This window comes from Nonomuraea sp. NPDC050783 (genome assembly GCF_040802095.1).
Classification (GTDB): domain Bacteria; phylum Actinomycetota; class Actinomycetes; order Streptosporangiales; family Streptosporangiaceae; genus Nonomuraea.
Genome location: NZ_JBFAHK010000005.1, coordinates 109745 through 225087 on the forward strand (window position 1 = coordinate 109745; position 115343 = coordinate 225087).

Here is a 115343-nt window from a genome sequence, read left to right on the forward strand (position 1 = left end):
GTCTCGACTGGCTCGATAGTTCTCGATGCGAAACTCCTCCGCCCAGCTCTCGATCATCGCGAGGTAGACGTCGTGATCGCCTTCGACGTCGGCGAGCTCGGCGCGGGCACTCTCGATAAGTTGGATGCCGACTGCCTGGAGTTGAGCGAGTCGATCCTCATCGTCAGAGAGCCGAGCGTTAATCACCATCGCGCTGACGGTCTCATGGAAGGTGTGCCGACGCCGGTCAGCCCCGGTCAAGTTGTCGGCATCCGCATCTCGTCCTCGAAATCCGAAGTCACCGGTAACGCGATTGGTCTCAAGGTGCCAGACGGCTGGGGAGGTAAGGAAAGGATCAAGGAGGGTGCCAGCCACCTCCCGATGTCGAGTCAAGAAGCCCACCACGAGTCCAGGCACCGCGAGGTTGTGGCAGTGGCGAAGGAGAAGTTCGACGATCGTTTGGGCTGGGACGTTCAGCTGCTCCAGGAGGTGGTCAATGAAGCGCTCCAGCGCGAGAAGCGCGCTCGTACATGCACGCGGTCCGACGCTCGTGCCGCGATACCATGCCCAGACGTGGCCGTCGCCGACATAGAGCCGACCACCGACCCCGGGCAGATCGAGGTATACGCCCTCAGGCTCGGCGGAGCAGTCGCCGTGAGCGGTCAACTGATCAACCCGGAACTTGGCAGCGTGATCAAGCATCCGGTTGATGAAGCCAATGGCGTCCACCGGGATCGTATTGAGCAGGCGGAAGAAGGGACCGTAGTACCAGGCAGCCTGCGGTACCGCGAACCCAGGGGTAAGTCCGTGGCGGAAGTCCCGAATGCCATCGTCGAGGGGAGAGCCGCCGCCCCAGCGATCACGTGGATCGAGGCGTTCGATGTAGTAGGCCTCAGCGAGATCCAGCAGCAGCTTCGGCCGCTCCTGCGACATGCTGACTGCGACGATCGCCGACTCCACCGCGGGGTTGAGGTCTCCCGGCCTGTCCGTGGCCACTTCGCGGAGCCACGCTTCTGCTCGGTCGTCGAGATCCGGCCCCAAGGAGGCGAGCGCCTCCACGGCGAAGTCGTCGTAGAACGGCGGGGCGCTGTCGAGGATGACGTCGCGAACCTCTTGACGCAGAGGATCTGACAGTCGCCGGCTACTCGCCATACCGCGGAGCCAAGCCAGGACGAGGTCCTGGACGGCCTCATGCATGGCTCGACTGCCGAGCCCCGGTCCGCGCTCGATCGTGGGCCGCTCGCAGAAGACCACCTTCACGAGTGGTGCGAGCGCATAGGCGTCGCCCATCGTGCCGGTCACATATCTGGTCCGGGCGAGGCGGAGCAGGGTCCCAAGGCCAGCACAGCTGTCTTCCGTCAAAGGCCCCCAGAGTTCGCGGATGGCCGACTCCGCGTCTCCGAGAGCCAGAAGGGCTTCATACGGCACCTCCGACCACCTATCGCCGTGAACATCGGCGATCTCACCGAAGGTCATCGACAGACTCAGCCAGCCACTCGAGTCGCCGCGGTGAAGCAATGCGGCCTGGCACCCGAGGCGAGCCGCGCGGATCGACCAGCGTGGGGCGCCAGCCGAAGCAAGGAGATCCCATCCGTGCGCGATGAAGAGACGACAGAGTGCGAAGTCACGGAACAGATCGGTTGCGAATTCATCGCCTGGCGAAAAGGCGGGATTGTTGGGCACCCGAAGGACGCCGTCCGAGCGCAGCTCAGCGGAGCTGCTGCCATGAGGAGGTTGGCCGGCGATGCCGAGAGCATGTTTGGCCACGCTCAGGGCGGCCTGTTCACGATCGTCTGGGGATGCGGTACCTGGGGCATGGATCTCGTCCCGACGGATGAGACTGCGCCACACCGCGGAAAACACGTCCGCCTCGCATAGCAGGTCGGCTGGATCGAGAGCCGCGCCCGTCCGGAGCAGCACGTCGACAAGACCTGGCCGGCCAAGAAGCCACCCCGCGCGCGGGTCGTCATCCAGACGAGCGAGGGCAGCGAAGGCCACCGGAAGGGCTTGACGCTCTTCGTGGGTCAGCGGCGGCACCACATACTCGGCCGGGACTCCGCCAGATTGAGCCAGCTCTACGGCTCGAGCCAGCTCGTCGCGAACCTGGCGGGAGCCATCGCCGCGCGTGACGGCAACCACGCCGAAGCCAGCCCTCAGCGCGGCTGTGGCGACTGTCCGGAAAACCTGGCCCTTACCTTCGAGAACAGACTCCGCGCCATCGATCAGAAGGAGACGGATGGGCTGCACTTCCCCAGTTGCCATCACCTCGTCGACAGCGGATCCACCCAACTGGGTCTCGAGGTCGGCTGGGGCATGAGGGAGATCGCGCAAGCTGAGACTGGAGACGGCGGCGCCCTCCATTTCGAGGTTCTCGACCGCGCGTAGTGACAAGGCGGACTTTCCGACGTCTGGATCGCCGGTGACCACAAGAGCGCCGGCGGACACGCCCGCCGATCGCATGGCCTGGATGAGGCTCGATCTTTCTTCGGCGCGCTCCAACTCCAGCGACTGCGACGCCGACCGCAGCGCCGGCCGAATCGACTCGCGCAGACGAACGCCGAGCCGATCCAACGTCTCCCACGCGCTGGCGAACCTGACGGATCTCGCTAGCGAGTAGGAGCTCAGGCTCCGGCGGATCACCGATTGCGTCAGCACCGTGCCTTGCGGCGCCCATCCCCCCACCAGCTCTTCGATTCGGGAGAAGAGTGCGTCGGCAGCGGCGGGAGTGCCGTCGCGAATCATGCGCTGCAGAGTGTTGACCGCTGTTGTCCGATCTACTCGGTCCGTCCTTTCCAGACGCAGGTTTCGTGTACTGAGACTCCAGAGGAGTCGCCAGGTCAGCTCCTCTACGCCCAATCCGCTGGTCGAGGCGAGTCCTGTCGATGCCTGCTGAACCAGGTCCTTGATGTGGGTATGCCGGCTGCGAATCTCGGTATTCGTTCGCCCCGGCTGCGTCAAGCGATCCGCCAGAGCAGCCGCGTCAGGAAGAGCGCGAGCAAGCTCCGCGAGTTCAGCGAGCTGTGTTATCGCATTGGCGTTCGTTGATACCGCGAGTACGATCCGCCACCGTCCCGAAGCCGCCTCGGGCCAATGGTCCGTGACGACCGTCAAGAAGTCGCGGATCAGGGGAACCGACGCGCTATCACTTGAGGTGAGCGCAGGGTTCCTGCGGACGGCAATCGAGGAGCGGTGCATCTCGCCGTGAGAGTCGCGCCCTTCGATGAGGATGTCGTCGACATCGCTCAGATCGCTTGCCTGAAGTCGAATGGTGTCGACGGATACGGCATCGCCAAGCTCGGGCAGGGCTTCACCCGCGAGGAATCCGGCAATCAGACACGCCGCGTAAGAGTGCTCCAAGCGGACGCCACCGCCGCCCGTCGAGTACGGACTGGATCCAGCCGAAGGCACTGCGCTGATAGGCGTTGTCTCCTCGAGCCAGGCGCTGATCGAAGGGTTGGAGACCGCAAGCTGCCACAAGATGGCTTTCCCTGATCTCTTCGAGATGGCGAACCCGGCATCTGACAGTGTGGCCAGCGCGGTGTTCGCTGTGGTCGGGGAAACGCCCAGAGCAGTTGCGACCTTTCGGCCGGAGAGCGGGACGGTGCTCTCGGCAAGTATCTGGAGGGCGCCGTATGCGCTCTCGCTGAGCGTTGCCTGAAGCGTCTCTCCCGCCGTTGCCATCACACGAGCGTAGCGCTTCATGTCCAATTCCGCTGGACATGGACGGCGCTACTGTTCCGATCGCGCAATGACCTCGGGTATTCATTCATGAGAGTTGGGCGATCACCTCAAACGGTATAAAAAGGTGCACCGGACATGCGGGGATGCGCATGTTGACGTCGCAACCGGCAAGGCGGCAATCGGGTGCACCTATCAGGTGAACACTCCGGGATGAGACCTCCGGCTGTCTGTGACCGCGGAAGGAAGGGGACAGGTCGGGCACAGGGGCGCGATACTTCCTACGCCGCTGGTGCCGTCCGACGGGATCGCCTACCGGACTGAGACCGCGGCATCGCGCTGGTCCAACTGGCCATCATCCTGGGAGCCAGGAGCGTGCGACAGATCACCATGTTGTTCTACCAAGCACCGCTGTTCGGCGCGCCACCTTCCGACCAAGCCATGAACCTCGACGCCCACGAGTGGACAGCCTGGCGAAGACGCTACCCAGGGGCTATTCGACCACAGCACCGAAACGGTCGCCGCACATGTGTTGGCCACCGGCTCAGACAACGCGATATACCTACGATCGATCATGGTTCTCGTAAAGATGCTGACGAGAGCTCTTGTTTTAAGTCCGTAGGTTCCGGCTTCAAGCCCCGGGCGCCCTGCCACTCCGACCTGCGATTTCACTCCACATCTTGATCAAAAATCAGGAGGTGGTCATAGCTGGTTCACGTCTGGGACAAACAGACACCAGGAGACTTATATGGCATCACGCTCAGCATGGCGGCCGGTTCATGGGGCGACGTTGGAGCTGCAGTGTCCGCTTCCGTAGCCGGTGACCTGTTTTTCGTGCAGTGGTGAGGACCAGGCGTGCCGTGGCCTCCGCCGCCTCGTGATGGAGTTCGGGCAGGACCGAGGTGTAAGTGTCGGAGGTCAATACGATGCTGGCGTGCCCGAGCTGCCCCTGCACTGTGCGCAGGTCCACGTGCGCGGCCAATGCCGTGGAGGCCGCACCGTGCCGCAGGTCATGGAGCCGTACCGGTGGCAGTCCGCTGGCTGTCACCAAGTACCGGAACCGGTAGGTCAGGTAGTCCGGGCGTATCGGCTGGCCGTCGGTGCGGGTGAACACCCAGCCAGCGCTGTCAAGCCGGCTCAGGTGCTGGCGTTGCTGGTGCCGACGCAGCAGGCGGATCGTCTCGGTGTCCAAGGCGATCGTGCGCTGGCTCGCCTCGCTCTTGGGCGGGACGACTCGTAGCCGGCCGTTGACGTGGATGAGTTGCTGGATGACGGTCAATTCGCGGGTCTCCAGGCTGATGTCCACCCACCGCAGCCCGGCGAGCTCGCCGCGGCGCAGACCGCGCAGCGCGGCCAGCCACCACAATGGATACAACACGTCCTCGCGAACGTAGTTCAGGAACGCCGTCAATTGTTCGGTTGTCCACACCGCCACCACCGGCCGCTGGCCCGTGGCCTGCCACGCCACCACCCGGCTCCGGGTCCAGACCTGGGCATGGGGACGCCGGGCTCGCGGCAGACGCAACCGGCGTGCCGGGTTCGTATCAATCAGACCTTCGCGGACTGCCTCGTTAAGTGCCGCCCGCAAGGTGGCGTGGACCCGCTGCACAGTGGACGGCGACAGCGCCTTGCCGTACCGATTACGCCGCTTAGCCAACCCAGCGAAGAAGCGACGCAAGTCGACCAGCCTCAACTCCGTCAGCCGAACTTGGCCCAAGCCGGGTATCAGGTGAACGCGCACATGATCGGCATAACCCTGCCGAGTACGCTCGCGAACAGGCTGGAGGGTAGCCAGCCAGTGGCGCAACCACTGCGCCACGGTGCACGCTGCACTCACCCCACCCGGAACATCGGCGGCGCCGAGATCGCGGGCAGCTTGCATGGCATCCTCTGCGGTGCGGAATCCGCCCCGCCGCGTCCGCAGTCCACGTCCGTTCGGGCCCACTACCTGGATCGCGAAGTACCACGAACCGTGACCTTCGTCAGTCAGGTCGGGGCACGTCCTGTCCTTAGCTGAGCAACCACACCGCTTGTACACCACAGGCTCGCCCACCTTGCTCCCCTCTCCTCATCTACAAGACGGGCGAATCGGGAAGACATGACGCCGTTCGGGCGATGTTTCGCATACTCGTGGATGCCGAAAATTCGTCCCCGAACCGCTGAGCGGGAGGCGGGCAGTTCCCAGCAGCAACCGCCGCCGACTCGTCCGACCTCAACGCCGACAATGCCCACGTTGCGCCATCGTACGGCGGTCGTGTCCTCGGCGCCGGCCGGGACGTCGCCATCCTCGGCTCAGTCTTTCCGATGAGCGTGACGGCCCTGGGCTGGGGCTGATGAAATCGGACGTCACTACGCAGTTGCTTCGTACGGGATACGTTATGCGATCAGCCGCAGGGCCGGACACCACGCGCTCCCGAACACAGGATTCGGCAGCCGAATGCTCAAAGCGCCCACCATGCCCGCGGGTCCAGACCTAGCCTGGAGATGGTTACAAGAGCCAGCCTAGGAGGCTAATCGTGGCCAAGCTGACGGAGGAACAGCGGGCAGAGCGAGCCCTCAGGCGAGCGCGGCAGAAAGCATTGGATGCGGAGGAGGACGATCGTCGCCAGGAGGCGCGGCGCCGCCAATGGCAGCGAGAGGGAACCTATATGACCTGGGAGGAGTTCCAGGCCGGTGAACCGTGCCGAGGATGCGGACAGCCTCTCTTGAACGGCGCCAGGGAGCTCCCTCCGCCCATCCGCCAGACTCCGGAAGAGCGAGCGGAGTCCGAGCAGGAAGAGGCCCGCTATCGACAACTTCATGGAGATTGTCGCTCCCACCGATGGAGCGTTGAAGGCTCGCGTACCCTGCATTGTGGGTACTGCTGTCCTATGCCGCCGCTCAGTGGCGAGCAGATCGCGACGCTGCGAAGCATCTTCGCCTCAGCCAGAACCGAGCAGCGCAAACGAGAGCTGGATGACTGGGATCTGACGCTGACCTGCGACCATGTCGTGCGCCGGACCCAGCATCGTGACCACAGCTATTGGTCCGGACGCGTCACAGAGTGCCCACCCTGCGGCACTCGCCGAGGCATCGTGCACACCCAGCGAATCGGGCCTGCAGGTGATACAGAGGGGCGCTTGCAACGAGAACGCCTGGCATCCGAGCTCCAGGCTGAAATGGCCAAACTGGAAAGGCAGAAGAAGGCCGCAGAGAAGACCGAGCGGAAGCTCGAAGCCCTGCGCAGACAACTGGAAGCCAGGACGACCGAAACGGAATGACCTGAGATGCGTCGAGCGGATCCGATCAACCCTGCGCCTGCCGAGAACTAGAGCCAGGCAACTCGAGTGGCATATAGGTCTTCTGCAAGACTCGGCCTAGTCAGATTCCGCCGGCTAACCAGCTGACGACCGAAGTAGCCTGTGCTCGGTCGACGTTGGGCAGGTAACGATTTAAGTGTTGGGACCTGTTCAGGAGCAGCATGTCGCGACCGTTAGGGGCGACGAGGCGTCAATCCAATCTAAAATGGAAACGGGTCAAGGAATGCCATCCGCCCATGGTTGCTCGCTAGATGCTCGCCGGCACCTGATACGTCATAACACTAGCTGGCATTTTTGGACATTTTAGGAGCGGACAAGTATGGCATCATGGCACAATGCGGCACGGTCCGGTAGGGGGCGCTATTTAGAACTGCGACTTTTAATCCGTAGGTTCCGGGTTCGAGTCCCGGGCGCCCTACCACGGTTCTACCAGGCTTTTCGCGCCGGATCGAGGCTCTGGGCGACGCCTGATTGACAGGAGTTTTGACAGGGGAGACCGATTTTCGATCTTCCCAGCGCCCGTAATGTCCGACTCCACCGACCGGCATTCCAGCCTCGGCGCGGCTCCATGCATTCCTGGCATAGCGGTTACAGAGGGTAGACGACCCATACCTGTCCGCGTATCCTCACGAGTCCCGAGCCGCCGCTCAAGCCCCGTGCGTGGAAGAAGTCGCAGGCGAGCAGTCCTTTCGCCTGCAGCCGTAGAAGCGTCCGCCAAGAGGTGTCGAAGTTTCGTGGCGCCGGCGGTTGTCGGCGTGAACGCAGAATCCGCCGTACGGTCGCCTCACTGACCTGCACGCCGAGCCGAACCAGTTCACCGTGGACCCGCCGATACCCCCATCTGGGGTTCTCGCGCGCCAGGCGGGGAATCAGATCCCGGACCTCTTTGCTTGTCCCGGGACGACGCCCGGCACGGTGTGGGTGGGTCCAGGAGCGTTTAACTAAACGTCGGTGCCAAGCCAAGAGGGCGCCTGGGATGACCAGCCGATGAGCTCGCAGCACTGTCGGCAGGAAGCGAGCCGAGGCCGCCAAGAGCGCCCGATCGGCCCAGTCCGCCCTCGGCCGGACGACCTGCCGCTTCAGCACGGCAACCTCATGTCGGAGCACCATGATCTCGGCATCCTTGGATGCCTGGCTACGGCCCAGCAACACCAGCCGGCCGAACACACGGATCAAGGTCAGATGCAGCAGACAAACCGGCACGAACTGCGATCTTGCCCGTGGTGCCTCTGGAGGACAAAACCGCAGATCAAGCACCACGCGATGAGTTGTGAAGCGGTACAGCCGACCACGACAGACTCCGCCCTGAGGTCTGGGAAGCCTGGCATGCCGCCGCCGACGGTCGCGTCCGGGGAGAGTCCCGGACTCTGCGGAAACCGCAGAAGGATGCCGGCCATCGGCCAGAGTGAAGCTCGGCCACCAGTTACGCTGGAGGTCCGACTCAGGCACCGCGACGGAGGGAGTCGAGCGACGGTGAGCGTCGACCTCGAACACGAGCCCCTTCATGACCTCGCCCGCCGGGTCATCCGGCTGGCCGAGGAGACCCAGCACGCCGCTCAAGTGCTCGAACGCCGCCTGGATGCGCTGGAACGCCGCTCCGAAGCCGCCGGCAGGGCTGAACGCATTTTGCGCGTTGCCGCCGGCATGCGAACCCACCTCGGCCGAGACCGACTGTCCGTTGAAGATCTGTACGACCCGGACACCGGTCTTCCCGCGTGATCATCGACTCCAGGTCCATCATTGCCGTCATCAACGGTGAGCCAGAGGCCATCCCGTTCGCTCACACCATCGCCGCACACGTATGTCGCATCTCGGCCGTCAACTACGTCGAAGCGGCCATTGTGACGGACAACCGTGGTAGGCCATGCGCAACGCCTTCGACACGCTCGTTGATGAGATGGGGCTCATCAACGAGCCGGTAACACCGCATCAGGCCAGGATCGCACGCCAGGCGTACCAGGCCTACGGCAAGGGCAACAACTCCAAGGCCGAGCTCAACATGGGCGACTGCTTCGCCTACGCTCCGCCAAAGACCTCAACCAGCCCCTGCTCTTAAGGCGAGGACTTCCCGCACACCGACATCACCCCCGCACAGCCCTGACGGTCCAGCATCCCTCTGCCCACATGTGATCACCAAGGTTGCCTCGCGGGCGTATTGTGTACTTCCGTGACTGGCCGCCCTCCTGACGATCATCTGGATGGCATCGTGGCGATCTGCCGTCATGGCGGACACGAGCAGGCGATCGGCATCCTCGATCTGCCGCTCCCCGTCCCGCCACCGGGCGGAGCCGAATGGATCCACACGTTGCGCCGCTGGGCCGGGTGAGAGCATGAGCGAATACCAGTACTACGAGTTCCTGGCCATCGACCGGCCGCTCACCGACCAGCAGCAGGCCGAGGTGCGCGCCCTGTCCACCCGGGCCCGCATCACCGCCACCAGCTTCACCAATGAGTACCACTGGGGCGACTTCCGCGGAGACCCGTCCCGCCTGATGGAGCGTTACTACGACGCTCACCTGTATCTGGCCAACTGGGGCACCCACCGCATCATGCTGCGCCTGCCCAAGGCCGTGCTCGATCCCGAACAGGCAGAACGGTACCGCGTGGGCGAGCAGGTCAACACCTGGACCAGTGGCGGACACCTCGTCCTCGACTTCACCAGCGAGGCGGAGGAGGAGTATTGGGAGGACAACGTCGAACGATCGCTGTCGGCCATTGTCGGCATCCGTGCCGAGCTCGCCGCCGGGGATTCGCGGCCGCTCTATCTGGCCTGGCTGTCAGCGTACGGTGCATGGGAACGTGACGAGGATGCCTTCGACTACGAGGAAGAGGACGCGCTGGAGCCGCCCGTCCCGCCGGGGCTGGGTTCGCTCAGCGCGCCACAACGGGCCCTGGCCGACTTCCTGCGCCTGGACGACGACCTGCTCGCAGCCGCCGCCGAAGCCAGCCCGCCGGCGCGACCCATACAGCACGACCGAAACGCCCTTGCCGCCTGGATCGGCGCGCTGCCCGCCAAGCGCAAGGACACGCTGCTGCTGCGGATGATCGAAGAGGACGGCGCGAAGGTCCGGTGGGAATTGCTGCGCGAGTTCGGCGGCGGGACTACGGGCCAGGAGGTAGAGACGGGGCGGACGGTCGCCGAACTGCTGGACGCCGCCAGCGCCCGCCGCCACGTACGCGAGCAGCAGGAGGCCGCACAGCGCGCCGAAGAACAGGCCCGCCGGGAACAGGAGCAACAGCAGGCCAGGGAACTGCGCCTGCACCGGCTCGCCCAGGATATCGACGCCGCGTGGGACTCGGTGGAGACCTCCATCGGCACCAAGAAGCCCCGAGAATACGATCTGGCCGTCGAACTCCTGCGCGACCTGCACGCCCTGGCCCTCCGTGACGAGGACGCCGGCGCCTTCACCCAGCGCCTCATCCACCTCCGGGAACGACACCGGGGCAAGCCAAGCCTCATCAAACGGCTCAACGACGCGGGCCTCACAGTCGGGTAGCCGGCGATTACATGCCTGGTGACCAGCGGTCCGCACCAGCGAGATTCACCTAGCCACGCTGCCCGGCCAGCCGAGAGGTGCGCGTGGTCAAGAGATGCCAACCGTTGCACGGTTGCTCGTCGGATGCTCATCGGCGCCTGCTACGGCATAACACCAGGCGGCACTCTCGGACATTTTGCGCGCGGACAACGCATGACATCGTGTCACAAGAGGACACGATTCGGTGGTGTGCGGCATTGAGATCGGCACGCGTCCGGCGCATCCGTAGGCCCATAGCGAGGACGACATGCGCGCTGTTTGCACTGTCGGACGTCAGCTTGTACCGCTTCATAACTCATCACGTAGGGCCTGAGCTGGGTGTTCTCCGGGGCAGCTACGCGACTCGGTGGTACTCGTTGATCAGTCCGCCGAGCGCCCTCCGGCGTTCGATGCGGCCTTCCAACGGGACGGCGGTCTGCTCGTCGTGATCGGGTGGCCGCTGCGCCTCGGCCCCGCAGCGCCAGCCAGCCGAACACCCGGATCATGATCAGATACAGGAGACGGGCAGACATAAGAGCTGATCTTGCCCGCGCCGCTGCATCAGCTCGACCTGCAGGTCAAGCATCCTGCGACGACTTTGAAGCGGTACACGGCACCACCCACGGCCGGATCGGTTGGTCAGGAGGCGGGCTCGACGCGGGAGTGCCGCGCCTGGAACCAGTCGGCGGCGACGTCCGTTCCCGTGACGCGGCCGATCAGCGCCAAGGCCGAGCTGACGCTCCCGTCTATCTCCACGAGCCCGCGGGACGCCCCCTCCTGAAGGGAGGATTCTAGATGGCTTGCTCCATTTCCTCACGTAGAAGGCATTGCCGGGCTTGTCCCGCAGTCCTTCTTCGGGGGTCGGATCGGGGAGCACGCGATAACGCGTGTAGAAAGCGCTCAGATCGCGACCGGCCGCCGCGTTCTGGTCCGTGGTGACTAACGGAGCGAGGCGTTGAGGGTGGGGACCCGGACGTCGATCCGGAGCTGGACCGTCAGACCGTCCATCGCCGTTGTGGGAGTGCAGTCCGGCCCCACCGTGACCAGTTGGTGATGCTGGTCCAGACGCTGATGTCGCGGGTGGTGAGGTCCGGGGTGCTGTCGTCGTCGACGACGGGTGCGCCGTCCTTGGTGCTCAGGTTGGTGTACACGATCGCGTTGGCGGTCACGGTTGCCACTCCGGCCAGCCGCCGGACCCGCCGGCGACGGTCGCCCGCGCCCGCCACCGCACGTGCCGGCCCTTCTTCAGCTTGCCCGCCGGGACCTGCAGCGTGTGTCGGGAGCCGTGGGCCTTCGCCGTCATCGTTCCCGACCAGGTCAGTTCCTTGCTCGTCGCCCGTCCGGCGCGCGGCGAGCGCGCCTTCGGCCCGGCCGGCTGTCCGGCCAGCTCCACCTCGACCTTCGACGGGCGGCGGCCCTGCGCGTCCGACACCCAGACGTGCAGCTTCGGACGGGTACCGGAAGCCGTCCATCGCCCCGGCCGAGCGCCGCAGTCAACAACAGGCCCTGGCCCTGCTCCACCAAGACCCCAACCGCCCCTGACCAGCCCGGGACATCGCCCGCCACCTCCGCGACGTCATCCTCGACGGCACGCCACGTATCGGCGGCTGTCTCGCTGGGCCGGCAGCCAGCTCATCCGCCAGATCGGGCCGGGTGTCCCCACCGCCCGGCCCGATCTCCGCGGCACTCTCGCCAACAGCCCAAAGCCTTGACTACCTGGCCTTGGGCGAGCCTTCCGCTCCTACCGGAATCGTCTGCCGTTCCGTCCCGACCGACGACTGGCAGCCGGTGCGGTGATGGTCACGGGGATGCCCGAGGGAGTCTGGGCGCCCGTGATACGCCTCAGCTCGGCCTCGCCCGAACGGACCTCGCTGGTCTGCGGGACGATACCGGCGTCGGCCATCAAGCGGGTCATGTCACGGCGCTGATTGGGCAGCACCAGGGTGACGACGCTGCCGGACTCGCCGGCGCGGGCGGTGCGGCCGCCGCGGTGCAGGTAGTCCTTGTGGTCACTCGGCGGGTCGACGTTGACGACGAGGTCCAGGTTGTCGACGTGGATGCCGCGAGCCGCGACGTTGGTCGCCACCAGCGCCGTGACGTGGCCGCTCTTGAACTGGGCGAGGGTGCGGGTGCGCTGGGGCTGGGACTTGCCTCCGTGCAGCGCGGCGGCGCGCACTCCGCTGTTCAGCAACTGTTCGGTGAGCCGGTCCACAGCGTGCTTGGTGTCCAGGAACATGATCACCCGACCGTCGCGAGCAGCGATCTCCACAGTGGTGGCTTGCTTGTCGGCACCCTGGATGTGCAGCACGTGGTGTTCCATCGTGGTGACCGCGCCCGCCGAGGGGTCGACCGAATGGACCACCGGGTCGCTCAGATAGCGGCGGACCAGCAAATCGACGTTGCGGTCCAAAGTGGCGGAGAACAGCATCCGCTGACCATCTGGGCGCACCTGGTCGAGCAGGTGGGTGATCTGCGGCATGAAGCCCATGTCAGCCATCTGGTCGGCCTCGTCCAGCACGGTGATGCCGACATGGTCCAGGCTGCAGTCGCCGCGCTCGATGAGATCCCTGAGCCGTCCCGGGGTCGCGATGACGACCTCGGCACTGTTGCGCAGCGCATGGGCCTGGCGGCTGATCGACATGCCGCCGACGACCGTGGCCAGCCGCAGCTTCAGTGCTTGGGCGTACGGCGTGAGCGCATCGGTGACCTGCTGGGCCAGTTCCCTGGTGGGGACGAGGATCAGGGCGAGCGGTCGCCGCGATTGTGCCCGCTGTCCGGAGGTGCGGACGAGCAGAGCCAGGCCGAAGGCGAGTGTCTTGCCCGAACCGGTACGCCCCCGCCCCAGGACGTCCCGGCCGGCCAGGGAGTTCGGCAACGTGGCCGCCTGGATCGGGAACGGTTCGTTCAAGCCCAGGCCGGTGAGCACCTTCAGCACTGCGGGCGGCATGCTCAGCTCAGCGAAGGTCGCGGCTGCCGGCAGGGCCGGGGTGACGGTGACCGGCAGCGCGAACTCCCTCTGGAGCGCGGCGGGGCGCCGCCCGTTGCCGGACCGGATGGAGGCGCCTGAACGGCCCTGAGCCGGAGAGCTGAATCGGCCGCCCCTGCTTCGGACGGAGCCGCCCGTACGGGGCGAAGAGTCGCGATCGTGAGCGCGAGTTGCGTGGTTCATACAGAACCTTCCTCGATGCGGCACGTGTCAGGCGATCCTCGACGCGATGAGCGGCACAAGAACAGCTAGCACGAGCCTAAGAAAGACGAGTCGAACCGGCGGAAACAGCCTGGGTTCGTACGTCGAGATGGCCGGCTTTCGCCGGGAAGAACGCGGCTGTGACGCCGCGCCGTAGAACTGGAGCGGGCCTGTGCCCGAACCAGAACCATCGGTGGTCATCCGGTGTGCGGCGGAAGAACAGACACGCTGTGCTTCTCGGGTTGTGAGGTCATCACGGCACGATGGATGCCACAAAAGCAACGCGCCGGGGATCACGCCTTGCGGCGCGAGCCCCGGCTACGTGGTGCGGTGTCAGGCGGAAACGATGTTCTCGGCCTGCGGGCCCTTCTGGCCCTGCGTGACGTCGAAGGCAACCTTCTGGCCCTCGCGCAGCTCACGGTAGCCGCCGTTGGCGACGATGTTGGAGTAGTGCGCGAAGACGTCGGCGCCGCCGCCGTCCTGCTCGATGAAGCCGAAGCCCTTTTCCGCGTTGAACCACTTCACGGTGCCAGAAGCCATGTTGATCTCCTTCGATGGGTGCAAAGCCGAAATCCGCATCGAACGGATTCCGCGTCGCCGAGATAGGACCACACACCCGGAGATGACCGGAGAACAAAAAATGCACCTGAGGCTACATACCGTCAGGTGCACACAAGTCTTTATGGGTACCACAACTGCAACTGAGCCCAATCTAGCACATGTGCCGTCGTGCTGCGCATGCCCCCCCGCCAACGTCGACATCATCCGCGCGCCATTGCCGCCTTGACCTGCACGTTCCAGGTCCAACTGCGCTGTTGTCCGCACCGCCCCCGATCGTCCAGGCGACCTCCTCGTCCTGCAGCTCGTCAAGAGGCCGCCATACAGGCCGGGAAAGGCTTACGGTTCCGGGCCCGCAGGTGTCCCGGCCGGCGCGGCCTGTCCGTACGACCGAGCAGACCAGCAGGCCGGCGAGGCACTCGGCGGCAGTTTTCGGCGGCGGGCCAGATGTGCCGCGCGCCGGTGGCCAGCCGGCGTGGCCCGCCGCCAGCGCGCACGGGCAGCTCAACTGGCCATCGACAAGGTCGCGGGCGAGGGGTTCGACCTGCCCCGGCTGGACGCCTTGTTCCTCGCAATGCCCATCTCGTTCAAAGGAAGGTGATCCAGCACGTCGGCCGGATCATACGAGAAGCCGCCACCGAGCACGACGTCGAGGTGCACGACTGTCTGGACGCACAAGTCCCGCAGGTGGAACGCATGTACGGCAAGCGGCGCCGTACCTCGCCCGGGGAGAATCCCTGGCTCGGCGAAGACCGCAGAAGGATGCTGGCTGTCGGCCAGAATGAGGCTCGGCCACCGGTTACGCCGGAGGTCCGGCTCAGGCGCCGCGGCGGAGGGAGCCGAGCGACGGTGAGTGTGGACCTCGAACACGAGCCCCCTCATGGCCTCACACCGGTCTTCCCGCGTGATCATCGGCTCCAGCGCCATCATGCCGTCATCGACGGCGAGCCAGAGGCCATCCATTCGCTCACGCCATCGCCTCACCGACCGGTAGACAGGCGACAACAACACCCCGCAAAACCCCATCTCACAGTGTGAAACTGCGTTTCGAGCGGGACACGGTCCGCGGGAGCGGATCTCACCCTGGTATCAGCGCCGAGCTGCCGTTCGAGAACGGTCATCATGCAGCGCTCCGAGCGGCTGGAGATCCTGCGCGTCCGGCGCTCCCCCAACAGGGGCATGACCTGGCTGGACGACATCATCGGCAGGTGCAGTGTGGCCGTGCGCCGCCGTTGGGCTGGGACGGCTGACCGCCGGCGGCGGGCGTCGACGACCGGCCGGTCACCTCCGAGCCGGATCATCACCGGCATGGGGGAGGGTCACGCTAGGCGGGGCGGGGCCCGGGCTGTCCAGGGGTGGGCTGATCGGCCCAGTCTCTGAGGAGTTGGTCGAGGCGGGCGGGGTCGAGTGGTTTGGCGAGGTGGGCATCGAATCCCGCGGCGCGGCTGCGTTCGCGGTCGGTGTCTTGACTGAATCCGGAGACGGCGATCAGGCGGGTGCTGCGGTGGGTCGGGGTGCGGCGCAGCCGGCGAGCGACGGTGTAGCCGTCAGGGTCGTCGCCGAGGGCGAGGTCGCACAGGATCAGATCGAACGGGTGGTGGGCGGCGGCGAGGGCGTCGGTGCCGTTGGTGGCGATGGTGACGGTGTCGCCGCGCTGGCGTAGCAGCACGGCGTACATGGCGGCGAGGTCAGCGTTGTCCTCGACGAGCAGGACCCGCATCGGCGCCCGGGTGGTGGCCGGCGCGGGGCGCTGTTCGGCGTTATTCGGCGGGGCGTCGGTGAGCGGCAGCCGAACGGTGAACGTGGCGCCGGTCCCGGGACCATTGCTGTGGGCGGTGGCGGTGCCGTCGTGCAGCGTGGCGATGCCGCGGACCACGGCCAGGCCCAGCCCCAGCCCGGCGTGGGCAGTCTGGCCGAATGTGCTGGCACGCACGAACGGGTCGAACAGACCGGCCGCCGCGTCAGGAGCGAAGCCGGGTCCCTCGTCGCGCACGCGCAAGAAGGCGTGCCCAGCGCCGGTGGTTACCTCGACTTGGACGGGGATGTCGGTGGGTGCGTGTTTGCGGGCGTTGTCGAGCAAGTTGCTGATCATTTGGGCGAGGCGGACCGGATCGCCGTCAACGATCGCCGGCGTGTCGGGCAACGCGAGATGGATCCCGGCGGTGCCAGGGCGGGTGGCTTCGATGTCACGTACGGTGGCGGCCACGAGCGTGCACAGGTCCAGCGGCCGGCGGGCGACCTGCAGGTGGCCGGTGACGACCCTGGCGGCTTCGAACAGGTCGTCGGTCATCCGGGTCAGGGCGGTCAGTTGCCGGGCGAGTACGGCGCGGGCCGGATGGTCGGGGACGTCCAGCCCGAGGACGTCGAGGGCGGCGCGGGCCGACGCGAGGGGATTGCGCAGTTCGTGTGACAGAGTGGCGATGAACCGGTCCTTGGCCTGCTGCTGAGCTCGCAGCGCGTCGCCGGCGGCGGCCAGCTCGGCGTTGACGCGCTGCAGTTGCCGGTTGGCGTCCTGCAGGTGACGGCCGCGGGTGAACAGGTCGGCCTCCATCTGCTCGACCCGGGTCTGCAGCGCCACGGCGACGCGTTGCTGCTCGCGGCCGTGACGGCGTAGCTCGACCAGGTCGGTGACATCCTGGACCCGGTGGACGATGAACTCCACACTGCCGTCGTCGGCGAAGACCGGGGTGTTGACCGGGCTCCAATAACGCTCGACGAACCCGCCCTCGGGGCTACGGATGTCATAGCGCTGCAGGGCGAGGGCGTCGGGCCGGCCGGAGTTCACTACCGTCTGCAGGGATCGGCGCAGGTTGCGCACGCCGTCGGCGTCCGGGTTGTCAGGATTGTCGGGGAATATCTCGAACATCGGCCGGCCGGCCACCGCCTCCCGGTCGATCATGGTGGCGTCGGCGTAGGCCTGATTGATGGTGACGATGGTGAAGTCGGCCGTCATGATCAAGTATGGCGACGGGAGCGACTCGAACAGTCGTTCGTAGTCCAACGCCCATCCGCTTGCGGACACCATCACGGGTCCAGCCGGTAGCCGATGCCGCGCACGGTGGTGATCCGCGGGCTGGTCGCGCCGGCCGTGGTGAGTTTGCGGCGCAGCCGGTACACATGCTCAGTAACGGACGAGCCGTCCTGCTGGTGCGGGTCGGCGCCCCACACCGCGCTCAGCAGTTGACCGGTGGTGAACACTTGCCGGGGCTGGGCGATCAGCAGCGCCAGCAACTCGTACTCCAGTGGTGTCAACGCCATCAGCACGCCGTCGACGGTGACCTCTCGTGACCGGGTGTCAACGGCCACTCCGCCGACGCGATGCACCGCGTCGGCACCCTGGGGGTGCGCGCGACGCAGCACCGCCCGGATCCGGGCAGCCAGCTCCGGCAGGGAGAACGGCTTGACGACATAGTCGTCGGCGCCGAGCTCCAACCCGACGACGCGTTCACGCTCCTCGGTCCAGCCGGTCAAGATGATCACCGGCAGGTGACGGCCGGCGCGTACCCCGCGCAGGAAGTCCAGGCCGTTGCCGTCGGGGAGGCCGAGATCCAGCACGAGCAGGTCGACGGGGTGGGTGCGCAGCAACGCCGCCGCGCCGCGGGTGTCGCCGGCGGTGTACATCCGGAATCCGTCGCGGGTGAGGTACGTGGTGGCCATCTCGACCAGGTCCGCCTCGTCATCCACCAGAGCGATCACCGGCCGCGTCACTGCCGGGCGCAGCGGCTCATGCGCGGGTGAGTCGTTGACCGGCCGGTCACCCCACGTAGATGCGGCACCCATGCGGCGATGCTAACACCGAAGATGTCATGCTCACCGCCGCACCCGGAGCCGCCATGTCGACACCAGATGATCCCGCCGGCTCGCGCGCCGCGCAAAGCACCGACGGGCCTGGCGCCCTGCGGCAGCATCGGGCACTGCAAGCGAAGGAACACAACACCGCCGCCCCGGCGCGGGCGGAGGGCCTGTGTCGGCACTCCGAGCGCGCCGACCAGCTCATCAAGCGCACCGGCCAGCTCATCGAGCGTGCCGACCAGCTCATCAAGAGCACCGGCCAGCTCATCGAGCGTGGCGACCGGCTCATCGCCGCATCCAGCGACCGCCTGTCGCCACGCCAAGCGCCGGCGTCGATCGGCACAGGCGAGGTGGCCGGGCCCGCCGCCGGCTACGGCGGAGAAGGGACAAGGGTGACGGGAACGCCGGCTTCAGCCAGAGAGCCGCGCCATTTCCACAGATATGGGTGGACGGTGCGATAGGGCGGCAGTGAACCACCGAAGGTTGAGCAGAGCTGCCCCGACCGGTCAACAGGCAGGCGGCCAGGAAGGTGGTGAAGTCGACCGCGGGCAGCACGGGCCAGGGCGCTGTGCTGGTGGGGCCGGCGGCCGGGCGGGGGCGGACAGCCGCTGATGGAACTCCTACAGGCCGATCATCTCGGCCAGGGCCGACATCGCCCGCTGGGCCTGGTGGATTGCGGGGGTCTGCAGCAGGTCGCTGTCGCTCCCCAGCAGCCACAACGTCGCTTTCGCCTCGGTGGCCGCGGTAGCCAGGGTGACGCTCTGCTCGGTGGTGAGCAGGCGGGCCCGGCCGACGATCACATCGGTGACGCCGGTGTCCTCCGGCCAGGTCCGGCTGATGGCCCGGTACTCGGCGCTTTCGACATCGACGGTGACAAGGAGATCACCATCGCGACGCTCCGTGCTCCCTCGGGCCGCGCCCGCCGACCGCACCAGCGGCCCACGGTGCGGCCGCAGGACGTCCCCCGGTGAGAATCAGATGCCGCCCTGGTGGAGCCACAGTCAGCAGTCCAGGGGTCAGCCGCTGGCCGGGCACGGCAAAGGCAGCGGGCAGTGACCCCCGGCGAGCAAGAATGTCGGGCGGCCGACCGGTCGGGCTGGCCGGGCGCGTCCACCACCCGCCGCACGGTGGCCGAGGCGAAGGCGCAGCGTCGCGCGGGGCAGCGGCGCATCCATCGCCTGTGGATCACTGAGCCGGGGCTGTGGCGGATCGGCTGCGGGTCCGCGCTCACTGCCCGCCGTGCCGGAGTTGATGGGACCGCACCTTGGTCCGGTTGCCGCAGCGCGCCATGGAGCACCAGCGCCGGTTGTGGGCGGGGGAACGGTCGATGAAGCGCAGGGCGCAGCGGTCGGCGCCGCAGACGCGGACCCACTGGATCTCGTTCGAGAGCAGCAGCTCCACCGCGTCCTGGGCGACCAGGCCCAGTCCGGCCGCCGCGTCCTCCGCTCCGGGCTTCCCGTTGCCCGGCGCCAGGCGTCCGTCCACGATGGTGATCTGGGGTGCCGGGCGCGGGGCCGCCGTCGCGGCTTCGTTGATCAAGGACAGGTCCGCCGGGTCAGGCAGGTCGCCGCCCGCCGCCGCCATGACGGCGCGGTCGATCGCCTCGCGCAGTCGCCGCGCGGAGACCAGCGCGGCTTCCGGCCGGGCGGGTGTCCGGATCGAGTCGCCGGTCAGTCCAGCGGTACGCAACCAGCGCAGCACGTCGTCGGGCTCGCGGAGCGTCTCACGGGGCTCCTTCCAGCGATCGCGCAGGGTGTTGACGTAGTCGAGGCACACTCGGCCGCCGTACCAGAGCCATTCGTCCTGCACTGCCACACGTTCCTTTTACCCGCGGAGGTCACGGAGGTCTTCGCCGGCCGGCCGAGCCGGTGCTATCCCATGTCGTGGGGTCGTTTCCGCGCCGGGGTCACCGGTTCCGCCCCTCGGCGAGGAAGCCGCGAAGGTGGTCGAGGAGGGCGTCCGGCCGTTCCTCCGCGATGAAGTGCCCGCAATCGGGGATCTGGGCGCCGGTGACGTTCTCGGCGTACTCGCGCCAGATGTCCAGCGTGGGGAGGCGAGCGGGAAGCCCGACCGATCCCCACAGGGCCAGCACGGGCATGGTCAGTCTGCGTCCCATGGCCGCGTCGGCGTCGTCGAGCGCGAGGTCCTGTTCCTGGGCGCGGTAGTCGTCGAAGCCGGCCCGCAGGGCGCCGGGCCGGGAGAAGGCGCGGACGTAGGAGTCCACGGCGTCGGGGTCCAGCCCGTGGCGGTTGTAGGTCCAGCGTTCGAAGAAGTACTCCAGATATCCGCGGACGTCGTGGGCGACCAGGCGTTCCGGCAGGTCCGGCTGCAGGTGGAACAGCCAGTGCCAGTAGCCGGAGGCCACCGAGGCGTCCAGCCGGCGGAACATCTCCCGCGTCGGTACCACGTCGAGCACGGCCAGCCGCTCCACCTGCTCCGGGCGGTCCAGCGCCCAGCGGTGCGCGACGCGGGCGCCGCGGTCGTGCCCGACGACCGCGGCGCGCTCGAAGCCGAGCGCCCGCACGAGCTCGGCCATGTCGGCGGCCATCTGGCGCTTGTCGTAGCCGGTCGGCGGTTTGTCGCTGAGGCCGTATCCGCGCAGGTCAGGTGCGACGACCGTGTAGTCGGCGGCCAGCGGCTCCAGCACGTCCCGCCAGCACAGGCCGGTCTGTGGCCAGCCGTGGAGCAGGACCACCAGCGGGCCGGAACCCGCCCGTGTGTAGTGCACGCGGATCCCGTTCACGAAAGCCACGTCAGCCGTTGTCACGATGCCGCTCATGGGCTCCCCGTCCCCTCTTAACCCTCTAAGGGGGTTAAGTTAACGGGTGGCGGGGGTCCCGACAAGAGGGGGCCGCGATCTGTTCGCGATCTCCCGTCCGCGTCCGGGAAACAACCCGGAGCAGCGGCCCTGTCCCACGCTCACTGCTGCCGGCACAGCGCCTCACCGATGCCGGTCCGGGCGTACAGGACGAAGCGCCCCGTTCGGTGAGCGCTGACGAAACCGGCGTCACGCAGCACGGTGAGGTGCTGCGAGACGCCTCCCTTGGTGAGACCGAGGCGAGCGCTGAGGTCGGTGGTGGACGCGGGGACGGCGAGTTCGGTGAGGATCAGCGCACGGGTACGGCCGAGAACCGCGGCCAGCGCCTCCGGGACGGACACGGAAGGCCGCTCCCAGAGGGTGGCGATGCCCCGCGTCCCGTAGCGCAGAGTGGGCTGCCAGGGCGCGGTGGTGATCGACCAGACGTTCGGCCAGATGAAGGCCGAGGGCACCAGCAGGAGTCCGCGGCCTCTCAGCGCACGTAGCGCCGTGCAGTACCGATGCTGGACGCGTAGCGTGTCCTCGGACCATGCGACCGTCGGGTCGAGTCCGTTGAGGAGCCTGTGCGCGCCGCCGTCGGCCAGTTGCCTGGCCCGGTAGAGCAGGTCCCCTTCGAGCAGCGAGCGGATCTTCGGCCAGTACGGCGCCAGCGCCGCCTCCCAGAACGCGGCGATCTGACCGGCCAGCAGGGCCAGCCCGCGATCGGGGTCGTCGCCCAGCAGGGCGGTCGCGGCCGACGGGGGCAGCCAGTCCAGATCGGTGGCGAGGGTCTCGGGCGGGGTGGCACGCAGGGTGGCGAGTTCGAGATCGAGTTCCGGTACGGCGACCGCCGGGGGCGGCGCCAGGAAGGCGGGCAGCCCGCGCGGCGGGATGAGGGCGTCCAGCAGCTCCCAGCGAACCCCTCGCAGCCTGGGTCGTACCTCGTCGAGCCACGGCCGGTACAGGGGATGCGGCTGCTTGATCAGTCGTGCCGCCGCGACGGTCTCCCACAGAGGGGAGATCGCGAACCGGGTGTAGGCCACGTCTACCGCGGTGAACGACAGCTCCAGCACCCGTTGAGTTTAGCCACGGCTGAATTCGTGGCGCTCCTGAGCGCGCGTGGCGACTGTCGTGGGTCATGACGAAGGATTTCCGATGGCTGTACGGGGCGGACGCGGGGGCCAAGCTGGGGGTTTCCGTCAGCGCGCTGGCGATCCCGCTGACGGGTGTGGCCGTGCTGGACGCCTCACCGTTCGAGGCGGGCGTGCTCGGGATGCTGAGCACCTGTGCCTTCCTGCTCATCGGCCTGCCCGCGGGCGCGTGGGTGGACCGGCTGCGCAAGCGCCCCCTGATGATGGCCGCCGACCTGGTCCGCGCCGCATCGCTGGCCTCCGTGCCCGTGGCGCAGGCGTGCGGCGTGCTCACGCTCTGGCAGCTTTACGTCGTCGTGCTGGTCACCGGGATCGCCACGGTCTTCGGCGACGTGGCCGCCATGAGCTTCCTGCCCGCGCTCGTCGGCAGGGAGCGCCTCACCGGGGCCACCTCGGCGCTGGTCAGCCTCGACGGCGTCAACCAGGTCGCCGGCCGTGGCCTCGGGGGGTTCCTGGTCGCGGCGGTGACCGCGCCCATGGCGCTGGGCGTCACCGCCGCCACCTACCTGTGGTCGGCCTTCTGCCTGGCCCGGATCCGGTTCGCCGAGCCCGCTCCCTCCCGGGGGCCGCGCACCGCCCTGCGGCACGAGATCGGCGAGGGCCTGCGGCTGGTCTTCGGCCACCCGCACCTGCGCCTGATCGCGTCCGAGGGGGCATTGGGCAACTGCGCCTCCATGATGGTCCAGGTCATGCTGCCCATCGTGTTCGTGGCCCGGTTCGAGCGGCCGGAGTTCACGCTCGGGTTGTTCCTCGCGGCCGGCGGTGCCGGCTATCTGCTCGGCTCGGCCGTGGCACCGCGACTGAGCCGGTGGCTGGGCGAGCGCAGGGCCATCTGGTGGAGCGGCGCCGTCGCCCCTTGCGCGCTGCTGCTCCCCCTCGTGGACGAATCCGTCTGGGTGGCGGGCGCGGCATGGGCGCTCACCATGTCCAAGTCGGGCGCCGGCAACGTCCTCAAGGTCAGCTACCGTACCCGCGTCACCCCCGGGCATCTCCTCGGCCGGATGACCGCGACCATGCGCTTCCTGTTCACCGGCGCGCTCGCGATCGGGGCGGGTGCGGGTGGCGCGCTCGGCCAGTTCGCCGGGGTCGACGCCACCCTGTGGACCGCCGCCGCGATCCTGTCCTCCGCCTGGCTCCTCCTGCGTCCCATGCGCGGGCCCGGACCGCGCTGATCCGCGATCGACGGCCCTTTGCAGCGGTGTTCGAGGCAGTACCACCGGCCGGCTCCGGGCGGTTGGTCCCTGCTCGTCACCTCTCGCCCGCCGCCCGAGGCCGGGTGACGACGGCCACGACGGCGGCGGACAGGGGGAAGAGCGCGACGAGCGCCGGCGTGCGGGCCGTGCCGATCAGCGTCGCCGCCGCCCCGGTGACGGCCGCGCCCACCCCGCCGGCGACGAAGAACGTCAGGTTGAGCAGGCCCATCCCCGCGCCGCGCAGGTGAAGCGGCAGCCCTGCCGGCAGGGCTGCGATGATCACCACCTGGGCGACGGCGAACGCGGCGAGGCACAGCGAGGCCGCGAGCACCGCCGGCCAGGGACCACCCTGGCCCGTCGCGGTGACGATCAGGGCGACGGCCGCCGCCAGCGCGGTGGCGGCCAGCACCAGGCGGCCGTTGCGCGTGCCGAGCAGACCGGCTCGGCGCGACAGCACCGCGCCGACCGCGGCGCCGGGCAGCAACGCGGTACCGATGCCGAGGACGCTCCACCCGTACGAGCCGGCCAGGATCTGCGGGATCGCGTACATGGCGGCGAAGAGGCCGCCGAAGACCCCGGCGCCGATCGCGGACTCGATCCGATAGGCCGGCCGACCGACGACCGCGCGCGGGACGAAGCCGTCCGGCCGCCGGACCACCCGCCAGGCCAGCGCGCCGGCGGCCAGCACGAACCCCGCCGCGAGCGCCGCGACGACGGGCCCACCGAGATCGAGCGTCCTGGACTGGATGAGCACGAGCAGGGTGCTCACGCCCACGGTCAGCGCCGCGGCTCCGGTGAGGTCGATCGGGCGGCGCGACCCCGGCCGTACGGCCAGCCGGAGGCAGGAAGGGACGGCCAGTACGGACAGCGCCGGCAGCACCAGGGTGACCCGCCAGCTCACCCAGGTGGTCACCATGCCGCCGAGCAGCGTGGCGACGGACGCGAAGACCGCCATCACCATGCCGTACCCGGCGAGCACCCGCAGGCGTCGCCCGCCTTCCATGTTCGCCAGCAGGGCGGCGCTGACCGCTGTCGCGCCTCCGGAGCCGGCCGCCAGCAACAGCCGTCCGGCGACCAGGACTCCGAGGGAGGGCGCCACCACGCACACCAGCGCGCCGGCGGCGAGCATCAGCGACGCGATCAGCAGCGCGACGCGTACCCCCCGGGAGTCCGCCAGGCGTCCGAAGACGGCCGTGCCGACACCGAGCGCCAGCGCGTGCGCGGTGAGGACCCAGGCGACCTCCGCGGCCCCGGCCCGCAACGCGACGGCCACGTCGGGCAGCGCCACGGCGGCGGCCGTGACGCCGAACACCGACGGGCCGAACAGTCCGCCGAGCCGCACAGCCGTCGACAGCGGGCCGGGCCGCTCACCCGGCGTCACGGCTCCGGCGACAAGGGCGGCGGTCATCGGGCGGCCCGCATCGACAGCCAGCCGGCGGCGTCCACGAAGTGCACGTCGTAACGCTCCTGCTCGGGCAGGAGGTTGTCGAAGGGCTCCAGGCCGTGCTGCACGCGCGCCAACTGCCGGAAATATCCGAAACGATCGACGCCCGGGGTCAGCATGGCCAGCAGATCCGCCTCCGCGCCCGGCACCGCGCCGAACGCGTGCGGCACGCGTGGCGGCACGACGACCAGCCCGCCCTTGGAGACGGTCACCACCTCCTCCCCGAGGAGGAATTCCAGCTCACCGTCCAGGACGTAGAACACTTCCGTGGAGCGCGCGTGGTGATGCGGCTTGGCGCCGTCGCGTCCCCGCCCCAGCGTGAGCCGGTTGACGCCGAGCGTGCCGGCGGTGTCGCTCGCGTCGGCGAGCAAGGTGAACGCTCCGCCCGCAGGCAGGCCGACGACCTCCGCGTCCTCCGCGGCGACGACCAGGGACTGCGATGGGGTGACAGTCATCGATCAGCTCCTTCCAGGATCGGCATCCATTGCAGTCCCGGGGAGCGGCCGCCGGCCAGAACCGGTTGTCACCCGCATTCATCACCGATCGAGATGAATCGGGGGCGATGGACGGGAGCGCGGCAGTCGCCGGCATGGGGACGGCCACCGTCCCGCCGGAGGGCGGTGACGGCCGTCACCGGGATGAGGCCGGTCCCGATGCGCCGCCCTTGAGCATCAGCTCCGGACAGCTCTCCAGGACTCCACGGTCGCCTCGGCGATGGCCTCGATCGCGTGTCCGTAGGCCGGATGACCATCGGCCACGAAGCTGCCGTCCCTGAACGGCAACCCGCAGAACGTGGCGCGGAAGTGCCGGGGAGGTCCGCCCTGCGGGAGTGGTTCGTAGGTGGCCAGGGGCGCCATGTCGTAGCTCGACCGCACCCCATGCTTGTTCCGCGCCACCTGATGAGCCGCTACGCGAAGCAGCGCGTCAAGACCCTTGTCCAGGTACAACTGCAACTGGCGGAACTGGCCGTCAAGGTACCTCTCGTCAGCCCTGGAAGGATGCTGCAGGAGATACGCACAGACCACAGGCGCGTGCCACCTGTACATCTGAGGATCGGTCTGCTCCTCAGAGAGGACCGCGTGGTAATAGTCCACGCATGCACCCAGGGGGCCGGCGATCGCACCGCAGTCACACTGATTCACAACGGGGTCATCTGCCATGATCTTTACCTTAGGTGAGCCGAAGTTGCCGCGTTCCCAGTGACGTCGCTCCAGTTCGGCGGGCCAGCTCGCTAGCGGGCGGTGGCCCTGTGATCGTCCTTGAGGCATGTGAGAAAGAAGTCCCGGACATCCTCGGAGAGCAGCTCCGGGACTTCCATCGCGGCGAAGTGGCCGCCGCGCTCGAACTCCGACCAGTGCCTGATGTCGTACAGCCGCTCGGCCAGCGGTCGCACCGGCTGCGTGATGTCGTGCGGGAACACCGCCACGCCGACCGGCACCGGGCACGGCTCGGTCCGCCGCGGGGCGTCGTGGTGCAGCCGCGCCGAGGAGGCCGCGGTGGCGGTCAGCCAGTACAGCGAGATGTTGGTGAGCATCCGCTCGTCACTGATGGGCCAGCGCGGATCGGTCCACTGAGCGAAGCGCTCGGCGATCCAGACCAACTGGCCGACCGGTGAGTCGGTCAGCGCGTAGCCGATGGTCTGGGGGGTGAGGGCCTGCAGAGCCTGGAACGGCGGCCGGTTCGCGATCAGCTGTCTGACCTTCTCCAGCCGGGCCTCGTCCGTCGCGGACAGCTCGATGTCGGCGTCCGGGATCGGCCGGGTCGGCAGGAAGTTGACGTGCACCCCGACGACCCGCTCGGGCGCGACCGCGCCGAGCGCCATTGAGATGCCCGAGCCGAAGTCGCCGCCCTGCGCGCCGTAGCGGTCGTACCCCAGCCGGCGCATCAGCTCGGCCCAGGCCCGGGCGATCCGGACGACGTCCCAGCCGCGCTCGTGCGTCGGCCCGGAGAAGCCGTACCCAGGGATGGACGGGATCACCACGTGGAAGTCGCGCGACAGCGGCTCGATCACGTCGAGGAATTCCAGGAACGAGCCGGGCCAGCCGTGGGTGAGGATCAGCGGGAGCGCGTCCGGTTTCGCGGACCGCACATGGACGAAGTGGATGTTCTGGCCCTCGATCTCGGTCGTGAAGTGCGGGAGCTCGTTGAGCTTGGCCTCGTGCTCACGCCAGTCGTAGCCGGTGCGCCAGTGTTCGGCGAGTTCCTTGAGCCGCGACAGCGGGAAGCCGTAATCCCACCCGGCGTCGGCGACCTCGTTGGGCCAGCGGGTGCGGGAGAGCCGGTCGGTCAGATCGTCGAGGTCTGCCTGGGGCACGTGGATACGGAACGGCTTAATCATGATCTTAACTCCAACCATGTCAGTCATGTGTCTTCAGAAGGACGTCGCTTGGTTGCCCGTCCCGGTCGTCGGCAGGACGCGTACAAGACCTCACGGGTTACCGGCAGCGGCCCGAAGCCCTGGGCGCCCGGCTGACCGGACTGGCCGCACCCGATCGCGCGACGAGGCGGCGTTGCCGTACTCGCCGGCCACCAGGTTCGCCGTACTCAACTCGGTGATTCCGTCTCTTCCAGCTCCCTGACCAGGATGGCGTTGAGCGCTTTCTCGGTCTGGCCGATGACTTGGACGCCGAATTGGGGCATCGATCATCCTCCGCGATCACAGATGGGGAAACGACACGTTGCGTGTCTCTCCGGGAGAGTAGACCCTGGCCGCCTTCAAAGCAACACGCTACGTTCCGTTTCCTTTAAACTGCATCCATGACCAAGCCGCCGAATCCCCAGCGCCGCAGCGAGAAAAGCCGCCGTGCCACCCTGGACGCCGCGCTCGAGCTCTGCGTCGAGCAGGGATATGCGAACGTGACGATCGAAGGCATCGCCGCCCGAGCGGGCGTGAGCAAGAAAACGATCTATCGCTGGTGGCCGTCCAAGGGCGCGGTCATCCTGGAAGCCGCCCAGGACGCCTCGGCCGGCGAGACCGCCTTTCCTGACACCGGCGACCTGGCCGCCGATCTGCTCAGCCAGCTGATCAGCATCCTGGACCAGATCACGGCGCCGCGGACCCGCTCGATCTTCGTCGGCGTCTACACCGAGTCGCTCCAGGATCCGGCCCTGGCCGAGCAGATGCACCAGGCGTGGATCAGCCCACGAATTCACCAGTTCAAGGAACGGCTGCGCAAGGCCGTCGAGCAGGGCCAACTGTCCCCCGACGCCGATCCCGAGGTGATCATGGACCAGTTGTACGGGGTGATCTTCCATCGTTTCGTCGTCCACATGCCCCTTCCGGACGAGGCATACCTGCGCAAGATGATCAGCATCAGCCTGTCGGCCGCGCGCTCACCCGGCACATGAGGCCGGCCACCGGGGCGGAAGAAATCGGTTGCGCGGCCCGCACGCGCTCCGCCTCTCGGCGGCTCTCCGTACGAGGTATGTGCAGGCAGGCGAATATATTTTAACGATCGTTCCAGAACGTGCTAGGGTCGGCGCATGCCCAGATCCAAAGGCTTCGATCCCGATCGGGTTCTCGACGCCGCCATGGAAGCGTTCTGGACCAAGGGATACACCGCGACCTCCGCCCAGGACCTGGTCGAGCACACCGGGCTCGGGCGAGGCAGCCTCTACAACGCCTTCGCCGACAAGCACGCGTTGTTCCTGGAGGTGCTGCGCCGCTACGACGAGGAATGGACGACGCGGCAGGTCGCCGTGCTGGAGGGCGACGGCCCGATCCGCGAGCGCGTCCGGCGGGTCCTGATGACCGTCGTCGAGGAGGAGGCGCGTGACGATTCCGCGCGCCGTGGCTGCCTCGCCGTCAACACCGCCCTGGAGCTGGCCGGCCGCGACCCCGCCGCGACCGCCGCCGTCCGCCGCGTCTTCGGCCGGATGGAGGACGCCTTCACCCGGGCCGTCGAGCGAGCCCAGCGCGACGGCGAGATCGCCCCCGGCCGTCCGGCGGAAAGCCTTGGGCGCTACCTGCTCAACGCCATGTACGGGCTGCGCGTGCTGGGCAAGAGCGCGGACGCCCCGGCGATGACCGACATCGTCGAGACCACCCTGCGCATCCTGTGAGAACGCTCGTCTTCACCCTTGAGGAGGCCCCCTTTGACATCGACCGATCGCAGGACCCTCGCCGTGCTCGGCACCGGGATCATTGGCGCACCGGTGGCGAGGAACCTGAGCAGGCACTTCACCGTGAACGTGTGGAACCGCACGCGGGCGAAGGCCGAGCCCCTCGCCGCCGAGGGGGTCAAGGTGTTCGACACCCCGGCCGCCGCGGTGAGCGGCGCCGATCTCGTGGTGACCGTCCTGACGGACGGGCCCGCCGTGCTGGAGGTGATGGAGGCAGCCGCGCCGGGGCTCGCGAAGGGCATGATCTGGGCCCAGCTCAGCACGGTCGGGGTGGGCCCGGCCGAGGAGCTGGCCGCCTTCGCCCGGCAGCACGGCTTGGTCTTCTACGACGCCCCCGTCCAGGGCACGAAGCAGCCTGCCGAGGACGGCCGGCTGGTGATCCTCGCAGCCGGTCCGGAGAGCGGGCGGCAGGACGTGCAGGCCGTTTTCGACGTCATCGGCGGCAGGACCGTCTGGATCTCCACGGAGCCCACCGCGGCCAGTCGCCTCAAGCTGGCGCTGAACAGCCTCGTCTTCGCGATCACCCACGGGACGGCCGAGAGCCTGGCGCTCGCCGGGGCTCTGGGCGTGGACCCGCGCCTGGTCCTTGACGTGGTGACGGGTGGCCCGCTGGACAGCGCGTTCTTCCGGAGCAAGGCCTCCGCGATCCTCTCGGGGGAGTACGCCCCGTCCTTCTCGGTGAACAACTCGATCAAGGACTCCCGCCTGCTGGCCGAGGCGGCCGCGCAGGCGGGCGTCGAGGTCGACGTCACCGTGGCCGGGTTGCGGCGCTTCGAGCGGGCCGCTCGTTCCGGACACGGGGACAAGGACATGGCCGCCTCCTACCTGGCGTCCGGCCTTTCCTGAGCCGGCGACCCTCCTGAGCCGGCACCCCTCCTGAGCCGGCACCCCTCCTGAGCCGCCACAGCCCTGACCGCCACGGCCCTGGCCGCCGCCCTGCTACGACCTCGGCCCGGGCCAGGCGGCGAGGGCCAGCTCCGCGACCGATCCGAGCTCGGTGGCGCCGGCCCCGTCCCTGGCCCGCTCGGACATGCCGCGCAGCACGGCCGCGAAGTAGGCGGCCAGCGCCCGCGGGTCGGAGCCGGGCGGAAGCTCCCCGTTCTTCCGCGCGGCCTCCAGCCGCTCCACGAAGATCGCGAACCCCGTCTCGCGGATCTCCCTGAGGTGGGCGGCCACGTCGGTGTCCTGGACGGTCACATTGGCCGCCGCGGACATCACCAGGCAACCGGCCGGATGGGCCGGGTCGGGGTAGATCTCGGCCGCTTCCCGGAGTATCCGGGAGAACGCCCCGTACGCGGTGGGCTCCTCCTCCAGCGCCCGGCCCATGAACCCGCCCACCGGCGTCCGCCCGTAGGCGGCCACGACCTCCTTGAACAGCGCTTTCTTGTCGCCGAACGTCGCGTACAGGCTGCCCGGCCGGATGCCCATCACCTCGGTCAGCTCGCCGACCGAGGTGGCCTCGTAACCGCGTTCCCAGAACAGCCGCGCGGCCCGCTCCACCACCGCGTCCCGGTCGAACGCGCGCGGCCGTCCTCGCCGTGTCCCCGTCTCGCTCACGACCACATTCTAGAGCGTTCACTCAAAAAGTTGTGCTAACCTCCTTTCTTGAGCAATCGTTCAAAAAAGGAGTCGGATCATGGGCACGCTCACCGGCAAGATCGCGCTGGTCACCGGCGGAAGCCGCGGCATCGGCCGCGCGATCGCCGAACGTCTCGGCCGCGACGGCGCGACCGTCGCGGTGGCTTACGGCCGCGACGAGGAGGCGGCCAAGGAGGTCGTCGCGCGCATCGGAGGCGACGCCTTCGCCGTCCGCGCCGAGCTGGGCCGCCACGGAGACGCCGCCGAGCTGTGGACGGCCTTCGACGCGCACGCCGACCACGTGGACATCATCGTGAACAACGCCGGCATCGGCGCCCCCGGTGACATCGCGACCGTCACCGAGGACACGTTCGACCGGGTCTTCGCGGTGAACGTGCGCGCGCCGTTCTTCATCGTCCAGGAAGGGCTGAAGCGGCTGCGCGACCACGGCCGGATCATCAACATCTCCAGCGGCGCGGCCCGCCTGTCCATGCCCGACGCGATCGCCTACGGCTCCACCAAGGGCGCGCTCGACACCTTCACCCTCAACCTGGCCAAGGCTCTCGGCCCGCGCGGCATCACCGCCAACTCCGTCGCGCCCGGCATCGTCGACACCGACATCAACGCGAGCTGGCTGCGCGGCGACGCCGGCGCCCGCGCCCACGCGGCGTCCCTCGCCGCGCTCGGCAGGGTCGGCGAGCCGGAGGACATCGCCGGCATCGTCGCCTTCCTGGCCTCGGACGACGCCCGCTGGGTGACCGGCCGCGTCATCGACGCGACCGGCGGCGCGGGGCTCTGACCCGCCGCCCGGGAACAAGCCGCGAATCGGAAGCGGTTGTGACCGGCAACCGTCGCCGATCGGGATGAATCGAGGTATCGGGTGGAGCTGCGGCAGCTCGCGTACTTCGTGGCGGTCGCCGAGGAGGGCGGCTTCGGCCGCGCGGCCGAGCGGCTCAGCATCGTGCAGTCCGCGGTGAGCCGGCAGATCCGCCGGCTCGAACGCGAGCTCGGCGTGCCGCTGTTCGAGCGTTCGACCCGCCGCGTGCGGCTGTCCGGCGCGGGAGAACGCCTGCTGCCCGAGGCGCGCGCCGTCCTGGACGCCGCGCACCGCGCCAGGCAGGTCGCCGCCGACATCCGCGCGGGCGCGGACGGCGTTCTGCGTCTCGGCATCGTGCAAGGACCGGGTAACCGGATCTACCACGTCGTCAACGAGCTGGCCGCCCTCGCACCGCGCCTCCAGGTCCGGCCGCGGCGCCTTCCCCTGCCCGACCGCCTTTCCGCCGTACGCTCCGGCGAGCTGGACGCGGCACTGGTGCGCGCGCTCTCCCACGCGCCGGGCCTGGAGCTCCTCCCGATCTGGACGGACCCCCTGTACGTGGCCCTGCCCGCCGGCCACCCCCTGGCCCGCTCCGCCGAGCTCAAGCTCGAAGACCTGGCCGACCTGCCCGTCCGGCTGGCCGCGCGCGAGGACAACCCGCCCTTCCACGACCTGGTCACCGACGCCTTCCGGGCCGCGGGGATCGCCCCGCCGCCCGGGCCGCCGTTCACCACGTTCCAGGAGACCCTCGCGGACATCGGTGTCGGCGCGCCGTCCTGGACGATCTTCTACGAGGTCACCGGCCTGCCGGAGATACCCAGGGTCGCCATCCGCCCGCTCGCCGAGCCCACGCTGACCACGTCGCTGGCCGTCCTCCCGGGCCCGCCCACCCCCGCCGTTCGCCACCTCCTGGAGACGCTGTACCGCGAGCACGGCCCTGGACGACCGTGAAGGCGAGGCTTCCCTCAGGCTCGGGCGAGCGGCCGGCGGCGTACGACCCCCGGGACGGCCGGCTCCGTCCGCGCCGGGTCACACCGCCTCGGCGGCGGGAACGGGGGTGACGGCGAAGACCTTGACGAAGGTGTCGAGTCGTCCAGCGTCGCCGATGAGGTGGATGGCTCCTTCCGCCACCGCCTCGTCCGGGCTGGTCTCGCCGCTCAGCAGGGGCTTCATGACGGCGACCTTTTTGATGTCCATGACCAGACCGGGCCGCGGGAGTGGCCCCTCGCCCAGGGTGAGCGCCCCGTCGTCGACGATGGCGTGGACGACGACGTCCTCGATCCGGAGCTCCCATCCGTCGTGCACGCCGCGGGCGGCCTCGGGGTTGAAGCAGGTACGCAGCGCCAGGAGCTCTCCGTCGGTGGTGACGATGTCGTCAGGGCCGGGATCTCCGAGCGATCGGGCTCCCCAGCGGCCCAGGCGGATGACGATGTCCTCCAGGCCGCGGCCGTACTCGGTCAGCTCGTAGACGACCGAGGCCGCCGGACGCGGCAGGGTGCGGCGCAGGACGATGCCGGCCTCTTCGAGCTCCTTGAGCCGGGCGGACAACACGTTGGTGGGAATGCGCGGCAGCCCCTGGCGCAGGTCGGTGAAGCGCTTGGGGCCCCTGATGAGGTCGCGCACGATCAGCAGCGCCCAACGCTCGCCGACGAGCTCCAGCGCATGGGTCAGGCCGCAGTACTGGCCGTAGCTCCGCCTTCTCGCCATACGGACATCTTACCCCTGCCCACTTGACACAAGAGAGCGTGCTTGTCTAAAAAAAGTACTCACTTCGTATTAACAACTGGAGCTGACATGTCTCCCCCTCTCCCCGACGGCCGCCGCTGGTACGCGCTGGCCATGCTCTGTACGGCGGCGTTCATGGTGATCCTGGACGGCACCATCGTGTTCGTCGCGATGCCGGCCATCTCCGCCGACCTCGGCCTCGACGGCGACAGCGGGCAATGGGTCATGACCGGCTACGGCCTGGTGTTCGGCGGCCTGCTCCTGCTGTGCGGCAGGGTGGGCGACCTTCTGGGCCGGCGGCGGGTCTTCATGGTCGGGGCCGCGCTGTTCGCCGTTTCCTCGCTGGGGTGCGGTCTGGCCTGGAGACCCGAGGTCCTCATCGCGGCACGGGCGATCCAGGGCCTTTCCGCCGCGATCATGAGCCCTACGGCGCTCTCCCTGGTGATGACCTCGTTCAGCGAGGGCGCCGAGCGCAACAAGGCCCTGGCGATCTGGGGTGCGGTCGGCGGCCTCGGCGGCACCGCGGGCTCGCTCGTCGGCGGGCCGCTCACGAACGGGCTGGGCTGGAAATGGATTTTCTTCATCAATGTTCCGGTCGGCCTCGCGCTCGTGGTGCTGAGCCCGCTCCTCCTGCACCGGGACGAGGCGAACGCCGGCCGGCGCACGTTCGACATCGGCGGAGCGGTGACGATCACGGCCGCGCTCGTCCTCGCCGTCTACGTGATCGTCGAGGTGCCGGAGAACGGCCTGGGCGGCGCGGGCACGCTGGGCCCGCTGGCCGCCGCGCTCGTCCTCGCCATCCTGTTCTTGGTGATCGAGTCGCGATCGCGCGCGCCGCTGGTGCCGCTGCGCCTGTTCCGCACGCGGGTCCTCCTCGGCGGCAATCTCACCCTGCTGGTCATCGCCATGAGCGTGTACGGCATGTCGTTCACCCTGACCGCCTACGCCCAGCAGGTCCTCGGCTACAACGCGATCCAGTACGGGCTCATGACGGCGGTCATGGCCATCGTGGCCGCAGCGGCATCATTCATCGCCGAAGCCGTGGCCAATCGCCAGGGGCCTCGCCCGATCGCGGCGATCAGCCTGGGCCTCGCCGCGGTCGGCCTGCTGCTCCTGGCGCGGGTCTCCTACCCGGGCACCTACGTCGACGATATCTTCTGGGGCTTGCTGATCTTCGCTCCTGGTCTCGGCGCCGGCTTCGTCGCCGGCACCATCGCGTCGCTGACCAGCGTCGGCGAAGACGACGCCGGGGTGGCCGCGGGCCTCAGCAACACCGCCTGGCAGGTCGGCGGAGCCTTGGGCATCTCCGTCATGACCTCGGTGGCGCTCGCCCGCGTCGGCGACGCGGGCTCGGCCGGACCGACCGCGGCCGTGCTGACCGCGGCCTACCGGTCCGCCTTCGCCACCGGCGCCGTCCTCGCCGTACTGGGCCTGGTAGCCGCCCTCATCCTGCTGCGGCAGCCCCGGCGGGACACGACCGGCCACCCCGACGCCATGCCCGACGCCAGCCCGTCCCGTTCCTCCTGAGACGCGAGGTATCACCATGACCACGCCTCCGGCTCCCGCAGCCGTCGCCCGCGGGTGCGTGTCGAGGGTGCCGAAGGCGTACCGGAGTCGATGGGCGGTTCGCACGTGCCGTCCTCGGCGACGACGAGCAGGCGCCGGCCATGCACGAGAGGGAGACCGCGCTCCTCGGAACCCGGCGTGCGGCCGATCACCTCACCGTCCGCGACGGCAAGATCGTCTCGGACACCGACGCACAAGGCGAGGGAAGCCGGCCGGCCAAGCGAAGTCGAAGCGGGAATCACGGGGGATGCCGTCCGCCCGCGGATCCCTGCGGCCCGCCCGCCCGTTCCCCTACCTTGGTAGCACTATTGCCGTTACTTTGCGTTATGGTTGGGCCACGGAGCGAAGGTGGCGTGGGTCGCATGAGGTGGAAGCGGTTCTGGTCGGTGCTGGCGCCCTCGCTCGCCGCGCTGGCCGTCCTGGCGGTCGGGATGGCGCAGGGCGCGGTGCCGGCTTCGTTCGCGGTGTCCGGGCGGCGGATGAAGGTGTCGGCCGCCAAGCTGTCGGGGCGGGGTGTCGGGATGGTTCCCGGCGTCGTGCGGTCGGTGGACGGGCGCCGGCACGTGGTGGTGCGGCTGTCCTTGCGCACCGCGCAGGTGTACGGGTTGTGCCAGTCGGCCGAGGTGGACACCCCGATGGGGCCGTTCACGGTGCGGCTCGGCACGCGGGATCGCGAGAAGCCGTCACGGATCAGCGAGCTGGACATCTCGGCCACCTCCTTGAGCGCCGACGTGGACCTCGGCTCGGTCGTCCTCAATCGTGACGCCGGAACGCCGGGCGCCGGAAACGTCCAGAAAGGCAGGCGGGGCGACTACGGCGTGGACGTGCTGACGTTCTCCGCGCGGGACGTCACCGCGGACGCCTGGATGGTGATGGGAGGGTCGTTCCTGGTGGACGGTTTGAGCGTGACGATCGGCCAGGACGTCCGGCCGTGTTTCTGAGCGCTGGGCGGCTGCTGACCGGGGCATGCGGCGCGGCGGCGGCCTGGACGGGGCGGCGGCCGTTCTGGGCCGGGTGCCTGCTGGTCGCCTCCGGAGCCGAGATCGCGTTGGTGCCGGTGATCGGCACGGGGGTGGTCGTCCACACCGGCACGGGCGGTTACGCAGGTTTCTTGCTGGGGTTCTTCCTCGCCGCCTTGGGCGCGGGGTTGTGGTTCGTGCCCGAGCAGCGCTTCGTCCTCGCGGTGCTGGCCGTCACGGCGGCGCTCTCGGCGTTCGTGCTGTCGAACCTGGGCGGCTTCCTGGTGGGCTCGCTTCTGGCCATCGGGGGCGCGTCGCTGGGATGCGCGTGGATGCCGCGAGGGCCCCGGTAGGAGGGCGGCCCGAGGCCGGGTCCGCGGCGTCCGCTTCCGTGCTGTCCGTTTCCGTGCTGTCCGTTTCCGTGCTTGTCTCACCTCTCCCACCAGGCCGCCTTACCTCGGGAGGAGGCTTCCTTTCCACCCGTGGTAGCCCATAGTAGCTCCAACGTTACTCAAAGCTATGGTTGCGTGAAGGAAGGACCAACCGAGAGGCGACAGCATGCGTGATGGTGAGGCGGACCACCGGCAGGTCGCAGCGGGAGAGGCGGGCCGTGACTGGCCCGGGCGATCCGTGGCCATCGTGGGCACGGGTTGCCGGCTCCCCGGCGGCATCATGAGCCTGGAGGCGCTGTGGAGCGCCTTGATGCGCGGTGACGACCTCGTCGGCACGGTGCCGCCCGACCGGTTCGAGACCGACCGGTACGTCGATGAGAGCATCCCGAGGCTGAACCGCAGCTACACCCGCGCGGGCGGCTTCCTCGACGACGTCGCCACCTTCGACGCCGCCTACTTCGGGATCTCGCCGAAGGAGGCCGTCGCGATGGACCCCCAGCAGCGGCTGATGCTGGAGATGGCGGCCGAGGCCCTCGACGACGCCGGCATCGACCCGGCGCGCCTGGCCGGCAGCGACACCGGGGTGTTCGTCGGCGTGTCCGATCCCTCGTACGGGGCGTTGCAGGCGATGGAACCCGGCGCGGTCGGCCCGTACACGATGTCGGGGTCCACGCTGTCGATCGTGGCCAACCGGCTGTCGCACGCCTTCGACCTGCGCGGGCCGAGCATGTCCATCGACACCGCGTGCTCGTCCGCGCTGCAGGCGGTCGAGCGGGCCTGCCGGGTGCTGATCGACGGGTCCTGCCGGACGGCGCTGGCCGGCGGGATCAACGTGCTGCTCGGCCCCATGGGCTTCATCGGGTTCAGCCAGGCGTCGATGTTGTCGCCGACGGGCCGGTGCCGGGCCTTCTCCGCCGACGCCGACGGGTTCGTCCGGGCCGAGGGCGGCGGCGTGGTCGTGCTCAAGCGGCTGGCCGACGCGCTCGCCGACGGCGACCGGGTGCACGGCGTGATCGTGGGTGCCGCCGCCAACAACGACGGCCGCACGGTGGGGCTCGCGCTGCCCAACGCCGGGGCGCAGGAGGCGCTGCTGCGGCAGGTGTACGACTCGTGCGGCGTCAGCCCGGACGAGGTGGTGTACGTGGAGGCGCACGGCACCGGCACGCAGGTGGGCGACCCGGCCGAATGCCGGGCACTGGGGCGGGCGCTGGGCATGCGCCGGGCCGGCAGGCTGCCGATCGGGTCGGTCAAGACCAACCTCGGGCACCTGGAGCCGGCCTCCGGCATGCCGGGGCTGTTCAAGGCCCTGCTGGTGCTGCGGCACCGGACGATCCCGCCCTCGCTGCACGCCGCGTCGCTCAATCCGGACATCGACTTCGACGGGCTCGGGCTGAGCGTCGTGACCCGGGCCCGGGAGCTGCCCGAGGTGAACGGGCGGGCCGTGGTGGGAGTGAACTCCTTCGGGTTCGGCGGCGCGAACGTCCACGTGGCCCTCGCCGCCGGGCCCGGGGAGAGCCCCGCCCCCCAGGCGGCGGGTGAGCTGCCGTTCGTGGTCTCGGCGCGCAGCCCGGCGGCGCTGACCGAGGCCGTGGCCCGCGCCGCCGGGCACCTGGACTCCGTGGACGAGCACGACTTCTACCACGTGGCCTACACGGCCACCCGGCGGCGCGCTCTTCACCCGCATCGCGCCGTGGTGCTGGCCCCGTCCGCCGCCGAGGCCGCCGCCGCCCTGTCCGGCCTGAGCACCGGCACCGGAGAACGGCCGGCGCCGCGGGGCGAGCCTCCCGCGGTCCCCGCCGCCGAGGTGCCAGGGGCGGTGACCGGCGAGGTGGTGGCCCACGGCCGGGTGGCGCTGGTGTTCTGCGGCAACGGGTCGCAGTGGGCGGGGATGGGCGCCGACCTGCTGGCCGACGCGACCTTCCAGGCGGTCGTCGAGGAGCTGGACGCCGAGCTGACGCCCAGGCTGGGCTGGTCGGTGTCGAAGGAGCTGGCCTCGCCGCCGGAGCAGTGGAGGCTGTCGGAGACCGACATCGCTCAGCCCCTGCTGTTCACCGTCCAGGCCGGCCTGGTGGAGATGCTCGCCGCGGCGGGCGTGCGGCCGGGCGCGGTGCTGGGCCACAGCGTGGGCGAGGTGGCCGCCGCCTACGCCTGCGGAGCGCTGTCGCTGGGCCAGGCGGCCCAGGTGATCGCCGAACGAGGCCGCGCGCAGGCGGCGACCCGCGGGCAGGGCCGCATGGCCGCGGTCGGGTTGCCGGAGACGGCGGCCGTGCAGGCCCTGGCCGGCTACCCGCTGCTGGAGATCGCGGCCGTGAACTCCGACCGGGACGTCACGGTGAGCGGCCCCCAGGAGTCGCTGCGCCTGCTGGGCGAGAGCCTGGCCGCGCGGAAGGTGTTCTTCCGCGAGCTGGACGTCAACTATCCCTTCCACAGCGGCGCCATGGACGGCACGCGCGAGGAGTTGTGCGCGGCGCTGGCGGGCCTGCGGCCGTCGCGGGCGCGGATCCCGATGGTGTCCACGGTGACGGGCGACGTCCTGACCGGCGAGGAGCTGGACGCGGGGTACTGGTGGCAGAACGTACGCCGTCCGGTGCGTTTCGCGGACGCGGCAAAGCGGGCGCTCGCCGACGGGTTCGACGTGCTGGTGGAGGTCGGGCCCCATCCGGTGCTGCAGTCCTACCTGCGCCGGGTCTCCGGCGCGGGCCGCGTACGGACGGCTGTCATCCCCACGCTGCGGCGCCCCGAGCAGAACCCGCCGGCGGACGCGCCCCCCGACGCGGTGACGCCGGGGGCGCGTGCGGTACGGCGCGCGGTCGCCCGGGTCATCGCCGCCGGAGCCGAGCTCGACTGGGATCGCTCCTTCCCGCGCCGCGGCCAGGTGCGGACGCTGCCGGCCTACCCGTGGCAGCGCCAGCGGCACTGGATCGGCACCCCGCTCTCCTGGGCGCGCACGATCGGTGACCCGGCGATCCAGCACCCGCTGCTCGGCCAGCGGTTGCCGACGCTCGCCCCCACCTGGTACGGCGAGCTGAACCAGGTGCGGGCACCCTGGATCACCGAGCACCGGACAGGCGGGGTGGCGGTCATGCCCGCGACCGGCTACGTGGAGATGGCCCTGGCCGCCGGCCGGCTGGCGCTGCCGGAGACCGGCGAGGGGATCGAGGTCGACCAGGTGGCCATCACCCGCGCTCTGGCGGTGCCGGCGCCGAGCGGGGAGCAGATGTGCGTACAGACCTCGCTGTGGCCCGAGACGGGCCTGCTCACGGTGGCCAGCACCACGCTGATCGGGCACCATCCGCGCGAGCACGCCCGGGCGCGGGTACGCACGCTGCTGCGCCCGGCCCCGCCCCCGCTGGACGTGGCGGGACTGCGCTCCCGCATCGCCACGCCCGTGGACGTGGCCGACTACTACGCGCGGGCCGCCGAGGGGCGCATGGCGTGGGGGCCGGAGTTCCAGGTCCTGACCGGTCTGTGGACGGCGGAGACCGAGGTCCTGGCCACCTACGCCTGCCCGCAGCAGCGCGACGAGCGCTACCAGGCCCATCCGGTGCTGCTGGACAGCGGGTTGCAGGCGGGGGTGGTGCGGCTGGTGGAGGCGCTGCGGTCGGGCACCGGCTACATGCCCGCGGCGATCGGGGCGGTCCGGCTGTGGTCCCGGCCGGAGCCGGAGGGCCTGCTTCACGTACGCGAGACGTCCGGCGGCTTCGAGGAGGTCTGCTGGGACATCACGGTGGCCGACGGCGCCGGCCGGGTGGCGGCCGAGCTGACGGGCGTCAGGCTGCGCCGGATCCCGGGTGTCCACGCCACGCCGGTCAGCCGGTACCACGTCGAGCTGCGGGCGGCGCCCCGGCCCGGCGAGCCGGTGGGAGCGTGGCCGGCGCCCGATCCGGAAACGCTCCTGGCCGGGGCCGCCGAGCGGCTCGCCACCCTGCGGGCGGCCTGGCGGGACGTCGGTTACGGCGACTACGCCGCACGGCTGGAGGAGTCCTTCGCCCGCGCGCTGGCCACGGCGCTGGTGCGGCCCGCCCACGCCGGGCGGGATGAGGAGGCCGGCGCCACGGGGCGCGACGCGCGCGTCCTCACCACCGATGACCTGCTCGCCGCCTGCGCGCGGCCACATCACCGGCGCATGGTGCGGGCGGCGCTGCCGCTCCTGGAACGGCACGGCCTGCTCGAACGCCTCGGCGAGCAGGAGGTGAAGATCACCTCGCCCGGAGGGGACCCGGCCGAAGCGCTGCGCGACCTCCTCGCGGGAACCCCGTTCACGGCGCAGACGGCGCTGGCGGCGCGGGCCTGCCTGCATCTGCCCCGGCTGCTGAGCGGCGAGGTGGCGGCGGCCGACGTGCTCGCCTCCGGCGGGGCCGCCGAGCTGCTGGACCAGGTGCGCGACATCGGGCCGGTCAGCCTGTTCGCCGGCCGGGCCGTCCGGGCGCTGGTGGAGCAGATCGTCCGGCGGTGGCCCGCCGACCGGCCGCTGCGCGTTCTGGAGGTGGGCGCGGGGACGGGCGGCACCACCGCGTCGCTGCTGCCGGTCCTGCCCGCCGACCGCACCCGCTACACGGTCACCGACGCCGCCGAGCCGGCGCTGGCCCAGCTCCGGCAACGCTTCTCCGGCGTGGATGTCGTCGAGTACGGCCTGCTCGACCTGGACGGCGACCTGACCGGGCAGATCGCGGGCGGGTACGACCTGGTGGTGGCCGCCGGTCGCGTGCACCTGGCCCGGGACGTGACCGCCGCGCTGCGCGGGCTGGCCACCCTGCTCGGGCCCGGCGGCAAGCTCCTGGTCGCCGAACCGCACCGGGTGGAAGCGCTGCTGCCCTTCGCCGGCCTGATGCCGGAGTTCTGGGACTTCGCCGACTTCGGCGTCCGGCCGGTCTCGCCGCTGCTGTCGAGGCGGCGATGGCCGCGGTTGCTGGCCGCGACCGGCTACACCGACATCGTGCAGGCGGGCCTGGAGGACGACCCTGACGCCGATGCCTTCTCCGTGCTGCTCGCCACGGCCCCCGGCACCGTCGCGGTGAGTCCCGGGCGGGCGCCGGAGGACGCGGCCGTCACGGGCACGGAGGACGCGGCCGTCACGGGCACGGAGGACGCGGCCGTCACGGGCACGGAGGACGCGGCCGTCACGGGCACGTGGATCGTCCTCGCCGAGGACGATCGGGACGCTCTGCCCGCGGCGCTGGCCGCGTCGCTGGAGAGCCACGGCGCGCACGTGAGCGTGGCGCCCTTCGGCGACGACCCGGCTGACTGGGCCGCGCGGATACACGCGTCGACCGGCGGCGTCACGCTCGCGATCGTCCTGGGGGACGCGCGCGACGCAGGGCCGCCCGAGCCGTCCGAGCCGTCCGGGCCGCCCGAGCCGTCCGAGCCGCCCGGGTCTGCGGCCGGGGCGATCGTCGAGCAGGTCACCCGGCGGGCCGCCCTGCTGCGCGCGATCTCCCTGGCCTGCGAGGAACTGCCCCCGGACTCGCGGGCCACCCTGTGGCTGGTCAGCCGGCCCAGTGGCGCGCTCCCGGAACCCGACCCCGCAGGCGGACCCCTCTACCCGCAGGACGCGGCCACCTGGGGGACCGCGCGTTCGCTGGCCAACGAGCAACCCCGGCTCGACCTGCGGCGGCTGTGCCTGCACCGGACCGGCGAGGACGAGGCCGACGCGGCGCGGCTGACGGCCGAGCTCCTGGCCCCCGGCGTGGAGGACGAGCTCCTGCTGACCCGGCAGGGCCGTTTCGTGCCGCGCCTGGTGGTGACGCCCGCCCCCGCCGCCCCCGCCGTCCCGGTGTCCGCGGGCTCCACCGGCCCCACGGGTCCCGCGGGCTCCACGGGCTCCGCGGGGCCGGGCGCCTTCCGCCTGGCCGTGTCCGACCCCGGCCTGTCGTACAAGCTGGGCTGGGAACGGACGGAGGTGCCCACGCCAGGCCCTGGACAGGCACTGGTCGAGGTACGCGCGATCGGGCTGAACTACCGCGACGTGATGTTCGTGGTGAACCTGCTGCCGGCCGAGGCGGTCGAGGCCGTCTTCGGCGGCCACGAGCTGGGCCTGGAATGCGCCGGCACCGTCGTCGCCGTCGGGCCGGAGGTCACCCGGGTCAGGCCCGGCGACCGGGTGGCGGCGCCGGGGCCCGTCGGGTTCGGCAGCCACGCCCTGATCGACGCGGGCGTGGCCGGCCACGTCCCGGACGGGATGACGTTCGCCCAGGCCGCCACCCTGCCCATGGCCTGCTCCACCGTCTACCACGCGCTGCACAACTGCGCCCGCCTCAAGCCCGGGGAGACCGTGCTGGTCCACGGCGGCGCGGGCGGGGTCGGGCTGGCCGCGCTGGAGTACGCCCGGCTGACCGGCGCCCGCGTGATCGCCACCGCCGGGAGCCCCGCCAAGCGCGATCTGCTGCGCGCGCTCGGCGCCGGCCACGTGCTGGACTCGCGCAGCATGCGCTTCGCCGAGCGGGTCAGGGAGCTGACCGGGGGCCGCGGCGTGGACGTCGTGCTGAACTCGCTGGCGGGCGAGGCCATCAGCCGCGGCCTGGAGTGCCTGGGGCACGGCGGGCGCTTCGTCGAGCTGGGCAAACGCGACATCTACGAGGGCGGGCACCTGCCGTTGCGGCCCTTCGGCGACAACATCTCGTTCTTCGGCGTGGACGTCGGCACGCTGCTGTGGAAGAACCCGGCCGTGGTCACCGAAGGCAGGGTGGCGGGCTCCCTCCTGGACGGCCTGCGCCCGCTGCCGCACACGGTGTACCCCGCCGAGCGCGTCGCCGACGCCTTCGCGCTGATGCGGCACTCCCGGCACATCGGGAAGGTGGTCGTCTCCCTCGATCCGCGCGACGAGCCGGTCATGGTGCGGACGCGGCCGGTCCCGCCGGCCCGCGGGTCCGGCGGCACGTACCTGATCACCGGGGGGCTGACCGGGTTCGGCGCGGCCACCGCCCGTCACCTCGCCCGCGCGGGGGTCCGGCACCTGGCGCTCGTCGGCCGCCGCGGCGCGGACACCCCCGAGGCGCCCGCGCTGCTGGAGGAGCTGGAGGCACTCGGGGCGCGGGCACGCGCGTACGCCGCGGACGCCGCCGACCGCGACGCCATGCGCGAGATCCTGCGCGAGCTGGACGCCGACGGCCACCCGGTACGCGGGGTCGTGCACGCCGCCATGCACCTCGACGACGCCGCGCTGGCCGACCTGTCCGACGACCGGATCCGGGCCGTGCTGCGCCCCAAGATCGCCGGCGCCCTGGTCCTGGACGAGCTCACCGCCGGCCTGCCCCTGGAGGCGTTCATCCTGTACTCGTCACTGACCACGATCGGCAACATCGGCCAGGCGCCGTACGTGTCGGCCAACCTGTTCCTGGAGGCGCTGGCCCGCCGGCGCAGGGCGCGGGGCCGGCCGGCGCTGGCGGTCTGCCTGGGCGCGCTCGCCGACACCGGCGTCCTGGCCCACGGCACCCAGGCCGAAGCTCTGGCCAAGCTCGGCATCCACTCCCTGGCCACCGGCAAGGCGCTGGCCGCCGTGGACGACATGCTCGCCGAGCAGGCCGACGTCGCGGCCGTGGGCCGCTGCGACTGGGCCCGCATGCGGCAGCTGCTGCCCGGCCTGCGCAGGCCGTGGCTGTCGGCGGTGCTGCCGCCCGGCGCCGACCGCGACCTCGACGCGGGTGACCTGCTGGCGAAGCTGGCGACGATGAGCGGCGAGGAGACGCACGCCTACGTCGCCGAGCACCTCACCGCGCTGCTGTCCACCGTGCTGCTCATCCCCGCCGCCGACCTCGACCCCGACCGGCGGCTGGACGAGTACGGCATGGACTCGCTCATGGCCACCGACCTGCTCGTGTCCATACGGCACCAGTTCGGCGTGGACATCCCGCCCATGGAGCTGGCCCGCGGCGCCGGGACGATCAACGACATCACCCGTACGGCGCTGCTGCACCTCGGGCTCCAGGCCGTCAAGGACACCCCATGACCTCCGTCCACACCCGGCTGGCCGGCGTGGCCGCCCACCTGCCGCAGGCCACCATGAGCACGGCGGAGCTGGAGGACCGGCTCGCCGAGCGCAATCCCACCCTGAAGCTGCCCCGGGGCGTCATCCACACCGGCAGCGGGGTGCGGCGGCGGCACATCGCCGCGCCGCACGAGAAACCGTCGGACCTGGCCGTCCACGCCGCCCGGAAGCTGCTCGCCGAGCAGGGCCTGCGGGCGGACGGCCTCGACCTGATCATCTTCGCCGCCGTGACGATGGACCTGATCGAGCCCGCGACCGCGCCCATCGTGGCGGCGAAGCTCGGCGCCGGCTGCCTGGCGTTCGACGTGCGCAACGCCTGCAACAGCGTGCTGAACGCCATTCAGGTCGCCGACGCGCTCATCGCCGCCGGGCGGCACCGGCGCGTCCTGATCTGCTCCGGCGAGATGGCCACCGCGTTCATGCCGTGGACGCTCTCGGGAACGAAGGAGTTCTTCTCCTTCGCCGCCGCCTACACCGTCGGCGACGCCGGGGCCGCCCTGCTGCTGGAGGCCGCGGTGGAGCCGGGGGTGCTCGGCCACCGGTTCACCGCCTACCCGGCCGGCTGGGAAGCGGCCACCGTGCGGGCCCTGAACATGACCACCGACCCGGCGGCCGACTGGCCGGTCATCGAGCCGCTCACGGTCAACGGCGTCGAGCTCGCCCGCAGCCTCGAACGGACCGACCTCACCGTGCTGGCCAAGACCATCGCCGAACTCGGCCTGGCCTGGACCGATTTCGCGGCCGTCTGCGTGCACCAGGCGTCGCTGCCGGCGCTGTGGAAGTTCTGCGACCACGTGGGGATCCCCCAGGACAAGGTCGTCGTCACCATCGCCCAGCACGGGAACCTCGTCGCCGCCACGCTGCCCGTCCAGCTCGCCCAGGCGGTCGCGGCCGGGCGGGTGCGGCGCGGCGACCTGGTCGCCCTGGTCGGGCTGGCCAGCGGGTTCAGCGCCGGCATCGTCGTGGTCAAGTGGTGACGCCGGGCGTTCCCGGCGGGACCGGGCGAGCCGGCGTCGCGGCGAGTGAGCTCATCGCCCGCCTCGACCGGCACCTCCATGACCGGCCGGACGCCGTCGCCTGCCACGTCGGCGGCCGCGCGCCGCTGACGGTCCACCGCGCGCGGATGGCCCGGGTGGTGGAGGAGACCGCTGCCGCCCTGGCCCTGGCCGGGGTGCGCCACGGCATGCGTACCGTGCTGCTGGTGCACCCCGGCGTGGAGCTCGTGGCGCTGGCGCTGGCGCTGCTCCGGCTGGGCGCCGTGCCGGTGCTGGTCGATCCGGGGATGCCGTACGCCGCCGTCCGGCGCTGCCTGGAGCGGGCCGCCCCCGAGGCGTTCATCGGCGTCCCGCTCGCCCAGGCGGCGCGGCTGGCGCTGGGCTGGGCCAGGCGCAGCAGCCGCGTCACCATCACGGTGGGTCCGCGCCGGTCCTGGCCGGGGCCCACCCTCGCGGGTCTGCGCGCCGCCGCCCGCCGCCGCGCCCCCGAGCTTCCGGCGGGACGACCCGCGACCGGCCCGCCGCCGGGTACGCCAGCGGGACGGCCCGCGACCGGCCCGCCGTCGCGTACGCCGGCGGCCGGCGATGTCGCCCTGATCGCCTGCACCTCCGGGTCCACCGGCCCGCCCAAGGGGGTGCCGCTGCGGCACCGCCATCTGGCCGCGCAACTGGATCTGCTCGACGGGCTTGGCCTCGTCCGGCCGGGGGTGCCCGTCCTGTCGACGTTCCTGCCGTTCGCGCTGGGCGCCACGGCCCTGGGAGCGACCGCCGTGATCCCCGACGTGGACCCGCGGCGGCCGATCCGCGCCGACTTCGCCGCCCTGGCCGCCGACATCCTGCGCCACCGCGTGGCGACCGTGTTCGCGGCCCCGGCGCTGCTGGACCGGCTGGCCCGGCACTGTGTGGCCCGGGGCGTGGTGCTCGACACGGTGGAGACCGTCGCGGTGGCGGGGGCCCCGCTGCCGCTGCCCACCCTGGAGCGGGTGCGCCGCTGCCTGCCCCGGGCAGCCCGGGTGCTGTCGGTCTACGGCGCCACCGAGTGCCTGCCGGTGGCCGCGATCGAGGGCGCCGACCTGCGCGCCGCCTCCGCCGAGCACCCGGGGGCAGGCACGTGCCTGGGCCGCCCGGTGGCGGGCGTGCAGGTACGCGTCATCGGCGTCACCGACCGGGCGATCAGCCTCTGGAGCGACGCGCTCCTCGTGCCGGCCGGCACGGTGGGCGAGATCCTGGTCGCCTCCCCGGCGCTCGGCGACCCCTACCTCGACGATCCCCGCGCCACCTCCCTGGCCAGGATCGCCGACGGTGACCGGGTCTGGCACCGCATGGGCGACCTGGGCTACCTGGACGGCCGCGGCAGGCTCTGGTTCGCCGGCCGCAAGTCCGAGCGCGTCCGCACCCGCGACGGCGACCTGTGCACCGAGCACGTCGAGCCGCTGTTCGCGGCCCTGCCCGGCGTGCGCGGGACCGCCCTGGTCGGCGTCGGCCCGCCCGGCGCGCAGCGCCCGGTCCTGGTGGTGGAGCGCGAGCCGGGCGCCCGGCGGGCCGACGTCCGGGCCGCCGTCCTCGAACACGCCGCGCGTCACCCCCGCAGCTCCGGCATCCAGGAGGTGCTGTTCCATCCGGGATTTCCCATGGACGCCCGGCACAACAGCAAGATCCGCCGTCACGTCCTCGCCGCCTGGGCCTCCCGCCGGCCGCGGGTGGGACGCCGGTGAACGTCCTGGTCACCGGGGCGAGCGGGTTCCTCGCCCTGGACCGGCTGCGTGCCGGTTCGCCGCTGAGCGGGCGCGCGTACTTCGTCGCCCAGGACGAGCCCTGCGCCTTCGGCACGTGGGTGAACGCCCTGCTGGCCGCCGCCGGGCACCCGCCGGTGAGGCGCCGGGTGCCGCTCGGGCCGGTGAAGGCGGCGGCCACGCTCCTGGAGCACGGCCGTACGCTCGCCCGGGCCCTCGGCCTGCCCTTCGAGCCACCGCCGGCCCGGTTCCTGGGGGAACAGGTTTCCACCGCGCACTGGTTCGACCTGTCCGCCGCCCGCCGCGACCTCGGCTACCGGCCGCGGGTGAGCACCGCCGAGGGCCTGGCCCGCCTGGCCGCCCATCTCGCGGAGGCCGGCCGGTGAGCCGCTTCGAGGGATACCCGTTCCGCTCCCGCTGGTTCGCCCGGGCGAGGGGCGGCTCCGGCTCGATCGTCCGGGGGTGGTTCTGGCGTCCATCCGGATGACCACGGGCCGCGAAGCGCCCGGGCATCCGCCCGCGTGGGAGGCCCCCCCATGACCAGCTGGTCCAAACCACCCACCACCGCCGGCGCCGCCTCGGCCGACGACGACAACACCGGCACCCAGCCGGGGCCGTTCCGCTGCCTCCGCGGTCGTGTCCGTCGAGCTCAACGCTGCTTCAGCTCCGGCTGTGCCGGTGTTTCGCGCCGGCCGGGTGACCGGTCACGGGTCCCGGCGGAAGGCGCGGCGGTAGGTGGCGGGGGCGACGCCGCAGCGGGCCGCGAAGTGGTGGCGCAGGGTGTCGGCGCCGCCGAACCCGACGCGGACGGCCACGGCGTCCACGCTGAGATCGGTGGTCTCCAGCAGCTCCTCGGCGAGCTGGAGCCGTCGTTCGAGCAGCTCGGCCAGCTCGTACGGCGCCCGCGACGCCGACATGGGCGCCTCCACGTACTGGGCCTGCCCGCCGGCGCGATGGGCCGGTACGACCAGGCGCCTGGCCAGGGCGTTGGCCGTGGCGGCGCCGTACTCCAGCCGGATGAGGTGCAGCCAGGCGTCGATCCCGGCCGCGGCCCCGGCGCTGCTGAGCACCGGGCCGTCTTCGACGTACAGGATGTCCGGCTCCACCCGGACGCGCGGATGGCGGCGGGAGAGCAGCTCGGCGAACCGCCAGTGCGTGGTGGCGCGTCTGCCGTCGAGCAGCCCGGCGGCGGCCGGCAGGAACGCGCCCGTGCAGACGGTCAGCACCCGGGCGCCACGTCCGGCCGCCTCCCGCAGGGCCGTCACCAGGGGCGCGTGGACGGGCGCGTCCAGTTGCGGCCAGGCCGGGACGGCCACGAGATCGGCGTCGGCGAGGCGGTCCAGCCCGTGCTCGACCTGGACGGTGAACCCCGAGGTTGTGGGGATCGCGCCGGGCTCCGGCGCGCAGATCGCGAAGTCGTGGGCGGGCAGCCCGTCCCCGTTCAGGGCCTGGTCACGGAGGTGATCGACGTGGTGTTCGCCGACGTGGAAAGGCACGCGCGAGCGCGGACCGTTGCGCTCGCCCTCACCGTGGCGGCCGGCGGCCTGCGCCTGACCATCAGCGAGGACGGGCCCGGCATCGCGGTCGAGGAGCTGCGGAGCCGGCTGTCGGCGGTCCGTGACGCCCAGGGCGACGGCCTGGACGCTCATCCCGTGCGTACGCCGCCCGGCGGAGTGGCACGACCGGCCGGCGTCATCGTCGGGACGGGGGCGGTCGGCCCGCACTCGTTCGGGGTGGCGGTCCACTGGAGCGTCAGGAGAAGCACGAGGAGCAGGGTGGCCGCCAGCACGATGAGCGGGGCCGCCGCCAGGACGATGCGCGGCGCGGTCCGCCGCCGTCCAGGCGCGGCCGTCTCCAGGAAGGACCGCAGCGGGAACGGCTCGCCCACCCGTTCGGCGAAGTCCCCCTCGTCCTCCAGGAACGACCGGTACGCCTCCAGCGCGGCGGCCAGTGCCGTGCGCAGGTCGGCCTCGTCGGGGCGGATGGCACGTACGCGCGGGCAGACGAACCCGTAGAGGAGGTGCAGCGGGCGTCCGTGCTCGTCCTTGGGCGCGACCGCCTGGCCGAGGTCGGCCGCGGAGACCCGATGGGTGGCGTGGACGACGCTGATCGGCCGCCCGGAGGGCGTGGTGAGGTCGATGACGCCGGGCCGGTCCAGCACGACACCGGGCTCGACGTGGTCGGCGAGCACCGCGTGGTCGCCGTCGGCGACGAGTGGCGCGGGCGCGGGCGCGAGGAGCGTGCGGTAGCCGGCGCGCCGCCCTCGGGAGATCAGGAACGGCCAGCCCTGTGCGTCCATCGTCATCCTCCCTCGAACAGGCGGGAGCTGGGCAGCCGCCCTTCCAGCAGGGCGGGCTTGCTGCGCATGTCCTGGAGCACCTGCCGGCGGACCCGGACGAACTCGCCGGCGCGCAGCTCCGCCTCGCCCGGCGGCGGCCCGTCGTGCCGGCGCTTGCGGGAGCTCAAGCGGGCCGCCAGGGTCACCACGACCCCGGCCACGACGAAGATTCCGAGAAGAACGTCCACGGCCGTCACCGCCTCTCGCCGAGGGACGGCCGTGGTCCGGCGGGAGCGGGCGGCGGGGCGGGCTTGCCTGGAAGCATGACGTCTCTCCTTGCGTGATGGTGGCTCTCCACGGGCTGTCGCTCGCGCGGGCGCCGTCACGGGCTCGCCGCCCGCGTGCCCGCGCTCGCGAGGCGTTCTCCCCGGACGTAGACGGCGCGGATGTCGTGCAGCGCCGCGAGGTCGCGCAGCGGGTCGCCGCCGACGGCCAGGACGTCGGCGTCGTACCCGGGGGCGAGCCGGCCCTTGCGGTCCCCCAGCCCGCACACCTCGGCGGCGAGGCGGGTGGCGGCGTGCAGCGCCTCGGCGCTGGTCAGGCCGATGTCGGGGAGCCGGCCGACGGCCCAGCGCAGGACGTCGGGCGGCTTGGCCGGGCCGACACCGGCGTCGGTCCCGGCGACGATCCTGGCGCCCGCCCGGTGCAGCCGGCGGACGTTGGCGGTCAGCGTCGGCAGCCCGGCGGCCATCGCGGGCGGCATCGCGCTCCCCTCCCCCGGAACCGCGCCGAGCGTGATCCCGAGCGCGATGCCGCGTCCCGCGATGGCCTTGACCAGGGCGTCCGGCGCCGGATCGACGCCGTTGGCGCTCATGAAGGTGACGTGTTCGAGGCCGTCCACGCCTGCCGCGACCGCGTCGGCGACGGCTCGGGTGCCGTGCGCGTGGGCGGTGACCGGCAGGCGGTGGCGGTGTGCCTCGGCCACGGCGGCCCGCAGCTCCTCCGGGGTGAACTGGGGCAGCTCGGGACGGGTGCCGGGGGTCAGGTTGCCCCCGCTCGCCATGATCTTGATGATGTCGGCGCCGCGCTCGGCGCGTTCCCGTACGGCCGCGCGTACTCCTTCCATCCCGGTCGCCGTGCCGCCCAGGTAGTGGCAGTGCCCTCCTGGCGTGGTGATCGGCGGGCCGGCCGCGACGATCGTCGGCAGCGAGCGGTCGGACGCGGCGGCACCGCGTAGCGCGAGGCTCAGGTAGTCGCGGTCGCCGAGGTCGCGCACCGTCGTCACCCCGCCGCGCGCGGCCCGCCTGGCGGCGGCGGCCATCGCGGCGAGGGCGGCCGCGGCGTCCCGGCCCGCGAGGTTGCCCACCGGGTCCGAGCTCGCGTCGAAGGCCAGGTGGACGTGCGTGTCGATCAGGCCGGGCAGCAGCGTCGCGCCACCGAGGTCGACCACGGTGGCCCCCTCGGGCACGCCGCCGGGCGGGCCGACGGCCGCGATGGTGCCACCGTCGAGCACGAGGACGGGATCGGAGATCAGGCCCGGGCCGGTGCCGTCGTAGAGCCACGCGGCACGCAGGACCGTGAGCCGGCCGGACCGGGAGGAGGCGCTGGTGTCCATGCACGCCAGGGTGCGGCTGCCGGGGGCCCGCCCGCGTCGGGGCGATTACTCATGTCCGGTACTCACGTGCGGCGAGCCGCGCACTCACCCGGGCCACGCGTTCACCCGAGCCGCGCGTTCACCCAGGCCGCGCGCTCACCCGGGCCGCGCGCTCACCCGGGCCTGGGGTCCGCCGGTCGGCGCGGGCGGCCGGCGGCGACCCAGGCGGCGATCTGGGCGCGGTTGGTGAAGCCGAGCTTGCCCAGGATGTGCTGGACGTGGTTCTCCACGGTCCGCTCGGCGATGTGCGCGGCGGCGGCGATCTGCCGGTTGGTCAGGCCCTGGGACACCAGCACGGCGATCTCGTCCTCGCGTCGCGTCAGCGGGCCGGCCACCTGCCCGGACAACGATCGCGCCAGCTCCGCGCAGCGGGCCCGCAGAGGGGCCATGCCGAGCCCGCCGGCCGTGGCACCCGCCGACTCGGCGAGCGCGGCGGCCTCGTCCCGGTCTCCCGGCCGCCGGCGCCTGGCCAGGGCGCGGGCCAGCTCATAGCGGGCGAAGGCCGCCATCGGCGGTGTGCCCGCCCGCTCGTTGACCTCGGCGGCGACGCGCAGGTGGCGGACGGCGTCGTCGAGGCGGCCCGTCGCGGCCGCCGCCCTTCCGAGCGGCAGCCGCATCGAGCCGAGGATCGCGATCACGCCGGCCCCGCCGCAGGCGAACAGGTCGGCGTACGGCGCCATCGCCCGGTACGTCCCGGCGGCCGCCTCCCGGTCGCCGAACTCCGCGGCGAGCTCGGCCGTGGCGAAAAGCGTGCTCAGCAGGAGGAATCCCGGCACCGAGGACGCCGGCGGCAGTGCCCGGTAGACCTGCCGGGCCTCGTCCCGCCGGCCGGCCGCCATCAGCCACGACGCCCAGACCGCGGAGATCGCGACAGTGGGCGGGGCGGTCTGGGTCGCCTCCTCGATCGACGGGTCATCCTCTCCCGTCTGCGTGGCCACGATCAGGCGAAAGCCGTGCGACGGCACCAGGGCGCCTTCGTGGCCGGCCCGCCGCGCCAGCTCCAGCGCCTGCTCGCTCAGCCCGCGCGCGTCGTCGAACCGGCCGCGGGCCAGGGCGATCGCGGCCCGGTAACGCAGCGCGTGCCAGCGCGCCAGCGGCGAGCGCAGCCGCCGGGTCACCGCGTCGATCGGGTCCAGCTCGGCCTCGGCCTCGTCGAGCCGGCCCAGTTGCGCCAGCGCGTCGAACCGCCACAGCCGGCCCCACAGCACCGCGTCGTCATCGCGGTCGGCCTCGCCCATGGCGAGCATCCGGTCCCCGAGGGCGAGCCGGTCGGTCACACCGTCCGGGCCGCTGAGGGCGAGCTGCCTGGCCCGCAGCGCCTCCTTGACGGCCCGCCGGTCGCCGACCCGCTCGGCCATGGCCAGCGCCTCGGCCGAGCGGGCCCCGGCATCGCTGAGCGGGCTCCACGAATCGCTCACCGCGAACTGGGCCAGCAGCCGCGCCCGCAGCACGCTGTCCTGCTCGGGGATGCCCGCCAGCGCCTCGGCGTACAGCGCGGCGCCGGTGGCGTCCCACACGAAGTCGGTGACCCCCTCCATGACCATGGCCGCCTCGCCGACGGTCCGCGCGTCGCCGGCCTCCCGCGCGAGGTCGGCCGCCGCGAGCAACGACCGGCGCGCGTTGACCATGTCGTACGCCCGGACCTGCGCGCGGGCCCTGGCCAGCAGCAGGCGGCACCGGTCCGGCCCGCCCAGCGCCGCGTCGGCCGCCGCGGCCAGCGCGCGCCCGTACAGGGCGGCGGCCTCCTCCCACGCCAGCTGCGCCATCGCCTGCCCGGCGGCCCGCTCGGCCCACGCCACGGCCAGGCCGGCATCTCCCGCGGGCAGCGACTCCAGCAGGTGGAAGGCCACCTCGCCGGCCCGGTCGGCCGCGTCGACCCGCCCGATCAGGTGCTCCGCCATCCGCCGGTGCAGCGTGAGCCGCCGCGCCGTGGCCACCTCCAGCCGGGCCGCCTCCCTGATCAGATCGTGCCCGAATCGGATGCTTGTGGAGCCGCTCTCCGCCGCGCCCGTCCCCGCGCCCGTCCCCGCGCCCGCTCCCGCGTCCGGCGCGGCGGTCAGGATCCCGGCCGCCGTCGCCTCGTCGAGGGCGTCCAGCACCTCCCCCACGTCCCATCCGGCCGCCGCGGCCAGCGCGGGCGGGTCGACCGCGGAGCCCAGCACCGCCGCCGCCGACACCACCCGCTCGCACCACGCCGACAGCCGGCCCAGCCGGCCCCGTACGGCGTCGCGGATCCCGTCCGGCAGCTCCGCGCCGTCCCCCTGCTCGCCGCCCAGCAACCGGGCCAGCTCGGCGACGAAGAACGGATTTCCCCGCGTACGCCGGCTCACCGCGCCCACCACCGACTCCGGCGACGGCCAGCCGGTGACCCCGGCCAGCAGATCGCCGACCTCGGCCTCGGCCAGCCCCGTCAGCCGCACCCGCGTCACCGACGCCTCCCCGGCGAGCGCGGCCAGCGTCCGCCGCAACGGCTCGCCGATCTCGGTGTCCCGGTAGATCGCCAGCACCGCCAGCCGCGCCCCGGCCATGCCCCGGGCCAGGTAGACCAGCAGCCGCAACGACGCCTCGTCCGCCCAGTGCAGATCATCCAGGACGACCAGCAGCCCGCTCTTCTCGGCCTCGGCCACCAGGAGCTCGCTCACCTCTTCGAACAGCCGGAACCGCTGCTCGGCCCCGCCCACATCGCCGGGGTCCGGCCCGAGGAGCCCCGCCGGCCGGCCCGGAGCGGCCCCGGACCGCCCGAGCGCCCGCAGGACCTGCCGGAACGGCCAGTACGCCGGATTGCCCTCCTCGTCCGTGGCCCGCCCCCAGCAGCACCGCATCCCGAGCCGTGCCGCCAGCGCCGCGGCCTCCTCCGCCAGCCGGCTCTTGCCCACCCCGGGCTCCCCGGCCAGCAACACCACCTGGCCCGCGCCGCCGGCGGCCGCGCCGAGCCGGTCCTCGACCAGCGCGAGCTCATGCTCCCGTCCCACGAACCTGACCTGTCGCGTCGCCGCCTCCGCTCACTCGCGGCCGGCCCATCCGGCTCTCGTCCGCAAGTGTGTCAGCGGCTCACCCGGTCATGCAGCCGTCTGCGAGACTGGCGGCGTGCTGGAAGGGTACGAGGGCTTCGAGGAGTTCGACGTCGCCACGTCCGGGACGACCGTCCACGGGCGTCGCGGCGGGGCGGGGCCGCCCGTCCTCCTGCTGCACGGCATCCCCGAGACGCATCTCATGTGGCACCGGGTGGCGCCGCGCCTGGCCGAGCGCTTCACCGTGGTCGCCACCGACCTGCGGGGCTTCGGCGCCAGCGGCACGCCGCCGAGCGCGCCCGACCACGCCCCCTACAGCATGCGTGCGATCGCCCGCGACCAGGTCGAGGTCATGCGCGCGCTGGGGTACGAGCGGTTCGCCGTGGCGGGGCACGACCGCGGCGCGCGGTGCGCGTACCGGATGGCGCTCGACCACCCCGAGGCCGTCACCCGGCTGGCCGTGCTCGACATCGTGCCCACGAGCGAGGCGTTCGGCCGCGCGGACATGCGCTTCGCCCTCGGCTACTGGGTGTGGTCCTTCCTGGCGGCCCCGGAGCCGCTGCCCGAGCGGCTGATCGCGGCGGCGCCCGGCGCCTTCGTGGACCACATGCTCGACTCCTGGTCACACGCGCCCGGCGCCTTTCCGCCCGAGGTGCGGGCTGCCTACGCCGCGCAGTTCGCCGACCCCGGCACCGTGCACGCCATCTGCGAGGAATACCGCGCCGCCGCGACGCTCGACTACGAGCACGACGAAGCCGACCGCGGCCGGCGGCGCGTCGCCTGCCCCACCCTCGTGTTGTGGAGCGCGTTCGGGCCGGTGGCCGAGTGGTACGAGCCGCTGGAGGTCTGGCGGGAGTGGGCCGCCGACGTGCGTGGCGGCCCGGTCGAGTGCGGGCACTTCCTTCCCGAGGAGGCGCCTGACGAGACGGCCCGGCAGTTGCTCGGCTTCCTCGCCTGAGCCGTTCCCCGGTGGGGGCCGCCTGGGCGTAAACCCGTACGGACCAGGTCGTCGAACAGGCTGACAACACCGATCTTCTTGCGGACACCAGGACATCCCGAGACGTTGGACTCCGCCACCCCGGCATCGATCCAACCCCCTCGCACCAGGAGTCCCGATGACGCTGCCCGCACGTGCCGCCGCCCTCGTACCGGCCGTCCTGCTCGCTTCGCTGGCGGGAACGTTCGGGACGCCGGCGGCGCACGCGGCGCGGGCGGCCGGTGCTCACGCCCTTCCGAGCGTGAACATGGAAGCCACCGTCAAGGCGGCCCAGATCGACCCGCGGCGGCCCGACAGCACGCTGACCCCGGGCGCCAAGGCCGGCGTGCTCCTGGTCGAGCAGGCCCTGCGGGACCGGCGCCTGCTCGACGCGAGGTGGGTGGACGGCTACTTCGGCAGCACGACGGTCACCGCCTACGCGCGCTACCAGAAGTCGCTCGGCCTCACCGGTCTCGACGCCAACGGACTGCCGGGCCGGGCGTCGCTCGCCAAGCTGGGCGCCGGCCGGTTCACGGTGACCGGTGCCATCGTGCCGGGCGGCCGGGTGCCCGTCGACGGTTTCGTGGTCAACTCCCGTACGCGGAGCATGCTGACGGAGGCCGAGCGGCTGCTCGGCCGCGACCTCAAGCTGGACCAGGGGTCGTACAACCCCGGCGGTGACCCCACGTCCGCGGGCACCCACGACGGCGGCGGCGCCATCGACATCTCGGTGAAGGGGATGAGCTCCGCCGCCCGCACCGCGGCCGTCCGCGCGCTGCGCCTCGTCGGCTTCGCCGCCTGGCTGCGCGATCCCCGGCAGGACGACTGGCCGTGGCACATCCACGCCGTCGCCATCAGCGACCCCGATCTCTCCGGCCAGGCCCAGCACCAGGCCGGTGACTACTACCTCGGCCTGAACGGGCTCGCCGGCCGCGGCCCGGACGACGGGCCGAAGGTGACCATCCGCACCTGGGAGGAGTACCGGCGCGGCTGACCCGTCCCCCCGCATCCCACGTTCCGCATCCCTCGTTCCGCATCCCACGTTCCGCATCCCTCGTTCCGCATCCCACGTTCCGCAGGCACCTTCCGCAGACACAAGGAGAACAGCATGAGAACGCTCACCAGGATCCTCACCGCGACGACCACCGCGATGGCGCTCGGCGGGGCGGCCCTCGCCGTCGCCCCTCCCGCCTCGGCCGCCGCCCGCGACGGCGTCTGCGACAGCGGCGAGTTCTGCTACTACTTCAACAGCGGCAACCAGGGATCGCTCTCCGACTTCACCACCTCCGTCGCCGACTACTCCACCACCCAACCCACCTGCTACGACTTCAAGGGAACCGGCGCCGGCAAAGGCACGTGCATCAAGAACGCCGCCGCCTCCGCCTGGAACCGCAGCAACAAGACCGTCCGCGTCTACTTCAACACCGGCTACGCCGGCACCTACCAGGACTTCGCCCCCGGCACCAAAGCCAACCTCAACCCCACCCTCAAGAACCAGAACGCCTCCCACCAGTTCAACCCGTCGTCGTCACCGTCGCGCACCGCCATGTCGTCGGTGTTGTACGGGACCAGCGGCGGCAGGATCACCTGCGGCTTCGACGGCTACACCTCCACCTCCGGCCGGCACGAGGGCATCGACTTCGCCCGCAGCGTGGGGTCGAGCGTCCGCTCCCTGGTGACGGGCCAGGTCATCAACGTCGCGCGCGGGTCCACGGGCCGGGCGGGGCTGTCCACGATCGCCATCTACGTCGCCGCGTCGAACAAGACGGTGATCTACCTGCACACCGCTCCGCTGTCCTCCCTGCGCGTGGGCCAGCAGGTCAGCCGTGGCCAGAGCATCGCCACCGAGTCGTGGCACGGGGTGTCGAGCCGCGCGTCCGCGCACACCCACGTCGAGGTGCGCCCCGGGCGGCAGACGCGGGCGTCCAAGAGCGTCGGCGACCCGCACCTGGACAACCCGAACCCGGCCTCGTTCTGGGCCGCCCAGGGCTACTCCATCCGATAACGCCCCGCGGTCTCCGACCCGACGAGAAGGACACCCGTGCCTCCACGAACTGCCCGGCCGCTCCGGCGGCTCGCCGCGGTGGCCGCCGCGACGGCGGTCGGCGGGGCGGCCCTCGCCGTCGCCCCTCCCGCCTCGGCCGCCGCCCGCGACGGCGTCTGTGACAGCGGCGAGTTCTGCTACTACTTCAACAGCGGCAACCAGGGATCGCTCTCCGACTTCACCACCTCCGTCGCCGACTACTCCACCACCCAACCCACCTGCTACGACTTCAAGGGAACCGGCGCCGGCAAAGGCACGTGCATCAAGAACGCCGCCGCCTCCGCCTGGAACCGCAGCAACAAGACCGTCCGCGTCTACTACAACACCGGCTACGCCGGCACCTACCAGGACTTCGCCCCCGGCACCAAAGCCAACCTCAACCCCACCCTCAAGAACCAGAACGCCTCCCACCAGTTCCTGGGCTCCACGCCGGCGCCGTCCGGGTGCAAGACCGACGGCACGGACACCAGGCTGCCCACGACGATCCTCGTCTACCGGCAGTCCCTGGACCGGGTGGAGCGGGTGGACTTCAAGACCTACGTCAAGAACGTCCTGCCCAACGAGTGGGTGTCGAGCTGGCCGGCCGAGTCGCTCAAGGCCGGGGCGATGGCCGTGAAGAACTTCGGCTGGTACTGGGCGCTGCACTCCAACCGCAGGACGGCGGGCGGCCAGTGCTTCGACGTCTACGACCACACGTCGAGCCAGGTGTACCAGCCCGGCTCGGCCAAGGCGGCGACGAGCGCCGCGGTGGACGCGACCTGGGGCACCCGGCTGACCCGTAACGGGAAGATCTTCCGGGCCCAGTACTGCTCCACGACGACGGCGTGCGGCAACTGGGTCACCGGCGACTGGATGTCGCAGACCGGCTCCCGCGACAAGGCCAAGGAGGGCTGGAGCTACTCCAGGATCCTCAAGCACTACTACACGGGGATCGCCATCGGCTCCTGAGCCTTCCCGCGATCGTCCCCTCCGGTCCCCGTCGTGCCCCGCGCGGCGGGGACTAGAGCTGTTCGACGATGATCTGGAAGTTGATCGGCCGGTTGCCGGGGAACACGACCGCTCCCGAGGCGTCCACCATCTTGAAGCGCACGTAGCACAGGCCCGGCTTCCTGGGCGTGGTGACGGTGGTGCGGATGTCGACCGTCTCGCCGGGTGGCGTGTCCTCGATCGGCACCTCGGAGATGGTCTGGCACTGGTCGACCCGCTGCGCGGGATCGAGGCGGCGCAGCGAGTATCCCTTCCACGGCACGGTGCCGGCGTTCTTGAGCCGCCACACCTTGGTCACGGTCGTGCCGGCGGCGACGCGCGTGCAGTCGGAGAGCGTGACATCGGCGACGAACGCGGCCGCGTCGCCCTCGTGCAGCGGCGGGGCCCAGGGCGGGTTGGCCGCGCGCACCGGGCAGTCGGCCGGGGAGAGCGCGGCGGCGGGCGGGCTGCCGGTCGGGCTGCCGGTCGGGTGCGGGCCGGGCCCCTCCGCCGTGGTGCCCCGGTTGACGACGACGGCCACGACGATGGCCGCCGCCCCCACGACGGCAGCCACCGTCGCCACCAGCACGGCCGGATGGGTCAGCGGGTTCTTGTCGCGTTCCGGCGCGGAGGGCGTGGGCGTGGGTGTGGAGGGGGACGAGGGCGGGGACGGCGGAGAAGGCGAGGGCGAGGGCGAGGGCGGGAGAGAGGGCGAGGGCAGGGGTCGGGCGCCGGTCGGGGGCTCGCCGAGCGGGGCCGAGGCCGAGGCGGGGCCGGGTGCAGGCGCGGAGCCGGGTCCGGATGCAGGCACGGGGCCGGGTCCAGGCACGGGTCCGGATGCAGGCACGGGGCCGGGTCCAGGCACGGGTCCGGGTGCAGGCACGGGGCCGGGTGCAGGGGCGGGGGCCGGGGTGTCGCTGGAGGGGCGGTCCGCCGATCTGACCGCCAGGTTCGCGCTCTCCCAGCGCTCGCGGTAGGCGGCCGGGTCGGCGTCGCACGCCTTGACGAACTCGACGGTGGTCTCCCAGCTCGGAAGCCGGTTGCCCTTCGTGGCTTCGTGCAACGTCGTGTGGGAAATCGCCCCTGACCTGCCGGACATCTCCCGGAAAGGCGGGTTACCGACTGAGTTGCGCAATTCCCGCAAGACCGCCGCGAAGCCCTCGATCGCCTCCGCCCGTGCACGCTTGTCGTCGTCCACCGTGCGAAGGTAACAGCACTCGCCGCCCCCTCGCCAATCATCGGTAAATCAGTCGGCATTCTTGAATATCCAGGACGCGGACCGCAATAAGACGTGCCCCAATAGCGGAAATATCGGAAATGGAGACGTACAAGAGTCCTTGCACAACGACTCTTGTACGTCTAGGGTGGCGTTCATGCCTGAGTTGGAACGCGTGATCACGGACTCGCGGGTGCTGGCGGCCATGGCGCACCCCGTCCGCCGCCGCCTGCTCGACCTGCTCAAGGTCGCGGGCCCCGCCACCGCGAGCGTCCTGTCGGAGCACACCGGCGAGGCCGTCGGCAACGTCAGCCACCACCTGCGCGCGCTCGCCGCCGCCGGCCTCATCGAGGAGGCCCCCGAGCTGGCCCGCGACCGCCGCGAGCGCTGGTGGCGCCGCACCACCCGCACCCTCACCTGGTCCTCGGCCGACTTCACCGGCGACGCGGCCGGCGAGGCCATCGCCCAGGCGGCCGAGTCGCTCAACCTCGAACGCCAGACCGGCCACGTACGCCGCTGGGCCGGTCAGCCGCAGGACGTGCAGGCGCAATGGCCGCGCGGGCCGTTCTCGACCGAAGGATGGCTGCGGGTGACCGACGAGGAGCTGGCGCGGTTCGCGGCGGAGCTGATCCAGCTCATCGACCGGTGGGCCGAGCGGGAGATCCCCGACGACGGCCAGGAGCGCGCTACCGTCTTCACCTTCGCCCGCGGCGTCCCGGCCCGCCCGTGACGACCGCCGCGAGGGCCCCGCGTACCGGCCTTCCCGGCAACCGCGACTTCCGCCTGCTGTGGATCGGGCAGAGCGCGAGCAGCCTGGGCAGCGCCGTCACCGGCGTCGCGCTGCCCCTGGTCGCGGTGACCCTGCTGGACGCCTCCGCCCTGCAGGTGAGCCTGCTGACGGCGGCCGCCTGGCTGCCGTGGCTGCTCATCGGCCTGCCGGCGGGCGCCTGGGTGGACCGGCTGCCGCGCCGCCGGGTGATGCTGGCGGCCGACTGGGCCTCCGCGGCCGCCTTCCTCAGCGTCCCGCTGGCGGCGCTCGCGGGCGTGCTGACGGTCGTCCACCTGGTCGCGGCGGCGCTGACCGCCGGTGCCGCCAAGGTGTTCTTCGCCACCGCCTACCGGGCGTACCTGCCGTCCCTGGTGGACGGCCCCGACCTGCTCGCGGCCAACGCCAGGCTGCAGGGCAGCGAGCAGGTGGCCAACCTGGCGGGCCCCGGCCTGGCCGGCCTGATCGCCCAGCTCTTCTCGGCGCTCGGCGGGCTGCTCGTGGACGCCGCCTCCTTCGTCCTGTCGGCGCTCTGCCTGACCCGGGTCGAGCACCGTGAGAGCCCGGCCGGGCGCCCGCGCCGGCGGCTGCCCGCCGAGATCCGCGAGGGCGCGCGGCTCGTCGCCGGCGACCGGCTGCTGCGCGGCAACACTCTGTACGGCTGCGCCGCCAACCTGGCGCTGACCGGCTACCAGTCGCTGCTGGTGGTGTTCCTGGTGGACGAGGCCGGCTTCGACCCGGGCGTGACCGGCCTGCTCGTGGCCGCCTCCAGCCTCGGCGGCATCGCCGGCGCGGCCGCCGCCCGGCCGCTGGCGGCCCGGCTGGGCAGTGCCAGGGCGGTGCTGGTGGCCAAGGCCGGGCTCGCCCCGCTCGGGCTGCTGATCCCGCTGGCCGGTCACGGGGTGGGGGCGGTGTTGTTCGTGGCCGGCAGCGTGGCGATCGTCGGCGGCGTCGTGGCGGGCAACGTGGTCTTCTCCGGCTTCCTGCAGACGTACGTGCCCGGCGAACTGATGGGCCGGGTGACCACCAGCATCCAGGTGGTCAACTACGGTGCGATCCCGCTGGGCGCGCTGGTGGCGGGGGCGCTGGCGGAGCTGTTCGGCGTGCGGGCGGCGCTGTGGGTCATGCTGGCCGGCTTCGCGCTGAGCGGGTCGATCCTGCTGGCCGTGCTCGGCCGGCTGCGCGACCTGCCCGCCCGGCCGCCGGGGGCGTCACCGTCGGCGGGGTAGGCGCCGTGGCCGACGGGGCGTCGCCGTCGGCGGGGTAGGCGCCGTGGCCGGTCCCCGGCACGGCGTGCGCGCGGCTCTCCGGGCGCGGGTGCCGCCGCGATTGGAGAGCGCTCTCCAATCCAGGAGGGTCCTCCTGACGGCCCGGCCCGTCAAGACCCAACCCGCCGACAGCCACATATTCCCTGACCAACGGCCTCACTCTTGACAGCCGGCCGAGTCGGGACCACCGTGGGAGAGCGCTCTCCGTCCTCGCTCCCCCCATCGAAGGAGAGGCCATGAACCCGTCACGAGGCCCGGCCGGGCCACCGCTGTGGGCGGTCGTCACCGCCCTGGCCGCGATGGTCGCGGCCGTGCTGACCGCCGTCGCCCCGGCCGCCGCGGCCGACGCCCTGCTCTCCCAGGGGCGGCCCGCGACCGCCTCCTCCACCGAGGGCGGCGGGTACGCCCCGGGAGCCGCCTTCGACGGCAGCCGTACCACCCGCTGGTCCAGCGCCGCCGCGGACCCGCAGTGGCTCCAGGTGGACCTCGGCGCCGCCGCCACCGTCTCCCGGGTCGTCCTCGACTGGGAGAACGCCTACGCCCGGGCGTTCCGGATCCAGACCTCCGCCGACGGCACGAGCTGGACCGACGTCTACGCCACCACCACCGGCACCGGCGGCACCCAGACCCTCGCCGTCTCCGGCACCGGCCGCTACGTCCGCCTGTACGCCACCGCCCGCGCCACCGGCTACGGCTACTCGCTGTGGGAGCTCCAAGTCTACGGCAGCGGCGGCGGCACGGACACCCCGAGGCCGAGGCCGACCTTCACCGACCAGGTGACGCACCACGAGTTCCAGGCCAACTGCTCGGTGACGGCCAACCGGCCCGACGACCCCATCGTCTACCCGGGCCTGCCCGGCGCCTCCCACATGCACTCCTTCATCGGCAACCGGACCACCGACGCGCACAGCACGTCCTCGTCGCTGCTGGCCGGCGGCACCTCGTGCACCAACCCGCACGACCGCTCGGCCTACTGGTTCCCGAGCTTCTACAAGGGCGACCAGCTCGTCCAGCCGACCGGCAACCAGGTCGTCTACTACAAGTCCGGCATCCTGGAGTACTGGCGGGTGCAGCCCTTCCCGCAGGGCCTGCGCTTCGTCGTCGGCAGCCCGAGCGCGACCCTGGAGCAGTTCCGCGACTCCCCCGGCGCCGTCGAGGGCTTCGAGTGCGGGGACATCTCCCACAGCTGGGACATCCCGGCCTCGTGCCCGGCGGGCACCCAGGTGAACGTCCGCTACCAGGCGCCGAGCTGCTGGGACGGCGTCCGCCTCGACAGCCCCGACCACAAGGCCCACATGGCCTACCCCACGGGCGGCTACTGCCCGGCCGACCACCCGGTGGCGGTGCCGATGCTGGAGTTCAAGATCGCCTTCCCCGCCGACGGGAACCTGTCCCAGGCCCGGCTGTCCAGCGGTCGCGGTTACAGCTGGCACTACGACTTCTTCAACGCCTGGGACAACCCCGCCATCCTCGACGCCCTGGTGACCCACTGCATCAACGGCGGCCTGCAGTGCGACCCGCGCGGCTACGACCAGTACAAGCCGCACCGCGGCGCCGCGCTCACCCCGGACTTCGAGCTGCCCTGATCCCGTCCCACCCGGGAGAGCGCTCTCCAGTTTGTGCTATAAAGGCGCAATGAGGCGCGACGTCCCGCCGTCGTCCCCCACCCTGGAGGACGTGGCCCGAGCGGCGGGGGTCTCCCGCGCCACCGTCTCCCGGGTGGTCAACGGCATCCGCAACGTCGACTCCGCGCTCCAGGAGTCGGTCAGGCGGGCCATCGCCGACACCGGCTACGTCCCCAACCGCGCGGCGCGCTCGCTCGTCACGCGCCGCGCGGGCAGCGTCGCCCTGGTCGTCTCCGGCGCGGGCGAGGAGGGCGCGGAGCACGCCTTCCCCGGCCGGGTCCTCACCGACCCGTTCTTCGGCCGCGTCATCGGCGGCGTCGCCGGCTTCCTCCGCCCGCGCGGCGTCCATCCGGTGCTGATGTTCGCCGAGACCGCCAGGGCCCGCGCCGAGGTGCTGGCCTTCCTGCGGCAGGGGGAGGCCGACGGGGCCGTCCTGGTCTCCACCCACGCCGAGGACCCGCTGCCGGAGCTGCTCGCCGAGGCGGGGCTGCCGGCCGCGCTCTTCGCCCGGCCCGCCCGGCCGGTGCCGATCAGCTACGTGGACGTCGATCATCGGGCCGGGGCGAAGCTGGCCGCCGACCACCTCCTCGCCCGGGGCCGCCGCCGGATCGGGACGATCTCCGGCCCGCTGGACGTGCCGGCCGCCCGCGCCCGCCTCGCCGGCTTCCGCGACGCGATGGCCGCGCACGGGCACCCCTACGTGCCCTGCGCGGAGGGCGGCTTCACCTACCACAGCGGCGAGGCGGCGATGGAGCGGCTGCTGGCCGAGCACCCCGGGCTCGACGGGGTCTTCGTCGCCAACGACCTGATGGCGCAGGGCGCCCTGCCGGTGCTGCGGCACCACGGGCGCGCGGTGCCGCGGGACGTCGGCGTGGTCGGCTTCGACGACAGCAGCGCGGCGACCGCCTGCCGTCCCGCGCTCACGACCGTGCGTCACCCCGTCGAGGACATGGCCGCCGAGCTGGCCCGGCTGCTGCTGGAGCACGTCGAGCGGCCCGGGCGCCGGCCCACCTCGGTCATCTTCGAGCCGGCCCTGGTCGTCCGCGACTCGTCCTGAGCGGGGGGCGCGCGCCGGACCGGGGCGCCGGGAGGAAGCGCAGCTCGGGGTCGGCCACGCTGTCGGCGCGCAGCAGCTTGACGTCGTCCCGGTAGCTCATCGAGGTCAGCCACGGCATCCGGTTCCCCTGCCGGGGCAGGGAGTCCACGGCGCGCCGGATGTAGCCGGCGCCGAAGTCGAGGAACGGCCGGGTCGGCATGCCGGGGTCGGCCGGCTCGGGGCGGCAGGCGGCGTGCCCGTGGGCGTCCATGTACGCCAGCAACCGGCAGAAGTGCTCGCAGAGCAGGCCGATCTTCAGCGTCCAGGACGAGTTGGTGTAGCCGATCGCGTAGGCGAAGTTCGGCACGCCGGACAACATCATGCCCTTGTAGGCGATGGTGCCGGGCAGGTGCACCTCCCGGCCGTCCACGGTGAGGGCCAGGCCGCCGAGGGCCCGCACGTTCAGCCCGGTGGCGGTGACGATCACGTCCGCCTCCAGCTCGCGGCCGGACTCCAGCAGGACGCCCCGCTCGGTGAAGCCGGCGGTCCTGCCGGTGACCACCGAGGCCCGGCCGGCGCGGATGGCGCGGAACAGGTCGCCGTCGGGGACGGCGCACAGCCGCTGGTCCCACGGGTCGTACGGCGGGTTGAAGTGCTCGTCCACGGGATAGCCGGCCGGGAGCTGCCGGATGTTGGCCCGCCGGATCAGCCGCCGCGCCGCCTTCGGGTACTTCTGGCAGAAGCTCCAGACCAGGCGCTGCTGGGCGATGTTCTTGCGCCGGGTCAGCGCGTAGCCGCGCTCGGGGCCGAGGTACTTCTTCAGCGCGTTGGCGATCGGGTCCTTCCTCGGCACCGGCATGACGTACGTGGGCGTGCGCTGCACCATCGTCACGTGGGCGGCGCTCCGCGCCAGGGCCGGCACCAGCGTGACCGCGGTGGCGCCGCTGCCGATCACCACCACGCGCCTGCCGGTGCAGTCCAGGTCCTCCGGCCAGAACTGCGGGTGCACGATCGGCCGGGCGAACCGCTCGCGGCCCGGGAAGGGCGGGGTGAACCCCTCGTCGTAGCGGTAGTAGCCGCCGGCGCAGAAGATCCAGCCGGCGGTCAGCCGGAACCGCTCGCCGGTGTCGGTGCGCTCGACCTCGACGGCCCACCGCGCCCGCTCGCTGGACCAGGACGCGCCGAGCACCTTGTGGCGGTAGCGGATGTGCGGGTCCAGGCCGTTCTCCGTGACCGTCTCGCGCAGGTAGGCGAGGATCCTGGGCGCGTCGGCGATGGCCTGCTCGTCCCGCCACGGCTTGAACGCGTAGCCGAAGGTGTGCAGGTCGGAGTCCGAGCGCACGCCCGGGTAGCGGAACAGGTCCCACGTGCCGCCGGACGCCTCCCGGGCCTCCAGGACCGCGAAGCTCTTCGCCGGCAGCTCCACCTTGAGGTAGCGGGCGGCGCCGATCCCGGAGATCCCGGCACCCACGATGAGGACGTCCAGGTGCTCGGGAGCGGACGGGTCGGGGACGGGCGGGTCGGAGGCAACGGACATGAGCGCGGCTCCATGCGGTTCGGTCGGCCCTTTCCATCCTGTGACGCGGGCGACACCGTACCCAAGCACGAACCGCACCGGATTCGGGGCGTTAGTGTGGCGATATGCACCACGGGTCATGGCGGGCGCCCTCGCCTCGGGTGCGCGAGCTGATCCGCCGGGGCGCCGAGATCGCGCTCAACCCGCCCGCCGAGTGGCTGGCGGAGCTGGACGCGGCCACCCTGACCGGCGCGGCCAGGCGGCAGATCGCCGCCGACCCGGTGCTGGCCGCGGGCACCCGCCGGATCAACCGCTCCAACCTGCTGTTCTGGGCCGCCGCCAACGTCCGCGCGCCGGGCGCGCCGGTCCCGGCCAACGACGCCGAGGCGGCGCTGACCGCCGCGCGCGACATCATCAGGCGCGGCCTGGACGAGTCCGCCCTGGACGCCTACCGGGCCGGCGAGAGCACCGCCATCCGCCTGTGGACGCAGCTCGCCTGCTCGCTCACCAGCGACCCGGACGAGCTGCGCGAGCTGCTGGACGTCTCCCTGCGCTCCATCTCCGCCTTCGTGGACGACACCGTGAGCACGATCGCCGCCCGCATGCGCGCCGAGCGGGACGAGCTCACCCACGGCAGCCACGCCGAGCGCAGGGAGACCGTCACCCTGCTGCTGGAGGGCGCGCCGATCACCCGGCAGCGCGCCGAGAGCCGGCTGGGCTACGCGCTGCGCCCCGCGCACACCGCCGCGATCGTCTGGACCGACGACCCCGGCATCGACCTGCGCCGGCTCGACCGCGCCGCCGACGCGCTGGCGGAGGCCGCCGGCCAGGCGCGCCCGCTGAGCGTCCTGGCCAGCGCCGCCACCCGGTGGGTGTGGGTCCACGGCTCCCCCGGCCTCGACCGGGTGCGCGCCGCGCTCGACCTGCTGCCCGCGGTGCGGATCGCGCTCGGCTCCACCGCGCCGGGCCTCGACGGCTTCCGCCGCAGCCACCTCGACGCCCTCACCACCCAGCAGATGCTGGCCCGGCTCACCTCGCCCTCCCGGCTGGCCTCCCACGACGAGGTCGAGCTGGTGGCGCTGCTCACCGCCGATCCCGAGCGCGCCGACCGGTTCGTCAGGCGCACGCTCGGCGACCTGGAGAGCGCGCCGCCCGAGGTCGTCGAGGCGCTGCGGGTCTTCGTCGCCGAGCGGTGCAACGCCACCCGGGCCGCCGCGAGGCTGTTCACCCACCGCAACACGCTGCTGCGCCGGCTCGCCCGCGCCGAGGGGCTGCTGCCGCGGCCGCTCGCCCGGCACACGGCCGAGGTCGGGGCCGCGCTGGAGGTGCTGCGCTGGCGCGGCACCCCCTGACCGTCCCGGCCCCGTTCCCCGGCCGCCCGGCCCCCGCGCCCTGGATGCCCGGCCCCCGTTACGGGACCGCCCGGTCCCCGCTACGCGGACGTGAGCGAGGTCACCGTCTCCCGGGCCCGTGCCGGGTCCACGCCCGCCGCGATCAGGACCGCGGTCGCCGCGCCCGGCCCGGTGTCCTGCCACCGGCCGGCGTTGACGCTCTGCAGCAGCGCCAGCAGCAGCCCGCCGATCCCGGAGGCGAGGACCTCGACCGGCAGGTGGTCGCCGAAGACGCCCGCGGCCCGGCCGCGCCGCAGGATCTCGACGGCGTTGCGCAGGGCCGGCTCCGTCAGGTCCTCGAACCAGCCGTCGCCGAAGCTCTTGTGCCCGAGCGCGATGAGCGTGCGGTAGCGGTCGCCGACCCGCCACAGCTCCAGCGTGTGCCGGGCCAGCGCCTGCTCGGGCGGGTCGGCCGGCCCGGCGGCGGCCTCCAGCGCGCCGCGCAGCGCGCCCGCCGCCTCGTCGGCGATGGCCTCCAGCAGCGCGGTGCGGCCGGGGAAGTGCGCGTACAGCGTGCGGCGGACCACTCCGGCGGCGCGGGCGATCTCGTCGATCGTCGCCTCGGGGTTGGCGCTCAGCTCGCGCCGGGCCACGGCCAGGATGCGGGCCCGGTTGGCGCGGGCGTGGCTGCGCCGCGGCGGCGCGGCGGCGCCGGGAGGAGGGCTCTCCTCCGGCTCTGCGGCGGCGTCTCGGGTCACGGCTGCACCCTATCCGCGCCGCCACAGGACCGGCGAAACTTGCACATTGGTGTGCAAGTAATTAGCCTGCCAGTCCGTGTCGTCCTTCTTGTACCGACTTGGCCGCTGGGCCGCCCGTGCCCGGGTGCTCGTCCTGGGCGCGTGGGTGCTCGCGCTCGCCCTGGCGGCGGGCGCGACGGGCCTGCTCCAGCAGGGCACCGATGACGCCTTCACCATCCCCGGCTCCCAGTCGCAGGACGCCCTCGACCACCTCTCGCACGTCTTCCCCGAGGTGAGCGGCGCGTCGGCGCGCCTGGTGCTCGTGGCGCCCGAAGGCACCCGCGCCGACGCCCCCGCCGTCCGGAGCGCCGTGGCCAGGGCCGCCCGCGAGCTGGAACGGGTCGACCAGGTCGCCGTCGTGACCAGCCCCTTCGCCGAGAACGTCAGGAACGCCGTCTCCGCCGACGGCCGGGCGGCCATCATCGCCGTCCCGCTCGACGCCCCCCGGGCCGCCGTCACCGACCGGACCAGGGAACGGCTCCAGGAGATCGGCACCGGGCTGGAGCGGGAGACCGGCGCGAAGGTGTACGTCGGCGGCGACGCCTTCTCCGATGCCGTGCCCGCGCTCAGCCCCACCGAGGGCGTCGGCCTCGTCATCGCCTTCCTGGTGCTCCTGCTCGTCTTCCGCTCGCTGGTGGCGGCGGTGATGCCGCTGGGCACGGCGGTGTTCGGGGTGGGGGTCGCGGTGGCGCTGATCTTCATGGCCACGGTGTTCACGCCGGTCTCCTCGACCGCGCCCATGCTGGCGGTCATGCTCGGGCTGGCCGTGGGCATCGACTACGCGTTGTTCATCCTCAGCCGGCACCGCGACCAGCTCGGCGAGGGGCTGGAGGTCGAGGAGTCGATCGCCCGCGCCACCGCCACCGCCGGGTCGGCCGTCGTCTTCGCCGGGCTCACCGTCGTCATCGCGCTGCTCGGGCTGTCGGTGGCGGGCATCCCGTTCCTCACCACGATGGGGGTCGCGGCGGCGTTCGCGGTGTGCGTGGCGGTGGCCGTCGCCGTGACGGCCACGCCCGCGCTGCTGGCCGTCGCCGGCGAGCGGCTGCGCCCCGGGCCCCGCCGCCCCCGCCGCCCGGGCCGGAGGCAGCCGGTGCCGCTGAGCCGCCGCTGGGTCCGCCTGGCCACCAGGCGCCCGCTCGTGACCGTCGCCGCCGTCGTGGCCGCGCTCGGCCTGTGCACGCTCCCCGCCGCCGACCTGCGGCTCGCGCTGCCCGACAGCGGCACCGAGGAACGCGGCACCCCCGCCCGCGACACCTACGACGCCATCGCCGCCCACTTCGGCCCCGGCTACAACGCGCCCCTGATCGTCTCCGTGGACGTGCTCGACACCACCGATCCTGTCGGCGTCACCAGGAAGATCGCCGAGGAGGTCGAGCGCATGGACGGCGTGGCCGCCGTCCCGGTCGCCACCCCCAACCGCAAGGGCGACACCGCCATCATCCAGGTCGTCCCCGGCTCGGCCGGTGACTCGCCCGGCACGCAGGCGCTCGTGCAGCGGCTGCGCGAGCGGGCGGCGCACTTCCACGACGCCTACGGCGTCACCACCGCCGTCACCGGCTTCACCGCCGTCGGCATCGACGTGTCGGCGCAGCTCGCCGGGGCGCTGGTGCCGTTCGGGCTGGTCGTCGTGGGGCTGTCGCTGGTGCTGCTGGCCATGGTGTTCCGGTCGGTCGCGGTGCCGGTCAAGGCGGCGCTGGGATACCTGCTGTCGGTGGGGGCGGCGTTCGGGGCCACGTCGTTCGTGTTCCAGCAGGGGCACCTGGCGGGCGCGTTCGGGCTCCAGCACACCGGCAGCGTCATCAGCTTCCTGCCCATCATCCTCATGGGCGTGCTGTTCGGGCTGGCCATGGACTACGAGGTGTTCCTGCTGTCGCGGATGCGGGAGGACTACGTCCACTACCGCGACCCGCACCGGGCGATCGAGTCGGGGTTCGTGTCGGCCTCGACGGTCGTGGTGGCGGCGGCGGTCATCATGTTCGCGGTGTTCGCCGCGTTCGTGCCCGAGGGCAGCGCCACCATCAAGCCCATCGCGTTCAGCCTGGCCGTCGGGGTGTTCGTGGACGCCTTCGTGGTACGCATGACGCTGGTGCCGGCCGTGCTGGCGCTGCTCGGGCACCGCGCGTGGTGGCTGCCGGGGTGGCTGGAGCGCAGGCTGCCGGTCTTCGACGCCGAGGGCGAGGGGCTGACCCGCGAGCTGCGCCTGGCCTCCTGGCCCGGCTCCCCCGAGGTGGTCAGCGCCGAGGGCCTGACGGTACGCGACGACCGCGGCGCGCCCGTCTTCTCCGGGGTCGCCGTCCACCTGCCCGCCGGGCACGGGCTCCTGGTCCACGGGCCGGGGGCCGCCGCCCTCCTGCACACGCTGGCCGGCCGGGTGGCCAGGATCGAGGGCGACCTCAAGGTGGCCGGGCACGTCGTCCCCCAGCACGCCCGCGCCGCCCGGCGGGCCGCCGCGCTGATCCCCTGCGGGAGCGTGCGGGACCCCGCCGGGGAGGCCGCCGCCGCGCTGGCGGACGGCGCCCGGCTCGTCGTGCTGGAGGACCTCGACGCCGTGGTCCGCGCCGATCGGCGCGCCGCGCTCGGGCACCTGCTCGCCACCGGGCTCGGGCCGGCCGCCGTCGTCGCCTCCTGCCACGACCCTGGCCTCGTCCGGGACCTGCTCCCCCCGCGCACCACCGACCTGTCCCTCGACCGCACCTCCGCCGGAGTCCGCTGATGCCCGCCTCGCTCCCCCGCGCCCCGCACCGCGCGTTTCCCGGCACGCCCCGGACCTGGCTCGGGCTGGTCCTCGTGCCCGTCCTCGTCGCCGGGCTGCTCACCTGGGCGTTCTGGTCGCCGCTGACCAGCCACGGCGTCGCCGGGGCGGCCGTGGTCAACCTGGACGAGCCGGTCAAGGCCGGCGGGCGGACCGTTCCGCTGGGCCGCCGGCTCGCCGACGAGCTCGTCCACGGGGACGACAAGCGTTACCAGTGGACCCTGACCGACGAGCGGGACGCCCGCGAGGGGCTGCGGGACGGGACGTACGCGGCGGTCGTCACCGTGCCGCGCGCGTTCTCCGCCCGCGCCACCTCCGCCGCCACCGGCGAGCCGCTGGCGGCCACCCAGGCCACGCTGCGGGTCGAGACCTCGCCCAGCGCGGGCCTGGCCGACCCCCGCGCCGGGCGGGACGTGGCCGACGCCGCCGTCAAGGCGCTCAACACGCAGGTCGTCCGCACCTACCTGGACAACGTGTACGTCGGCTTCGCCACCCTGCACGAGCAGATGGGCGAGGCCGCAGACGGCGCGGACCGGCTCGCGGACGGCACCGGCGACCTGGCCGACGGCACCGGGCAGCTCGCCACCGGGGCCCGTACCCTCGCCACCGGCCTCGGCGACCTGCGTACCGGCGGCGCCGAGCTGGCCAGGGGCACCGGCCAGGCCGCCCAGGGCACGGCCCGGCTCGCCACCGCCGCCGGGCAGCTCTCCACCGGGGCCGGGCGGCTCGCCGCCGGGACCGGGAAGCTGGCCGGCGGCTCCGCCGAGCTGTCCGCCGGCCTGGCGAAGGCCGCGCGCGACACCCGCCGGCTCCCCGCGGCCACGCGCCGGCTCGCCGACGGGGCCCGCCAGGTCGCCGACGGCAACCGGCGGCTCGCCGACACCGCCGCCCCCGTCGCCGACCGGATCATCGCGGCCATCGACGACGTCCCCTCCGCCGCCTCCGCCACCGCCGACCTGAACCGGCTCGCCGCCCAGTGCGAGGCGCGGGCGGGCGACGGGAGCGACGGCTTCTGCGCCGGGCTCTCGCGGGCGGCCGGCCGGCTGTCCTCGATCGCCGGTGACATCGACGGCATGAAGGCCCGCGCCAGGAGCGGCGCCACCGAGATCAAGCAGTCGCTCGGCGCCCTCGCCTCCGGCGCCGAGCAGGTCGCCGACGGCACCGCGCAGCTCGCCGGCCGGTCGAGGACCCTCACCGCCGGCATCGCCTCGGCCGCCACCGGCGCCAGGCGGCTCGACAAGGGCGTCAAGGCCGCCGACGCGGGCGCCCGCGAGCTCGCGACCGGCGCGGGCGCGCTCGCCAAGGGGGCCACGTCGCTGGCGTCCGGCGCGTCCCGGCTCGACGCCGGCGCCCGGCGGCTGGCCACCGGGACGGCGCGGGCGGTGGAGGGCGCCACCGGCCTGGCCGGCGGCGCGGCCCGGCTGCGCGGCGGCGCGTCCCGGGCCGAGGACGGCGCCACCGCCCTCGCCCGGGGCCTCACCGACGGCCTGGACCAGGTGCCCGACTACACCGAGACCGAGCGCAGGCACCTGTCCGAGGTCGCCGCCGCGCCCGTGGCCGCCCCGTCCGCCGCGGGGGACGACCTGGGCGGGCCGGTCGCGGCCACGTTCTTCCTGGTGTTCGCGTTGTGGGCGGGCGCGCTGGCGACCTACCTGGTGATCCGGGCGGTCCCGCCGTTCGTGCTGACCTCGCGCCTGCCCACCCGGCGGCTGGCCGTCCAGGCGGTCGCCCCGGGGGCGACGGTCGCGCTGGTCACCGGGGCGCTGCTCGGGCTGGGCCTGGGCCCCTTCCTCGACCTCGGGCTCGGCGGGCGGCTGGCGCTGCTCGGGGTGACGCTGCTGGCCGCGCTCGCCTTCACCCTGCTGTGCCAGGGCCTGGCGGCGTCGCTCGGCCGGGCCGGTCACCTGCTCGCGGTGGCCGTGCTCGTGCTCACCCTGGCCACCGGCACGCTGTCGTCGATCCCCGCACCGCTGGCCGCGCTGGAGCCGCTGCTGCCCACCCACGGCGCGGTGGCCGCGCTGCGGGCGGTGGTGACGGGGGCGGACACCGGCCTGGCCGCCGGGCTGGCGCACCTGGTGGTGTGGCTGCTGGCCGGCCTGGCCGCGACGGTGTTCGCCACCGAGCGGCGGCGCACGCTCAGCCCCCGGCGGCTCCGGCTCGACGGCCACGACCTGCGGCCGGTCGCCTGAGCGCGCCGGTTCTCAGGAGCCGGCGCGCAGGACCGCGAACAACCCCCGCGCCTCGGTGCCGTCCGGCGACCGCCAGGGGCCGGCGACGTGGCCCGCCGCCCCCGCCGGCGCCCCCTCCGCCGCGCCGTCCGCCGCGGGTCGCAGAACCCGGTGCAGGCGCAGGGCCGTGCCGTCCGGGGCACGCAGCTCGGTGCCCTCGTGGTCGTCGGTGACGGTGAAGCCGGTGGGGACGGGGCCGCCGCCGGTGTAGGAGCGGGTGACCTCCCGGGCGGGGGTGTCGCTGGCGTTCTGGTCCTGGGCCTCGGCCCGGCCCTCGATCAGGGCGGCGAGCTGGGCGGCCAGCACCGGGTCGTGGCAGCCGTCGTACGCCCAGCGCCGCCCCAGCACCCCGTGCTCCATCGTGCCGACGAGGGCGTGCGCGGCCCCGTCGAGCGGAGCGCCGCGGTAGGTGAGCGGCGTCAGGTAGCTGACCGGCTCGGGGCCGGAGGAGTCGGTGACCACCATGAACTCGATCCCGACCTCGCCTTCGGGGTCGTCCAGCCGGAAGCCGCCGGCCTTGGCCAGCTCCGGCTCGCCCGCGCCGCCGCGGTACCAGGGCCGGGAGGGCAACCAGGAGGCCAGCAGCTCCAGCTTGGACGGCTTGAGCACGGTGTGGTGGATGACGGCCATGCCGGGGTTCTCTTCCGTCGAGCGAGTACGACCTCCGCATCTTCCCATCCGCCCGCCGCCCGCCGCCCGGCACCCGGCACCCCTACGCCAGGAGCGACCGGCACGGATCGTCGAGGAGGGCCTTCAGGTCGAGGGCCTTCGGGTCGGCGTCGGCCGCCCAGGCCGCGTAGCCGTCGGGGCGGACCAGGACCGCGCCGGGCAGGCCGTCCACCGGCCGGGCGCGGGTGGCGCCGAGGCCGGGCGGCAGGATGCCGGCCAGGTCGAGCAGGACGGGCCTGCCGGCCAGGAACAGCGCGGGATCGACGCCGGCGACCCGGTGCCCGGCCAGCGGATGGTGCTCGCCGGGCAGGTCGTAGGAGTGCGCCAGCCCCGACATCAGGCCGGCCAGGTGCCTGTTGGCCTCGGGCAGGCGCATCAGGTCGGTGAAGACCTCGCGCAGCTCGACGACGTCCGGGGCGGGCCGGGGGTCGGCGAAGACGCGCTGCGCCTGGGTGATGTGCAGGACCCAGGCCCCGGCGGGGTGCCGCTCGGCGTGGTAGGTGTCCAGGAGCTCCGCCGGGGCGCGGCCGCGCAGCACCGCGGCCAGCTTCCAGCCCAGGTTGAAGGCGTCCTGCACGCCCAGGTTCAGCCCCTGCCCGCCGAAGGGCGGGTGGATGTGCGCGGCGTCGCCGGCGAAGAACACCTGGCCGGCCCGGTAGCTCTCGACCTGCCGGGTGGCGTCGCCGAAGCGCGAGGCGTTGTCCACGGCGGACAGCACGGTCCGCTCGCCGTAGACGGCGCGCAGCAGCTCGGCGATCTCCTCGAACGTGACCGGCCGCTCCCTGTCCTGCTCCTCCTCGCCCGCCGCGCCGCCGGTGAAGCGGTAGCGGTCGCCGCCGACGGGCACCAGCATCACCCAGCGGTCGCCGACGTGGCGGGTGAGCGTGCTGATGTGCCCGATGGCCGCCGGCACGAGGTCGGAGACCGACGACAGCCGGATGTCGGCCAGGATCGCCGTGTACGTCCCCGCCCTGCCGGGGAACGGCACGCCGAGCAGCTTCCTGACGGTGCTGTGGCCGCCGTCGCAGGCGACCAGGTGGCGGGCCTCGATCCGGCGCCCCCCGGCGGTCACGAGCACGCCGCCGTCCCGCTGCTCCACCGCCGTCACCGGGGCCTGGCGCAGCACCGTGGCCCCCAGCTCCGTGGCGCGCTCCTCCAGCACCTCCTCGATCTCCCACTGCGGGATCGACATCGGGTAGGGGTGGGCGGTGTCCCAGGCCGTGCAGTCGAGCGGCACCGGCAGCATCGCGAAGTGCCCGCCCGCGGGCTCGCGCGAGAGCGCCCTGGCCCGCATCGGCTCCAGCAGGCCGCGCAGTTCGAGCAGCTCCTGCGTACGCGGCTGGATGGTGCCGCCCTTGGTCTGCTCGACCCGGCGCGGCAGGCTCTCCGCCACCAGGACGTCCACCCCGGCCAGGGCCAGCTCGCAGGCCAGCGTCAGCCCGGTGGGCCCGGCGCCGGCCACGATCACCTCGGTCATCGTCGCCTCCAGAACTAGACCGAGTGCAAATATATACCGCGGGCAAGAAAAGCCCGAGTGCAGGTCTTGATAACGTGACGGCATGACGGGGCTGCGGGAGCGCAAACGAGCACGGACCCACGCCGCCATCTCGGAGGCGGCCATCGCGCTCTTCCTGGCGCGCGGGTTCGACGAGGTGTCGGTGGCGGAGGTGGCCGAGGCCGCCGAGGTGTCCAAGCGCACCCTGTTCGCGTACTTCCCGGCCAAGGAGGACCTGGTCGTCCACCGCTTCGCCGACCACGAGACCGAGGCCGCCCGCGTGGTGCGCGCCCGCCCGCCGGGCACGCGCCCGCTGGTGGCCCTGCGCGACCACTTCCTCGACGGCCTGCGCAGGCGCGACCCGATCACCGGCCTCAACGACGTCCCGGCGATCCTCGCGCTGGTCCGGATGGTCCTGGAGACCCCGGCGCTGCGCACGAGGATGATCCGTTTCCAGGAGGGCGCCGAGCGCGCGCTCGCCGAGGCGCTCCAGGACACCGCCGGCGTCCCCGCCCTGACCGCGCGGCTGGCCGCCGTCCAGGTGGTGGGCGTCCAATGGCTGCTGGCGGCCGACAACTCCGTGGCGCTGACCGGCGGCCGGTCCGCCGACGCCCGCTACCCCGAGGCGGTCGCCGCCGCCGAGCACGCCTTCGCGCTGCTGGCCGGGGGCCTGGCCGAGCGACTGTGAGCGGCCGGGCTCAGGTCACCAGGCCGTTGCGGTAGGCGTAGACCACCGCCTGCACGCGGTCGCGCAGGTCGAGCTTGGTGAGGATGCGCGAGACGTACGTCTTGACCGTCTCCTGGCTGATCACCAGCGTCGCGGCGATCTCGCTGTTGGACAGGCCGTCCGCGATGAGGCGCAGCACCTCCAGCTCGCGCGGGGTCAGCGCGGTGTCGTCCGGGCGGTCCTCGGTGGGGCGGATGCGCGAGGCGTACCTGCCGACGAGCCGCCGCGTCACCTCGGGCGCCAGCAGCGCGGCCCCGGTCGCCACCGTGCGGATGCCGTGCAGGAGCTGCGCCGGCGGGGCGTCCTTGAGCAGGAAGCCGCTCGCGCCCGCGCGCAGCGCCTCGTAGACGTACTCGTCCAGGTTGAACGTCGTCACCACCAGCACCTTGACCGGGTCCGCCACCCCGGCTCCGGCCAGCAGGCGGGTCGCCCCGATGCCGTCGAGCACCGGCATCCGCACGTCCATCACCACCATGTCCGGGCGCAGCCGGCGGGCCAGCTCGACCGCGGCGCGGCCGTCCCCGCACTCGCCCACCACCTCCAGGTCCGGCTGCGCGTCGATGATGGTCGCGAAGCCGGTGCGGATCAGCGGCTGGTCGTCGCAGACCAGGACCCGGATCGGCGTGCTCACGACGAGCCGCCCGCGGGGACGCGCGCCCGGACGACGAAGCCGCCGTCCGCCCGCCGGCCCGCGTCGAACTCGCCGCCCAGGGCCTCCACCCGCTCGCGCAGCCCGGCCAGGCCCCGCCCGCTTCCGCCCGGGGATCCGGCCCGCGTGCCGGAGCCGTCGGTGCTGACCTCCACGGTGATCTCCTTCTCGCCGTAACGGACCCGGACCGCGGTGGGGCTGCCGTGGGCGTACTTGAGGGCGTTCGTCAGGGATTCCTGGACCACCCTATAGGTCACGAACTCGGCGCTTCCCGCAGATTCGGCCGACCGGCCCTCCTCGACGAGCTCCACCGGCTGCCCGGCCTGCCGGGTCTGCTCCACCAGTGTGCGCAGCTCGCCGGCGGACGGCGTCCTGACGTCGGTGTCGTGGTCGGCCTTGAGCAGGTCGAGCATGTGCCGCAGGTCGCCGATGGCCCGCCGGCCGGTGTCGGTGACGGCGCTCAGCGTCGCGTCCAGCCGGTCGGGCGCGGCGGTCAGGTAGCGGGCCGCCTCGGCCTGCACGACCATCGCCGTCACGTGGTGGGTCACGACGTCGTGCAGCTCGCGGGCGATGCGGGTGCGCTCGGCGGCGCGGGTGGCCTCGGCGACGCGGCGGTGCCGCTCGGCCTCGGCGGCCCGGCTGGAGCGCAGCGAGGCTCCGATGCCCCACGCGAGGACCAGGACCAGGTAGAAGATCACGTAGCCTTCGGGCTGCTCGGGCGCGCCGAGCCGGCCCATCGTGACCGCCAGCGGCACGTACGCCACCGTGAGGACGGCCACGGTGGCACGCCGGTACCGCTCCAGATGGGCGCCCGCGCTGATGAGCGCGATGGGCAGCGCGTTGCACGCGAACACGTGGTAGGAGTGCACCTGGTCGAGGGCGAAGCCGGCCGCCACCAGGGTGAGGCAGGCGACCGGCCACCGCCGGCGCACGGCGAGCGGCAGGGCCAGCAGGGCGATCGCCACGTAGGCCGACTCGTCGTAGGGGCGGGCCGGCAGGTCGCCGACCTGCGTGCCCTTGCCGTACAGCGCCGGCACGAACGACGCGACGGCCATCAGCAGCGCGAACGGGAGGTCCCGGACCGTGACGTCACACTGCCGCCACAGGGCCGGGACCCGGCGGAGGTCGATCACCGGGCCAGCTCGGCGTCCGCGCCGGCCCGCTCGCCGGCCCGCTCGCCGCGCCGCATCGGGACCAGGGTGCCGCGCCGGCGGGCCAGCCGCAGGAACACGAGCGTCAGCAGCAGGCCGAACGCGACCGCGAACAGGCTGCCCTCCGGCCCGAACGTGCCGCCCGTGAGCGCGGCCGGGCCGGAGGTCACGCCGTGCAGCAGCCCCTGCACCGCGCCGTTGCCGGAGACCTCGGTGCCGAAGACGCCGGCCGCGGTGAAGTTCCAGGCGAAGTGCAGGCCGATCGGCAGCCACAGGGTGCGGGTGGCGGCGTAGGCGGCGGCCAGCATGCCGCCGGCCTCGACCGCGATGGCGATCGCGCCCCACAGGCTCGCGTGCATGGTGAACAGGTGCGACAGGCCGAACAGCACGGCGGTCAGCACCAGCGCCACCCGGGTGCCGACGCGTTCCTCGACGATCCTGAACAGGATGCCGCGAAACAGCAGCTCCTCGGTCGCGGCGGCGGCGGCCATGAAGCCGACCAGGCCGAGCGCGCCCGTCACCGAGCCGGTGCCGTCGATCCGGTAGCCGCCCACGAGGGCGATGCTCGCGATGACGGCCGCGAACATCCCCGCCCCGATCAGCACGCCCCGGCCGGTGGCGGCGGCGGCGCCCTCCGCGGCCACCTCCACCGGCGCGCGGCGCTCGGACCAGCGCACCACCCACGCGTACGCGAGCACCGCGAGCCCCGCCGTGGCGAGCCCGAGGAGCAGGGTGAGCAGCGCGTTGCCCTGCACCGCGCCCACGGCCGCCTGGCCGGCGAAGGCGACCGCCGCGACCACCACTAGCTGCTTCAACACCCGCATGACGACTCCCTGGGAAAGGCCCGCGACCTGAGCGCCGCGGCTACGCCATGAACGCTACGGATCCGGCGGCCAGGAATCGTCACCGCGCGGTGGACATCCGTGGGTAGCTCGTACGGGGGACGGCCGTCGGGGGCGAGGTTATTCGACGGCGCCCGCCTGGGCGAGGAGGGTGCGGTACCAGGACGCGTACGGATGGTTCGTCGCCGGGTAGCTGGCCAGAGGGCTGGTGGCGTCGCCGGCCGAGTCGAAGTCCCAGCCGCGGACCAGCCGGCCCGCCCGGCGCGCCTCCGTGATGAACGACGAGCGGTCGGCGGGCGCGGCGTAGAACAGCGCGCCCTGCTGGAGCTCGGCGCTGTCGCCCTGCTGGAACTCGGTGAAGGCGAGCTGCCGGTAGCGGATGCGGTCGCCGGCGTGGCGGTCGGTGTCCAGGCGGAGGGTCTGGGACGGGGTCGGGCCGTCGGCGCCGGTCCAGACGTGGACGCGGGCCGTGCCGCTGGTCGAGGTGGTCTTGTCGTGGCGCGGGTCGGCGGTCCTGGCGTTGCCGGTCCAGGAGACCGTCCTGGCGGCCGGGTCGAGGACGCCGTCCCAGGTCCAGTTCTGGCTGTTGCTCTGGCTGCGGTGGATCTCGCGCAGCCGGGTGCCGGCGGCGTCGGTGAACCTGATCGTCGGCAGGACGCCGTTGTCGTACCGGCGGCTGGCCGACCAGGTGATCTCGCCGTCCGCGGCCAGGCGGCCCACCCGGTACCACAGCGTGGTGGCGCTCTGCGACTGGTGCACCTCCACCAGGTCGCCGGCGTCGTTGAGCGCCACCGCCGGGGTCACGCCGGAGTCGTAGCGGCCGTGGCGCAGCCAGGTCACCCGGCCGTCGGCGGCGTCGTACGTGCCGCTCCAGTACCACAGCTCGCCCGAGCCGGAGTCGTGCACCTCGACGACCTGGCCGCGGGCGTTCATGGCGACGGCCGGGTCGGTGCCGGCGTCGCGCTTGTAGAGGGTGCGGGTCCTGGCGTCGCCGGAGATCAGGGGGAGCACGCGGCCGCGCAGGGCGTCCACCGTGGGCGGGGCGGGGGCGGCGGCGTACTCGTCGGCCGGCAGCAGCCGGGCGCCGAAGGCGGCGGCGAGCTCGTCGTTGAGCGCGGCCAGGTTGCCGGCGGCGTAGGAGGTGTTGTCCGTCAGGTCGTCCTTGATGTCGAGCGCGACGGTGATCGGCGCGGCGGCCGGATGCCGGGCGGACCAGGCGTCGATGGTGCCGAGCCAGTCGCGCAGCAGGTTCGAGGCGGGGTTTCCGGCGTGGTCCACCTGGTCGCCGGGGGCGTCGTGGCCGACGGAGTAGTCGCGCGCGGTGGCGTAGCCGTTGTCGTGGATGTCCAGCTCGACGAAGCGCACGCCCTGGTCGAGCTGGCCGGTGACGGAGCCGCGGGCGCCGCCGTCCAGGTCTCCCGAGTAGCTGTTGTGGGTGGCGCGGAAGAGCGCCGAGGGTAAGGGCACGTCGGCCGCGGCGGTGGCGGCGGCGGGGGCCGGGGCCAGCAGGGCGAGGGCGGTCACGACGGCGGCGGCGGGGCGCTGGTAACGCATCGGCGGTCCTCGGATCGGGGGATCTTCCCGGCCATCCTCGCCGGGCGGGCGATCCGGGCGCCACCGGAACGTGTACTTGTGATCGGGCCGGTTCGCGCGGTACAAACGTCCGACAGCCTGAGAGAGCGCTCTCTCGATCGGCCAGGCGGCGTTCCGCCGCCCGTTGTCGGAAGGACGAACCCCCCATGACCCACCAGCCTTTCAGCGACGCGAGCCCCGGGAGAGGGCGGCCCGGGAGAGGGCGACCCGGGAGAGAGCGGCCCGCCCGGCGGCGGATCGGCCGGGCGCTGGCCCTGGGCGCCCTGCTGGCGACCGCCGTCATAGCCGCCGGACCGGTCAGCGCGGCCACCGGCGCGACCCCCGGCGCCGCGTCGCCGCCCGGCGCCGGCGCGGCGCCCGACCTCGGACCGAACGTCACCGTCTTCGACCCCGGCATGCCGGTCGCCGACATCCAGGCCACCCTCGACGCCGCCCACGCCGCCCGGGTGGACGACGAGATGGGCACCGCCCGCCACGCCTACCTGTTCAAGCCCGGCACGTACGGCACCGCCGAGCACCCCCTCCAGATCAAGGTCGGCTACTACACCGAGATCGCCGGCCTCGGCGCCTCCCCCACCGACGTGGTCATCAACGGCAAGGTCGAGGTCTACAACCGCTGCCTCGCCGACGGCGGCACCGGCAACTGCCTGGCGCTGGTCAACTTCTGGCGCACCCTGTCCAACCTGTCGATCAACATCAACGGCACCGGCCAGGACGGCTGCCGCTCCTCGGCCAACTTCTGGGCCGTCTCCCAGGCGGTCTCGCTGCGCCGGCTCAACGTCAGCGGCGGCACCCTGTCGCTCATGGACTACTGCACCGCCGGCCCTCAGTACGCCAGCGGCGGCTTCATCGCCGACTCCCGGCTGCCGTCCGTCACGAACGGCAGCCAGCAGCAGTGGCTGACCCGCAACAGCGAGGTCGCCGGCTGGTCCAACGGCGTGTGGAACCAGGTCTTCGCGGGCGTCACCGGCGCGCCCGAGGAGAGCGCGTTCCCGAACCCGCCCTACACCACTCTCGGCACCACCCCCGTCAGCCGCGAGAAGCCCTACCTCTACACCGACGCGCGGGGCCGCTACCAGGTCCGCGTGCCCGCCGCCCGGAAGGGCACCCGCGGCGTCTCCTGGGCCGCCGGCATGACGCCGGGCCGCTCGCTGCCGATCGGCGACTTCTTCGTCGCCAGGCCGTCGGACCCGGTGCAGGTCATCAACAGCCAGCTCGCCCGCGGCAAGCACCTGCTGCTGACGCCCGGCGTGTACGACATCGCGCGCAGCATCGAGGTCAAGCGGCCGAACACGGTCGTCCTCGGCCTCGGGCACGCCACGCTCACCGCCGTGCGCGGCTCGATCCCGCTCGACGTGGCCGACGTGCCCGGCGTCGTCGTCGCGGGCGTGACCATCGACGCGGGCACGGACACCTCACCCGTGCTGCTGCGCGTGGGCGGGAAGCACGGCAGGGGACACGGCGGGGAACACGGCGGGGAACACGGCGGGGGACACGGCGACGGCAGGGGACACGGCTCCGCCGACGACCCGACCACGCTGTCCGACGTGTACTTCCGGGTCGGCGGGCCGCACGTCGGCAGGACCGACGTCGCGCTGGAGGTCAACAGCGACCACGTGCTCATCGACCACACCTGGGTGTGGCGTGCCGACCACGGCGTCGAGGGCCTCGACGACACCCAGCGCTGGCGGACCAACCTCGGCCGCAACGGCGCCGTCGTCAACGGCGACCACGTGACCGCGACCGGCCTGTTCGTCGAGCACTTCCAGCAGTACAACACCGTCTGGAACGGCGAGGACGGCACCACGATCCTGTACCAGAACGAGCTGCCGTACGACCCGCCGTCCCAGGCCGACTGGATGAACGGCGCCGTCGAGGGCTGGGCCGGCTACAAGGTCGGCGACCGCGTGCGCACCCACCGCCTGTACGGGGCCGGCGTCTACGTCTTCAACCAGAACGACCCGGCCATCCACACCGAGAACGGCTTCGAGGTGCCGCCGAGCCCGGGCGTGCGGCTGCACCACGTCATGACCGTCAACCTCGGCGCCGGCACGATCGACCACGTCGTCAACGGCGTCGGCGACCCGGCCGACACGACCAGGATCGGCACGCCGGTGTACGTCACCGATTACCCGGCTCCCTAGCGGCCGCCGCCGGGGACCGGCCGGGGCCGACGGGCGGCCCCGGCCGGGTGGCGGTCAGAAGCGCAGCCGCCGCAGGTAGCGGTAGCCGACCTCGGATGTCTGGCGGGGCGTCACGTCCGGGGTGTCGTTCTCGACGATGTACTCCCGGACGCGGTGCCGGTCGAAGACGCGGCGGAAGTCGATGGTGCCGGTGCCGAGGTCGGCCATGTCGCCGTCCAGGTGGCGGTCCTTGACGTGGTACTGCAGGACGGGCTGCCGGGCACGGCGGATGACGTCCACGGCGAAGCGGACCGGGTCGGGGTGGCCGCGCCCGGCGCCGCCGGTGACCACCCAGTAGATGTCGATCTCCAGATGGACCAGGTGCGGGTCCAGCTCGGCGGTGAGGACGTCCCAGGGCGTCCGGCCGCCGCCGAGGTCGGTGGTGAACTCGTGCGCGTGGTTGTGGTAGCCGTAGCGCAGGCCGGCCGAGCGGGCGGCGCGGGCCTCGACGTTCATGCGCTCGGCCCACGCCTTCCACTCGTCCTCGCTGGTGGAGCTGAGGTAGGGCACGTTGATGAAGGACTGGCCGAGCGTGAGGGCGTTCTCGATCTTGGTGTTCAGCGCGGCGTCGTCGGGGCTCAGGCCGTCGTGGCTGGAGCTGGCGCGGATGCCGAGGCCGTCGAGGAACGCGCGCAGTTCCCGCGCCGTGCGGCCGAAGTAGCCGAGGGCCAGCTCGACCTTCGGATAGCCGATCTCGGCCAGGTAGGCGAGGGTGGCGTCGTAGTTCTGGGCGAGGTCGTCGCGGACCGTCCAGAGCTGGATGCTGATCTGGCCGGGAGGGACGCGCTCCCCCCGGCCGGGCCCGCCGCCCGCGGCGGAGGCGGAGGCCGGGGACGCGGCGGCGGCGAGGGCGGCCGTGCCGAGTCCCAGTCCCGCGGCGAGCACGGAACGCCTGCTGGGTCCGTAGCCGTAGCACATGGGTTCTCCTAGGGAGTGGGGTGCAGGACGACCTGGTCGGTGCCGGTGAGCGGGGGCAGCGGGTCGGTGCCGGGGTCGGTGTAGGTGGCGACGAAGACGGCGGTGAGGTCGTCGGTCCCGGGGTCGTGGCCGCTCGGCACCGTGGTCCGGATGGAGCCGGTGCAGCCCCGGGCCGTGGTCTGCGGATGGCCGTGGTCGTCGTGGCCGAGGATGTAGTCGACCGTGACGTCCGCGCAGTCCACCGGCTGGTCGTCGGTGACCCGCACCTCGTACTCGACGACGTCGCCGAAGGCGAACGGGGTGCCCTCGGCGGGCCGCACCAGCTCGACGACCGGGGTGGCGTTGCCGACCACGATCCGCACCGACGTGGCGGCGCTCATGCCGTGCTCGTCGGTGACCCGCAGGGTGGCGGCGTAGCTGCCGTTCTCGCGGTAGGTGTACGACGCCTGGGGGCTGCGGGAGTCCACCCGGCCGTCGGCGTCGAAGTCCCAGGCGTAGCGGAGCCGGTCGCCGTCGGCGTCCGTGGTGCCGGCGCTGGTGAAGGCGACCGTGAGCGGGGCGTGCCCGGCGGTGACCGAGGCCGCGGCGGCCGGGACCGGGGTGTGGTTGCCGGTGTTGCCGATGTAGTCGATGCGCGACAGTTGCGCGTCGGGGTTCTCGCTGAAGTAGCCGTCGCCGTACTCCAGCACGTAGAGCGCGCCGTCCGGGCCGAACTCCAGGTCCATCGGGTTGTCGAAGACGATCGAGGGCAGCACGTCCTCGATCCGGCCGTCGCGGTGGAACGCCTTGACGTAGTCGCGGGTCCACTCGTAGAAGAGCGGGACGCCGTCGTAGTACCTGGGCCAGCCGACGGCGGTGCGGCCCCGGGTGTCGGCCGGGTCGAAGGCGTAGGCCGGCCCCGCCATCGGCCCGATGCCGCCCGTTCCGAGCTGCGGGAACTCCGGCGAGGGCCCGTAGGAGTACCAGACGTCCGGCTGGACGACCGGCGGCAGCCGGCGCAGGCCCGTGTTGCGCGGCGACTCGTTGACCGGCGCGGCGCAGTCGAACGCCGCCCCCGACGTGCCCGTGGCGAAGTCGTAGTCCACGTACGGCAGCCGCGCGGTCGCGCAGTACGGCCAGCCGTAGTTGCCCGCCTTGCGGACGACCGTCCACTTGCCGGTGCCGGCCGGCCCGCGCCGCGGGTCGGCCTGCTGCCGGTCGGGCGAGTAGTCGGCGACGTACAGCTCGCCGCTCCTGCGGTTGATCTCGATGCGGAACGGGTTGCGCAGGCCCATCGCGTAGATCTCGGGCCGGGTGCCCGCCGTGCCGGGCGCGAACAGGTTGCCGCGCGGCACGGTGTACGAGCCGTTCTCCCTGACCCTGATCCGCAGGATCTTGCCGCGCAGGTCGTTGGTGTTGCCCGCGCTGCGCTGGGCGTCGAAGGCGGGGTTGCGGTCGGGGCGCTCGTCGATGGGGGTGAAGCCGTCGGAGGCGAACGGGTTCGTGTCGTCGCCGGTCGACAGGTACAGGTCGCCGGCGGCGTCGAAGACGATGTCGCCGCCGACGTGGCAGCAGATGCCGCGGTCCACCGGCACGTCGAGGATGCGCTGCTCGGTACGCAGGTCGAGGGTGGCTCCGGTGAAGCGGAACCTGGACAGCCGGATCAGGCCCTTGAACGGCGCGAAGTCCGCCGGGGTGCCGGTGGTGGGGGCGTCGCCCTCGTTGACGTCCGGCGTGGCCGGGTCGTCCACGGGCGTGTCGAGCGGCGGGGAGTAGTAGAGGTAGACCCAGTCGTCCTTCCTGGAGCCGGTGCCGAAGCCGGGGCCGAGGGCGATGCTCTGCAGGCCCTCCTCGTCGTGCCGGTAGACGTCGAGCCGGGCGGCCAGGGTGTTGAGCCCTGTCCTCGGGTCGTGCAGCCAGACCTCCCCTTTCCTGGTGGTGTGCAGGACCCGCGAGTCCGGCAGGACGGCGAGGTCCATCGGCTCGCCGGGGTGGTCGTTGAGCGTCACCTTCTGGAAGGCGGAGTCGGGCGGCGGAGCCGTGGCGGCGCCGGAGGCCGGGGCCGCGGGCATGAGGATCGCCGCGGCGGTCAGGGCCGCGAGTGCGGGTCGCGCTCTCATGCCTCTCCCTTCGGAGCTACTCGGGGGGTAATGAGGGCAAATTAACGTGAATGTAACTCGCCTCCGCCGTAAGAGGAGGGCCTAATTACGGCGGGACCCCAGCCTTTCGCGTCTTTTCGGGATAAGTCGGTGGAGGACGGCGTCACTCGCCGGTGAGGCCGTCCACGGACTCGCGCAGGAGGTCGGCGTGGCCGTTGTGCCGGGCGTACTCCTCGATCATGTGGCATACGATCCAGCGCAGCGACGGCACCGTGCCGTCACGCCAGCCCAGCCGCGCCGTGCGGTCCAGGCCGCCGTCGGCCAGGGCCTTCGCGGTCAGCTCGCGCGAGCGGGCCACGCTGTCCTGCCACATGGCGAGCAACTGCTCGGGGGAGTCGCCGGCGGCCGAGTGCCAGTCCCAGTCGGCGTCGGCCGTCCAGTCCACCGTGTCCCACGGGGGCTGCCGGTCGTGGCCGTGCAGGCAGCGGGAGAACCAGTGGTCCTCGACGTAGGACAGGTGCTTGAGCATCCCGCCGAGGGTCATCGTCGAGACGCCGACCGTGGCCCGCAGGCCGATCTCGTCCAGGCCCGAGCACTTCCAGGCGAAGGTGGCGCGCTGATAGTCGAGGAAGCCGAGGAGGGTGGCGGTCTCGTCGGCGGCGATGGGGGGCTCCGGGCGGCCCTGTTCGTCGATCACGGTCATGGGGCGCGATTGTAGGACATCCGGCCGGGCCGCCCGCGGAGCGGCGATCATCTGCCGGGCGGCGGCACCACAGCTTCACTGGGGCTCTTGGAGCGGGGAGACCTGCTCGCCCAGCACCGCCGCGACGGCCGCCGCCGCGGTGGGATGGATGTCGAGGGTGGACCACACCCCGGTGATCTGCAGCACGCGCGCGGGCACGTCGCGCACGGCGGCGAGGTGCAGGGCGCCGCCCTGCTCGCGGGCGGCGGTGTGCAGGCGCAGGAGCGCGTGCAGGCCGCTGCTGTCCATGAACGTCACCCCGCCGAGGTCGAGCACCAGCGGCTGGCCGGGCCGCCAGGCGCGCTGGACCGAGGACTCCAGCCAGTGAACGTTGGTGGAGTCGATCTCGCCGGCCACGGTGACCAGCACGCCGGCGGGCAGGTAACGGATGTCCAGGCTCAGAGGGGACATGGCGGCCTCGATGCGGCGGTCAAAGGGGCGGCGGTCAACAGGGCGGGGGCGGCTGGGCGAGGATGGCTGCGGTCATGAGATCCCCCGGGTGGGCTCGGCCGGGTGGCGGCGACGACGACGCGATGCCGTCGCGCAAACACTAACGGCAGAAGCCGAATACCGGAAGGAGAGTTCACCATAGGATCTTTGGGCAACGTGCTCCGCCTGCCCTGCCGAGCCGGGGCCGGCCGGGTCCCGGCCGAGGTCACGCGGGATCCGGCCCGGCCGAGGGCGCGCGGGATCCGGAGGTGCGGGCGCGCGGGATCCGGAGGTGCGGGCGCGCGGGATCGCCGCCGGTCAGGTCCTTCGCCGGCGGTGCCGCCGGCCGGCCAGGACGCCGACGGCCGTCGCCGTGCCCGCGCCGGTGGCCAGCACGGCCGCGACACCGAGCTGCCACGGCGGGCCGGCCGGCGCGGCGGCGGCATGGGCGGGCGGCTGGAGTGCGGGGGCGTTGCCGGCCCGCGTGGCGGCGGCGGCCGTGAAGACGACGTCCGAGCAGGAGTAATAGGTGTCGGGCGTGTCGGAGTTCTGCCAGATCGTGTAGATCAGGTGGCGGCCGGTCCTGCCGGAGGGGAGGCGGCCCTTGAAGACGTACGAGCCGTCGACGAGCTTCGGGTCCCTGACCGTGAGGAACGGCTCGCGCTCCAGGGCGGACCAGCGCAGCGGCCGGGCCGGGTCGTAGCCGGGCCTGGTGACGTACAGGCGGAAGGTGCCCCTGTGCGGGATCGTGCCGCGGTACCTGAAGGTGAAGCGGGCGCCCGCCCGCACCCTGGTGGCGGGCCAGTCCTTCCTGGCGAGGTCGAGCCCGCGGAAGCCGGGCAGGCCGCCGCTGCACAGCTTGCCGTCCGGGATGACCTGGCGGTCCCGGCCGCCGACGTTCGCCACCCTGAGGTCGTCCCAGCCGCCGGGCAGCGCCGAGCCCTTGACCGCGGCGGCGGCCCGGCAGGCGGCGGACGCGCCCGTCGCGCCGCAGGCGGCGGCCCGGCTGACCGGGCTCTCCAGCGCGCCGTGCGCGCCCGCCGGGCCGGTGGCCAGGGCCACGCCCGTGACCGTCGCGAGCAGCGACCCGGCGGCCGCGCTGATGATCCGGTGCCGCAACGTCCCGACCTCCCTGCCGTTCTTTCCCCGAGGTACGGCGAGCGGCCGGGCCGGGTTCAGCCGAGCCGGCGGCGTCAAGGCGTGCGTGTACCCCGAATCATTCCGGAGGAGGACCCGGAGTGCGGCGCTGGGCTGATGACCGCCCTCCCGCGGATCCCTAGGCTGCGCTCATGCCCGAAACTTCCCCTGACCCCCGTGCGCAGTGGCCGGAGGCGATCGACCGGCTGCCGGACACCCGCGAGGCGGCGGCCAGGGAACGCGCCCGCATCGCCCGCGAGCTGCACGACCTCATCGCCCACAGCGTCAGCGTGATGGTGCTCCAGGCCGGCGGCGTGCGGATGACGCTCCCCCACGACCTGCGCCAGGAGCGCGAGGCGCTGTCCCTGATCGAGCAGACCGGGCGCGGCGCGGTGGAGGAGCTGAACCGCATGCTGAGCCTGCTGCGGGCCGCGCCCGACGGCGACGAGACGACCCCGCAGCCCACGCTGGAGCTGCTGGCCGACCTGGTCGCGCAGCTACGCACGGCCGGCCTGGACGTCGCGCTCCAGGTCGAGGGCACGCCCCGGCCGCTGCCCGCGGGCCTCGGCCTGTCGGCCTACCGCATCGCGCAGGAGGCGCTGACGAACGCGCTCAAGCACGCCGGCCCGACCGAGGCCCTGGTGAAGGTCACCCACGGCGACGCCGAGCTGAGCCTGGAGATCACCGACGCGGGGCCGCGCGACGGGCGGCCCCGGCCGCGGGCGCTGCCGGGCGGCGACGGGCTCACGGGTATCAGGGAGCGGGTGGCGCTGTTCCGCGGCGCTCTCGACGCGGGGCCCCACGGGGGCGGCGGGTACCGGGTACACGCCGTGCTGCCCCTGCCGCCGTCCGCGCCGGCCGTCCCCGGCGGGGGCCTCACCGTCAGGGACGGCGGGACGATCCGGGCTCGTCGTAGCTGAACGGCAGCGGGGACAGGGAGTCGAGGCGGCGGCGGAAGTCGCCGGAGAGCCCGGCCAGCACCAGCGTGGCGCCGGGGGCGGCGGCGACGCGCTCCCGCACCGACAGCAGCGCGGCGATCCCGGTGGAGTCCCAGAACGTCATGCCGCTCAGGTCCAGGACGAGCCGGCCCGGCGGCCCGGCCGCCAGCAGGGCCCGGACGGCGGCGACGAGCCGGCCGGCGGTCGAGGTGTCGAGGTCGCCGACCAGGCGCACCGTCACCGTGCCGCCCCTTTGGGAGCCGCCGTGGAGGCCGTCCACGCCGTCCACGCCGTCCACGCCGTCCACGCCGCCGTCCTGGTCTCCCTGGTCGCCCTGGCCGTCCTGGAAGAGGCGGAAGGAGGGGCGGGAGGGGGCGGGCACGACGAAGCCGAGGGTGGCCAGCGTGCCGTCCGGGCCACGGGTCACGACGTACTGGTCGCCGAGGGAGCGGGCGATCCACAGGCCGTGGCCGTACTCGTGCGGCCACTCCGGGACCTCCTGCCGCTCCGTGGTGGTGCGGGGATCGGCGACCTCGCACCGCAGCAGGCTCCCGGTGGCCAGCATCCGCACCCGCCCGGCGCCCGAGCCGTGCAGGACGACGTTGGTGGCCAGCTCGTGGACGGCCAGCACCAGGTCGGCGGTCCGCCCCTCGGGCAGCCCCGCCTGGGCGGCGTGCGCCTCCACGGTCGTCCGCAGGACGTACAGGGAGTCGCGGTCGAAGAGCTGATCCACCACGGTCTTCGGGCCGTCCTGGTCCGCCGCGCCGCCGGAGGCCGGCGGGCAGTCGTACGGCGGCCGGTCACCCGTCATGAGCGGTCTCCAGGCGCACCCCGGGCCCGGTGCCGGCGCCGAGCAGGCGGAACCGCGCGCCGATCGCGGAGCCACAGCGCAGGACCGCCGTCCGGGGCGGTGGCAGGCTGCGGGCAGCGTCGATGATCATGCGGGCGCAGTACAGGTCGACGAACGACAGCTCCGTCATGTTGACGGTGATGTCGCCGTCCACCCGGATCGCCTCGGCGAGCGCCAGCCCGAGCGCCCCTTCGGCGGCCCGGTCGAGCTGCCCGGCCAGCCGGATGCCGGAGGGCGCGTACTGGCGGCAGATGCGCAGCAGCGGGTCGTGGTGGTAGGTGGCGGCGGCCACCGAGCGCGTGTGGTAGCCGGAGACCGAGGCCAGGGTGACCGGGTCGAAGCGCTCGCGGTCGTACTGGCACAACACCGCCGTGCTGACGCCGCCCAGCGCCGAGGCGATCTCCTCCTCGAACGCCGGGAGCTGCTCGATCCCGGTGACCGGCCGCAGCGCCCAGCTCATGTCGAGCGCCACCCGCAGCCCCGGGTAGCCCTCGCGGTCGGTGACGTCCATCTGGCCGCGCAGCCAGGTCATGGCGTGCTCCACGGCGAACGACTGCCCGTCCAGCAGGCCGTCCTGGCAGGCCAGGACCATCATCATGCCCGTGACGGTGGCCGCCCGCGCGACGACGCCCCGCCGCCGCAGCTCGGCCAGCCGCCGCTCGGGCTCCTCGGCCAGCCACACCACCCGCTGCCCGGCGGCCAGCCCGTCGCGGACGAACGCCGCCGTCAGGTCGAGCAGCTCCTCGGGCTCGCCGTACGTCAGGCACGCGTGATCGTTGATGGTCAGATCCGTGATCTGCGTCTCAGCACTGACCGTCACCCGCGCCCACCTTCTCGTTCCCGGGCCACGCCCCTTGCCTCTTGGCTCGATTATGGACAGTCCTGGCGCGCCACGGGCGGTGTTCCGGGCATCAGCCCGCGGCGGGCGGGCAGGCTCGCCCTTGACCGTCACCACCAGGAGCGACCAGGAGGAAGAGATGGGCAACCCGGCACAGAACGGGAACCACGTGGAGCGCGGGGACAGCGAGGAGCGCTCCGGCTCGCCGCTGACCGAGGCCGAGGAGGAGACGTCGCGGCGCCCGGCGGGGCAGCCCGCGCCGGACGATGACGACGACGACCAGGACACGCAGGAGTTCCTCCGCAGCGAGAACCTGAACCCCGACGACTTCGAGTGACGGGCGGCGGCGCCGCCGGGCGGGAGGTCAGATCCCGCTGCGATGGCGCTGCCGCTCCTCGTGCTCGCGCGGCGGCGGGACCGCGAGGTCCGCGCCGCGCGGGTGCGGATAGGGGTCGCTCCCGTGCAGGCCGGCGGTCTGGATCACCCGGCTGATGTCGCTCGGCGTGAGCAGCCCGATCAGCCGGCCGGCCGGGTCGAGCACCACCGCGCGGCCGTCGGCGCAGCCGCTCATGCGCGGCAGCAGGCCGGTCAGCGGCTCGTCGGGCACGGCCCGCGGCACCTCGCCGGGCGGGCAGGCGATGTCGGCGAGCCGGGTGCGCACCCGCTCCTCCGGCGGCACCTGCCGGAGGCGGTTGAGCGTCACCAGCCCGAGGAAGCTCCCGTCGGGGCCCACCAGCGGGTACGTGGACAGCCGCCGGCTCATCACCAGCCGGTCGATGAGCTCGGCCACGCTCTCGTCCGGCGAGGCGGCGACGGGGCGCCCCGACATGACGTCCCCGACCCGGACCCCGTGCAGCGCGGCGCCGAGCTGGGCCTGCTGCTCCTCGGCGCTGGCGGCGTTCACCAGGAACAGTCCGATCAGGACGAGCCACAGCCCCTGGAACCCCAGCCCGGTGACGACCTGGAGGAAGCCGAGCGCGATGAGCACGTACCCGAAGACGCGCCCGGCGCGGGCGGCGGTGACGGCGGCCCGTACCCGGTCGCCCCAGCGGGACCAGAGCGCGGCCCGCAGCACCCGGCCGCCGTCCAGCGGCGCGGCCGGGATCAGGTTGAACACGGCGAGGAGCAGGTTGACCGCGGCCAGGTAGGCGAACATCCCGGCCACCAGCGGCGCGGCGCCGCTCAGCAGCGCCAGCGCGCCGGACACCACCGCGCAGGCCAGGCTGGTCAGCGGGCCCACGAGCGCGATCCGCAGGTCCGCGCCCGGCGTGCGGGGCTCGCTGCGCAGCTCGGCAACCCCGCCGAGCAGCCAGAGCGTGATGCGCGGCACCTCGATGCCGTTGCGCCGGGCCACGAGGGCGTGCGCCAGCTCGTGGGCGAGCAGCGAGGCCAGGAAGAGGACGGCGGTGGCCAGCCCGGCGAGCACGTACGCTCCCACCGAGTAGCCGGGGAAGGCGAGCGGGAACTGCCCGAAGGACAGCCCGGCCACCAGGATCACCACGATGACCAGCACGCTGAGGTTGACGCCGACCTCGACCCCGCCGATGCGGCCCAACCGGAACGACGAACGCATGAGCCTGCTCCTTCGCTCGATGAGGTCCGGCTACCCGCCTGGCGGCGGGAAAACATCCTGAACTGGGATGATCGTCCGTTTTGCGAGTCGGCCCCGGGGTACGGCGTGGTCCCCATGAGAGCTGACAAGATCGGCCCGGCCCCCACGTCCACGGAGGAGCCCGCGGCCCGCGCGCGGCGCGCCCGCCGTTGAGGGGGTGGCAGGGGCACGAGCTGACGCGCGCGGCCGGCGTCCGCTTCCACGCGGCGCTGCTCGGGGACGCGGCGGCGCCGGAGGTGGTGTGCGTGCACGGCCTGGGCTGCTCCCACCGGTACTTCCTGCCGCTGGCCCGGCGGCTGGCGCCCGGCCTGCGGGTGGTCGCGCCCGACCTGCCGGGCTTCGGCCGCACCCCGGCCGGCCACGAGGTCCTGGACGTGCGGGGCCTGTCGCTGGCGCTGGCGGCGTGGCTGCGCGCGACGGGCCGCGCCGGCGTCCCGCTGGTGGCGAACTCGGTGGGCTGCCAGGTGGTGGTGGACCTGGCGGCGCACTCCCCCGACCTGCTCGGCCCGGTCGTGCTGAACGGCCCCACCATGGATCCCACGGCCCCGACGATGGCCCGCCAGGCGCTGCGCTGGCTCGCCGCCGGCCGCCGCGAGCGCCCGTCCCTGCCGCTGGTGCTGCTGCGCGACTACCTGGACTGCGGGCCGCGCCGCCTGCTGCGCACGTTACGCGCCGCGCTCGACGACCCGGTCGGGAGCAAGCTGGGCCTGGTCACCACGCCCGCGGTCGTGGTGCGCGGGTCCCATGACAGCGTCGTCTCCCGTGGCTGGGCCGCGGAGGTCGCCCGCCGCCTGCCCCGGGGACGCCTGGTGGAGGTGCCGGGCGCGGCCCACACCCTCAACTACAGCGCGCCGGCCGAGCTGGCCCGCATCGTCAGGGCCATACTGTGACCCGCCCGGTCAGGGGGTCAGCGGGCGCTCCATGAGCGTGGTGTCCACCCAGCGGCCGAGCTTGAAGCCGACCTCGGTCAGCCGGCCCGCCTCGGTGAAGCCGTGGCGGCGGTGCAGGGCGATCGAGCGCTCGTCGCCGGCGTCGGCGATGACGGCGATCATCCGGCGCAGGCCGGCCGCCGTCGCCCCCGCCACCAGCGCGCTCAGCAGCCTGCCGCCGAGGCCCCTGCCGACGTGGCCCGGGGCCAGGTAGATCGTGTCCTCCACGGTGTGGCGGTAGGCGGGCTTGGGACGCCAGGGGCCGGCGTAGGCGTAGCCGGCGACCTCGCCGCCGAGGTCGGCGACGAGGAAGGGCAGGCCGCGGGCGGTCAGCTCACCCAGCTTGCCGTGCCAGTCGGCCACCGAGGGCGGGTGCTCCTCGAAGGTGATCACGGTGTGGGCGACGTAGTGGGCGTTGATCGCGGCCACGGCCTCCAGGTCGGCGGAGGTGGCCAGGCGGATGACGGCTTCGGTGGGCGGCACGGGAATCGTCCTTCTCTATAGCGAAACCTGCCGCCATCATAGAGGAAAGCGAGCGATCCAGCGGCGCTGACAGGGCGTCTCCACCGCGCGGGGATGGTGGTGCTCGCGGGTCCACGCGACGGCGGCGGCCGGATCGAGGCCCGACAGCACGGCCAGGCAGGCGATCACCGTCCCGGTGCGGCCGACGCCGCCCCCGCAGGCCACCTCGACCGCCTGGCCCGCCCGCGCCCGCTCGTGCAGCTCCCCGATGCGGCGCACCGCCAGGCCGCGGTCGCGGGGCAGCAGGAAGTCGGGCCACTCGACCCACTCGTGCGGCCAGGCCAGCCCCGCGTCGTGGCGGCGGCGGAGCCGTCCCGAGCCCAGGTAGAGCCCGAAGTCCGGCGCCGGGCCGGGCGGCAGGGGGCGGCGCAGCCCGCGGCCCCTGACCCGGGCGCCGTCCGGCAGCCGGATCGCCCCCTCCAGCGCCGTCACCGGGTCACGCTCCGGCGGCGGGCGCGGTGGACGGCGACGTTGACCCGGTTGCCGCACCGCTCGGGCGTGCAGTACGCCCGCCGTCCGGCCCGGCTGGTGTCCACGAACACGCCCCGGCACCCGGGGGCCGCGCACGGGCGGAAGCGGCCGTGGCCGAGCGTGCGTACCGCGCCGAGCAGGCCGATGCCGGCGACGGCGGCCAGCTCGGCGGCCAGGGGCGCGCCGGGGGCGGTGGGCACGTACCACTGCCAGGCCCCGTCGCCGTCGCGCCGCAGCACCGGGGCCCGGCCCGCGCGCCCGGCCAGCACCATCGCCCCGGCCACCGCCTGCTCCTCGGTCTCGGTCTCCACGACGCCGCGCACCTCGCGGCGCAGCAGGTGCACCTCCCACAGGGCCGCCTCGTCCGGCGGCGGCGCGTCGAGGACGAGGCCGTGCCCGGCCAGGAACTCCGCCAGCGCGGCCGGCGTCGGCAGCCCCTCACCGGCCGCGCCGCGCACCGTCGGCGAGGTGTTGATCAGGTCGCTCGCCATCGCCGCCCCCGCCGCGTAACCGGCGATCGGGATGTCCACGTGCCCTCCTCCGCTTCGGTAACCGCTATAGGAGGACTATAACCCTTACACCCGTTCGGTACGATGAGTCCTTGGTGAACCTCGAAGCCCTGGGCAGGCACATTCAGGAGCTCCGCCACGACCGGGCCATGACGTTGCAGCAGCTCGCCGACGCCGCCGACGTGAGCGTCAGCATGCTGTCCTCGGTCGAGCGCGGCCACAAGGCGCCCACGATCGTCGTGCTGGCCCGCATCGCCGAGGGCCTGGGCGTGCCGGTGTCCGAGCTGGTCGCCGAGCCCGAGGACCGCCGGGTAGTGGTGCGCAGGGCCGCCGAGCAGGAGCACATCGACGAGCCCGGCGGCTGGCGCCGGACGGTCCTCACGCCGGTGGTGCCGGGCGTCAACTTCGAGTGGATCCGCACCACCCTCCCGCCGGGCTGCGACGCCGGGCCCTTCCCCGCCTACGCGGCCGGCTCCCACGAGTACGTCGCCGTCGAGTCGGGAACGCTCCGGCTCACCCTCGGCGAGCGCGTCCTCGACCTGGACGCCGGCGACTCGGTCTACTTCGCCGCCGACGTCGAGCACTCCTACGCCAATCCCGGCCGGGTGCCGTGCGCCTACCACGTGGCCGCGCTCATCATGCGGCCCCGGCGGGCCGGCCGCCAGGGACGGCCTTGACACGCGTCCGCACCGGGATGCCACCGTCCCGGTAAGAATCTCACCACGGCATCTTCTACCGGGGGCGGCACCCGGATATCGTGCGATGAAGGCATAGCACGTCCGTGTCCGTCTTCCCCGCTGTTCGTCGTGCCGCAGCTTCGTCGTTGGCCGTTCTCCAATCCGATCGGTGGACATCAATGCCGGGTCTGACGTTCGCCATCCAGAGGCTGCCCGGGATGTGCGTGATCTCCGTCGCGGGCGAGCTCGACACCGTCACCGCCCGCGAGCTCGACCGTTACGTCCAGCGCCACCGCGGCACGCCGGGCGAGCACGTGGTCATCGACCTCAGCGAGGTCACCTTCCTCGCCAGCGCGGGGCTGCGGGTGCTGCTCAACACCCACGCCTTCGCCCGCCAGCACGGCGGCACACTGCACCTGGCCGCCCCGCACCCCAAGATCACGGGCATCCTGCGGCTCACCCGGGCCGGCGACGTCCTGCACCTGCACGACACCGTGGAACAGGCCGTGATCGCCGCCCTCCCCCGGCCCGGCGCCCAGGACGGCACCCTCAGCCAGGCCTGATCGGGGGCGCTCGGCGTTTCACCCGATCCGGCGCCGTCAGCACTTCCTGTCGATCTGACAAAAAGCTACAGTGTCCGCATGCACGATGACCGATGGACTCCTCCCAGGATCATGCTCGCGGTCGATCTGGTGATCCTGACCCTCAGAGACGCCCGCCTTCACGTCCTGCTCATCGAGCGCGGAGTCGCGCCCTACCAGGGCACACTCGCCCTTCCTGGAGGGTTCCTCCGTGACGAGGAGGAGGACATCGAGGCGGCCGCACGCCGCGAGCTGTCCGAGGAGGCCGGACTGGTCGATGTGCATCTGGAGACACTGGGCGTGTACGGCAGGCCGGGGCGCGACCCCCGGGGACGCGTGGTGTCCGTCGCTCACCTGGCGATCGCGCCGTCCCTGCCTGAGCCCATCGCCGGGACGGACGCGGCCGGCGCTTGCTGGATGCCCGTGCAAGAGGTCCTGTCCACCGAGGCCGAGCTGGCGTTCGACCACCAACACATCGTCCGTGACGGCGTCGAGCGGGCGCGCGGCAAACTCGAGTACACAGCGCTCGCCACCGCATTCTGCGACGAGACCTTTACCATCTCGGACCTTCAGCAGGTGTACGAGGCGGTGTGGGGCGTGCAACTCGACCCTCGGAACTTCTATCGGAAGGTGCAGAACGCGCATGGTTTCATTACGCCAGCCGGCCCTATGCGCCGCGCCGAGAAGGGCCGGCCGGCCCGCCTGTTCAAAGCCGGGCCGGTCAGAGTGCTGAATCCCCCCATGGTTCGGTCGGCTCAGGCCACCCTGCCCCACTCCGCGAAAGCGAGCCGCTCATGAAGGGACCGCTCATCGTCTTCCTGACCGCGCTGGACCTGGAGTATCAGGCCGTCCGCCAGCACTTGACGGACATTCGGGTGCACCGGCACGCCGCCGGCACACGGTTCGAGGTCGGCCAGCTAGCCGGTGGCGGCGAATGCCGGGCGGCTATGGCGCTGGTGGGCAAGGGCAATCAACCCGCTGCCGTACTCACGGAGCGGGCGATCGCGGAGTTCGCTCCGTCCGCGCTGCTGTTTGTGGGGGTGGCCGGAGCCTTGTGGCCGGACATCGGTCTGGGGGACGTAGTGGTGGCCACTCATGTGTACGCCTATCACGGTGGCACCAGCGAGGATGACGGCTTCAAGGCACGGCCACGTGTCTGGGAGTCCTCGCACGAGCCGGACCAGGCAGCGCGTCACCTCTACCGAAGCGGGGATTGGACCCGCTGCCTGCCTCGGGGAGCCGCCGTGCCGGAGGTCCGCTTCGGGCCGATCGCGGCGGGCGAGGTCGTGCAGAACTCCAGGATCTCCACGCATGCCCGATGGATTCGGCGGACATACAACGACGCGCTGGCGATCGAGATGGAGGCGGCCGGCGTGGCGCAGGCCACTCATCTGAACAGATCACTGCCGATGGCCGTAATACGTGGCATCAGCGACCGGGCCGACGGCACCAAGATCACCAGCGATGGCGACGGCTGGCAGATGAGGGCGGCAGCGAATGCGGCTGCCTTCGCTGCTGCCTTGGCTCAGGAACTGGCTCCGGAGCTGGTCCGGGAGACACCCCATCGACGACGCACCGAACAGGCCGAGGACTTCTGCAACACGGCCCGCGACCGCGCCCAAGTAGACGTGCAGATCGGGCAGCTTCACGGCAATTTCTCGATCGCGCCACCGGCCGGGGCCGCCGCCGATCCGGCGGCCCAGCTCACAGAACTTCGGGACAGGCTTACAAGCGCGTTGGAAGCGCACCAGGTGGACGAGTTGACCTTCGCCACAGCGGAGGAGGAAATCACCCTCGCCGCACAGTCCCTGGCGAGAGCCACGAAATCCGACAGGGACGTCGCGGTGATCTCTCTCATGAGGCTACGTGGCCTCCTGGCAGAGGTGCCCGATCTGGAGCGGCGTACGTCATCGATCATCACAGGACTACGAGGCGGCCTGTAGCGGGTCGCGGAACCACTGATGGGCCGCCTGCACATCATCCACCCATCCGATGCCCGGAATCTAACCATTCACAGAGAATGAGAAAAATAGGCCACTTATCCGCTTTCAGATAATAGATTCATAACAGATTACTGGTAGCCCTTTCAGCCACCTTCGCGAAGTGTTTCATTGACATATCCGATCCACAGGCCAGGAGGCAACCGATGTCAGATCGGTATACGAATGTTGCCCGGGACAGCGCACGAGTCGGTGTGCAGATCGGCAAAGCCATCGGCGACGTCACTGTCGGATCCCCATGCTCTCGGAAGGACAATCTTCGCGACCGGCTGGCCGAATTGCGTTCGGCAATGCGCCGATCGGTCGCCTCCAAAGCACTCCAGCCCGAGCTGCACAGACTGGTCGAGGCCGAGCTGAGCGAGGTGGACGCCTATCTGGAAACCGGCGACGAAGAACGACGCGGGAAGATGCTGATGGCGCTGAAGAAAGCGAAGGGCCTGCTCGGCGATTTCGCCGATCTGGCGTCGATAGCGGCTCTCGCCCTAGCAGTAGGCCAAGGCCTCAGCTCATGAACGGGGGGTGGCCCGGATTCAACAATGTCGCTATGGACGATGCGCACGTTGATGCGCAAATCGGATACGTAGATGGCAATGTCACCATCTATTCGGTCTCCAAGAACGATCACCCGCGACGTAAGTATGAGGTTGGGCGCAACTACCTCGACGGCGACATGCCTCGACGAGCCGAGGCCCTGATCGAGGAAGCGGCGATGGACGGCCACCGATCCAGCGAGGTGGCTTATTACTGGGTTCTGGCGACGCTGAGCGATCGATCGTTCGATCACCTGGGACCTGACGAGTTCAAACACCTGACGACCGCGGGCGCCATGGCCGCGCAGTTCCCCTACGACTCATGGCGGCAGGCGTTCGACGTGGTGTTCGAGCTCATCCGCTGCATCACCGAGGAGGAGGAGCACGGGGTGACCGACCTGCCACGCTTCTCCGCCGCCTTCGACGCCTATCAGGCGTTACCGAAAGCGCGCCGGGACGAGATTCACCGACATCTTGAAATGATATTGAACGGGTGGATCCAGGATCAGGTCGAAGAGCTGGAAGCGCGGCACGTACAGGCTATGCGCACTGACGGCAACCGGCAGAATCGCGTGTGGAAGTTCTTCGAACCGGTTCCCACAGCGCCCAGGCGGATCATGATCCCCAGTCCGACGCTGGAGCCCGGCAAACGGGTCAAGGTCATCGTCGGAGCCACGTTCGGCTTCATCGGATTCCTCTGGGTGGTGGGCCTCATGGCCGCCAGCAGTCTGGCCGCCACGATCGTGGCACTCGTACTGGTCAGCGCATGGGTCATCGCCATCGTCATGACCGGTCTGTCGCGACGCCTGGACAGCCAGGAAACGCCGGGGACATGGTGGAACGAAGGCTTCGCCGCGTCAGTCTCGGCGAGCGTCGACCACTGGTTCCAGCGGTCGGGCCCCGCGGATCCCGTCGCTGCCCGACAGTGGCAGTGGGACAACGAGCCCGTGCGACAGAAGCTCAAGGTGGACCTGGTTCACCTGTACGGCAGCGATCACGACAGGGTGGGGCCGATCAGGTGGCTTGTCCGATGGCACGCGGAGAACGCCGCCCGGCAATTCAGCGGAGGCGTCTCGCTCCGGTCCGACGGTCCACCGGCCGCGGTCGTGGCGGGATACGCGGCCTTGGCGATCGCCGGACTCATCGCACTCATCGGTGCAGCCGCTACGAGCTTCCTCGGCATGCTGGGAGCCGGGTCGCTGCTGGGCTTGGCCGGAGCAATGGCATGGAAGGATTCCCTCGACTATCTCGCCTCGGCCATCAGCCACTCACGGCTCGCAGGAGAGGCGGATCGCCGGCTCGCCGCCGAGCAGCAAGAGTACGAACGCTGGTGCCACGTACTGTCCGATCGGCCCAGCGACGCCGAGATGGCAGCCTGGCTCGACTACGACAAGATGACGATCAAGTCACTGGCGTTGAAGCATTACGGCCTGAGCAACCGCGACGTCATCGCACACCTCACTCTCACCGAAGGCGCTCTACGGTGCCGACGCGCCCGCGTCCTGTACGGCCCGCTGCGCTACTCCGCTTATGTGGTGTTGCTCTTCTTGCTCACCGAGGGTGGCGTACGGCAGGTCACCGTGGACCTGGACTTCGCCACAGGAGCCATACACGATGAGCGGCGCACCACGTTCAGATACGAGATGATCGCCTCCGCGAGAGTTACCGAGGTGGGGGTGCGCTTCGAACACGGTCATCGGCGCGTGCTGACCCGTGAGGAGATCCGGCCTTATGACCAGCAGGCATTGGTGCTCAGTCGCGCCTTCCGACTCTCGCTCGTCAACAGGCAGCACATTGACGTGCTCGTGGACAACTACGAGGAAGGTCTGTTCGACCGGGTACGGGAGAACATCAACTTCCTCACCGCCCTCGCTCTCGACACCTCGGGCGTGACCGGAGCGCTCAGGATCCTGGAGGCGGTGTCCGCGGAGGGCAGGGAATGGCTCGTCCACGAACGTGCTCGCCGCCGACGCCGGCTTCGTGATTTCAGGGAAAGCCAGAAAATTCCGGGCTCCATTGGTCTGTACTCCCCGCCGATGGTCTTGCCCGGCGCCCACGACGACCCTCCTCCGGCAGGACCCGCCTGAGCTGCCGCGCATACGCCGATCCGGCTGCTGATCAACCCAACGGGCGCTCCCGCCCGGGGCCTGATCGGGAAATGCCGGTGATCCACCTTCGAACGTGGCCGGTCCGCCTCCGCGGGACAGACTGATCCAGAGGGCCTCTTGAGGCTGTGGACGACAGGCGGGGAGCAGGGGCGTGAGCGACTGGACAGGTTATGGCATGCTCGGGCTCGGCCGGACGGCGGGCGGCGCGCGGCGCGGGTCCCTCCGCCAGGCGGCCGGGCGGGCCGCGGCCGCGGCCGGGTGGTTGTCGCTGGCGGCGGCGGTGCCGGCCACCGTGCTGGCGGTCGTGCTGGCGGTCGTGCTGGCGCACCCGGCGGTGGCCGGGGCGGTGGCCGGGGCGGTGTGGCCCCATCCGGTGCTGGCCGCGCACGTCGGCGTCCTGGGCCTGGTCGCGCTCGGCGCGCGCCACGCGGCGCTGGCCGGCCGGCGGGCCCGCGCCGAGCAGGCCCGCGCGGCGCTGCTGGAGGAGCGGGCGCGCATCGCGCGGGAGCTGCACGACGTGGTCGCCCACCACATGTCGCTCGTCGCGGTGCAGGCCGAGGCCGCGCCCTACCGGGTGCCCGACCCGCCCGCGGAGCTGGCCCGCAGCTTCGCCACGATCCGGGCCAGCGCGATCGAGGCGCTCGACGAGCTGCACCGGGTGCTCGGCCTGCTGCGGGACGGCGCCCCGTACGGGTCGGGGCCGCCGCCCGGCCTGGACCGGCTGGAGGAGCTGGCCGAGCGGATGCGTGGCGCCGGCATGCCGGTCCGCCTGCGGGTCGGCGGCGAGCGCCGGCCGCTGCCGCCCGGCGTCGAGCTGTCGGCCTACCGCATCGCGCAGGAGGCGCTGAGCAACGCGCTGCGGCACGCGCCGGGCAGCGGGGCGGAGGTCGCGGTGGCGTACGAGCCGGACCGGCTGCGCCTGCGCGTGGACAACGGCCCGGCGCGTCCCCGCCGGACCGGCGGGGACGGCAGGACCGGCGGGGACCGCAGCGGGGACGGCAGCGGGGACGGCAGCGGGGACGGGGGCGGGGATGAGGGCGGTCAGCAAGGGCAGGGGCAGGGGCACGGGTTGCTGGGCATGCGGGAGCGCGTGATCCTGCTGGGCGGGGACCTCAGGGCGGGCCCGCGCCCGGACGGCGGCTACACCGTGGCCGTGGAGCTGCCGCTCGCCGGCGCCGGGCGGGCCGGGAAAGGCGGGGCCGCGTGACCATCCGGGTGCTGATCGCCGACGACCAGGCCATGGTGCGGGAGGCGTTCGCCGTCCTGCTGGACGCGCAGCCCGACATCGAGGTGGTGGGCGAGGCGGTGGACGGCCACGACGCGGTGGCCAAGGTCGCCGAGCTGCGCCCCGACGTCGTGCTCATGGACGTGCGCATGCCGGGCCTGGACGGCCTGGAGGCCGCGCGCCGGGTCATCGGCCGGACCAAGGTGCTGATGCTGACCATGTTCGACCTCGACGAGTACGTCTACGAGGCGCTGCGCTCGGGCGCCAGCGGCTTCCTGCTGAAGCAGGCGACGGCCCGGGAGCTGAGCGAGGCGGTACGGGTGGTGGCCGGCGGCGACGCCCTGCTGGCGCCGTCCGTCACCCGCCGGCTGATCGGCGCCTTCGTCCGGCTCCCCCCGCCGCGCCCGTTCACCGGCCAGGCGTACGGCACCCTCACCCGGCGCGAGACCGAGATCCTGGTGCTCATCGCCCGCGGCCTGTCCAACACCGAGATCGCCGCGCGGCTGGTGATCGCCGAGCAGACCGTGAAGTCGCACGTCAGCAGCGTCCTGGCCAAGCTCGGGCTGCGTGACAGGACCCAGGCGGCGGTCCACGCCTACGAGAGCGGCCTGGTCACCCCCTACCTGAGAGCTAGATCGGACGATCCCTCTCCAGCGTCATGACCGGCGGCCGGTCCGGACCGTAGGTTCCGGGGCAAAGGAAGGTTCCGGGGCAAAGGACCTAAGGAGGCTCGTGGCCAGCTTTCCCGACCTTTTACACCGCGCCCTGTTCACGTCCCTGTCCCTGCTCGGCCGCCGTGGCCGCGGGGCCGTCCTGCGCCGCTACTTCGACTGGTGGCACCGCCGTCCCGACCCCTGGAACCTGACCGGCGACGCCTACGAGCAGCACAAGTACCGCATCACGATGGAGCTGATCCCGGCCGTCCGGCACCGCCGCGTGCTGGAGGCCGGCTGCGCCGAGGGGGTCTTCACCGAGCTGCTGGCCGAGGCGTGCCCGGAGGCCGACATCACCGGCATCGACATCTCGGAGAAGGCGCTGGAGCGGGCGCGGCGGCGCAACGAGCGCTTCGCCGGGCGAGTCCGCTTCGTCCACGCCGACCTGCTCGACCACGGCCTGCGTACCGGCTTCGACCTGGTGGTGTGCGCGGAGATCCTGTACTACGTGGGCGGCGGCGACCGGCTGCGGCACGCCTCCCGCCGGCTGACCTCGCTGCTGGCCCCCGGCGGCCACCTCGTCCTGGTGCACCCGTGGCCGGAGGCCCGGCGGCTGCACCGCTTCGCCGACGCCGCGCCGGAGGTGGCCAAGGTCGGCGAGCACGTCGAGCTGGACCGCGCGCGGCCGTTCTCGGTCTCCCTCTACCGGGCGGCGGGCAGCCGGCAGGTCCAGGACGCCTGAGACGGCGTACGGATCCGGCGAATTCTCCGGCCCGTCCCGAGTGGTCCACCAGCGGCGATAAGGCCGGTGTCAGGGGGTGGCGGGCGGCCCGATCTCCCGCTTAAGCAGGTCTTACCGGCCACTGATCATCCTGGTGTCATCGGGACGCTAGGAGATGACATGGACGCGAACGAGCCTCGTGAGCAGGGTGCCGGCGGCTGGACCCAGTTCGGTGACAAGCCGCCCTCGGTCGGCGGGTTCCCGCGCAAGGAGCCGGTGGGCCCGGCCCTGCCGCCGCCCCCGCCGCCGCCGCGGCGGCCGGGGTTCCTGCTGAGCCGCAAGGCGGTGGCCGGGCTGGCGCTGGCGGCGGCGGCCGCGCTCGGGGTGACGGCGCTCGGCGGCGGAGCCGTGGGGGCGTACCTGGCGGGGGCGGACCGGCCGGTGGCGGCGGTCACGGCGAGCGCGCCGAGCCCGGCCTTCCGGACCGTGGCCGACCAGCTCACGGTGGCCGAGGTGGCGGCGAAGGTGCAGCCGTCGGTGGTGATGATCCAGGGGCAGAGCGCCGAGGGCTCCGGCGTGGTGCTGTCGGAGGACGGGCTGATCCTCACCAACAACCACGTGGTGAGCGGGCAGGGCGACGTCCTGACGGTCAAGTTCAACGACGGCAAGACCGCCAAGGCGAAGGTGGTCGGCACCGACCCGGCGACGGACCTCGCCGTCATCCGGGCCGAGGGCGTGAAGGGCCTGGCCAAGGCCACGCTGGGCAACAGCGACCAGCTCAAGGTGGGCGACGACGTGCTGGCCCTCGGCAGCCCGCTCGGCCTGGACGGCACGGTGACGGCGGGCATCGTCAGCGCCCTCGACCGTACGGTCACGGCGGGCGACGGCGGCGGCGGCGACGGCCGGCAGTTCCCCTGGGGACAGCAGCAGCAGGCGGCCGAGACCACGACGCTCGGCGGCATGATCCAGACCGACGCCGCGATCAACCCCGGCAACTCCGGCGGGGCCCTGGTCAACGCGGCCGGCGAGCTGGTGGGCATCAACAGCGCGGTGTCCGCCCAGGGCGTCAACCTCGGCTTCGCGATCCCGGTGAACACCGCCAAGCAGGTCGCCGACCAGCTCATCAGCAAGGGCAAGGTCAGCCACGCCTTCCTCGGGGTGAGCGTCACCGACGCCACCGGCGACGTGCCCGGCGCGCTGATCCGCCAGGTGAGCGCGGGCAGCCCGGCGGACAAGGCCGGGCTCAAGCAGGGCGACCTCATCACCAGGATCGGCGACACCGAGGTCGAGGGCGGTGACACGGTCGTCGGGCAGGTCCGCGGGTTCACGGTGGGGCAGCAGGTGCGGATCACGTACCTGCGTGACGGCGAGGAGGAGACCGTCACCGCGACGATGGCCGAGCAGAAGTAGGAGGAGGAACCGCCGCGTGCCGGGTCGCCACGGGGGCGGCCCGGCACGCGGCGGTTCCGGCTCAGACCCGGTCGGCGGCGATGAGCAGGTACTGGAAGCTGCCGTTCTGGTAGGCGTCCAGGAACGCCTGCTCGATGCCGGTCGCCAGGTGGCTCTTGGCCCGCAGCTCCCAGTAGGGGATGGTGGCCGCGGTCATGTCGATGACGCTGGCCGGGACCAGCCGGTTGGCCACCAGCTCCCTGAAGTAGGTGCTGCGGGAGTGGATGTCGCAGATGTAGTGGGCGTTGATCTGGCTGATGGCCCGGGAGGGCAGGCCGTAGGCGTCGTTGTAACAGCCGGTGATGCAGACGTAGCGGCCGCCGCGGCGCAGCAGCCGGGCGTGCTCGGCGAACAGCAGCGACAGCTCGACGTACATCGTGCTCTCGTTGTTCCAGATCGCCTGGTAGGAGCCGGACTCGAAGCGGGTGTCGAGCATGTTGCGGAAGTGGAAGCGCACCTTGTCGGCCACGCCGCGCAGCCTGGCCTGCTCGTTGGCGAAGGAGACCTGCGTCTCGGAGATCGACACCCCGTCCACGTGGCAGTCGTGGCGCAGGTTGGCCAGGAAGCTGGAGCCGCCCCGGCCCGAGCCGGCGTCCAGGACGCGGTCCTCGGATCGCAGCCGGCCGAGGTGCCCGACCAGGGTCTCGGCCTGCTGGGTCTCCAGCCGGTGCAGCTCGCTGACGATGCGCTGCTCGCGGGTCTCCTCGGGGCCCTCCAGCACGGACCAGTCGACGGGCCCGATGCCGTAGTGGTGGTGGTAGAGGCCGTCCACCTCGCCCAGCTTGAGGTTGACGGGGTTGTGCTCGGCGTTCCAGTAGTCGGCGACGGAACGCTGGTACTGGCTGCCCAGCACGGAGTGGTGGGCGTTCGTGGTGGTCACGCGGGCGGGGTCCTTTCCGGGGGTCATGACTGGTAACGGGCGCTGCTGCCGTGCCATTCGAGGCAGCCGGCCATCCACGCCTGCGCGCCGCGCAGGAACCGCTTCAGCTCCGGCGACGGCGCGCAGGCCAGCTCCTGACGGCTGGCCTCGAAGCCTCGGACGAAGTCGTTGTGCAGGTGGACGGCGCGCTCGGTCGCCTCCTCGACCGAGCAGCCCTCCTCGGCGGCGATGAGCAGGATCACGTTGCTGTCGGGCAGCTCGTCGGCGGCCTCCCGCGCGACCGAGTGCAGGTCGTTGACGAGGACGCTGGCCGTGCCCGCCTGCATGAGCGCGGTGTGGAAGCGGCGCTCGTAGAACAGGTCGGCCGGCAGGTGGTAGCCGCCGGTGATGTCGATGAGCGTCATCGAGGTGTAGAAGCTGTCGTGCTGGCGGGCCGCGAGGTAGCGCCAGGCGGGCGGCGGGGTCTCCAGGTAGCGCCAGGCGGCGTAGGCGCACCAGCTCACGTACATCTGGGACGTGATGGTGCAGACCCGCATGACCTGCGAGGGCAGGGCGTGCCTGCTGAGGTGGGCGGTGGCCGAGCGGAGCGCGACCAGCACGGGGTCGGCCGCGATGGCCTCCTCCAGCAGGCGGGTGTAGTCGCCGGCCGGCGGCGGCGGGTCCATCGCCGACATCACCAGCGCCAGGCGGGGCGGCAGCTCGGTCGGGGTGGCGCCGAGGTCGCTCTCGTCGGCGTAGTAGTCGTCGGCGGCCCACCAGGCGCTGTTCATCTGGGCCGCCACCAGCAGCAGGTCGGGGTCGTCGGTGTCGGGGTGGGTCAGCATGGCCAGGCGGCCGTAGCCGGTGCGGCCGAACTCCTCCAGCCGCCCCTCGTGCAGGCCCGTCCGCTCGGCCCAGGCCAGCAGCCGCCGGTCGACCTCCGCGCCGAGGCGGTCGTCGACGCGGACGGTGGCGGGGCAGAGCAGCGGAGGGTACGAGCCGTCGCCCCACGGGCGCTCGCGGTAGGCCAGCGGCTCCAGGCCGGCGTGCCGGGGCGGCGGGGCCATGCCGGGCTCGTGCCCGTCGCCCTCCTGCCCGGCGCCCACGTGCCCGACGCCGACGTGCCCGGCGTCCGCCTGCCCGGCGGGAGCGGGGCGGAGGAGGCTGAGCGCGGAAGTGCCCAGACCTGTGGGCAGGACCGGGATCCGGTTGGGGGGCATGACGCTCCTCACAGGGGACGGCCTCACGGGGGCGGGCCTCGCGGGGGTACGGGAACGGGTCAGGAGCGCGGCGCGGCGATGTCGGCGTTCTCCAGGATGCCGATCGCGTCGGGCACCAGGATCGCGGTCGAGTAGTAGGCGCTGACCAGGTAGGACATGATGGCCTTGTCGTCGATGCCCATGAAGCGCACGTTGAGCCCGGGCTCGTGCTCCTCCGGCAGGCCGGTCTGGTGCAGGCCCACCACGCCCTGGTCGTCCTCGCCCGTACGCATCGCGATGATCGAGGTGGTCTGCTGGGCGCTGACGGGGATCTTGCCGCAGGGGAAGATCGGGATGCCCCGCCAGGCGGGGATCTCGTGGCCGTTGACGTCGGCGCTGCCCGGCACCAGGCCGCGCTTGTTGCACTCGCGGAAGAACGCGGCGATCGCCTTGGGATGGGCCAGCAGCAGGCGGGTCTTGCGGCGCATGCTGATGAGGTCGTCCAGGTCGTCGGGGGTCGGCGGGCCGGACCAGGTGGACAGGCGCTGGTCGTAGTCGGCGTTGTGCAGCAGCCCGAACTCGCGGTTGTTGAGCAGCTCCCACTCCTGGCGCTCGCGCACCTCGTGGACGGTCAGGCGGAGCTGCTGCTCTCGCTGGTCCATCGGCCCGTTGTAGAGGTCGGCCACGCGGGTGTGCACGCGCAGGACGGTCTGGCAGACGCTGAGCTCGTACTCGCGGGGGCGTAGCTCGTAGTCGACGAACGTGCCGGGGAGGACCGGCTCGCCGGTGTGCCCGGCCGCGACCTCGACCGCCGCCTCGCCCCGGCGGTTGACCGGCCTGCGCGCTTCGGCGAGGTAGCGGTCGAGGTGTGCCCGCAGGCCGGGGGCGCGGGCGAGGACGCGCTGGAAGCCGGCCCACGGCGAGACCAGGATCGTGCCCGCGGTGGCCGCCCGCACCGTGCACGACCAGCGAGGATCGTCCTGGCCGAGCGCCTCGTCGCCGAACTGGTCGCCGTCGGTGAGGACGCCGAGGGCCTCGGTGGTGCCGTACTTGCCGGTGGCCAGCTTTTCCAGGCGGCCGTGGGCGACGATGTACGTCTCGGTGATCGGGGCGCCGGCCCGTACGATCACGTCGCCGGGGCGCACCTCGCGCGGGGAGAACGTCGCGGCGACGGCCGCCAGCACGTCGAGGTCGTCGTAGCCGCGCAGCGCGCGCAGCTCGGCCAGCGTCTCGGGGATGATCCGCACGTCGTCGGCCCCCTGCTGCACCACGCTCACCCGGCCGCGCCCGACCCGGTGCGTCAGGCGGCGGTTGACCCGGTAGGTGCCGCCTCGCACGTCCACCCAGGGAAGCATGCGCAGCAACCACCGCGAGGTGATGGCCTGCATCTGGGGGCGGGTCTTGGTGGTGGTGGCCAGGGTGCGCGCCGCCCTGGTGTCCAGGCTCAGCCGCTGCTCGGTGGGGTCCGTGGGCATCTTCCCTCACAATCGCCGGCTTCTCGTTACCGAACGTATTCATCCGAACACATTCGGCAGAGTCTCCTGACGGATAGGGGATGCTTACCTCTCGTGCCGGCGGCCCCGGCAGCCGCGTGGCGAGCGGGGCGTGCGTCTCGTCGTGGTGATCGTCGAAGGCCGCGGCACCAGGTGTCAGGCCCCCAGGTCGCGGACGATGTTGTCCAGCCGGTGCGCCAGGTCGTCGAGGAGCTGGTCGGCCGGCTGCCCGGCGGGCACCCAGGCCAGCACCTCGTCGCGGCGGGCGACGATCAGCCCGCGGTGGGCCTCGTCCACCTCGGCGTCGGGGAGCACCACGCACTCGCCGCGCACGAAGACCAGGGTGGCGTCGTCCCGGTCGGCCTCCAGGAGCCTGCGTACGCACTCCCGGTCGATGAGCTGGGTGCTGCTCATGGCGTCCCGATGCTCGCTCGTCATGTCATGTCTCCTCGTCGCTCGGGCAGGGCCCACATGCCCCGCCCCGGTTCATCCGAACGTGGGCGGCCCGCCGCCCGAGCGCGCCCTGCGCGCCCCGAACGCCACCAGGTACACCGCCGCCGCCAGCGCCACGACGGCGGGCACGATCGCCAGTGCCGGGTTCCCGGCCAGCAGCGCCCACACGGCCAGGACCACCCCGGCCAGCAGGACCAGGCCGGCGGCGAGCAGCCGGTGGCTGACGGAGTTCCTGGGCGGCGGCGCCGCCGCCCAGTCCCCGCGGCCGGCGCCCGCCACGTCGGGCACGCCGGTGTCGCTCACCTTCCCGGTCGCCGACTCGGACTCGGGGGGCGGCGGTTCGCGCAGCACGGGTGCGAAGAACTCGTCGTCCGGGTCGTTCTCACGGTCGTTCATGGGGGTTCACCTCGGGAGTGGTCAGCCTCTGATCGAGATGCGGCGCGAGCGGCCCTGAGCGGTCTTGGGGACGCGCACGGTCAGCACGCCCTCGCTCAGCTCGCAGCCGACCTTGCCGGTGTCGGCGTCGGTGGGCAGGATCGTGCGGTAGACGAACGTGCCGGCGCGCCGCTTCAGCGTGTTGCGCCGGTCCTCCTCGGCGATCTCGCCCGAGATGCACAGCTCGCAGCCGTCGATCTCGACGTTGACCTCGTCCCGCCGCAGGCCGGGCAGCTCCGCCCGCACCAGGTACGCCTCGGGCGTCTCCTCGGTCTCGGCCACCGGCCGCCAGGCGGTGGCGTCGGCCTCGACGCCCTGCTCGAACAGCCGGCCCATCTGGTCCCAGAGCTGCTGGAACTCGGTGAAGGGGTCCCACGAACGGGTGGGCAGGCCCGCGCCGCCCCATCGTGCGGGCGATCTGTGACGCCTGGTGGGCAGTGCCATCGCTTTCACCTCCGTAGCGGCAGGAACGTCGTCGTCCCTGCTCATGTGGCTCATCGCGTCCCTACCCCTGCGTTAACCAGCAAACTCGGCGAAGCGCCGTTTCCTGACACTCCGGTGAACCGCGCTTGGCCCGATGCTCGGTGAGGGCACACGCGCGCCGTCACGACCCCTCCCACCTGCCTCGATTACTGTGAGTGATCGAGTAGGGAGGAATCGACCATGGCACAGGAACCGAGGATCGACGTCGAGATCAACGCCAGGACCGTCGAGAGCAGCCTGGCTCCGGAACAGATACAGAGCATCGCGAGCGCCCTCGGCGACCCGGGGGTCTGGTTCGCCACCCCGCCGGTGCGGGAGGGCGAGGCGGCCAGGCCCGACGCCGTGTGGGAGCTGGTCGCCGACCGGCCGCACCGGGGTCACGTGGCGACCGGCCGGGCCCACGTTCACCTGGCGGCCGGGCGCGCGGCGCCGGTCCGGCCGCTGATCTTCGCCGACGGCTTCAACTACGGCCCCAGCGACCTGGCCGGCATGTGGCGGCACTTCAACGCCCCGTACGAGCCGGGCGTGCCCGGCCTGCTGGACCAGCTCCTGGCGATGGGGATCGACGTCGTGCTGCTGGGCTTCGACCAGCGGCAGGCGTACGTGCAGGCGAACGCGGGCGTGGTGATCACCTGCCTGCTGCGGACGCTCGCCGAGCGGCGGGGCGACGCGCCGCTGACCGTCGGCGGGGTCGGCTCGGGCGGCATGATCGTCCGGTACGCGCTGGCCCGCATGGAGAGCGAGGGCCTGGACCACCAGACCGACAAGTACTTCTCCTACGACACCCCGCACCTGGGGGCGTGGATCCCGCTGGTGCTCCAGCAGCTCGCGTACCTGCACGAGACGATCCAGCCGCGCCGCGACGGGGCCGGGCAGGCCGAGCTGATCCGCAGCCCGGCGGCGCAGCAGCTCCTGTGGGGCTGGGTGCCGGGCACGAGCTACTCGGGGCCGGTCACCACCTCCAGCCCGCTGCGCAAGGAGCTGCTGGACGACCTGCACCGGGTCGGCTGGTTCCCGATGCGGCCGTACAAGCTGGGCCTGGCCAACGGCGCCGGCGACGGCCGCGGCCCCGACCCGCGCCCCGGCACCCCCGTGCTGGACCTGGACGAGGGCCCGCTGCGCCTGGTGGCCAGGGTCCAGCCGGACATGGGCGAGCTGCGCAACGTCGGCGCGATCGGCTTCGGCGAGCCGGTGTGGACGAGCGCGACCTCGCACGTGGCGGCGTTCGACGGCGCGCCCGGCGGCACGCTGGACGCCTTCGGCCGGGTGGCGGACGCGATGGGCCTGGCGATCCAGGACCGCTTCCGCGGCACCTGCTTCGTCCCGTCGGTGAGCGCGGTCGCGCTGGCCGGGGATCCGGTGGCCTGGCAGGCGGAGCTCCACGCCGACCTGGGGGAGCTGCAGAAGGACGAGACGTTCCTCGACGCGTTCCGCTGCGACACCGGCAACCGCCCGCACGGCGCGGTGTCGAAGACGCTGGTGGAGTGGTTCGTGGACCAGCTCGCCGGCTGGTGAGCGGGGGCCGCGGGGGTGGGTGAGGGGCGCCGCGGGCGGCGCCCCTCGGTGCCTCAGCGACTGCCCCGGTGCAGCACCAGGAGCTGGTCGCGGGTGGCGTTCTTGTCGCGGAAGGCGATGGCGGCCGGCGCCTCGGCGGAGTAGTGGCCGGGCAGCCGCTCGTCGGCGCTCCAGTTCGCGCCGTCGAAGGCGGCCCACCAGAGGCTCTGGTCCGTCGCGCCGCGGTGGACGACGTACAGGCGGTCCTTGTAGACGGTCAGCGCCGGGCCCTCGGCCGAGAAGTGGCCGGGCAGCCGCTCGTCGGGGCTCCAGTTCGCGCCGTCCCAGCGGGTCCACCACAGGGCGGTGTCGTCACCGGCGCCGCGGTGCACGCAGTAGAGCTGGCCGCGGAAGACGGTCAGGGCCGGGTTGGCGCGGCTGGCGTGGTCGGGGAAACGGCGGTCGTCGCTCCACCGGTTGCCGTCCCAGGTCGCCCACCACAGGCTGTCGTCGTCCGCGCCGCGGTGCACGCACCACAGCTGGCCGTCGTAGCCGGCCAGGGCCGGGCTGCTGGCGCTGAAGTGGCGGGGCAGCTTGGCGTCCGGGCTCCACTTGGAGCCGTCCCAGCGGGTCCACCACAGGGCGGCGTCCTGGCCGGCGCCGCGGTGCACGCAGTAGAGCTGGCCGTCGTAGGCGGCGAGGGCCGGGGCGCTGGCGCTGAAGTGCTTGGGGAAGCGCTGGTCCTCGCTCCAGCCCTGCTCGGCGTCGTACACGGCCCACCACAGGGCGGAGTCGCCGTCGCTGCCGCGGTGGGCGACGTACAGCCGGTCGCGGTACTCGGCGAGCGCCGCGCCGGAGGCGGTGAAGTGGTCGACGAAGCGCTGGTCCTCGCTCCAGCCCTCGCCGGGCTCGTGGACCGCCCACCACAGGCGGGCGTCGGCGGCCGGCGCGCCGACCACGCGGATCGGGACGAGCGAGGCGGGCGCGGTCCACGGCGAGACCAGGCGGGCGCCGTACGGGCGGGCGACCGAGCCGATCCAGCGGGCCTTGTTGCGCGCCGACCACTCGACGATCGGCGCCAGCCAGCCGCCGAGCGCCGCGCCCGCGACCTCCCCGATCAGGGAGGCGAGCTCGGCGGCGCGCGCGGCGGCGGTCTCGTTGAGGTTGATCTCGAAGCCCCACCAGCGGGCCACCGGCCACACCTCGGCGCCGCTGGCGCGCAGCTCGCTCTGCAGCCGCTGGACGCGGTCCTGGTCGCGGCCGTCGAGCTCGCGGATGCGGCGCTCGCTGTCGCGCCTGGCCGCCAGCCACTCGGCCTCGGCGGCGGCGCGGTTGGCGAGGTCGTCGCCCTCCAGCAGCTCGGTCTCGACGGCGAGCTCGACCGCGGCGGCGGCGATCGGGTCGTCCTGCGCGCGGAACAGCGCGGTGTCGCCGTCGAAGCCGAGCTCGGCCTCGGTCCTGTCGGCTCTGGTCTCGTCCATGTCCAGCCCCCTGGGATGTGTGATGCGTATATGCATGAACCTGACACATAGTAACTGTCGGTGTTCAAGCAGTTACAGAGGGGATGGGTGGTGAGCGGTAAAGGTCCTATGCGGCCCGTTTCCTGGCGGCTCCGGCCAGGAGATAACCGGGCAGCGGCGGCTCGCCGATGAGCGGTCCCTCCTCCGGCCGCCAGTCCGTCACCGGCACCAGGCCCGGCTCGATCAGCTCGAAGTCGCCGAAGAACGCCAGGATCTCCTCGCGGGTGCGGCCGGTGGCGCCGCCCGTGGAGGAGTTGCGGTAGATGTCCTTGACGGCCTCCTCCGACTCCGGGCGGCCCAGGCTGGAGACGGCGTGGGTGAGCACGAGGTAGCTGCCGGGCGCGAGCGCGTCACGCAGGATCTTCACCATGCGGTGCGGGTCGTCGGCGTCCAGGACGAAGTGCAGGATCGACACCAGCAGCACGCCGACCGGCTCGTCCAGGTCGAGCAGCCCCTTGACCTCGGGACGGTCCAGCAGCTCGGCAGGGCGCAGCAGGTCGGCCTCGACGAACGCGACCCGCCCGGCCTCCTCCAGCAGCGCCCTGGCGTGCGTGGCGACGACCGGGTCGTGGTCGACGTAGACCACCCTGGCGTCCGGCGAGACGTCGCGGACCACCTCGTGCACGTTGCCCTGCGTGGGCAGGCCGCTGCCGAGGTCCAGGAACTGCCGGACGCCGGAGGCCGCCAGGTGCCGCACCGCGCGTTGCAGGAAGGCGCGGTTGGCACGGGCCAGCCCGGCGGCCTGCGGGATGTGCTCGGCGAGCCGCTCGACCGCCGCGCGGTCCACGGCGAGGTGGTCCTTGCCGCCGAGCAGGAAATCGTACATGCGGGCGAGATTCGGCATGTGCGGGTCGAAGGCCACGAAGTGATCGTAAGCCTGGCCGACCTCCCGTGGGCAGCGGCAAGGGGAAGGCCGCATGTCCGGAATCGCGGCGATCGCCCGCGGCGCTAGAGGGCGGCGCCAGGGGCGGCGGGCAGGACCAGCGTGAAGACCGTCCGGCCCGGCTCGCTGGTCACCTCCACCCGCCCCTCGTGGGCGGCGGCGACCGCGGCCACGATGGCCAGGCCGAGCCCGCTCCCCCCGGCCAGCCGCGAGCGCGACCCGTCACCCCGCGCGAACCGGCCGAACACGTGCGGCAGCACGTGCGGCGCGATGCCCGGCCCGTCGTCGGCGACCTGGACGCGCACCTCGCCGCCGCCCAGCAGCACGGTCGTGGTGACGGTGGTGCCGGGCGGGGTGTGGGTGCGGGCGTTGGCCAGCAGGTTGGCCAGCACCTGGTGCAGGCGGTCGGCGTCGCCGACGACCAGGGCGGGCTGGTCGGGCAGGCCGACCAGCCAGCGGTGGCGGGGCGCGGCGGCGTAGGCGTCGCCGACCGCGGTCACCGCCAGCGGCGACAGGTCCAGCTCCTGCCGCTCCAGCGGGCGGCCCGCGTCCAGCCTGGCCAGCAGCAGCAGGTCCTCGACCAGCGTGGCCATCCGGCCCGCCTCGGAGCGGATGCGGCCGAGCGCGTGCGTGGTCTGCGGGCCGTGCGGCTCGCCGCTGCGCTCGGTCAGCTCGGCGTAGCCGACGATGGAGGCCAGCGGGGTGCGCAGCTCGTGGCTGGCATCGGCGATGAAGCGGCGCAGCCGGGTCTCGCTCTCGTGCCGCACCGCGAAGGCGGTCTCGACGTGCCCGAGCATGCGGTTGAACGCGCCGCCGACCTGGCCGACCTCGGTGCGCGGGTCGGTGTCGGCCTCGGGGACGCGGGCCAGGCGCACCGCGTCCCCGGTGGCCAGCGGCAGCTCCGACACCCGGGCCGCGGTGGCGGCCAGCCGGCCGAGCGGGCGCACGGCGCGGCGCACGAGCAGCGTGCACGCGGCGGCCATCAGCGCCACCCCCGCCAGCGTCACCGCGGCCTCCACCCCGACCAGCCGGGCCAGCGTGGTCTGCACGCCGGTGAGCGGCAGCCCGGTGACCAGCACGTCGCCGTCGAGAGCCCGCCGGCTCGCCATCCGGTAAGCGCCGAGCGGCCCCAGATCGACGGTGACCGGCCGGCCGGTGACGGCGGCGACCTCCGGGGGCGCGGGCACGTCCCGTACCGTGCCGCCGGTCAGCACCGCCGCCCGGCGGATCTCGCCGAGGCGTACCCGCGCCCCGAACGTGCCCTCGGCCTGCCCCGGCACCATGAGGAACCCCACCTCCCGCGCCCCGGCGGGCACGCCGTCCCCCGGGAGCTGCCCCGCCGCGCCGGCCGAGCGGCCCGCGGCCGAGCTGACCTGGAGGTCCAGCCGGTCGGTGAGGAAGTCGTCCAGCAGCAGGGTGGTGGCGGTGGCGATGACCGCGGAGACGACGGCGAGCAGCGCGATCGACGAGACCACGAGCTTCGTCTCCAGCGACATGGTCATCCGGCCGGGCGCAGGGTGTAGCCCACGCCGCGCACGGTGTGGATCATCGGCTCGCGCCGCGCGTCGATCTTGCGGCGCAGGTACGAGATGTACAGCTCGACGACGTTGCTCTGGCCGCCGAAGTCGTAGGCCCACACCCGGTCGAGGATCTGCGCCTTGCCGAGCACCCGGCCCGGGTTGTGCATGAGGAAGCGCAGCAGCTCGAACTCGGTGGGCGTCAGCTTGATCTCCTTGCCGGCCCGGCGCACCTCGCGGGTCTCCTGGTCGAGCGTGAGGTCGCCGACGACGAGCACGGCGTCCGGCCGCACCCGCACCGCGCCCGAGCGGCGCAGCAGGCCGCGCAGCCGGATGACGACCTCCTCCAGGCTGAACGGCTTGGTGACGTAGTCGTCGGCCCCCGCCCGCAGGCCGGCCAGCCGGTCCTGGACCGAGTCCTTGGCGGTCAGGAACAGGATCGGCACGCCGGGCAGCACCGCGCGCAGCCGTGGCAGGAGCTCGATGCCGTCCATGTCGGGCAGCATCACGTCCAGGACGATCGCGTCGGGGCGGAAGCCGCGGGCCGCGCGGACGGCCTCGCTCCCGTTGTGGGCGCTGCGGACGTCCCAGGACTCCTGCCGCATGACCATGGACAGGAGTTCGGTCAGCGCGGGCTCGTCGTCCACGACGAGGATGTTGATGGAGCTGCCGTCGGGGCGGCGCACGGGCTCGGACTGGAGGTTCGGGCTGGTCGTGTGCATGGTCGAACGATGGCGCACCCGGATGAGGGTTCGCTGATGCGAACATGTGAATCGGCTGTGAGAAGGGGCTCTGACCTGCAGCGGAGGGGCCCGGCCTGAGCGGTGCGCACCGCCCGGGCCGGGCCCCTCCTATCCCTTTGAAGCGCTGTCGCTGCCGCAGGAGTCACCCAGAGCTGTTCCCCCCTTCCCCTAAAAGAGCTTTCCAGACCAGACGTTGGCGGCGGAGGCGTAGACGCTGTAGGTCTCGCCGTCGAAGTACGGCGAGCTGATGTAGTCCACGCGGTCGTTCTCGTCCTGGTCGTAGAAGGCGCTGGTGACACCGTTGAGGTAACCGGTGCGCTTGGCGCTGCTGTACTTGACCAGCCAGGGGCCGCCGTCGGCGCCCGCGGTCATGGAGCACTTCAGGCCGACGTGCTCCTCGATCTTCTTGGCGGCCGAGCCCACCGTCTTGGCCGTGGTCGTGCCGTAGCACCACTTGGGCGTGACGCCGGTGAAGGGCTTGTTGCCGTCGGGCTGGGGCGCCTGCGGGTAGCCGAAGACGTAGTGCGCCTTCTTCAGCGGCTGGTTCCAGGCGATGCCCTGCCCGCCGACGTTGTCGCCGAGGCGGCCGGCGTCCTCGACCTCCAGGCCGCGCCGGGAGGTCGTGCTCTTCTTGATCGTCACGCCGTTGTAGACCGAGACGAAGGCGTAGTCGCGGTCGTAGTCCTCGTAGACGCTGTAGTCGTAGTGGACGAACGCCTGCTTGCCGACGTAGACGCCCCACGGGGCCTTGCCCTGGTAGTAGCCGGGGACGAAGACCCAGTTGTCGAGCAGCTGCTCGTCGTTGGCGGTGTCGTACACGCAGTGGCCGGCGGTGGCGACGATGTTGCGGTACTTGCCCTGGATCGAGGAGGCGGAGCACCAGCGCTTGTCGCCGTCCTGGTCCACGAAGAAGACCTTGCCGATGGTCTTCGGCAGGTTCACGTTCTTGGACTTGGTGGTGGTCGTGGTGCTGCCGGTCGGGGCGACCGAGCCCGCCTTGGTGTCGGTGGTGGCGGTGCCGGTCGAGGTCAGCTTGTCGACGTCGGTGGTGTCCTCCTCGACGTAGGTGGCGGCCCGCAGCGCGGCGCCGTTGTTCTCCAGCCAGAACCG

The 115343-nt window shown here is 72.4% G+C and carries 101 protein-coding genes and 1 tRNA gene (2 of these 102 running past the window's edge); 46 read left to right on the forward strand and 56 right to left on the reverse strand.

The window, feature by feature from the left end:
- Positions 1-3681, reverse strand: the 5' portion of a protein-coding gene (locus tag AB0H75_RS15170; RefSeq protein WP_367796274.1) for an HTH domain-containing protein. It extends 1587 nt beyond the left edge of the window; the window shows 3681 of its 5268 coding nt (coding positions 1-3681); its start codon is at positions 3679-3681; its stop codon lies beyond the left edge, outside the window.
- A gap of 736 nt (positions 3682-4417) precedes the next feature.
- A complete protein-coding gene (locus tag AB0H75_RS15175) occupies positions 4418-5539 on the reverse strand; it encodes a tyrosine-type recombinase/integrase (protein WP_367796276.1) in 1122 nt (373 codons plus the stop codon).
- A gap of 634 nt (positions 5540-6173) precedes the next feature.
- Here AB0H75_RS15175 and AB0H75_RS15180 point away from each other — a divergent pair.
- Together AB0H75_RS15180 and AB0H75_RS15185 are read left to right on the forward strand one after the other, a co-directional pair.
- Entirely contained in the window at positions 6174-6917 is a 744-nt protein-coding gene (locus tag AB0H75_RS15180; RefSeq protein ID WP_367796278.1) for a hypothetical protein, read from the forward strand.
- A 393-nt stretch (positions 6918-7310) separates the two neighbouring features.
- Positions 7311-7377, forward strand: a tRNA-Lys gene (locus tag AB0H75_RS15185).
- 167 nt (positions 7378-7544) lie between these two features.
- On the opposite strand, the gene AB0H75_RS15190 is transcribed toward AB0H75_RS15185, so the two are convergent.
- On the reverse strand, positions 7545-8462 hold the full coding sequence (locus tag AB0H75_RS15190; protein WP_367797123.1) for a helix-turn-helix domain-containing protein: 918 nt from the start codon (positions 8460-8462) through the stop codon (positions 7545-7547).
- Between AB0H75_RS15190 and AB0H75_RS15195 the strand changes: the two genes are divergently transcribed.
- From AB0H75_RS15195 to AB0H75_RS15205, 3 genes are all read left to right on the forward strand, one after another.
- Entirely contained in the window at positions 8430-8675 is a 246-nt protein-coding gene (locus AB0H75_RS15195) for a hypothetical protein (protein WP_367797149.1), read from the forward strand. The genes AB0H75_RS15190 and AB0H75_RS15195 overlap by 33 nt on opposite strands.
- A 145-nt stretch (positions 8676-8820) precedes the next feature.
- Positions 8821-9012, forward strand: a complete 192-nt coding sequence (locus tag AB0H75_RS15200) for a hypothetical protein (protein WP_367796280.1) — start codon at positions 8821-8823, stop codon at positions 9010-9012.
- A 274-nt stretch (positions 9013-9286) separates the two neighbouring features.
- On the forward strand, positions 9287-10453 hold the full coding sequence (locus AB0H75_RS15205; RefSeq protein ID WP_367796282.1) for a hypothetical protein: 1167 nt from the start codon (positions 9287-9289) through the stop codon (positions 10451-10453).
- A gap of 1013 nt (positions 10454-11466) precedes the next feature.
- Here the strand turns inward: AB0H75_RS15205 and AB0H75_RS15210 are convergent.
- From AB0H75_RS15210 to AB0H75_RS15240, 7 genes are all read right to left on the reverse strand, one after another.
- Positions 11467-11640, reverse strand: coding sequence for a hypothetical protein (locus tag AB0H75_RS15210; RefSeq protein ID WP_367796284.1), 174 nt, complete (start codon positions 11638-11640; stop codon positions 11467-11469).
- On the reverse strand, positions 11637-11903 hold the full coding sequence (locus AB0H75_RS15215) for a hypothetical protein (RefSeq protein ID WP_367796286.1): 267 nt from the start codon (positions 11901-11903) through the stop codon (positions 11637-11639). The genes AB0H75_RS15210 and AB0H75_RS15215 overlap by 4 nt, the downstream gene beginning before the upstream one ends.
- A 309-nt stretch (positions 11904-12212) precedes the next feature.
- Complete coding sequence (locus tag AB0H75_RS15220) at positions 12213-13406, reverse strand: DEAD/DEAH box helicase (RefSeq protein ID WP_367796288.1); 1194 nt, start codon at positions 13404-13406, stop codon at positions 12213-12215.
- Positions 13407-13991: 585 nt separating this feature from the next.
- Positions 13992-14198, reverse strand: coding sequence for a cold-shock protein (locus AB0H75_RS15225; RefSeq protein ID WP_367796290.1), 207 nt, complete (start codon positions 14196-14198; stop codon positions 13992-13994).
- A gap of 522 nt (positions 14199-14720) precedes the next feature.
- Positions 14721-15179, reverse strand: a complete 459-nt coding sequence (locus AB0H75_RS15230) for a hypothetical protein (RefSeq protein WP_367796292.1) — start codon at positions 15177-15179, stop codon at positions 14721-14723.
- 361 nt (positions 15180-15540) lie between these two features.
- Positions 15541-17241: an ATP-binding protein gene (locus tag AB0H75_RS15235; protein ID WP_367797125.1), complete on the reverse strand. Its 1701-nt coding sequence runs from the start codon at positions 17239-17241 to the stop codon at positions 15541-15543.
- On the reverse strand, positions 17241-17912 hold the full coding sequence (locus AB0H75_RS15240; protein ID WP_367796294.1) for a response regulator: 672 nt from the start codon (positions 17910-17912) through the stop codon (positions 17241-17243). Before AB0H75_RS15240 ends, AB0H75_RS15235 begins: the two co-directional genes overlap by 1 nt.
- Before the next feature lie 110 nt (positions 17913-18022).
- Here AB0H75_RS15240 and AB0H75_RS15245 point away from each other — a divergent pair, with 110 nt between their 5' ends.
- A complete protein-coding gene (locus tag AB0H75_RS15245; RefSeq protein WP_367796295.1) occupies positions 18023-18469 on the forward strand; it encodes a hypothetical protein in 447 nt (148 codons plus the stop codon).
- 159 nt (positions 18470-18628) lie between these two features.
- On the opposite strand, the gene AB0H75_RS15250 is transcribed toward AB0H75_RS15245, so the two are convergent.
- The 4 genes from AB0H75_RS15250 to AB0H75_RS15265 all read right to left on the reverse strand — a co-directional run bounded on the left by AB0H75_RS15250 (position 18629) and on the right by AB0H75_RS15265 (position 21878).
- Entirely contained in the window at positions 18629-18940 is a 312-nt protein-coding gene (locus AB0H75_RS15250) for a hypothetical protein (RefSeq protein WP_367796297.1), read from the reverse strand.
- A gap of 295 nt (positions 18941-19235) precedes the next feature.
- The gene (locus AB0H75_RS15255) at positions 19236-19823 is read right to left on the reverse strand and encodes an ABATE domain-containing protein (RefSeq protein WP_367796299.1); all 588 of its coding nucleotides are present in this window, start codon (positions 19821-19823) and stop codon (positions 19236-19238) included.
- Positions 19824-19914: 91 nt separating this feature from the next.
- The gene (locus AB0H75_RS15260; RefSeq protein ID WP_367796301.1) at positions 19915-20760 is read right to left on the reverse strand and encodes an alpha/beta fold hydrolase; all 846 of its coding nucleotides are present in this window, start codon (positions 20758-20760) and stop codon (positions 19915-19917) included.
- Between the two features lie 167 nt (positions 20761-20927).
- Positions 20928-21878, reverse strand: coding sequence for a DUF5937 family protein (locus AB0H75_RS15265; protein ID WP_367796303.1), 951 nt, complete (start codon positions 21876-21878; stop codon positions 20928-20930).
- 65 nt (positions 21879-21943) lie between these two features.
- Here AB0H75_RS15265 and AB0H75_RS15270 point away from each other — a divergent pair, with 65 nt between their 5' ends.
- Positions 21944-23128 (forward strand): MFS transporter, encoded by a 1185-nt coding sequence (locus tag AB0H75_RS15270; protein WP_367796305.1) that lies wholly within the window; start codon positions 21944-21946, stop codon positions 23126-23128.
- 76 nt (positions 23129-23204) lie between these two features.
- On the opposite strand, the gene AB0H75_RS15275 is transcribed toward AB0H75_RS15270, so the two are convergent.
- From AB0H75_RS15275 to AB0H75_RS15290, 4 genes are all read right to left on the reverse strand, one after another.
- Positions 23205-24557: an MFS transporter gene (locus tag AB0H75_RS15275; RefSeq protein WP_367796307.1), complete on the reverse strand. Its 1353-nt coding sequence runs from the start codon at positions 24555-24557 to the stop codon at positions 23205-23207.
- Positions 24554-25048: a cupin domain-containing protein gene (locus tag AB0H75_RS15280; protein ID WP_367796309.1), complete on the reverse strand. Its 495-nt coding sequence runs from the start codon at positions 25046-25048 to the stop codon at positions 24554-24556. Before AB0H75_RS15280 ends, AB0H75_RS15275 begins: the two co-directional genes overlap by 4 nt.
- 216 nt (positions 25049-25264) lie before the next feature.
- Positions 25265-25753, reverse strand: coding sequence for a DUF5946 family protein (locus AB0H75_RS15285; protein WP_367796311.1), 489 nt, complete (start codon positions 25751-25753; stop codon positions 25265-25267).
- Between the two features lie 71 nt (positions 25754-25824).
- Positions 25825-26931: an epoxide hydrolase family protein gene (locus AB0H75_RS15290; protein WP_367797127.1), complete on the reverse strand. Its 1107-nt coding sequence runs from the start codon at positions 26929-26931 to the stop codon at positions 25825-25827.
- A gap of 419 nt (positions 26932-27350) precedes the next feature.
- Between AB0H75_RS15290 and AB0H75_RS15295 the strand changes: the two genes are divergently transcribed.
- The 3 genes from AB0H75_RS15295 (at position 27351) to AB0H75_RS15305 (ending at position 29561) form a co-directional block, all read left to right on the forward strand.
- Positions 27351-27941, forward strand: coding sequence for a TetR/AcrR family transcriptional regulator (locus AB0H75_RS15295; protein ID WP_367796313.1), 591 nt, complete (start codon positions 27351-27353; stop codon positions 27939-27941).
- A 135-nt stretch (positions 27942-28076) separates the two neighbouring features.
- The gene (locus AB0H75_RS15300; protein ID WP_367796315.1) at positions 28077-28655 is read left to right on the forward strand and encodes a TetR/AcrR family transcriptional regulator; all 579 of its coding nucleotides are present in this window, start codon (positions 28077-28079) and stop codon (positions 28653-28655) included.
- A gap of 33 nt (positions 28656-28688) precedes the next feature.
- Positions 28689-29561 carry an NAD(P)-dependent oxidoreductase gene (locus tag AB0H75_RS15305; protein WP_367796317.1) on the forward strand — a complete coding sequence of 291 codons (873 nt, stop codon included), beginning with the start codon at positions 28689-28691 and terminating at the stop codon, positions 29559-29561.
- A gap of 93 nt (positions 29562-29654) precedes the next feature.
- On the opposite strand, the gene AB0H75_RS15310 is transcribed toward AB0H75_RS15305, so the two are convergent.
- Complete coding sequence (locus AB0H75_RS15310; RefSeq protein WP_367796319.1) at positions 29655-30272, reverse strand: TetR/AcrR family transcriptional regulator; 618 nt, start codon at positions 30270-30272, stop codon at positions 29655-29657.
- Positions 30273-30351: 79 nt separating this feature from the next.
- Between AB0H75_RS15310 and AB0H75_RS15315 the strand changes: the two genes are divergently transcribed.
- A complete protein-coding gene (locus tag AB0H75_RS15315; protein ID WP_367796321.1) occupies positions 30352-31092 on the forward strand; it encodes an SDR family oxidoreductase in 741 nt (246 codons plus the stop codon).
- An 81-nt stretch (positions 31093-31173) separates the two neighbouring features.
- Positions 31174-32061 (forward strand): LysR family transcriptional regulator, encoded by an 888-nt coding sequence (locus AB0H75_RS15320; protein WP_367796323.1) that lies wholly within the window; start codon positions 31174-31176, stop codon positions 32059-32061.
- A 78-nt stretch (positions 32062-32139) separates the two neighbouring features.
- Here AB0H75_RS15320 and AB0H75_RS15325 read toward each other — a convergent pair whose 3' ends face one another.
- The gene (locus AB0H75_RS15325; RefSeq protein ID WP_367796325.1) at positions 32140-32817 is read right to left on the reverse strand and encodes a winged helix-turn-helix transcriptional regulator; all 678 of its coding nucleotides are present in this window, start codon (positions 32815-32817) and stop codon (positions 32140-32142) included.
- Between the two features lie 87 nt (positions 32818-32904).
- Here AB0H75_RS15325 and AB0H75_RS15330 point away from each other — a divergent pair, with 87 nt between their 5' ends.
- The 7 genes from AB0H75_RS15330 to AB0H75_RS15360 all read left to right on the forward strand — a co-directional run bounded on the left by AB0H75_RS15330 (position 32905) and on the right by AB0H75_RS15360 (position 46850).
- The gene (locus AB0H75_RS15330) at positions 32905-34362 is read left to right on the forward strand and encodes an MFS transporter (RefSeq protein ID WP_367796327.1); all 1458 of its coding nucleotides are present in this window, start codon (positions 32905-32907) and stop codon (positions 34360-34362) included.
- Between the two features lie 401 nt (positions 34363-34763).
- Positions 34764-35342 (forward strand): DUF6230 family protein, encoded by a 579-nt coding sequence (locus tag AB0H75_RS15335; RefSeq protein WP_367796328.1) that lies wholly within the window; start codon positions 34764-34766, stop codon positions 35340-35342.
- A complete protein-coding gene (locus AB0H75_RS15340) occupies positions 35333-35713 on the forward strand; it encodes a DUF6114 domain-containing protein (RefSeq protein WP_367796330.1) in 381 nt (126 codons plus the stop codon). The genes AB0H75_RS15335 and AB0H75_RS15340 overlap by 10 nt, the downstream gene beginning before the upstream one ends.
- A gap of 205 nt (positions 35714-35918) precedes the next feature.
- Positions 35919-43697, forward strand: a complete 7779-nt coding sequence (locus tag AB0H75_RS15345) for an SDR family NAD(P)-dependent oxidoreductase (protein WP_367796332.1) — start codon at positions 35919-35921, stop codon at positions 43695-43697.
- On the forward strand, positions 43694-44713 hold the full coding sequence (locus AB0H75_RS15350) for a 3-oxoacyl-ACP synthase III family protein (protein WP_367796334.1): 1020 nt from the start codon (positions 43694-43696) through the stop codon (positions 44711-44713). Before AB0H75_RS15345 ends, AB0H75_RS15350 begins: the two co-directional genes overlap by 4 nt.
- Positions 44710-46446, forward strand: coding sequence for a fatty acid CoA ligase family protein (locus tag AB0H75_RS15355; protein ID WP_367796336.1), 1737 nt, complete (start codon positions 44710-44712; stop codon positions 46444-46446). The genes AB0H75_RS15350 and AB0H75_RS15355 overlap by 4 nt, the downstream gene beginning before the upstream one ends.
- Positions 46443-46850, forward strand: coding sequence for a hypothetical protein (locus AB0H75_RS15360; protein ID WP_367796338.1), 408 nt, complete (start codon positions 46443-46445; stop codon positions 46848-46850). The genes AB0H75_RS15355 and AB0H75_RS15360 overlap by 4 nt, the downstream gene beginning before the upstream one ends.
- A 318-nt stretch (positions 46851-47168) precedes the next feature.
- On the opposite strand, the gene AB0H75_RS15365 is transcribed toward AB0H75_RS15360, so the two are convergent.
- The 5 genes from AB0H75_RS15365 to AB0H75_RS15385 form a co-directional block, all read right to left on the reverse strand.
- On the reverse strand, positions 47169-48113 hold the full coding sequence (locus AB0H75_RS15365) for a helix-turn-helix domain-containing protein (RefSeq protein WP_367796340.1): 945 nt from the start codon (positions 48111-48113) through the stop codon (positions 47169-47171).
- Complete coding sequence (locus AB0H75_RS15370) at positions 48110-48763, reverse strand: hypothetical protein (protein WP_367796342.1); 654 nt, start codon at positions 48761-48763, stop codon at positions 48110-48112. The genes AB0H75_RS15365 and AB0H75_RS15370 overlap by 4 nt, the downstream gene beginning before the upstream one ends.
- Positions 48764-48765: 2 nt before the next feature.
- Entirely contained in the window at positions 48766-48990 is a 225-nt protein-coding gene (locus AB0H75_RS15375) for a hypothetical protein (protein ID WP_367796344.1), read from the reverse strand.
- Positions 48991-49124: 134 nt separating this feature from the next.
- The gene (locus tag AB0H75_RS15380; protein ID WP_367796346.1) at positions 49125-50357 is read right to left on the reverse strand and encodes an amidohydrolase family protein; all 1233 of its coding nucleotides are present in this window, start codon (positions 50355-50357) and stop codon (positions 49125-49127) included.
- A gap of 152 nt (positions 50358-50509) precedes the next feature.
- The gene (locus tag AB0H75_RS15385; protein WP_367796348.1) at positions 50510-53368 is read right to left on the reverse strand and encodes an AAA family ATPase; all 2859 of its coding nucleotides are present in this window, start codon (positions 53366-53368) and stop codon (positions 50510-50512) included.
- A gap of 115 nt (positions 53369-53483) precedes the next feature.
- On the opposite strand from AB0H75_RS15385, the gene AB0H75_RS15390 reads away from it, so the two are divergent.
- From AB0H75_RS15390 to AB0H75_RS15405, 4 genes are all read left to right on the forward strand, one after another.
- The gene (locus tag AB0H75_RS15390; RefSeq protein WP_367796350.1) at positions 53484-54365 is read left to right on the forward strand and encodes an alpha/beta fold hydrolase; all 882 of its coding nucleotides are present in this window, start codon (positions 53484-53486) and stop codon (positions 54363-54365) included.
- 157 nt (positions 54366-54522) lie between these two features.
- Complete coding sequence (locus AB0H75_RS15395) at positions 54523-55377, forward strand: peptidoglycan-binding protein (RefSeq protein ID WP_367796352.1); 855 nt, start codon at positions 54523-54525, stop codon at positions 55375-55377.
- A 114-nt stretch (positions 55378-55491) separates the two neighbouring features.
- A complete protein-coding gene (locus AB0H75_RS15400; protein ID WP_367796354.1) occupies positions 55492-56388 on the forward strand; it encodes a peptidoglycan DD-metalloendopeptidase family protein in 897 nt (298 codons plus the stop codon).
- 36 nt (positions 56389-56424) lie between these two features.
- Entirely contained in the window at positions 56425-57375 is a 951-nt protein-coding gene (locus tag AB0H75_RS15405) for a SpoIID/LytB domain-containing protein (RefSeq protein WP_367796356.1), read from the forward strand.
- A 52-nt stretch (positions 57376-57427) separates the two neighbouring features.
- Here AB0H75_RS15405 and AB0H75_RS15410 read toward each other — a convergent pair whose 3' ends face one another.
- Entirely contained in the window at positions 57428-57967 is a 540-nt protein-coding gene (locus AB0H75_RS15410) for an NBR1-Ig-like domain-containing protein (RefSeq protein ID WP_367796358.1), read from the reverse strand.
- A 799-nt stretch (positions 57968-58766) separates the two neighbouring features.
- Between AB0H75_RS15410 and AB0H75_RS15415 the strand changes: the two genes are divergently transcribed.
- The 4 genes from AB0H75_RS15415 to AB0H75_RS15430 all read left to right on the forward strand — a co-directional run bounded on the left by AB0H75_RS15415 (position 58767) and on the right by AB0H75_RS15430 (position 63325).
- Positions 58767-59339 (forward strand): ArsR/SmtB family transcription factor, encoded by a 573-nt coding sequence (locus AB0H75_RS15415; protein WP_367796360.1) that lies wholly within the window; start codon positions 58767-58769, stop codon positions 59337-59339.
- Entirely contained in the window at positions 59336-60604 is a 1269-nt protein-coding gene (locus AB0H75_RS15420; RefSeq protein WP_367796362.1) for an MFS transporter, read from the forward strand. Before AB0H75_RS15415 ends, AB0H75_RS15420 begins: the two co-directional genes overlap by 4 nt.
- A gap of 275 nt (positions 60605-60879) precedes the next feature.
- Complete coding sequence (locus AB0H75_RS15425; RefSeq protein ID WP_367796364.1) at positions 60880-62229, forward strand: DUF1996 domain-containing protein; 1350 nt, start codon at positions 60880-60882, stop codon at positions 62227-62229.
- A gap of 49 nt (positions 62230-62278) precedes the next feature.
- Positions 62279-63325, forward strand: a complete 1047-nt coding sequence (locus AB0H75_RS15430) for a LacI family DNA-binding transcriptional regulator (RefSeq protein WP_367796365.1) — start codon at positions 62279-62281, stop codon at positions 63323-63325.
- On the opposite strand, the gene AB0H75_RS15435 is transcribed toward AB0H75_RS15430, so the two are convergent.
- Positions 63285-64841, reverse strand: coding sequence for a flavin-containing monooxygenase (locus AB0H75_RS15435; RefSeq protein WP_367796367.1), 1557 nt, complete (start codon positions 64839-64841; stop codon positions 63285-63287). The genes AB0H75_RS15430 and AB0H75_RS15435 overlap by 41 nt on opposite strands.
- Positions 64842-64945: 104 nt before the next feature.
- On the opposite strand from AB0H75_RS15435, the gene AB0H75_RS15440 reads away from it, so the two are divergent.
- A complete protein-coding gene (locus tag AB0H75_RS15440) occupies positions 64946-66172 on the forward strand; it encodes a PucR family transcriptional regulator (RefSeq protein ID WP_367796369.1) in 1227 nt (408 codons plus the stop codon).
- A gap of 80 nt (positions 66173-66252) precedes the next feature.
- Here the strand turns inward: AB0H75_RS15440 and AB0H75_RS15445 are convergent, their stop codons facing one another.
- Positions 66253-66909: a TetR/AcrR family transcriptional regulator gene (locus tag AB0H75_RS15445; protein ID WP_367796371.1), complete on the reverse strand. Its 657-nt coding sequence runs from the start codon at positions 66907-66909 to the stop codon at positions 66253-66255.
- 76 nt (positions 66910-66985) lie between these two features.
- Between AB0H75_RS15445 and AB0H75_RS15450 the strand changes: the two genes are divergently transcribed.
- Complete coding sequence (locus AB0H75_RS15450; RefSeq protein WP_367796373.1) at positions 66986-69661, forward strand: MMPL family transporter; 2676 nt, start codon at positions 66986-66988, stop codon at positions 69659-69661.
- Positions 69661-71889: a hypothetical protein gene (locus AB0H75_RS15455; RefSeq protein WP_367796375.1), complete on the forward strand. Its 2229-nt coding sequence runs from the start codon at positions 69661-69663 to the stop codon at positions 71887-71889. The genes AB0H75_RS15450 and AB0H75_RS15455 overlap by 1 nt, the downstream gene beginning before the upstream one ends.
- A 12-nt stretch (positions 71890-71901) precedes the next feature.
- On the opposite strand, the gene AB0H75_RS15460 is transcribed toward AB0H75_RS15455, so the two are convergent.
- A complete protein-coding gene (locus AB0H75_RS15460) occupies positions 71902-72558 on the reverse strand; it encodes a 1,4-alpha-glucan branching protein (RefSeq protein ID WP_367796377.1) in 657 nt (218 codons plus the stop codon).
- An 82-nt stretch (positions 72559-72640) separates the two neighbouring features.
- On the reverse strand, positions 72641-74074 hold the full coding sequence (locus tag AB0H75_RS15465; RefSeq protein ID WP_367796379.1) for an FAD-dependent oxidoreductase: 1434 nt from the start codon (positions 74072-74074) through the stop codon (positions 72641-72643).
- An 82-nt stretch (positions 74075-74156) separates the two neighbouring features.
- On the opposite strand from AB0H75_RS15465, the gene AB0H75_RS15470 reads away from it, so the two are divergent.
- Positions 74157-74780, forward strand: a complete 624-nt coding sequence (locus AB0H75_RS15470; protein ID WP_367796381.1) for a TetR family transcriptional regulator — start codon at positions 74157-74159, stop codon at positions 74778-74780.
- A 10-nt stretch (positions 74781-74790) separates the two neighbouring features.
- On the opposite strand, the gene AB0H75_RS15475 is transcribed toward AB0H75_RS15470, so the two are convergent.
- The 4 genes from AB0H75_RS15475 to AB0H75_RS15490 all read right to left on the reverse strand — a co-directional run bounded on the left by AB0H75_RS15475 (position 74791) and on the right by AB0H75_RS15490 (position 79015).
- Positions 74791-75450, reverse strand: coding sequence for a response regulator (locus tag AB0H75_RS15475; protein WP_367796383.1), 660 nt, complete (start codon positions 75448-75450; stop codon positions 74791-74793).
- Positions 75447-76601 (reverse strand): sensor histidine kinase, encoded by a 1155-nt coding sequence (locus AB0H75_RS15480; protein WP_367796385.1) that lies wholly within the window; start codon positions 76599-76601, stop codon positions 75447-75449. Before AB0H75_RS15480 ends, AB0H75_RS15475 begins: the two co-directional genes overlap by 4 nt.
- The gene (locus AB0H75_RS15485) at positions 76598-77443 is read right to left on the reverse strand and encodes a lysostaphin resistance A-like protein (RefSeq protein ID WP_367796387.1); all 846 of its coding nucleotides are present in this window, start codon (positions 77441-77443) and stop codon (positions 76598-76600) included. Before AB0H75_RS15485 ends, AB0H75_RS15480 begins: the two co-directional genes overlap by 4 nt.
- Before the next feature lie 138 nt (positions 77444-77581).
- Positions 77582-79015: a hypothetical protein gene (locus AB0H75_RS15490; protein ID WP_367796389.1), complete on the reverse strand. Its 1434-nt coding sequence runs from the start codon at positions 79013-79015 to the stop codon at positions 77582-77584.
- A 185-nt stretch (positions 79016-79200) separates the two neighbouring features.
- Between AB0H75_RS15490 and AB0H75_RS15495 the strand changes: the two genes are divergently transcribed.
- Positions 79201-81198, forward strand: coding sequence for an adenylyl cyclase (locus AB0H75_RS15495; protein ID WP_367796391.1), 1998 nt, complete (start codon positions 79201-79203; stop codon positions 81196-81198).
- Between the two features lie 54 nt (positions 81199-81252).
- On the opposite strand, the gene AB0H75_RS15500 is transcribed toward AB0H75_RS15495, so the two are convergent.
- From AB0H75_RS15500 to AB0H75_RS15520, 5 genes are all read right to left on the reverse strand, one after another.
- Positions 81253-82155 carry a sugar phosphate isomerase/epimerase family protein gene (locus AB0H75_RS15500; protein WP_367796393.1) on the reverse strand — a complete coding sequence of 301 codons (903 nt, stop codon included), beginning with the start codon at positions 82153-82155 and terminating at the stop codon, positions 81253-81255.
- Positions 82156-82163: 8 nt separating this feature from the next.
- On the reverse strand, positions 82164-84254 hold the full coding sequence (locus AB0H75_RS15505) for a PQQ-dependent sugar dehydrogenase (RefSeq protein WP_367796394.1): 2091 nt from the start codon (positions 84252-84254) through the stop codon (positions 82164-82166).
- 142 nt (positions 84255-84396) lie between these two features.
- Positions 84397-84936, reverse strand: coding sequence for a DinB family protein (locus AB0H75_RS15510; RefSeq protein ID WP_367796396.1), 540 nt, complete (start codon positions 84934-84936; stop codon positions 84397-84399).
- 75 nt (positions 84937-85011) lie between these two features.
- A complete protein-coding gene (locus AB0H75_RS15515; RefSeq protein ID WP_367796398.1) occupies positions 85012-85386 on the reverse strand; it encodes an STAS domain-containing protein in 375 nt (124 codons plus the stop codon).
- 336 nt (positions 85387-85722) lie between these two features.
- On the reverse strand, positions 85723-86523 hold the full coding sequence (locus tag AB0H75_RS15520; protein ID WP_367796400.1) for a lytic polysaccharide monooxygenase: 801 nt from the start codon (positions 86521-86523) through the stop codon (positions 85723-85725).
- Positions 86524-86693: 170 nt separating this feature from the next.
- Here AB0H75_RS15520 and AB0H75_RS15525 point away from each other — a divergent pair, with 170 nt between their 5' ends.
- The gene (locus tag AB0H75_RS15525) at positions 86694-87461 is read left to right on the forward strand and encodes a sensor histidine kinase (RefSeq protein ID WP_367796402.1); all 768 of its coding nucleotides are present in this window, start codon (positions 86694-86696) and stop codon (positions 87459-87461) included.
- On the opposite strand, the gene AB0H75_RS15530 is transcribed toward AB0H75_RS15525, so the two are convergent.
- Positions 87424-88290, reverse strand: coding sequence for an STAS domain-containing protein (locus AB0H75_RS15530; protein ID WP_367796404.1), 867 nt, complete (start codon positions 88288-88290; stop codon positions 87424-87426). The genes AB0H75_RS15525 and AB0H75_RS15530 overlap by 38 nt on opposite strands.
- A complete protein-coding gene (locus tag AB0H75_RS15535; protein WP_367796406.1) occupies positions 88280-89149 on the reverse strand; it encodes an MEDS domain-containing protein in 870 nt (289 codons plus the stop codon). Before AB0H75_RS15535 ends, AB0H75_RS15530 begins: the two co-directional genes overlap by 11 nt.
- A 121-nt stretch (positions 89150-89270) precedes the next feature.
- On the opposite strand from AB0H75_RS15535, the gene AB0H75_RS15540 reads away from it, so the two are divergent.
- Positions 89271-89504: a hypothetical protein gene (locus AB0H75_RS15540; protein WP_367796408.1), complete on the forward strand. Its 234-nt coding sequence runs from the start codon at positions 89271-89273 to the stop codon at positions 89502-89504.
- A 27-nt stretch (positions 89505-89531) separates the two neighbouring features.
- Here AB0H75_RS15540 and AB0H75_RS15545 read toward each other — a convergent pair whose 3' ends face one another.
- Positions 89532-90740: a site-2 protease family protein gene (locus tag AB0H75_RS15545; protein ID WP_367796410.1), complete on the reverse strand. Its 1209-nt coding sequence runs from the start codon at positions 90738-90740 to the stop codon at positions 89532-89534.
- A gap of 188 nt (positions 90741-90928) precedes the next feature.
- On the opposite strand from AB0H75_RS15545, the gene AB0H75_RS15550 reads away from it, so the two are divergent.
- A complete protein-coding gene (locus AB0H75_RS15550; protein ID WP_367796412.1) occupies positions 90929-91669 on the forward strand; it encodes an alpha/beta fold hydrolase in 741 nt (246 codons plus the stop codon).
- 9 nt (positions 91670-91678) lie between these two features.
- Here AB0H75_RS15550 and AB0H75_RS15555 read toward each other — a convergent pair whose 3' ends face one another.
- The 3 genes from AB0H75_RS15555 to AB0H75_RS15565 are packed head-to-tail and all read right to left on the reverse strand — an operon-like array spanning position 91679 to position 93231.
- Complete coding sequence (locus AB0H75_RS15555; protein WP_367796414.1) at positions 91679-92191, reverse strand: N-acetyltransferase family protein; 513 nt, start codon at positions 92189-92191, stop codon at positions 91679-91681.
- A gap of 36 nt (positions 92192-92227) precedes the next feature.
- Positions 92228-92662, reverse strand: coding sequence for a protein-tyrosine phosphatase family protein (locus AB0H75_RS15560; protein ID WP_367796416.1), 435 nt, complete (start codon positions 92660-92662; stop codon positions 92228-92230).
- Positions 92659-93231, reverse strand: coding sequence for a CGNR zinc finger domain-containing protein (locus AB0H75_RS15565; protein WP_367796418.1), 573 nt, complete (start codon positions 93229-93231; stop codon positions 92659-92661). Before AB0H75_RS15565 ends, AB0H75_RS15560 begins: the two co-directional genes overlap by 4 nt.
- A 74-nt stretch (positions 93232-93305) precedes the next feature.
- Here AB0H75_RS15565 and AB0H75_RS15570 point away from each other — a divergent pair, with 74 nt between their 5' ends.
- From AB0H75_RS15570 to AB0H75_RS15615, 10 genes are all read left to right on the forward strand, one after another.
- Positions 93306-93887, forward strand: a complete 582-nt coding sequence (locus tag AB0H75_RS15570) for a helix-turn-helix domain-containing protein (protein ID WP_367797129.1) — start codon at positions 93306-93308, stop codon at positions 93885-93887.
- Between the two features lie 179 nt (positions 93888-94066).
- A complete protein-coding gene (locus AB0H75_RS15575; protein ID WP_367796419.1) occupies positions 94067-94450 on the forward strand; it encodes an STAS domain-containing protein in 384 nt (127 codons plus the stop codon).
- Between the two features lie 78 nt (positions 94451-94528).
- On the forward strand, positions 94529-95266 hold the full coding sequence (locus AB0H75_RS15580) for an NUDIX domain-containing protein (RefSeq protein ID WP_367796421.1): 738 nt from the start codon (positions 94529-94531) through the stop codon (positions 95264-95266).
- Positions 95263-96411, forward strand: a complete 1149-nt coding sequence (locus tag AB0H75_RS15585; RefSeq protein WP_367796423.1) for a purine phosphorylase — start codon at positions 95263-95265, stop codon at positions 96409-96411. The genes AB0H75_RS15580 and AB0H75_RS15585 overlap by 4 nt, the downstream gene beginning before the upstream one ends.
- Before the next feature lie 251 nt (positions 96412-96662).
- On the forward strand, positions 96663-96980 hold the full coding sequence (locus tag AB0H75_RS15590; protein ID WP_367796425.1) for a hypothetical protein: 318 nt from the start codon (positions 96663-96665) through the stop codon (positions 96978-96980).
- 32 nt (positions 96981-97012) lie between these two features.
- Positions 97013-99085 carry a hypothetical protein gene (locus tag AB0H75_RS15595; protein ID WP_367796427.1) on the forward strand — a complete coding sequence of 691 codons (2073 nt, stop codon included), beginning with the start codon at positions 97013-97015 and terminating at the stop codon, positions 99083-99085.
- A gap of 172 nt (positions 99086-99257) precedes the next feature.
- Positions 99258-100313: a sensor histidine kinase gene (locus AB0H75_RS15600; RefSeq protein WP_367796429.1), complete on the forward strand. Its 1056-nt coding sequence runs from the start codon at positions 99258-99260 to the stop codon at positions 100311-100313.
- Positions 100310-100993: a response regulator gene (locus AB0H75_RS15605; protein ID WP_367796431.1), complete on the forward strand. Its 684-nt coding sequence runs from the start codon at positions 100310-100312 to the stop codon at positions 100991-100993. The genes AB0H75_RS15600 and AB0H75_RS15605 overlap by 4 nt, the downstream gene beginning before the upstream one ends.
- A 70-nt stretch (positions 100994-101063) precedes the next feature.
- Positions 101064-101726: a trans-aconitate 2-methyltransferase gene (locus tag AB0H75_RS15610; protein WP_367796433.1), complete on the forward strand. Its 663-nt coding sequence runs from the start codon at positions 101064-101066 to the stop codon at positions 101724-101726.
- A gap of 159 nt (positions 101727-101885) precedes the next feature.
- Positions 101886-103115, forward strand: coding sequence for a S1C family serine protease (locus AB0H75_RS15615; protein WP_367796435.1), 1230 nt, complete (start codon positions 101886-101888; stop codon positions 103113-103115).
- Between the two features lie 61 nt (positions 103116-103176).
- Here the strand turns inward: AB0H75_RS15615 and AB0H75_RS15620 are convergent, their stop codons facing one another.
- From AB0H75_RS15620 to AB0H75_RS15645, 6 genes are all read right to left on the reverse strand, one after another.
- The gene (locus tag AB0H75_RS15620; protein WP_367796437.1) at positions 103177-104034 is read right to left on the reverse strand and encodes a geranyl diphosphate 2-C-methyltransferase; all 858 of its coding nucleotides are present in this window, start codon (positions 104032-104034) and stop codon (positions 103177-103179) included.
- A gap of 23 nt (positions 104035-104057) precedes the next feature.
- A complete protein-coding gene (locus AB0H75_RS15625) occupies positions 104058-105233 on the reverse strand; it encodes a family 2 encapsulin nanocompartment cargo protein terpene cyclase (RefSeq protein WP_367796439.1) in 1176 nt (391 codons plus the stop codon).
- A 59-nt stretch (positions 105234-105292) separates the two neighbouring features.
- Complete coding sequence (locus AB0H75_RS15630; protein ID WP_367796441.1) at positions 105293-106687, reverse strand: family 2B encapsulin nanocompartment shell protein; 1395 nt, start codon at positions 106685-106687, stop codon at positions 105293-105295.
- A 174-nt stretch (positions 106688-106861) separates the two neighbouring features.
- Entirely contained in the window at positions 106862-107143 is a 282-nt protein-coding gene (locus AB0H75_RS15635) for a hypothetical protein (RefSeq protein WP_367796443.1), read from the reverse strand.
- Positions 107144-107191: 48 nt separating this feature from the next.
- On the reverse strand, positions 107192-107554 hold the full coding sequence (locus AB0H75_RS15640; protein WP_367796445.1) for a hypothetical protein: 363 nt from the start codon (positions 107552-107554) through the stop codon (positions 107192-107194).
- Positions 107555-107575: 21 nt separating this feature from the next.
- Positions 107576-108037 (reverse strand): Hsp20/alpha crystallin family protein, encoded by a 462-nt coding sequence (locus tag AB0H75_RS15645; RefSeq protein ID WP_367796447.1) that lies wholly within the window; start codon positions 108035-108037, stop codon positions 107576-107578.
- Positions 108038-108256: 219 nt separating this feature from the next.
- On the opposite strand from AB0H75_RS15645, the gene AB0H75_RS15650 reads away from it, so the two are divergent.
- Positions 108257-109591 (forward strand): hypothetical protein, encoded by a 1335-nt coding sequence (locus AB0H75_RS15650; RefSeq protein ID WP_367796448.1) that lies wholly within the window; start codon positions 108257-108259, stop codon positions 109589-109591.
- A 53-nt stretch (positions 109592-109644) separates the two neighbouring features.
- Here AB0H75_RS15650 and AB0H75_RS15655 read toward each other — a convergent pair whose 3' ends face one another.
- The 5 genes from AB0H75_RS15655 to AB0H75_RS15675 form a co-directional block, all read right to left on the reverse strand.
- Complete coding sequence (locus tag AB0H75_RS15655; RefSeq protein ID WP_367796450.1) at positions 109645-111051, reverse strand: hypothetical protein; 1407 nt, start codon at positions 111049-111051, stop codon at positions 109645-109647.
- Between the two features lie 106 nt (positions 111052-111157).
- A complete protein-coding gene (locus AB0H75_RS15660) occupies positions 111158-111952 on the reverse strand; it encodes an SAM-dependent methyltransferase (protein ID WP_367796452.1) in 795 nt (264 codons plus the stop codon).
- Between the two features lie 86 nt (positions 111953-112038).
- The gene (locus tag AB0H75_RS15665; RefSeq protein WP_367796454.1) at positions 112039-113475 is read right to left on the reverse strand and encodes a sensor histidine kinase; all 1437 of its coding nucleotides are present in this window, start codon (positions 113473-113475) and stop codon (positions 112039-112041) included.
- Positions 113472-114212 (reverse strand): response regulator transcription factor, encoded by a 741-nt coding sequence (locus tag AB0H75_RS15670; protein WP_367796455.1) that lies wholly within the window; start codon positions 114210-114212, stop codon positions 113472-113474. The genes AB0H75_RS15665 and AB0H75_RS15670 overlap by 4 nt, the downstream gene beginning before the upstream one ends.
- Positions 114213-114401: 189 nt before the next feature.
- Positions 114402-115343 carry the 3' portion of a serine protease gene (locus tag AB0H75_RS15675; RefSeq protein ID WP_367796457.1) on the reverse strand. The gene runs 156 nt beyond the window's last position, so the window shows 942 of its 1098 coding nt (coding positions 157-1098); its start codon lies off the right edge, out of view; it ends in the stop codon at positions 114402-114404.

Coding starts and splice junctions, on each gene's coding strand:
- AB0H75_RS15175 (WP_367796276.1), bottom strand. CDS start 5,539: ATGCAAGCTGCCCGCGATCTCGGCGCCGCCGATGTTCCGGGTGGGGTG.
- AB0H75_RS15190 (WP_367797123.1), bottom strand. CDS start 8,462: ATGAAGGGGCTCGTGTTCGAGGTCGACGCTCACCGTCGCTCGACTCCC.
- AB0H75_RS15200 (WP_367796280.1), top strand. CDS start 8,821: ATGCGCAACGCCTTCGACACGCTCGTTGATGAGATGGGGCTCATCAAC.
- AB0H75_RS15205 (WP_367796282.1), top strand. CDS start 9,287: ATGAGCGAATACCAGTACTACGAGTTCCTGGCCATCGACCGGCCGCTC.
- AB0H75_RS15225 (WP_367796290.1), bottom strand. CDS start 14,198: ATGGCTTCTGGCACCGTGAAGTGGTTCAACGCGGAAAAGGGCTTCGGC.
- AB0H75_RS15230 (WP_367796292.1), bottom strand. CDS start 15,179: ATGGATGGCCTCTGGCTCGCCGTCGATGACGGCATGATGGCGCTGGAG.
- AB0H75_RS15235 (WP_367797125.1), bottom strand. CDS start 17,241: ATGGTGTCCGCAAGCGGATGGGCGTTGGACTACGAACGACTGTTCGAG.
- AB0H75_RS15245 (WP_367796295.1), top strand. CDS start 18,023: ATGCTCACCGCCGCACCCGGAGCCGCCATGTCGACACCAGATGATCCC.
- AB0H75_RS15270 (WP_367796305.1), top strand. CDS start 21,944: ATGACGAAGGATTTCCGATGGCTGTACGGGGCGGACGCGGGGGCCAAG.
- AB0H75_RS15275 (WP_367796307.1), bottom strand. CDS start 24,557: ATGACCGCCGCCCTTGTCGCCGGAGCCGTGACGCCGGGTGAGCGGCCC.
- AB0H75_RS15280 (WP_367796309.1), bottom strand. CDS start 25,048: ATGACTGTCACCCCATCGCAGTCCCTGGTCGTCGCCGCGGAGGACGCG.
- AB0H75_RS15285 (WP_367796311.1), bottom strand. CDS start 25,753: ATGGCAGATGACCCCGTTGTGAATCAGTGTGACTGCGGTGCGATCGCC.
- AB0H75_RS15290 (WP_367797127.1), bottom strand. CDS start 26,931: ATGATTAAGCCGTTCCGTATCCACGTGCCCCAGGCAGACCTCGACGAT.
- AB0H75_RS15295 (WP_367796313.1), top strand. CDS start 27,351: ATGACCAAGCCGCCGAATCCCCAGCGCCGCAGCGAGAAAAGCCGCCGT.
- AB0H75_RS15300 (WP_367796315.1), top strand. CDS start 28,077: ATGCCCAGATCCAAAGGCTTCGATCCCGATCGGGTTCTCGACGCCGCC.
- AB0H75_RS15315 (WP_367796321.1), top strand. CDS start 30,352: ATGGGCACGCTCACCGGCAAGATCGCGCTGGTCACCGGCGGAAGCCGC.
- AB0H75_RS15325 (WP_367796325.1), bottom strand. CDS start 32,817: ATGGCGAGAAGGCGGAGCTACGGCCAGTACTGCGGCCTGACCCATGCG.
- AB0H75_RS15330 (WP_367796327.1), top strand. CDS start 32,905: ATGTCTCCCCCTCTCCCCGACGGCCGCCGCTGGTACGCGCTGGCCATG.
- AB0H75_RS15335 (WP_367796328.1), top strand. CDS start 34,764: ATGAGGTGGAAGCGGTTCTGGTCGGTGCTGGCGCCCTCGCTCGCCGCG.
- AB0H75_RS15345 (WP_367796332.1), top strand. CDS start 35,919: ATGCGTGATGGTGAGGCGGACCACCGGCAGGTCGCAGCGGGAGAGGCG.
- AB0H75_RS15350 (WP_367796334.1), top strand. CDS start 43,694: ATGACCTCCGTCCACACCCGGCTGGCCGGCGTGGCCGCCCACCTGCCG.
- AB0H75_RS15365 (WP_367796340.1), bottom strand. CDS start 48,113: ATGAGCGTCCAGGCCGTCGCCCTGGGCGTCACGGACCGCCGACAGCCG.
- AB0H75_RS15370 (WP_367796342.1), bottom strand. CDS start 48,763: ATGGACGCACAGGGCTGGCCGTTCCTGATCTCCCGAGGGCGGCGCGCC.
- AB0H75_RS15380 (WP_367796346.1), bottom strand. CDS start 50,357: ATGGACACCAGCGCCTCCTCCCGGTCCGGCCGGCTCACGGTCCTGCGT.
- AB0H75_RS15395 (WP_367796352.1), top strand. CDS start 54,523: ATGACGCTGCCCGCACGTGCCGCCGCCCTCGTACCGGCCGTCCTGCTC.
- AB0H75_RS15400 (WP_367796354.1), top strand. CDS start 55,492: ATGAGAACGCTCACCAGGATCCTCACCGCGACGACCACCGCGATGGCG.
- AB0H75_RS15415 (WP_367796360.1), top strand. CDS start 58,767: ATGCCTGAGTTGGAACGCGTGATCACGGACTCGCGGGTGCTGGCGGCC.
- AB0H75_RS15425 (WP_367796364.1), top strand. CDS start 60,880: ATGAACCCGTCACGAGGCCCGGCCGGGCCACCGCTGTGGGCGGTCGTC.
- AB0H75_RS15430 (WP_367796365.1), top strand. CDS start 62,279: ATGAGGCGCGACGTCCCGCCGTCGTCCCCCACCCTGGAGGACGTGGCC.
- AB0H75_RS15435 (WP_367796367.1), bottom strand. CDS start 64,841: ATGTCCGTTGCCTCCGACCCGCCCGTCCCCGACCCGTCCGCTCCCGAG.
- AB0H75_RS15440 (WP_367796369.1), top strand. CDS start 64,946: ATGCACCACGGGTCATGGCGGGCGCCCTCGCCTCGGGTGCGCGAGCTG.
- AB0H75_RS15455 (WP_367796375.1), top strand. CDS start 69,661: ATGCCCGCCTCGCTCCCCCGCGCCCCGCACCGCGCGTTTCCCGGCACG.
- AB0H75_RS15460 (WP_367796377.1), bottom strand. CDS start 72,558: ATGGCCGTCATCCACCACACCGTGCTCAAGCCGTCCAAGCTGGAGCTG.
- AB0H75_RS15465 (WP_367796379.1), bottom strand. CDS start 74,074: ATGACCGAGGTGATCGTGGCCGGCGCCGGGCCCACCGGGCTGACGCTG.
- AB0H75_RS15470 (WP_367796381.1), top strand. CDS start 74,157: ATGACGGGGCTGCGGGAGCGCAAACGAGCACGGACCCACGCCGCCATC.
- AB0H75_RS15485 (WP_367796387.1), bottom strand. CDS start 77,443: ATGCGGGTGTTGAAGCAGCTAGTGGTGGTCGCGGCGGTCGCCTTCGCC.
- AB0H75_RS15490 (WP_367796389.1), bottom strand. CDS start 79,015: ATGCGTTACCAGCGCCCCGCCGCCGCCGTCGTGACCGCCCTCGCCCTG.
- AB0H75_RS15495 (WP_367796391.1), top strand. CDS start 79,201: ATGACCCACCAGCCTTTCAGCGACGCGAGCCCCGGGAGAGGGCGGCCC.
- AB0H75_RS15500 (WP_367796393.1), bottom strand. CDS start 82,155: ATGTGCTACGGCTACGGACCCAGCAGGCGTTCCGTGCTCGCCGCGGGA.
- AB0H75_RS15505 (WP_367796394.1), bottom strand. CDS start 84,254: ATGAGAGCGCGACCCGCACTCGCGGCCCTGACCGCCGCGGCGATCCTC.
- AB0H75_RS15510 (WP_367796396.1), bottom strand. CDS start 84,936: ATGACCGTGATCGACGAACAGGGCCGCCCGGAGCCCCCCATCGCCGCC.
- AB0H75_RS15515 (WP_367796398.1), bottom strand. CDS start 85,386: ATGTCCCCTCTGAGCCTGGACATCCGTTACCTGCCCGCCGGCGTGCTG.
- AB0H75_RS15525 (WP_367796402.1), top strand. CDS start 86,694: ATGCCCGAAACTTCCCCTGACCCCCGTGCGCAGTGGCCGGAGGCGATC.
- AB0H75_RS15530 (WP_367796404.1), bottom strand. CDS start 88,290: ATGACGGGTGACCGGCCGCCGTACGACTGCCCGCCGGCCTCCGGCGGC.
- AB0H75_RS15545 (WP_367796410.1), bottom strand. CDS start 90,740: ATGCGTTCGTCGTTCCGGTTGGGCCGCATCGGCGGGGTCGAGGTCGGC.
- AB0H75_RS15575 (WP_367796419.1), top strand. CDS start 94,067: ATGCCGGGTCTGACGTTCGCCATCCAGAGGCTGCCCGGGATGTGCGTG.
- AB0H75_RS15580 (WP_367796421.1), top strand. CDS start 94,529: ATGCACGATGACCGATGGACTCCTCCCAGGATCATGCTCGCGGTCGAT.
- AB0H75_RS15585 (WP_367796423.1), top strand. CDS start 95,263: ATGAAGGGACCGCTCATCGTCTTCCTGACCGCGCTGGACCTGGAGTAT.
- AB0H75_RS15595 (WP_367796427.1), top strand. CDS start 97,013: ATGGACGATGCGCACGTTGATGCGCAAATCGGATACGTAGATGGCAAT.
- AB0H75_RS15615 (WP_367796435.1), top strand. CDS start 101,886: ATGGACGCGAACGAGCCTCGTGAGCAGGGTGCCGGCGGCTGGACCCAG.
- AB0H75_RS15625 (WP_367796439.1), bottom strand. CDS start 105,233: ATGCCCCCCAACCGGATCCCGGTCCTGCCCACAGGTCTGGGCACTTCC.
- AB0H75_RS15630 (WP_367796441.1), bottom strand. CDS start 106,687: ATGCCCACGGACCCCACCGAGCAGCGGCTGAGCCTGGACACCAGGGCG.
- AB0H75_RS15635 (WP_367796443.1), bottom strand. CDS start 107,143: ATGACGAGCGAGCATCGGGACGCCATGAGCAGCACCCAGCTCATCGAC.
- AB0H75_RS15640 (WP_367796445.1), bottom strand. CDS start 107,554: ATGAACGACCGTGAGAACGACCCGGACGACGAGTTCTTCGCACCCGTG.
- AB0H75_RS15645 (WP_367796447.1), bottom strand. CDS start 108,037: ATGGCACTGCCCACCAGGCGTCACAGATCGCCCGCACGATGGGGCGGC.
- AB0H75_RS15650 (WP_367796448.1), top strand. CDS start 108,257: ATGGCACAGGAACCGAGGATCGACGTCGAGATCAACGCCAGGACCGTC.
- AB0H75_RS15655 (WP_367796450.1), bottom strand. CDS start 111,051: ATGGACGAGACCAGAGCCGACAGGACCGAGGCCGAGCTCGGCTTCGAC.
- AB0H75_RS15665 (WP_367796454.1), bottom strand. CDS start 113,475: ATGACCATGTCGCTGGAGACGAAGCTCGTGGTCTCGTCGATCGCGCTG.
- AB0H75_RS15670 (WP_367796455.1), bottom strand. CDS start 114,212: ATGCACACGACCAGCCCGAACCTCCAGTCCGAGCCCGTGCGCCGCCCC.